The organism is Promicromonospora vindobonensis (assembly GCF_042685865.1).
Taxonomy (GTDB): domain Bacteria; phylum Actinomycetota; class Actinomycetes; order Actinomycetales; family Cellulomonadaceae; genus Promicromonospora; species Promicromonospora vindobonensis.
In genome coordinates this window covers 284,476-399,818 of record NZ_JBHUOG010000001.1, presented here as the reverse complement: position 1 = coordinate 399,818, position 115,343 = coordinate 284,476, and the positions used below count along the sequence as shown (strand labels likewise).

Below are 115,343 nucleotides of genomic sequence, written 5' to 3'. Positions count from 1 at the left end.
GGTCCGCGCCCTCACGGCACGCGACCCGGACCGGCGTCCGAGCGACGCCGCCGTGGCGCTCGACGCCCTGCGCAACACGTTCCAGCAGATCCCGAACGAGGTGCTCGACATCCCCGCGAGCGCGGCACCGCCGCCGTCGCAGGCCGCCGTGAAGGCGGCACGTACCGCCGTGGTGGAGCGGCCGGCGGCTGGACGCTGGGCGGCTCAGCGCCCGCAGCAGCCGCCACCTCCGCCTCCGCCGGCACGGAGTCCGCGGCGCGGGCGCAAGGTGCTGCTCGCCGTCGCGGTCGTGGCGGTCCTGTTCAGCGCCTGGTGGTACACGGAGCGTGGACCGGGCGCCTACGCGGTGGTGCCCGACGGCGTCGTCGGTGTCGCCGCGCAGCAGGCCGAGGAGGCGCTGACCGAGGCGGGGTTCACGCCGTCGAGCGTGGAGCAGTACGACTCCGAGGTGCCGGAGGGCGAGGTGATCTCGGTGGTCCCCGACGAGGGGCAGCGCTGGGAACGCGACGAGCGGGTTCGTCTCGTGATCTCGCTCGGGCAGGAGCTGGCCGAGGTACCCGCCGGCCTCGTCGGCATGACGGGGCAGACAGCGCAGGCCGCGCTGCGGGAAGCGGGCCTCACCGACGTCGAGGTCTCGCGCGAGTACACGAACGACGGCGCACGGGACGAGGTCATCTGGGCCTCGGTCCGGGACGGCGACATGGTGCCGACGGACGAGCACGTGCGGCTCACCGTGTCGGACGGGCCGCCACCGGTCACGGTCCCGGAGGTCGTCGGCCTCGGCGCGGACGAGGCCACGGGAACGCTGGAGGCCGATGACTTCGACGTGCAGCGGCAGGAGCGGTTCGACGAGAAGGTCCCCGCGGGCACGGTGCTCGGTACCGAGCCGGCCGGCGGGGCCGGCGCCCAGCAGGGAAGCACCGTGACGATCGTCGTCAGCCAGGGCCCGGAGGGCACGGTGCCCGACGTCGTAGGGATGTCGGTCGAGGACGCCCAGGCGACGCTCGAGGAGGCCGGCTACACGGTGGCTCTGCGCGGCTTCGGCGAGCTGTTCGGCGACGGTGTCACCGAGACGAAGCCGGCCGCCGGCAAGCACCTGAAGCAGGGCGGAGAGGTCACCGTCTGGACCTGGTGACGACCGGGTGACGGACCTGGCGGCGTGTCCGGCCGGTCAGGCTGACCGGTCAGGCTGACCGGTCGACGGCGGCGTGGGCGAGGTCGGTCAGCACGCCGCGGCCGGGCTCCGTCAGGTGCGCAAGGTCCAGCAGCGCGTGGGCGCGGACGGACAGGTCCGCGATGAGCTGCTCGACCGCGTCCAGCGCACCCGAGCCGACGATGACCTCACGCACCCGGGCGACGTCCTCCTCGGACAGGTCGGGGTCGCCCAGCGCGGCGGTCAGCGTAGCGGCCTCGGGCCCGTCGGCATCGGGCAGCAGCGCGAGGGTGCGCGCCACGATGACCGTGCGCTTGCCCTCGCGCAGGTCGTCGCCGGCCGGTTTACCCGTGACGGCCGGGTCACCGAAGACGCCGAGCACGTCGTCCCGCAGCTGGAAGGCCTCGCCGAGGGGCAGCCCCGCCGCCTCGATCCCGGCGGCTGCCTGCGCACCCCGGCCGGCCAGCAGCGCGCCGAGCGCCAGCGGCGCGGCCACCGAGTAGCTGGCGGTCTTGGCGCGCAGCACCTTCCGGGCGCGATCCTCGTCCGAGGCGGGGTCTGCGCCCCAGGGCTCCGCCTGGACCAGCACGTCCAGGTACTGGCCGACGACCACCTCGCTCTGCATGACGTCGAAGCGAGCACGTGCCGCCTCGGCGACATCGTCCGGCAGCGGTGCGAGCGCCGCCGACAGCTCGCGCTGGGCAGCGAGGAGCACGAGGTCACCGAGCAGGATCGCTGCGGCGTCGCCGAACCGCACCGCCTCGCCGGACCAGCCGGACCCGGCGTGCGTGGCGGCGAACGCCCGGTGCGCAGTCGGGCGGCCGCGGCGCGTGTCGGAGTTGTCCATCACGTCGTCGTGCAGCAGCGCCGCCGCCTGGAACAGCTCGAGCGCCGCCCCCACCCGGACCGCGGCGATCCGGGCCGGGTCCGTTGCGTCGGCGGCGCCCCCGTGCGCCCGGAACGACCAGTAGCAGAACGCGGCCCGCAGCCGCTTGCCGCCCATGAGCAGGCCGGCTGCCTCCTTGACCAGGACCTCGGCGCTCGGGCTGATCGCGCTCACCTCGGCCGCCAGCCGGTCGAGGTGAGCTGTCACGGCGGCGTCGACGTCGGCGCGGAGGTTCTCGGCGTCGAGCAGGGCAGCGGGATTCAGGGAGCCGGTACGGGCGGATGAGACGGACACGGCCCCAGCCTATGGGGTGCGGACGGTGCCACTGATCGAGGCGAGACGCCGCTCGCCGTCGTCGAGCACGCCCACGATGAGCGACTCCTGGACCTCCCCGGCCTTGGCCTCGGAGACGCGCAGGAACGCCGTCTGCGCACTGAGACCGCCCGAGTCCGGCGCCTCGATCTGCTCGAAGCCCTGACCGACCAGGACCTTCTTGACCTGCGCGACGAGCTTCTTCGTCGGCAGGCTCGACGACAGGTTGAGCGTCACCTGCGTCATCGGGGTGCTCTTGGCCTTCGAGTCCCGAGGGGCCGGCGCCGGGCTCGCCGACGACGCGAGCAGGAGGGCGTCCTTCGGCATCGGGAACAGGTCGGGCGGGAACCCCTCCGCGTAGGTGCCGACCGCTGACGACGGGTCGAAGGTCGGCAGCTCCGTTGGCCCACCGGACACGGCCGACCGGGGTTCCGGGGTGCCCGACGCGGTAGCTGCCGATGCCGGAGGCTCGGTCCCCGCTCCGCATCCCGCTGTCGCCAACGCCAGCCCGACGGCGGCGACGAGCGCTGCCGTGCGACGGGCTGTGGCGAGGTGAGGCACGTCGGACACCGTAGCCGGAGAGACCCTCGTGACGACAGTGCAGGGGGCGGAGCGCGACCACATCGGATTCGTTGTCCACACGGTTCTCCTGGCCGCGCCGCCGCCGCCCGGGGCGGCTGGGATCGACCACATGAACCCCAAGGACACCACGTCAGAGAACCTCGGCCGGCGACCGGCGGTGCCGACCGCGACGGTCGTCCGCGTCGCCGGACCCGAGGACCTGCTCGCCTACATCCCCTACCGGCTCGGCTTCGAGCCGGCCGAGTCCGTCGTCGCGGTCAGCCTGACCGGACCCCGCCAGCGCGTCGGGCTCGTCGCGCGGGTCGACCTCGACGACCTCCGCCTGCGCCAGCCGGACGACCCGGACGGACCCGACGGTGCGGCGACCGCGCGCTGGCTCACCGACCACGTGCTGGCCGACGGCGCCGACCGCGCCGTCGTGGTCCTCTACACCGCCACCGACCCGACCGTGCCGACGGGCGCCGCCCGGCGCGCCGTGGACCTGCTGCGAGCGCGGCTCGAGCGACGGCTCCCCGGGACGGAGGTGTGGCTCGTCGCCCCCACGGGCTTCCGGGCGCTCGACTGCGCCGACCCGATGTGCTGCCCGGCCGAGGGCCGGCCGCTCACCGCGCTGCAGGGCAGCCGCGTCGCCGCCCACATGGTGCTGGAGGGCCGCACCGTGGCAGGCACAAGGGAGGAGCGGTACGCCCTGCGGCCGGCGCCGGAGGTGGCCCGCACCCAGGCACGCCGGGCGGCGGCCCGCTGGACCGACACCTACCGACAGCTCCTGAACGGAACGAGGTTCCCTGACGGCGGGGGCCCGATCGACGGCGCCACGCCGATCGAGCGCACCGGACGACGCTCGGGGGCCGCACGCGACCGGCGAGCGGCGCCGTCGCAGGTCCTGCGCGCCGAGCGGGCACTGGGGGAGTGGGGTGCGGAGAGCCTTGGCCTGTGGCGCTCCGCCCTGCGGGTCGCAGCCGCCGCGGGGCCAGGGCAGCCCGCCGTGCTGTCGCCGGTGGACCTCGGGAAGATCGGTGCGGCGCTCGCGGACACACCGGTACGGGACGCGGTCCTGCTGAGCCTGGCGCCAGGCACGGAGGAGACGGCGCTGCGTACCGCCCGCCGGCGGGCGGACCACGACACCGACACGGCGACGGGGTCCGTCATGGCCCGGATCGTCGACCCGGTACAGGGGGTGCCTCCGGACGAGAGCATCACGCGGGCGGCACGTGACGTGCTGGAGGCTGTGGTCACGCACGTGCCCCGGAACCGGCGTGCTCCGGCCTACCTGCTGCTGGCACTGATCGCGTGGTGGCACGGCGACGGCGGGCTGGCCGCCGAGCGGGTCTCGGACGCGCTCGGTGTGGACCCGGACTACCGGCTCGCGCTGCTGCTGCGCGGGGCGATCGTCGGGGGTGTCCCGCCCGGCTGGGTGCGGCGGGAACGTGGCTCCTACCTCGGCGAGCCGGACCAGGGGGAGGCGGCGGCCGTGTGAGGCCCGGTCCGGGCGTGGCGTGGGGTAGCGTCGGTCGACATGACGATCGTCGTCGGCCACCTCGCCACGCCCGAGGGCCAAGAGGCTCTGCGTACTGCTGTCACCGAAGCCAGGGAGCGGGAGGTGCCGCTGGTCGTCGTCACCAACAGCAAGCGTCCAGCGGACGAGTGCAAGGCCGAGACCGACGAGCTGGTCAGCCGGCTCGCCGGCGAGGTCGAGGTGCGCGTAGAGCTCGGCACCGGCGACCTGGCCGAGGACCTGATCCGCACCGCGACGAGCACGGCCGCCGACCTGATCGTGATCGGCCTGCGCAAGCGGAGCCCGGTCGGCAAGCTCATCCTGGGCGCCGGCGCCCAGCGAATTCTTGTCGAGGCGCCGTGCCCGGTGCTGGCCGTCAAGGTCTGATCGGGTAGCCGGCTCGGGCATCCGACCGGGTGAGATCCCGTGTCGGGCCTGGGCCGTCCCGAGCCGTCCCGCCCCTGGTCCAGGGCAGATCAGACGGACCGGGAATGGTGTGGCTGCCTGGTTCGTTGACTCTTGGCACGCGAAATTCAGATCCACCTGCGGGGCTGCCCCGCCGGACGTGACTTCGCACTGACTTTGTCCATATCGCCGCGTTCGTCGCGGCAGACATGGAGGTCGACGGTACAATATATATGTTCGCCGACGGAAGCAGAAGGTCCAGTGAAGGCCCCGTCGGCGGTACACCGCCCCCTCGAATGCCGAAAGGTCGGTTTGTGGCGCCCACTCCGCTGAAAGCCCCCCAGGACATCGCTCCTGTCCCTGCACGCGACAACCTGCCCCGTGAGTTCGAGCATCCTGCCCTGCAGGAGCTCCTTGCTCGCGGCGCCGCCGACGGCTCGGTCGACGCCGAGAACTTCCGGCGTGCATGCGAGACCGCGGAGGTCGGTGACGCCAAGCGGCTCAAGGCGGTGCTGCGTGCACTGGCCAACGCCGGTGTGCAGGTTGGACTGCCCACCGTGACGAAGGTGGCCGCCGCCGCGGCGACCCGCTCCACCGCTGTCGCCGCAAAGGCACCCGCCGACGGCGACACCGATGCCTCCGCCAAGCCCGCTCGGCGTACCCGTACGACGGCCGCCAAGAAGGCCCCCGCGCGTTCCACCGCGAAGCCGAAGGACGTCGACGACGTCGACGAGGCCGAGCTGAACGACGTCGACGAGACCGCTACGAGCGCCCGGAAGAAGCCGGCGGCCAAGACAGCTGCCAAGAAGCCCGCCGCTCGCGGCAAGTCGAAGTACGACAACATCGAGCCCGACGGCGTCGCCGTCGACGAGCCCGAGGAAGAGACCGACTCCGGTCCCGAGATCGTCACCAAGGCCACCCGTGGCCGCGGTGGCAAGGCCGCGAAGGAAGGCGACGAGAGCGCAGGCTTCGTCGTCTCCGACAAGGACGACGACGACCAGCCCGCGCAGCAGGTCGTCACGGCCGGTGCCACGGCCGACCCGGTCAAGGACTACCTGAAGCAGATCGGTAAGGTCGCGCTGCTGAACGCGGAGCAGGAGGTCGAGCTCGCGAAGCGCATCGAGGCCGGCCTGTTCGCGGAGGAGCGACTCGCCACCACGGAGTTCGACCGGACCGACAAGGACCAGCGCCGGTTCGAGCGCGACCTCAAGTGGATCGCGCACGACGGCAAGCGGGCCAAGAACCACCTGCTGGAGGCCAACCTCCGACTCGTGGTCTCGCTGGCCAAGCGCTACACGGGCCGCGGCATGCTGTTCCTGGACCTGATCCAGGAGGGCAACCTCGGTCTGATCCGTGCGGTCGAGAAGTTCGACTACACCAAGGGCTACAAGTTCTCGACGTACGCCACCTGGTGGATCCGCCAGGCGATCACGCGAGCCATGGCCGACCAGGCCCGCACCATCCGTATCCCGGTGCACATGGTCGAGGTCATCAACAAGCTGGCCCGTGTGCAGCGCCAGATGCTCCAGGACCTGGGCCGCGAGCCCACGCCGGAGGAACTGGCCAAGGAGCTGGACATGACCCCTGAGAAGGTGGTCGAGGTCCAGAAGTACGGTCGCGAGCCCATCTCGCTGAGCACCCCGCTCGGCGAGGACGGCGACAGCGAGTTCGGCGACCTCATCGAGGACTCCGAGGCTGTCGTGCCGGCCGACGCCGTGTCGTTCACGCTCCTGCAGGAGCAGCTCCACCAGGTGCTCGACACGCTCTCGGAGCGTGAGGCCGGTGTGGTCTCCATGCGGTTCGGCCTGCAGGACGGCCAACCCAAGACGCTCGACGAGATCGGCAAGGTCTACGGTGTGACGCGCGAGCGCATCCGCCAGATCGAGTCCAAGACGATGTCGAAGCTCCGCCACCCATCGCGGTCGCAGGTGCTGCGCGACTACCTCGACTAGGTAGAACCTCGACGCCGGGCGGGTGATCTTCTGCGGAAGCTCACCCGCCCGGCGTCGTCGTATGGAAATGTGCCCGATGTTGGGGTACGAGCGCGTACGGCGGCGAGGCGGGCGCGACGTGGCGGGCGGCGGTCGACGCCACCCGCCAGGACGACGCCACGACGGTCTCGATAGTGCGAAACGCGTCGGACGGCATCGCGGAGACGCCGTACTTCGCGTCGTCGGGGCGTGGCGGCAGCTCCGGGGGCACCGCGAACAACCAGGACGCCTTCGGCACGGCCGCGCAGTCCCACCTCGCGCACGTGGCGGACCCCTACTCGGCACGGGCGCCGAGCAACCCGAACACGTCGTGGACGGGGACGTTCACGCAGAAGAAGGCGAAGAGCGTCTTTCGGCTCAGCTGGGTCAAGTCGGTCACGATCACCGCGCGCTACTCGAGCGGGCAGATCAAGACCATGCGGGCGGTGTCGACCAAGGGCACGACGCGCACGCTGACCAAGACGGCCGAGGGATGGCGGACCACCCTCGGCTTCCGGGGCTCCTGGGCGGGCACGGTGTCCGCGAAGAAATAGCTCAATAGCAATAGCCCCAATGCGGGTAGGCGACGCCGCGCTGTGCCGTTACGGTAATTCCTGGCAATGCTGCCATCCGTGCTCGGACCAGGAAGGTGACGCCGATGTCGCTAGCAAGGTCGCACCGCAGACAGCCCTTCGCCCGCTCCGGACCAGCCGCGCCGGGCGCAGCCCGACGCCGGCTCGGCGCGGTGTTCGTGGCCCTCGCCACGGGCGCCGTGCTCGCCGTCGTGCCGGGTACCTCCGCACCGGCCGCCACGGCACCGGCGGCAACCCCCGCCGACGGTAACGAGGCCGGGTGGCCGGTCACCGACGCGCACCTGCCCACGCCGTGGACCGAGGAGGTCACGCCGGACAACGCGCTGCCGGAGTACCCCCGGCCGCAGCTGACGCGCGACCGCTGGGCCAACCTGAACGGCCTGTGGGAGTTCGCGGGCGCGACGGAGGGCGAGGCCCCTCCGTTCGGCGAGAGCCTCGCCGAGGAGATCCTTGTGCCGTACCCGACGGAGTCCGAGCTGTCGGGCATCGACCGGCACGAGGATCTCATGTGGTACCGCCGCACGGTCGAGGTGCCCCGGTCCTGGCGCACCGCTGGCCAGCGCGTGCTGCTCAACTTCGGCGCGGTGGACCACACCGCGACGGTGTGGGTGAACGGTCAGGAGGTGGCCCACCACGAGGGCGGCTACGGCCGGTTCTCCGCCGACGTCACGGACGCCCTGACGACGTCGGGCCCGCAGGAGGTGCTGGTCGGCGTCACCGACCGTACGGACGCCACGTGGCAGCCCGTGGGCAAGCAGCGCAACGTGCCCGACCGCGGCATCTTCTACGAGGCGGCCTCAGGGATCTGGCAGACGGTCTGGATGGAACCGGTGGCCGGAGCCCACGCCGAGCACCTGGACCTGACCACGGACATCGACACGAGCACCCTGGCCCTCACGGTGGAGGGCAGCGAGGCGGCCGACGGCAGCACCGTCGACGTCGTCGTGCGCGGGGGCGGCGTCGGGGTCGACGGCGACCGTGCGACGAAGGGGAAGGTGGTGGCGCGCACCACCGGCGCCGTCGGCGAGGAGGTCTCCGTACGGCTGCCGGACGCCCACCTGTGGACGCCCGACGACCCGTACCTCTACGACCTGCAGGTACGTGTCCTTGATGCGGAGGGCGAGGTCGTCGACACCGTCGGCTCGTACTTCGGCATGCGCGAGATCGGGGTCGCGAAGGGCGAGGACGGGCGCAACCACATCACGCTCAACGGCGAGGTCCTGTTCCTGCAGTCCACGCTCGACCAGGGCTACTGGCCGGACGGGATCTACACGGCCCCGACGGACGAGGCGCTGGCGTTCGACCTCGTCAAGCACAAGGAGCTGGGCTTCAACACCGTGCGCAAGCACATCAAGGTGGAGCCGGACCGCTGGTTCTACCACGCCGACCGCCTCGGGCTGCTGGTGTGGCAGGACATGCCGTCCATGAAGACCGGCCGCCCGCCGGCCGAGGCGCAGGAGCGGTTCGAGCGCGAGCTGGACGAGATGATCGAGCAGCACTCGAGCTGGACCTCCGTGATCGGCTGGGTGCCTTTCAACGAGGGCTGGGGCGAGTGGTCCAAGGAGGCGACCGGGCGGATCGCCCGCGAGGTCAAGGAGCAGGACCCGACGCGGCTCGTGAACGCGCACTCCGGCGTGAACTGCTGCGACTCGCTCGGCGACAGCGGCGAGGGCGACATCATCGACTGGCACCAGTACGTCGGCCCGGCCCAGCCGGTTCCGGACGCCACGCGGGCCTCCCTCGACGGGGAGCACGGCGGGTTCGGCCTCGAGGTGGACGGCCACATGTGGTTCGGGGAGGGGCACGCGTACGAGATGACACCCGACGTCGCGACGCTCACCCGTCGGTACGTCGAGAACCAGGAGGACGTGCTGACCGCCGCCCTGCAGTGCGGGATCAGCGGCTCGGTCTACACGCAGATCACGGACGTGGAGCACGAGGTCAACGGCTTCTTCACCTATGACAGGCAGGTGGAGAAGATGGACTTCGCGCAGGTGCGCGCCGTGAACGAGAGGATCATCGAGGGGGCCGACGGCTCGGGCGGAGAGCCACCCGTCGTCGACCCGGGCACGCCCGGCCTGGCCGGTGTGCACTCGTGGGGCTTCGACGAGGGTACCGGCGCCACGGCGGCGGACGGCGTCGGCGACGCCGACGCCACCCTGACCGGCACCACCTGGACCGACGGCGTGACAGGCGGTGGCCTGTCGTTCGACGGCGCGGGCGAGGCCGACACGGGGCAGTCCCTGGTGCGCACCGACGGCTCCTACAGCGTCTCGGCGTGGGCAATGCTCGATGTGGCCGACGGCGGCTTCCAGACCGTGGTCAGCCAGGACACCGGCGGCAACAGCGCGTTCTTCCTGCAGTACTCGGGCCAGGACCAGCGCTGGGCGATGAGCTTCATCGGCGCGCGGGCGCTGTCGCCCACCAAGCCGGAGCCTGGCCGCTGGTACCACCTGACGGGTGTGCGCGACGCGGAGGCCGGTGAGCTGTCCCTCTACGTCGACGGCGAGCAGGTGGCCACCCAGGACGTCTGCATGGCGCCTGCCACCGAGGGCTCCCTCGTCATCGGCCGCGGTCAGTACGGCAGCAACGACGTCGACCACCTGCGCGGCGACGTCGACGACGTCCGGGTCTTCGACCGGGCGCTGTCCGACGCCGAGGTCGCGGAGCTCGCGGCGGGCTGATCCCGCTGGGCCCCGCTGGGCATGACAACGGCGGTGAGTCACCTCACAGGGTGGCTCACCGCCGTCTTTCGTCTAACGGTCCGGTGGGTGTCCGGCCTGGGCTCAGGCCTGGCCGTGCTCCGCGTGGAGCCGGTCGGTCTCGTCCTGGACATGGGTGGCGATGTCCGCATAGGCGGACGCGTGTGCACGGGCGTGGTGGCCGCAGAAGAGCAGCTCGCCTACGGGCAGAACGACACGCACGTAGGCCTGGGCGCCGCAGCGGTCGCAGCGGTCGAGGGCGGTGAGCGGTTCGGTCGTCAAGGTCGTCACATCTCCATCCAACCATTCGCTCGCGCGGTTCATGCCAGCCCGGGTGGCCGGTTCGCTGCGAGCATAGCGGCGTGTCTCACAGTGTTGGAGGCCATCCGCCCCCAATTGCGCTGAAAGGGTAATTTCCGTCATGGGGTGAAACCTGGCTCCCCAGAGGCGTCAACCGGAGGTGCCGAGGGAGCGCCTCACCGAGGTTGTCGGTGACCTCGTCTACGCTGTCGCCGTGACCGCAACGTCCGAGTCGTACACCGCTCGCCACCTGTCCGTCCTCGAGGGTCTCGAGGCGGTTCGCAAGCGTCCCGGCATGTACATCGGGACCACCGACTCCCGTGGCCTGATGCACTGCCTCTGGGAGATCATCGACAACTCCGTCGACGAGGCCCTGGGCGGGCACGCCACCAAGATCGGCATCGTGCTGCACGCCGACACGTCCGTCACGGTGACCGACGACGGTCGCGGCATCCCGATCGATGTCGAGCCCAAGACGGGCCTGACCGGCGTCGAGGTGGTCTTCACCAAGCTGCACGCAGGCGGCAAGTTCGGCGGCGGCTCCTACCAGGCGTCCGGTGGTCTGCACGGCGTCGGCGCCTCCGTGGTGAACGCGCTGTCCGCACGCCTCGACGTCGAGGTGGACCGCGGCGGCAAGACCTACGGCATGACCTTCCACCGTGGCGAGCCGGGGACCTTCTCCGACCCGGCGGCCGGGCCCGGCCCGGACTCGCCGTTCCAGCCGTTCGTGGACCACTCCGAGCTCGGCGTGGTGGGCAAGGTGCCGCGCGGCCGTACGGGCACCCGTGTGCGCTACTGGGCCGACCGGCAGATCTTCCCCAAGTCCGCGGTGTTCAGCTACGACGAGCTGGTCACCCGTGTCCGCCAGACGACCTTCCTGGTGCCCGGCCTCGAGATCCGGGTGCGCGACGAGCGCGGGCTGCCCGGCACGCCGGGCGAGGACGGGCCGCACGAGGAGGTCTTCAAGCACAGCGGCGGCGCGGCCGACTTCGTGGAGTTCCTCGCCCCCGACTCGCCGGTCACGGCGACGTGGGTCCTGCAGGGCTCCGGCACGTTCAAGGAGACCGTCCCGGTGCTGGACGAGCGCGGCCACATGTCGCCGCGCGAGCTGCAGCGCGACTGCGAGGTGGACATCGCGCTGCGCTGGGGCACCGGCTACGACACCGAGGTTCGTTCCTTCGTCAACATCATCTCGACGCCCAAGGGCGGAACCCACCTGACGGGGTTCGAGCAGGGTCTGCTCAAGGTGATCCGCAAGGGCGTGGAGACCAACGCGCGCAAGCTCAAGGTCTCCACCAAGGACGGCGCCGAGCGCATCGAGAAGGACGACGTGCTCGCCGGCCTCACCGCCGTGGTCACCGTGCGGCTCTCCGAGCCGCAGTTCGAGGGGCAGACCAAGGAGGTGCTGGGCACGGGCCCGGTGCGCCAGATCGTCTCCCGGGTGGTCGAGAAGGAGATCCAGGAGCGCCTGACCTCCGCGAAGCGCGACGAGAAGACGCAGGCCTCCCTGCTGCTCGACAAGGTCGTCGCCGAGATGCGCGCCCGCATCACGGCCCGGAAGCAGAAGGAGATCTCGCGCCGCAAGAACGCGCTGGAGACCTCCTCGCTGCCCGCCAAGCTCGCCGACTGCCGCTCGAACGACGTGGACCGTTCCGAGCTGTTCATCGTCGAGGGCGACAGCGCGCTCGGCACCGCAAAGCTCGCGCGGTCCAGCGACTTCCAGGCGCTGCTGCCGATCCGCGGCAAGATCCTCAACGTCCAGAAGGCGTCGATCAGCGACATGCTCCGCAACGCGGAGTGCGCGGCGATCATCCAGGTGCTCGGAGCGGGCTCCGGCCGGTCCTTCGACCTCGAGGCCGCCCGCTACGGCAAGATCATCATGATGACCGACGCCGACGTGGACGGTGCGCACATCCGCACGCTGCTGCTGACGCTCTTCTACCGGTACATGAAGCCCATGGTCGAGGCCGGGCGCGTGTTCGCTGCGGTCCCACCGCTGCACCGCGTCGAGGTGATCGGCAACGGCCGGCGCAAGAACGAGTACATCTACACGTACTCCGAGGCCGAGCTGGGTGCCACGCTGAAGAAGCTCGACAAGGCGGGGCGGCGCTACAAGCCGGACATCCAGCGGTACAAGGGCCTGGGCGAGATGGACGCCGACCAGCTCGCGGAGACCACGATGGACCCGCGGTTCCGCACGCTGCGCCGGGTCACCGCTGAGCACGCCGAGGCGGCCGAGCGCGCCTTCGAGCTCCTGATGGGCACCGACGTGGCGCCCCGCAAGGAGTTCCTCATCGCCGGTGCGGCCGAGCTGGACCGCTCGCGCATCGACGTCTGACCCGGAGGCCAGCGGACGCGGTCCGCCGAGGGCTGGGACGGCCGCGCCGGGCCGCACGGGCCGACCTACACTCGCCAGCGTGAACACGACTTCTGCCCGCCCGATCCGGGCCCTCGGTGCGGCGGCTGCCGCACTTCTCCTGACGGGCCTGCTCGCGGCCTGCGGCGCCACCGCCGAGCCAGGGACGCAGGCCACGGCGACGGCCAGTGCGCCTGCGGACGGCGCCCCCGGCAGCGCTTCGCCGTCGGGCAGCGCTTCGCCGTCGGGCACTGCCTCTCCGTCGGACTCTGACTCGCCGGCCGGCGCTGCCGAGACGCTCAGCTACGCGGGGCGCACCGGCGCCACCGCGCTCGAGCTGCTGCTTGAGGCGGACCCGTCCGCCGAGGTCAGCGGAGAGGGCGAGAACGCCTTCGTGACCGCCATCGGGGGTCGCGCAGCGGACGACTCCAAGAGCGAGTTCTGGGCGCTGTCCGTGGACGGCGAGCCCGCGCAGGTCGGGGCGGGCACACTGGAGACCGAGGACGGTCAGGAGATCACGTGGACACTCGAGACGTACTGACACCGGCCGGCGACCAGGGGCGCGACCTGACCGTCAGGGAGCTCGCGCACCGCTGGTGGCGCCCGGCGACGGTCGTGCTGGTGCTGACCGCCGCGGTCGCGTGGCGCTTGGTCGCTCCCGGCCTGGGCGCGCCGCCGAACCTGGAGATCGCCACCGCCGCGACGTTCCTCGCGGTGCTGCTGCTGCGCAACCGCTGGGCGGCCGTGGTGCCGTTCGCCGTGGTGGCCGTCAGCGACGCGGTGCTGGGCAACACCCAGATCATGTGGTTCACCTGGTCGGCATGGGCGGTGGTGGGCCTCGGTGCGATCCTCGCGCGCAACCTGCGCGGCCCTGCCCGCTACGCCGCAGCGTTCGGCGTGGGCGTGGCCGGCTCGCTGTGGTTCTTCGCGTGGACCAACTTCGGCGTCTGGCTGATGGACGGCATGTACCCGGCGACCCTGGACGGGCTGGTCGCCAGCTACGTCGCGGGCCTGCCGTTCCTGCGCACCATGCTCCTGGGCAACCTGGTGCTCGTGCCGCTCGCCGCGCTCGTCGCCTCCCTGGTGGAGCGTGCCGAGGTGGCCGCTGTCGCCGCGCCGACGACGGTGGAGGGCTAGAGCCGACGCCGTTCGGCTGATTGGTGATGGCTCGGCTGACTTCGGTCGGTTGACGTGAGATCGGTCCGTTGTCGGACCGATCTCACGTCAACCGACCGAAGTCGTCTCCGGGACGCTATCGGGTCAGGGCCCTGAACGGACTGTCCAGGTTTCCTCGGCAAATCCCCTGGTGAGGGGCACTTTTTCGCATTGAGACGACGGGTCCCCGGGTGAAATCGGGACCCGTCGTTGGTGCGTCGTGTGCCGTTTGTCCGGTGTTCACGTCCGCTTGGCCGCCCGGTTGGTCCCATTGGTGACGATTGCGAAGCACGAGTCCACGACATGCGAGCGAGAGGTTCTGCCATGGCCAACATCAAGGTGACCTTCCAGGAGATGGAAGACGCCGCGCAGCGGATCAAGCAGGAGTCCGACGACATGCGAGGCAAGCTGGACCAGCTCCGCTCGATGGTCAGCAACCTGGTGCAGGACGGCTACGTGACCGACAAGTCGTCCAAGCGGTTCGACGAGTCGTACCAGGAGCTCGACAAGGGTGGCAAGCAGGTCATGGAGGGTCTCACCGGCATCGGCGAGTACCTCAAGCAGGCCGCCGAGGCACTGCGCAAGACCGACGAGGAACTCGCCAACGCGCTGAACAAGTAGTCCCGTGCCCGACCTCGTCGTCACCTCGATCGCGCTGGACGACGCCGAGCAGCAGCTGGCGGCGATCGTTGACGAGTTCAAGAGCATGGACAAGCTGTGGGGCGACGGCTCCCTCTGGGGCCACGACACGGTGAAGAGCGCGATGGACGACTTCATCGAAAACTGGTGGGTCAAGCGGGAGAAGCTGACCACGAACCTCTCGGACCTGCAGAAGAAGATGAAGCAGGCGTCCGAGCAGTGGAACGACCTCGAGGTCGAGCTGGCGAAGTCCTTCGACGAGCAGTAGCGAGACACGCAGCAACACGACAGGAAGAGGATTGATGAGCGCTGTCCGGGGCGGGGACTGGCATCTGCTCGGTTATGACTCGGACCCCGTCCCGGCGGAGGCTTCTGGCCTGGATGAGGTGATCAGGCACTACGAGAGCATCACGACGCAGATGGAGACCCAGGCGAAGCTGCTCAAGAAGATCGGCGACGGTGACGAGACGCTGCTCAAGGGCGTGGCCGCCGATGCCATGCGGAAGCGGTCGCGCGAGAGCGCCGACGCGCTGAACAAGGCGGCCGGCCGGTACGCCGATGTCCGGGACGCGCTGCGTACGTACAAGCCCGCGCTGGAGACCGCGCGCTCCGAGACCGGTCTCGCCCTCAAGGACGCGCAGGACGCCGCGGGCGCCCAGACCGCGGCGGCGGGCATGCCCGACCCGGTGAACGCCGACCGGCCGGACGACGCGCCAGAGCTCACGGAGAAGGACCGGCAGGCCTCCTCGAACCGGGCAGGCAAGATCGAGGACGCGAAGCAGGACCTTGCCGCGGCCAAGGCCAGAGCCGTCGCCGCGATGGGCGCGTTCGACACGGCCGCCGACGCCGCGGCCCGCAAGATCCGGGAGAACTGGGGCGACGACGGTCTGAAGCACAGCGGCTGGGAGAAGTTCCTGCACCAGCTGAACAAGATCCTCAAGAAGATCGTCGAGATCCTGATGTACATCGGGATGGCGCTCGCCGTGCTGAGCATCCTCATCCCGGGATTGGGCATCCTCACCCTGCTCAGCGTGGTCGCCACGGTGATCTCGGTCGCCGCCAGCTTCATCCTCGCCGTCCAGGGCGAGGGCAGCTGGCTGAGCGTCATCGTCGGCGTGCTCAGCCTGGGTCTGATCGGGGTAGCCGCAAAGATGGCCGGCTCGCTCAAGAACGTGCAGGCCGGGCTCCTGTCCAAGGGCGCCGGGTCGCTCGGCAACCAGACCAGGACGATGCAGAACCTGATGCGAGACCGGGAATGGTTGCGCAACATCCTGACGATCGGCGCGATGCCGAACGTCGCGCGCCAGATCTCCGCACTGAGCTTCAAGATCGGTCCACTGGGCGCCAGGCTACGTGGCTGGCAGGACTTCGCCGGCAAGACCAGCGTGTCGCCCGGCTGGTGGCAGATCGGCAAACCGAACGCGTGGGTCAAGGGCGACTTCAGCAAGCTGGGCGCCTGGTTCAAGAACGACATCAGCCGCATCAAGTCGATGTGGCCGCGCGGCGACTACCGCTGGGACCGACTCATCGGCATCAGCGACATCAAGGACGTGCAGAAGATCAGCGCCGCCCTCGGCCAGATCGGTGTCGGCGGCTTCGCGATCAAGCCCTGGATGTACATCGGGCCCATCTCGTACACGTTCTCCTGGGGCATGCGGCCGTTCAGCCTGCTCAACCCCTCGAACTTCAACCTCACCGACCCGCGCTGGAGCCTCTACGGCTGGCGCGACTACGACTACTCCCGCCACTACTCGGATCAGAAAAACCTATGACCACGCAGAGCGACGACCTCACCGGCGTCGAGGTCTCGGGCTGGACCTGGCGGATCGAGCCGCCCACGGGCTGGCTCGTGGTCCCGGCGACCGGGCTCGACGATCCCGACGAGATCGCGGAGTGGGAGCAGGAGGCCACCGCGATCGTCCGGGAGTCGGTCGAGCCGCGCCCGGACGAGGCCGGCGAGACGGTAGAGCTGGACGATGCCGGGCGCGCCGAGCTGGACCAGCTCGCGGTCGACTCGGTGGCGAACCTCCGGGCCTTTGCCGACGGTATGGCGCCGGGCGGGAACCGCGTCGTCGGCGCCATCGGGGTGCTGGGGAACGGGCCCGTCCCGGTGCTGGTCGCCGTGGGGGTGAGCGACCCGGCCGAGCCGGACGACGGCCTCATGGCCGCGCTGGGCGCGACGGGCGGCAGCCCGTCCGCGCCCCCGAACATCGAGCACCTGGACCTGCCGGACGGTGACGGCGTGCGGGTGGTCCGCCTCGACATCGACGAGGCCGGGACTGCCTGGATGAGCGTCGCCGTCGGCCGGCGCGTCGAGCATCACGACGCCGTCGTGGACACCGTGCTGGTGTGGCGCACCGTCGACCTGTTCCTCGTCGCGGCGATGGTGGAGCTGTTCGACGAGCTTCTGCCCGCCGTGCAGATCACCCGGAGCGCACCATGAGCGAACCACGCAACGGCACGCCGGGCGACGCCCTCGGGATCGGGAAGCCGACCGACAGCTGGGTCATGCTGCTGCCACCCGGGTGGGCGCGTTTTCCCACGGGGGAAGGCCGTGCCCGCGAGCTGGACGACGCGATCGAGGAGGTGGTCGCGAGAGCGCTGCCCAGCGACCTGCCCCGGGACACGGCGGAGCCGCACCGACACATGCTGCGCGACCAGCTCCGCCGGACCCTCGACAGCGCGCGCGACGCGGGCAGCGGAGCGGTCTACCTCCCGACCGAGCCGATGAACGGGACGATAGTCCCCGCCTCCATCACCGAGCTGGAGTTCACCAGCGATCCCGGCCGCGATCCCGTGGCGGTCGCGACCAGCATCCTCGCCGACGGGTACGAGGAGAGCGACCTGGTCGAGATCGACGGCCGGCCCGGCGTCCGCGTCCTGGCGACCTCGCACGAGGTGCAGCAGGACGGCGACTGGCCGGTGGTCTCCACCCGCCAGGTGCTGTACGTGGTCTCGCGCGACGACGTCGAGGGCGAATGGCTCGCCATGTCCTTCAGCACGATCTGGAACAGCCACGACACCGAACGGCTCGCGGAGGCGCTGGTCTTCTTCTTCGACGCGGTGATGGGCACCTTCCGCTGGGCGGGTCCGGGGACGGACATCGCCAACCTGCCGGAGCGGAAGGTCCCCGGCTCGGCGTGAGCGCCGGCGCGTCCCAGTCCTGGCGCGTCCCAGTCCTGGCGCGTCCCAGTCCTGGCGCGTCCCACCGACGTGCTGCACCCCTGACGTACCCGCATCACCGGCATGCCGGCGCCCCTGACGTACCGACACATCTGAAGACGGAGTCAACGTGCATCACGTCCATCGCATCGCCGCAGCCCTCGCGGCGGCGATCCTGTCCACGACGTCGGCCGCGGCGCTGGTCGTCGCGGCCGCCGGACCGGCTGCCGCCGACACGACCGGCGAGAAGGTCAAGTACTACGTGATGCAGTCCACGCCGGACGGCGAGCCGGAGTTCCTGTTCCAGATCGCCCAGCGGTTCCTCGGCGACGGCAACCGGCACCTGGAGATCTTCGAGCTCAACGAGGGGCGGGTCCAGCCGGACGGCAACACCCTCACCGACCCCGCGTCCGTGCTGCCGGGCTGGGTCATGCAGCTGCCGGCGGACGCCGAGGGCGAGGGCATCGTCGTCGGGGTGCTGCCGGAGGGCCCGGCGGAGGGCGCGCCCGGGGCGAGCGCACCCGCGAGCGGCGCCGCACCGTCGGCCGACGCATCCGCGGCGGCGGTGCCCTACTACGTGGTGGGCCGGACGCCGGAGGGCGAGACCGAGTACCTGTACCTGATCGCCGAGCGGTTCCTCGGCGACGGCGAGCGGCACAAGGAGATCTTCGAGCTCAACGAGGGCCGTACCCAGCCCGACGGCGGTGTGCTCACCGACCCGGAGGTCGTCGAGGTCGGCTGGGCGCTCGAGCTGCCGCAGGACGCAGAGGGCGAGGGGCTGCAGCGCGGGCCGCTCCCCGGGCCCAGCCCTGCCGTCGGGGCGAGCGCTCCGGCGTCGGGCGCTGCGGTAACGGAAGGAGCGCCGTCGGGCGGGAATGCCGCGGACGAAGGTTCCGCCGCAGGACCGGCCTGGCTGACGCCCGTCCTGATCGCCGTCGGCGCAGTGGTGCTGCTCGGCGTCGCCGTGCTCGGCGGGCTGCTGCTGGTGCGCCGCCGTCGGGCGGGCCGGGAGCAGCCGTTCGACGACAGCCTGCTGCGCACCGACACGTCGGCGGCGTGGATGGTGGACCGGGCGCTGCGGGTGCTGCTCGCGGCGTGCGAGCGGGACGGCCAGGACCTGCCCGCGGTCACCGGCGTCTTCATCGAGGGCGGTGCCATGCGGCTCCGCCTCGGGAGCCCGGTCTCCCCGGCACCGGCACCGTGGGTGGCGAACGAGGACGGGCAGAGCTGGTCCGCGCCGCTGGCGAAGTTGCAGTCGGCCCCGGCGTCCGAGGACTCGACGGCACGGTTCGCGCGCCTGGTCACGATCGGTGTGGGCGAGACGGGCCGGGTACTCGTCGACTTCGCGTCGGCCCGCGGCGTGATCAGCCTGGACGGGCCCACCCGTGCGCGGCACGAGGTGCTGCGCCGCTGGCTGGGCGAGCTGACCGGGAACCCCTGGTCGAACGACCCCCGCGTGGTCATGGTCGGCAACGGCCTGCCGCAGCCAGAGCTCGCGGAGCACCTGTCCGCGATCGAGCAGGTGATCCCGGAGCTCGACGCAGTGGGCGGCGGCGTGCTCGTGCTGTCGCAGGCGCCGTCCGTGCTGCAGCAGGACCTGCTCGCCGCGCGGTTCGCCACGCCGGGCTTCGGCTGGGTCGTGATCGTGCTGGGCGAGTCGTTGTCGGCGAAGTGGCGCATCACGGCTACGGAGGACGGCTGGCTGCACAGCGGTTTCTTGCCGGACGTGCGCTACACCGAGCAGGCCGCAGTGCGGCGTGCCGGTGAGTGACGTGCGACGGGCCAGGGTGCTGCGGGCCCTGGTGACCGTGGTCCTGACGACCCTGCTCGTCCCCGTGCTGCCCGCCGCGAGCCTGGTGCCTGTGATCAGCGTGCCTTCGAACAGCGTGCTCCCGGCCTCCGCGCCGGAGCCGGTGCTGCTCTCGCAGGGCAGGCCCGCCGTGTCGTCGTCGCTCGAGAATGCCAGCTTCCCCGCCCGCCAGGCTGTGGACGGTAACCCGCAGACCCGCTGGTCCAGCGGATTCAGCGACCCGCAGTGGCTGCGCGTGGACCTGGGGAGGTCCACGGTGGTGCGCCGGGTCGAGATCGACTGGGAGGTGTCCCACTCGACGGCGTACTCCATCGAGGTGTCGGCCGACGGCGAGATCTGGGCGCCGCAGTGGTCGACGGACGCTGCCGACGGCGGCACGGACGTGATCACCATCGAGGCCACCGGCCGGTTCGTGCGCATGTACTCGACGGCTAGGGTCGGCACGGCGGGCAACTCGATCTGGGAGATGCGGGTCTACGGCGACCCCGCGCCGAAGAAGGAGGAGCCCGAGCCGACGCCGTCCAAGAAGCCGGCCGCGGATCCGCGGCCGAAGTCGTCGGAGCCGAAGGCCGAGCCGTCGGCATCGGCGCCCGCGGCGTCCGCTCCGGCGCCCTCGTCGTCGCCCTCTCTGGTACCGGAGCGCACCGGCCCGCCGGGCTCGGTCCTCTACTACGTGGTCGGCAAGGAGCCGGACGGAACGGTCGAGAAGCTCAACGACATCGCTGAGCGGTTCCTCGGCGACCGCGACCGGTGGCCGGAGATCGCCGAGCTGACCGAGGGCCACCGGCAGCCCGACGGCAAGTTCATGACCGATCCGCGGACGCTGACGGCCGGGTGGGTCCTCAAGATGCCCAAGGACGCGTCGGGCGAGGAGCTGAAGTTCGCGCCGCTGCCGGGGTTCGAGAAGAAGTCGGCGAAGCCGTCGGCCTCCCCGCCGGCGTCGGCCGAGCCGACGGTCGAGGTAGCCGGCATCGACGAGGCGGCCAGCTTCGGTCCGATCAGCCCTGCCTGGTACGCGATCGGCGCGGGTCTGGTGCTTGCGGCGCTGGTCTGGCTGGCCATCTGGCTCCTGCGGCGCCGGAAGCGCCAGGAGCCGTTCGACGACAGCCTGCTGCGCACCGACACGTCGGCCGCGTGGACGGTCGACCGGTCGCTGCGGGTGCTGATGGCCGCGTGCGAGCGCGACGGGCTGGAGCTGCCCGGCATCACCGGCGTGTTCATCGAGGGCAGCTCGCTGCGGCTGCGGCTGACCAACCCGGCCGCGCCGGCGCCGGAACCGTGGGCGGTGAGCGAGGACGGGCAGAGCTGGGCGGCGCCGCTGGCGAAGCTGCAGTCGGGCATGGCGTCGGACGGCTCGACGGCGCGGTTCGCCCGGCTGGTCAACGTCGGCATGAGCGAGACGGGCCGGGTGCTGGTGGACTTCGCGTCGGCGCGCGGCGTGATCAGCCTGGACGGGCCGACGCGGGCACGGCACGAGGTGCTGCGCCGGTGGCTCGGGGAGCTGACCGGCAACCCGTGGTCGGACGACCCGCGGGTGGTCATGGTCGGCAACGGCCTGCCCCAGCCGGAGCAGGTGGAGCACCTTGCGGGGATCGAGCAGGTGACCCCGGAGCTGGAGGTGGGCGAGGGCGGCGTGCTGGTCCTGTCGCAGGCGCCGTCAGCGGCCCAGCAGGACATGCTCGCCGCTCGGTTCGCCAGCCCGGAGTTCACGTGGGTGGTGATCGTGCTCGGCTCCGCCCCGTCGGCGCGTTGGCGGTTCACCGCTGGTGACGACGGCTGGCTGCGCAGCGGGTTCCTGCCCGACGTGCGCTACGACGAGCAGACCGCCGTACGGCGGGGAGGCGAGTGACGTGCAGGCTCTGATCACCGCGCGCCACGGGGCGCGTGAAGTACTGCTGTCCCTCGACCTGGACGAGCGCACCACGGCGGTGGACCTGGCCGAGCGGCTCGCCGCCGAGGTGGGCGCTCCGCGGGGCAGCACGATGTACCTGGACGGGCGGCCGGTGCCGACCAGCTACGGTTCGGGCGACGACGTGCTCGTGGCCGGCTCAGGGGTCCGGGACGGCGCCGTCGTCACGTTCGCCGCAGACCCGGCCCGGGCGGGCGGCGTCATGGGCGGACCGGTCGACCTGTGCGTCACGGGCGGGACGGGTACCGGCGCCGTCGTCCGCCTCGGGGTGGGGGAGTCCACCGTGCAGGTGGGGCACGACGGTCGACTCCGCGTGGACGAGCCGCGCGAGGGTGGGCTGGCCGCGATCGCCGTCGTCGTCGCGCTCGACGGCGCGGTGCGGGTGCGGCGGGTGCCGGATCCCCGGTCCGCCGCGTGGGTGGTCCATCTGGACCGCCTGGACGATCCACTGGGCGAGGACGAGGCGCCCTGGGCCGCCGGCACCCAGCTCCGCATCGGCGGCTGCGTCCTCACGGTCCAGCCGGCCACCCGGCCCGACGCCGACCTGCGCCCCGCCGCCCAGCCCGGTCACCTGGACTACAACCGCCCGCCGAGGCTCCTGCCGCCCATGCCCGCCACGCACTTCCGCCTGCCCGCGGAGCCGGCCCCGCCCATGCGCAACCCGCTGCCGTGGCTCGCCATGGCCATGCCTGCGGTGCTGGGCGTGACCATGGCCTTCGTCTTCCAGTCCCCCTACTACCTGATGTTCGCGCTGGCGTCGCCGCTGATGGGCCTCGGGAACTGGTGGATGCAGAAGCGCAACGGCGTCACCACCCACAAGGACCGGCTGAAGGAGCACGCCGAGGAGCGCGCAGCCCTCGAGGAGGAGGTGCTGGACGCCGTGCGGCGGGAGCAGCACCGGCGCCGGGTGTCGAGCCCTGGCGCCGCCGAGCTGCGGCTGATCGCGACCACCCCGACCCGCCGTCTCTGGGAGCGGCGCAGCACGGACGGCGACCACCTGGTCGTCCGGCTGGGCCTCGCCGACGCGACCAGCCGTGTCGAGGTGGAGGACAGCGCCGAGCCGGAGCACCGTCGGAAGACCCGGGCGACCGTCCGGTCGGTGCCGGTCACGGTCCCGCTGCGCGAGGCAGGGGTCGTTGGACTGGCGGGGCCGGGGGACTGGCCGCGCCGTCGGGCACGCTGGATGGTGGGCCAGCTCGGGGTGCTGCAGAGCCCTCGCGACGTCCAGATCTACGTCCTGACCAGCTCGGAGCACGTGCAGGAATGGGCGTGGGCGGCCTGGCTGCCGCACGCCCGCCCGTCGTTCGGTCAGGGGGCCGTCGCCCTGGTCGGGACCACGACGGAGACGTTGTCGGCGCGCGTGGCCGAGCTGAGCTCGCTGATCACCCAGCGCCGCGCCGCCATGGACGCGTCGAGCGGCACGGTGATGTCCGGTCCGCAGGTGGTGGTGGTGCTCGACGGCGCCCGGCGGCTGCGGGCGCTGCCCGGCGTGGTATCCATCCTGCGCGACGGGCCCGGCGTCGGCGTGAGCGTCGTGTGCCTCGACGGCGACGAGCAGCTGTTGCCGGAGGAGTGCACGGCCGTCGCGCTCGCCCGGGTCGACGGCGGGATGACGCTGCGCAGGCAGGACGCCGACGACCTGCGGTCCGTGCTGGTCGACGAGGTGGGCGACGACTGGTTCGAGCCCGTCGCCCGCGCCGTCGCCGCTGTGCACGACGTGACCGCCACCGAGGGCGAGGGGCTGATCCCTGACTCGGCCCGTCTCGTCGAGGTGCTCGGCATCGAGGACGTGGACGCCGAGCAGATGGTCGCCCGGTGGCGCGGCGTGTCGAAGGGCAGTACCGCAGCGGTGGTGGGCGTGTCGCTGGACGGGCCGTTCACCCTCGACCTGGTGCGCGACGGGCCGCACGCCCTGGTGGGTGGCACCACCGGTTCGGGCAAGTCGGAGTTCCTGCAGACCGTCGTCGCGTCGCTCGCGGTGGTGAACACGCCGGAGACCATGAACTTCGTGCTCGTGGACTACAAGGGCGGCGCCGCGTTCAGCCAGTGCGAGCAGCTTCCGCACACGGTCGGGATGGTCACGGACCTCGACTCCCACCTCGTGGAGCGAGCCCTCGACTCGTTGCGTGCCGAGCTCACCTACCGTGAGCACGTGCTCGCCGACGCCGGCGCCAAGGACCTGGAGGACTACCTCGACACGCAGGCCCGCGGGCACGTCGGCCCCACGCTGCCACGCCTGATGATCGTGATCGACGAGTTCGCCTCGATGGCGCGCGAGCTGCCCGACTTCGTCGCCGGCCTGGTCAACATCGCGCAGCGCGGCCGCTCGCTCGGCATCCACCTGATCCTCGCGACCCAGCGCCCCTCCGGCGTGATCTCCCCGGAGATCCGCGCCAACACCAACCTGCGCGTGGCCCTCCGGATGACGGACAAGGGCGAGTCGAAGGACGTCATCGACGCAGGAGAGGCGGCCGAGATCGCCAAGTCGCAGCCCGGTCGGGCCTACGCCCGGCTCGGGCACGCGTCGGTGATCCCGTTCCAGTCCGCGCGGGTGGGCGGACGACGCCTGTCCCTGTCCGACGTCGGGCACGTGGAGCCTCCGTTCGTCGCACGCGTGCCGGTGGCGGACCTGGGCGCACCATCCCCCAGCCGCCCCAAGGCCCGGCGCCGCGAGGACGTCGAGACCGACCTGGCCGCGCTCGTCGACACGCTGCGAGAGGCGGCCCAGGTGGGTGGTTGGCCGGTCCCTCGGCGGCCGTGGCTGCCCGCGCTGCCCGAGCTGCTCCGGCTCGCGGACGTGGCGCGGCCGGCCACCGGGTCGGGCGGAGAGTCGGCGTTCGCGTGGGCGGTGGAGGACTCGCCGGCCGACCAGCGGCAGGGACCAGCGGTGATCGACCTGGACGGCTTCGGCCACCGTTACGTGATCGGCGCACCCGGCAGCGGACGCTCCACCACGCTGCGCACGACGGCGTTCGCGGCCGCAACGGCCATGCCGGTGGCCGACCTGCACCTGTACGCGATCGACTGCGGCAACGGAGCGCTGACGGTGCTGAACGAGCTGCCGCACACGGGCGCCGTCGTGCAGCGCGGGCAGGCCGAACGGGCCAGCCGTCTGCTCACGCGCCTGCAGTCGGAGCTCGGTCGGCGCCAGCAGGTGCTCGCGGCGGGGAACTTCGCGAGCGTCACCGAGCAGCGGGAGCTCGCCGACCCGGGAACGGGCCTGGCGCGCGTGCTGGTGCTGATAGACCGCTGGGAGAGCTTCATGAGCAGCTACGGGGAGGTCGACAACGGCACGCTGGTCGAGATCGTCCAGGAGCTGCTGCGTGACGGTGCGAGCGCGGGCATCCACCTGCTGATCTCCGGTGACCGCACCCTGCTGTCGAGCCGGATGAGCGTGCTGACCGACGACGCCCTCGTCCTACGCCTCACCGACCGGCTCGACTACGGGATGGTCGGCATCAACCACAAGAAGCTGCCGGAGGAGATCCCGCCCGGCAGAGGCTTCCGGTCGGGCAGCGCGCTCGAGGTCCAGGTCGCGATCCTCGGGGACGACCCGGCGGGTCGCGCCCAGACGAGTGCGGCCCGCCAGATCGCCGCCGAGATCCGGGAACGGGAGGACGTGGTGCCGGGAACCGGGCCGTTCCGCGTGGACGACCTGCCGTCGACGATCACCGTGGACGCTGCCTACCAGTACGTCGGGCGGGAAGCGGCCCGGCCGCTGTGGGCGCTGCTCGGCGTCGGCGGCGACGACCTGGCGGCGTTCGGCATGGACCTCGCGAACGACGCACCGGCCTTCCTGGTGGCGGGCCCGTCCCGGTCCGGCCGGTCCACGATGCTCGCGGTCATGACCGAGTCCCTGCTGCGTGGTGGCACCCAGGTGGTGGTGCTGGCGCCGCGTCCGAGCATCCTGCGCGGCTTCGAGGGCCGGGACGGCGTACGCGCCGTCCTCACGGATCCCGAGGTCACCCAGGAGGATCTGGCGCCGCACCTCGACCCGGACGGCACGCCGGTGGTCCTGGTGGTGGACGACGGCGAACAGGTGACCGACGCCCCTGCCAAGACGTGGCTGCGCGCCTACCTGCGCTCGGCCACCGACAACCAGCGCGGCCTGATCCTCGGCGGTGATGCCTCCGAGGTGGCCGGCGGGTTCTCCGGCTGGCAGGTCGACGTCAAGAAGTACCGCCGGGGAGCGCTGCTCAGCCCGCAGGACCGGTTCGACGGCGACCTCGTCGGCGTGAGCCTGCCGCGCTCGGCGGTCACCACGCAGGTGAACCCGGGCAAGGCGCTGGTGCACCTCGGGTCGGGGGAGGTCGCGACGGTCCTGGTGCCGACGCTGTAGGGCTGGGCTGGGCTGGGCTGGGCTGGCTGGCTGGCTGGCTGGTTGGTTGGGCTGGCTGGCTGGCTGGTTGGGCTGGCTTGGCTTGGTTGGGCTTGGCTTGGAGAGGTTGGGTTGGGCGGAGCTGGGTCGGGCGTGGCGGGCGGGCGCGGCGGGCGCCGTCGTGCCACCGTAGGAGCGTGCCAGCGCAGCACCCGACAGACCTCGACGCCGTCGTCGACGCGCTCTACACACGGCCACTCGACGAGTTCGTCGCCGCCAGGGCCGCCGCCGTCCGGCAGGTAGCGGACGGCGGTGACCGGATCGGCGCCGAACGGGTCAAGCGCCTGCCCAAACCCTCGGTGGCGGCCTGGGTGATCAACCAGGTGTCCCGCGACCACCCGCAGGAGATCGAGGCGCTCGCGGACCTCGGCGACGAGCTGCGGGCCGCGACCCAGGACCGGGACCGTGGCCGTCTCCGGGCGCTCGACCACCTGCGGCGGGAGCGTACGGAGGCCTTGGTCCGCATCGTCCGGGAGGCCGGCGAGGTGGGCGGGCGCGCGGTCTCGCCCGCGGTGCTCGACCGCCTGACCGAGACGCTCACAGCGGCGGTGATGGACCCGGACGCCGCTGTGGTGGTCCGGGCGGGGCGTCTCTCGCGGGCGCTGCAGCACGTCGGGTTCGGGATCGTGGACGAGCAGGGGGAGGACGCGGACCTCGTGGCGCTCCACCCGGCGGGGGTGGACGGCGGCTCGCGCTCCGCGACGGGATCGGGGGCCGAGGCGCCGTCGGAAGCCGGGACGCCGCCGGCAGGCAAACCGTCGGTAGGCAAACCCTCGGCAGGCAAACCGTCGGCAGCAGGGAGAAGCGGGAAGGCCGAGAAGTCCGCGGTCGCCTCCGAGGGCGGACAGGGGAAGACCGACTCGGCTGAGTCTGACCAGGCTGAGTCTGACCAGGCTGAGTCTGACCAGGCCGAGTCTGAGCTGTTCGCGGCGGAGCAGGCGGTCGAGGAGTCCTCCGCACACGTCGACCGGCTGGAGGCCCGCCGCGACGACGTCCGGGAACGGCTCCGGACCGCGAACGCGGCCATCGAGCGCGGGGAAGGCGAGCTGGGCCGCCTGGACGAGGAGCTCGAACGCCTCACCGCCGAGCGGGACGAGGCGCGCCAGGCGCTCGACGACGCGCGAGGGGCCGCTGACGAGGCACGCGGGGACCTGGCCGCCGTCGAGGACGATCTCGACGACGCCGTCGAGCGTGCTGCCGAGGCCCGGCGCCGGCGCCGGGCGGCCCGCGGGCGGTGACGCGCGCGACCGGTGAGCCCGGTCGCGAAGGGTTATCCACAGATGTGAGATCTGGCCTGCGATCCGAACGAACGTTCGAGATAATGGTCTCGGTGAGGAGCTGAATACCTAGGCGGCAGGGGGTGGTGACCGATGCGGCAGTCGACCAGCGGCATGGCCTCCGGCGGCGTGCCTCCCGCCGCCCTGGAGGAGGCGCTCGGCCGGATCGAGGGCGCGGTCGGTGACCTCGCCGGCCTGCTCGGCCCGGAGGCGCTCGACGGGTGGGACGCGCCGAGCGTCGGGCGGCTGGCCGAAGCGCACACCAGGATCCGTCGGCTGACCGGACAGCTGGACGGGGTGCGCTACACGCTGCTGCCGCGCATCGAGGACGAAGGCTCGTGGCGGTCTGGTGGGATGTCGCGCACGTTCACGTCGTGGCTGCGCGTGCGCGAGGGCGTGGCGGCGGCCACCGCGCGCAAGGACGTGACCACCGCACGCCGGCTGGCCACGGCTCTGCCCGCCACGCGGGAGCGGCTCGTCGCCGGAGTGCTGGGGGCCGACCACGCGAGGGTGATGACCGAGGTCGCCCCGACCAGCGAGACGCGACAGGACGCGCTGGCCTGGCTGGTCGACACCCGTACCGGAGAAGCGACCACGGCCGAGCAGTTCGTGCAGAGCGTCGCGGTGGACTTCCCGGACCCCGCGGAGGACCCGGACGGTGCCCGCACCCGTGAGCGGATCACGCAGGTGCTCCAGGACGCGATCGCCGACGGCGTGCTGGTCACCGGCGAGGGCCTGGTCCTGCGGGAGGCCGGTGTGCTGAACGCCGACCAGTTCCGTACGGTGGCGCGCCGGTTCGCCACGGTGACGGACCCGGACACCGACGACGTCGAGGACGACAAGGCCGCCAAGGGCGAGTACCTGGACCTGGCCAAGACGTTCGGTGGGTATCACGTCGAGGGCTTCCTGACCGACGAGCACGGGCTGCTGCTGTCCACCGCGGTCAACGCGGTGATGGGGGCGCCCGCCGCCGAGGACAGCAGGACGCCGGGCCAGCGACGTGCCCAGGCCGTGGCCGATGTCGCCCGTCTCGTGCTGGACGCGAACGAGGCCTCGCCGGGCGCTGCGATCGCGCCGCACCTGAACGTGACGGTGTCCTGGACGGAGCTGGTCACCCAGGTAACCCGCAGCCGTGACGGGCTCTGCCTCACCTGCGGTCAGGCGACCCCAGGCTCAGTCCGGTCCAACTCGTCCCCCTCGTCCACGTCGTCCACCCCGTCCACCCCGTCCACCCCGTCCACCCCGTCCGGGTTGCTGTCGGCAGGAGGCCCGGTCTTCACCGAGACCGGTGGCCGGGTGCCGCGGGCTGTGCTGCGGCGTCTGGCCTGCGACAGTGCGGTCACCCGGATCGTGTTCGGTCCGGACGGCGCCGTGCTGGACGTCGGACGTGCGCAGCGCACCGTGAGCGGGCAGATGCGACGCGCGGTGATCGCCCGCGACAAGCATTGCGTGTTCCCTGGCTGCGATCAGCCGGCTTCGCGCTGCGAGGTTCATCATGCGGTGACGCACTGGGCAGACGGCGGAAGCACGTCCGTGAGCAACAGCGCGCTGCTGTGCTGGCACCATCATCAGCTCGTGGACGCCAGAGGCATCGTCATGCACTGGACCGGCAAGCCAACCGACGACGGCGCTGGAACCCTGCTGGAGACAGGGTGGGCCTTCACCGACGCCCGCGGTCACCGCATCCGCCTGCCCGAGGCCATCGACCCCGCGCCAGCACCGGACAACACCCGCTCACTCGACCCACCGGGCGCGGCCGCATGACGATGGATGACGGCGGCTGCCCCGGGCCAGTGCCAGCGCACCGGCCCGGGGCAGGATCGAGACCGTGTCTTCTGTCGTCCTCGGCACGTCGGCACGCCAACTCGCCAACTCGGCATTCCGGCACCTTCGCCACCTCGGGCACGCCACCTCGGATCTCGGTGCCTCGGACCCCGGACCTCGGACCCCGGACCTCCGACCCCGGACCTCGGACCCCGGACCTCGGGCCGCGCTACGTCGTGATGACGTCGGCCACGACCTCGCGTTCAGCACCTGCCGCGATGCGCCAGACGGCGTCGGCGAGGTCGTCAGGGTCGAGAGTCGCCCCGGCGATGGCCGGGCTGAGCGCGCTGCCGACGTCCGGCGGCCCGGAGGTGAGCAACTGGTGGATGTCGCCACGCTCGATGAGCCCGCCGACCACGAGGGAGCCCACGTGGACGCCGTCGGGCGCTGCGGCTTCCGCGAGGGTGAGGGCGTAGGTGCGCAGCGCGGCCGACGCAGGGGCGAACGGCCCGAGGAACGGCAGCGGGACGACGGCGCTGAGCCCTGCCACGTAGACGATGGCGCCGCTGCCGCGTTCGCGCGCAGGACCAGCCCTGCCAGTTCGACGGCGGGCTCGACGACCTGAGCGACGACATCGCGCACGTCGGCAGGCCCCGTCTCGAGGATGCCGACGGGTGCGGCGGCTGGGTTGTCCGCACCGGGCCCGTGGTGGACGACGTCGACCGGCCCGAGCCGGCTCTGGACCTCGTAGACCGCGCGGCGCATCGCCTCGGGCTTGCGCACGTCCGCGGCGACGGCGACGGCACGGACCCCGGCGGAGTGCAGCTCGTCTGCCCTGGCGGACTGGGTGGTGCTGGGGTGCGGGGGTGCGCGGCCCAGGCCGAGGTGGGCCGGAGCGAACCTTGCTCACGAACGTCATCCACCAACCTTTCTGTCGCGTCTTGAGCGTTGAAATGACTGTGGTTAGCGTCCCTCTCGACGCGCGGCACCGGCGCCGTGCGTGGAAGGAGTACGCCTGAGATGACTGGCTTCGAGAACGAGTTTTCTGTCGACCGGCGGTCGGTCCTTGCGGGCGCCGCGGGCCTCGCCGGCTCGCTGGCACTGGGGTGGGCACAGCCTGCCGCGGCGGCGTCGGCCCCTGGTGGTACGGGAGCCGCTGCTGCGGGTGCGGCCCACCGGAATCCCGCGAGCTACCCGGACAACTGGCCCGACCCCGAGCCCTACGGAGTCGCGGACACGCGGCTGGACCTGTGGCCTCGTGAGGACAACTCCTTCATCCTGCCGCTGGAGCTGCGTCCCCGGGACGAGGAGCGTGGCCAGGTCTGGATCCGGGACACGTACGTCAACTGCTTCGTCGTCGACGGGCGGCCCGTCTACGTCGCGACGGGTACCACCCGTGTGCCGGGGCGCCCGGCGGCGGGCCCGTGGAACGACGGCATCTTCATGTGGGTGGCCAGCTCCCTGCGCGGACCGTGGAAGCTGGTCGACACGACCGGCATCAGGCCGGACGCGGAAAAGGGCAAGGTGTGGTCGCCCGAGTTCGTGGACGAGAACCGGCCTGGGCGCACGGTCGTCGCGCCGTGGCAGGAGTACTGGCACGACACCGGCCAGTTCGGCAAGCGCGGCAACGCCTGGGCTCCCGAGGTGCACTACTTCCGCGGCACCTGGTACATCGTCGCCTGCATGGGCGACCACTCCCGCAAGGTCGGCTCGTTCATGCTCGTGAGCGAGGGCGGCGTCGAGGGTCCTTACCGTCTCATCGAGGGCAACCTCGACAAGCCGTTCGGGGAATCGTTCGTCGGCGGTCCTGGCTTCATCGAGCCGGGCGCTTACTTTCACATCGACGGCAGCCTCTACTCCGAGGGCGACGACGCGTGGCTCGTGCTGCACAACGACCTCTACGCGAAGTTCCGGGACGACATGGAGGACATCGTCCCGGCCACGAACCTGCCGAGGTTCGAGCAGACGCCCTACACGCCCGAGCCGTACCTGGAGGGCGCGTACGTGTTCAAGCACGGCGGCAAGTACTACCTCTCGCACGCCGCGTGGGACCGTACGTCGACGAACCAGGACGGGAGCACCCGGAACGCCTACGACCCGCCAGGGCCCGGCCGGGTGCAGTACCAGTACGACCTCGTCGTCGCCGTGTCCGACAGGTTCGAGGGCCCGTACACCGAGCGCTGGACCGCTGGTGTGGGTGCCGGCCACAACAACATCTTCCTCGATCGCAGCGGCAAGCCCTGGGCGACGTTCTTCCGCAACCCGGCGCAGGGCTACTGGGCGGACCCGTCGCGCATCGACGACGCTGCGGTCGCGGGCGTCGTGCAGCTGGAGTGGACGGGACCGGAGGGCAACCGCCTCTACGTCCAGCGGCGCGACGGCGGCGGCGCCCGGCCGTAGGCACGGCATACCCGGGCGTAGGCACGGTCGCGCGGTAGGCACGGCCGCACCGTAGGCACGGCAATACCCCCGCTGGTCGAGCTCGTCGAGACCCGCAAGAGTTCTCGACCAGCTCGACCAGCGGCGTCATGCGACACCAGCGGCGGGAGTACCGACCCCTCAGCCCTCGCGGGCCGCCAACGCCTTCTCGTACTCGTCGCGGATCGTGTCCCCGCCGCCCTTCGCCCACGCCTCGGCGGCGTCGGCCCAGGCGCTCACCGGCTGGCGCCCCGCAAGGATGTCCGCCTCCACTGCTTCGATCTTCTCGCGGAGCTGGCTGCCCCGGCGGCTGGCCGTGTCGCTGAACAGTCCCTGCACCGGGTTGCGCACAGCGGTAGGCACCACGGTGGTCTGTGCGTCGTGCTCGGCCTGCGCGACGTCGGGGTCGCCGGCCTGGAAGTTCACCCAGGGTCCCTCGACGACGTACTTGAGGCCGAGCTGGATCTCGGTGCTGCCCTTCTCGGTGAGGACCGGGTCGGTGCCGTCCAGCTCGTGGTGCACGCCCTCGACCCCGTAGGTGCGGAACAGGTGCTCCTCGCTGCCGAACGGGGCAGCGAGATAGTTGATCACGTCGAGCAGGGCCTCGGCGCGGTCCGCGGACCGCGAGCTGATCGCCGTGATGTTCTGGATGGGCGCGCCGAGGTGGATGCCTGCCATGCCGCCGCCGGCCGCGAGCGGGGGCTGGACCACGGAGAGGCGGAACTGGTCGTCGATCGGGTAGTTCGAGAAGTCCGGCCAGGCGCTGAACGTGTCGTCGAGCAGCCGGATGGTGCCGTTCACGAGCCAGGTCTTGCGCTGGGGCTGCGTTGCGGGGACGCCGTCCGGGTGGACCAGGCCGTCGGCCACGAGGCGCCGTCCGGCCTCGAGCGCCTCCTCCTGGCGCTCGTGGAGTCTCGCGCCCGTCAGGCTGCCGTCCTCGTCGGACCACTCGTTCGGGATCTCGTACATCTGGCGCAGGAACCCCAGCGGGACGCGGCCGAGCGCCCAGGTGTTACCGCCGGACAGGTCCTTGCAGAGGGAGTGGAACTCCTCGAACGAGGTGACCTGCGGGTCGATGCCCTCGGCCTCGAAGTAGTCCTGCCGCGCGTACATCACCATGCTCTGCGCGGGCCCGCGGGGGACCGGCACGGCGAAGATCTTGCCGCCGTAGACGCACGACTGCCAGCTCTCGGTCGGGATGTTCGCCAGGAACGGGTAGTCCTTCACCGCGTCGCCCGAGAGCAGCTCGGTGAGGTCCGTGGCCCGTTCGGACAGCAGGCCCGGCAGGCCGGGCACCTCACCGGGGAACATCTCGAAGAGGTCCGGCAGCTGGTCGCCGGCGACAGTGGTCTGGAAGCGGTCGGTGAAGTCGCCGGCCGGCGTGAGCGCGATGGTCAGGGCGAACCCGAGCCGCTCGTGCAGCTCCTGCCAGTAGGCGTTGTTCTCCACGGATGGCGGCACCGGTGTGTTGGTCAGCCCGAAGATACCGACGTCCTTGCCGTCCCCTGGCTGGCCCGTGGCCACCCTCTTCGGGTTGGCCGGGTACTTCAGCATGGTGTCGGGGACGCCGTCGCCGCCCTTGATGTCCATGGCCACGCCGTCGTACGGGATGTAGGTCGGCAGGACGACCGAGCCGTTGCCGACCAGCGCGCCGCCGCGGCCCTCGTTGCTGCAGCCGGCCAGGCCGAGCAGCGCGAACGCGCCGAGCCCCATGCCTCCCTTCAGGAGGTTGCGCCGGGTGACCGGATGGTCCGTCAGAAACCTGTTCATGACTACTCCTCGTCGAGTGCGTGGGTACGGTTACGAGTGCTGTGCGGGTGGACGGCGTCAGCCCTTGACGGCGCCGGTGAGCATGCCCTTCGCGAAGTGGCGCTGCAGGAACGGGTAGACCAGGAGCACCGGGACCACGGAGACGACGAGGATCGCCATCTGCAACGAGGTCTGGGGTGGCATGGCGGCAGCGTCGATCCCCAGGTCCTGCGAGCCGAGCTGCGCGCCGTCGACGACGTAGGTGCGCAGCACCAGCTGCAGCGGCCACTTGCTCGCGTCCGACATGTAGAGCAGCGCGTTGAAGAACGCGTTCCAGTAGCCGACGCCGTAGAACAGGCCGACGACGGCGAGCACCGGCTTGGACAGCGGCAGCCCGATCCGCCAGAAGAGCTGCCACTCGCTGGCCCCGTCGATCCGTGCCGCGTCGATGACCTCTGCCGGAAGCTGCACGAAGAACGCCCGCACGACCACCACGTTGAAGGCCGAGATCGACGTGGGGATGATCAGCGCCCACAGGCTGTCCAGCAGCCCGAGCCGCTGCACCACCAGGTAGCTCGGGATGATCCCGGGGCTGAAGAGCAGGCTGATCAGCACCAGGAGCAGCATCGCGCGGACACCGAAGGCGCCGCGCCGGCTCAGCGCCCAGCCGAGCGTCGTCGTCAGGGCCAGGCTGAGCGCCGTGCCGACGGCGGTCACGATCACGCTGATCCAGAGCGCCTGCGTGACGACGCCGCCGGCGAAGATCATGCGGTAGGCGCTCAGGTCGATCCCGGTCGGCAGGAGCACGAAGCCGCCGGCCTCCGTCACCTGCTCGGGCGTGGCAAGGCTGGTGGAGACGATGCCGACGAACGGAAGGATCACCAGCGCGCAGGCGATCGTCAAAACTATGCCCTTGATGGTGCGCTCGGAGGGACCCGGCATCGCCACGCCGTCGATCACGGGTCGGGCGGTGCGCCCCACCTCGGTGGACGAACGAGTGGACGAACGAGTGGTCGAACGGGTGGTCGTCCGGCGGCCCGGCGTCGTGCCCGTCGTGGTGTCGCTCATGCTCGGTACACCCCTTCCTCGCCGAAGGCGTGGGCGGTCTTGTTCGCGACGAGCACGAGGATCAGCCCGATCACGCCCTTGACCAGCCCGACGGCCGCAGCGACTCCCCAGAACCCGCCGACGACGCCCTGGTTGTAGACGTAGGTGTCCAGCACCTCGGAGACGCCGAGGCCCACGGCTTCCTGCTGGAGGACGAGCTGCTCGAACCCGACGCTGAGGGAGTCGCCGAGCTTGAGGATGAGCAGCATGATGATGATCGGCCGCATCCCCGGCAGCGTGATGTGCCACGTCTGACGCCAGCGCGACGCGCCGTCGACCGCCGACGCCTCGTAGAGCGACTTGTCGATCCCGGCCAGCACCGCGAGGAAGAGGATGGTGGCCCAGCCGGTGTCCTTCCAGATGATCTGCGACGTGATGAGCGCGTAGAAGGCGTCGGAGTTGCCGATGATGTCGATGGGCTCCCACCCGTGCGAGCGCAGGAAGTTGTTCAGCAGCCCGGCACCGCCGAGGACCTGCTGAAAGACCGCCACGACGATCACCCAGGACAGGAAGTGCGGCAGGTAGAGGATCGACTGCACGACCTGCCGCACCCGGTTGGAGACCAGGCTGTGCAGCAGCAGGGCCAGGATGATCGGCGCGGGGAAGACGAAGACCGTCTGCAGCAGCGTGATGATGAGGGTGTTGCGCAGCGCGCTCAGGAACGCCGGGTCGCCGGAGAACAGGATCTGGAAGTTCTCCAGCCCGACCCACAGGCTGCGCCCGATACCGAGGTACGGCTGGTAGTCCTGGAACGCGATGACGTTGCCGCCGAGCGCCAGGTACTGGAAGACGATGATGACGGCCATGCCAGGCAGGGCCAGGAGGAGCACCGCCCGGTCGCGCACCAGCCGCCGCCACCAGGGCAGCCTGTGCGTCCTGACCGGCGCCGCGGGCCGACCCGCGCGCGCCGGCCGCCCCGGTGGCCGTGTGCGCGGCTCGTCGAGGGCGGTCATCCCGCCCTCCGGTTGACGGCACCGACCGCGACGGCACCGGCGGCGGCACCCGCGACGACAGTTCCGGCGAGCACGTCGGCAGGCTGATGCAGTACCAGGTCGTCAGGCATGGAGGGACTCCTCGGCGGTAGATGCGGCGGCGGTGGCGGACGGGGCGGCGGCAGGGTCGGACAGGGCGGCGGCCCGGAACAGGGCGGTGGCGGACGCCGGATCGCCGCCGTGCAGCGCGGCGACGAACGGGTCGTCCGGAGTGAGCTCCGACCGCAGGACGGTCCGGCCGGAGATGGCCGAGCGGTACATGCCGGTGATCAGCTCGAGGGACCTGCGGCCGTCCGGCCCGCTCGCCCGTGGACGCTCCCGGCGTTCGAACGACTCGGCCAGCGAGGCGAGCTGTGCGGCGTGCGAGCTGTCCAGGTCGTCCACGGGCGGCCAGCCGGCGACCCGGTCGGCGTCGACGGCGTGCGGGGCAGGCGTCCAGCGCCAGTCGGCGTTGCCGTACCCGTAGAGGTGCTCGACCTCGACCGTCGCGTCGGTGAGGTCGAAGCGCAGGTAGCTCGTCTCGCGTGGGGAGAGCAAGCTGTTCACGACCGAGCAGACCGCCCCGGACCCGAAGCGCACCATCGCCAGCGAGACGTCCTCGGTCTGCACGTCGCGGCCGAGGGTGGCCATCTGCGCGGTGACGCTGTGCCAGTCGCCGAGGAGCGAGAGCAGCAGGTCCATCTGGTGGATCCCGTGACCCATCGTCGGGCCGCCGCCCTCCGTCTCCCAGCGTCCCCGCCACGGGACCTCGAAGTAGGCGGGCGCCCGGTACCAGAGGGTGTGGCAGACGGCGACGAGCGGGCGGCCCAGCGAGCCGTCGTCGAGCTGGCCGCGGAAACGTTCCGCCCCGCTGCCGAACCGGTGCTGGAAGACGTAGGCCGCGTACGGTCCGCCGTCGCGCTCGTGCGCCGCGATCTCGTCGTACTCGGCCAGCGACAGGGCGGGCGGCTTCTCGCACCACACCCAGGCCCCTGCGTCGAGGGAAGCGACAGCGCTGTCCTTGTGGTTGCCGGGAGGTGTCGCGATGACGACGAGGTCGGGGCGCTCGGTGCGGAGCATCGTGTCCAGGTCGGTGTACCGGCCCGGCACCGACCACTCGTCCGCCGTCCGGGCGAGGGCCTCGGCGTCGACGTCCACGAGGGCGACCACCTGCGCGCGGTCGCCGAGGGTGGCCAGGGCGGGCAGGTGCCTGCCGCGTGCGATACCGCCCGTGCCGACGACGGCGGCACGAATGGGTGTGGATGGCTTGTTCACGCGCTGCTCCGTTGCAGAGTGATCGATCACAGTTTCCGGGCTACGGTAGGAGGTGATCGATCACTTCGCAAGGTCCCCCTGGCCGGGACTGCTCCGGAGTGGCGTGTCAGAATGAGCGCGTGTCGCACGGACGCGGGGCTATGACCAGCGAGGACGGGGCATGACGAACCAGAGCTCGACACAGGACCAGAGCTCGACACAGGACCAGAGCTCGACACAGGACCAGAGCTCGACGAAGTGCCAGGGCTCCACACAGAGCCAGAGCGCGACGAAGGACCGGCGCGCGACGATCTGGGAGGTCGCCAAGGCCGCCGGTGTGTCTCACCAGACGGTCTCGCGCTACCTCCGGAACGACACGAAGATGCGGCCCGAGACGGTGGCCCGCGTCAGCACGGCCGTGCAGGAGCTCGACTACCGACCGAACCTGACCGCACGGTCGATGCGCACCCGCCGCAGCGGACGGGTGGCGGTCCTGCTGCCCGCCGTGGCGACCTACGGCCCGCCGCAGATTCTCGGCGGCGTGATGGACGTGGCGCACGAGCACGGGTACACGATCGAGGCGTTCAGCGTCGAGGGCACGTCCGCCGACCGATTCGCGCGGGTCCTGGAGCTCGCGGACTCCGGCCAGGTCGAGGGCGTCCTCGCGCTCGCGCCGCTGCCGCCCGAGTCCGAGCACCGCTTCCCGGACCGTGCGGCGATAGTGGTGTCGGCGGACTACGACGACGAGTTCCACGGCGTGGGCGAGCTCGCCGACGGCTCCCCGGTCGCGGAGCTCGTCGAGCGACTGGCGGCGCTGGGCCACCGGCGGTTCCTCCACGTGACCGGGGCGCTCGACTTCGCCTCCGCGCGCGGGCGGCGCGACGTCTTCGTGGAGACGATCGAGCGTCTAGGGCTCGGTCCCGCGCTGATCCACGAGGGCGACTGGTCGCCGGAGGCGGGGCGTGCGGCGGTGCTCGCCCTGCCCGAGCAGGACCACGCGACCGCCATCATCGCCGGGAGCGACCCCGTCGCCGCCGGTGTGGTGCAGGGCGCGCGCGAGCGCGGGTGGTCCATCCCCGAGGACCTCAGCGTGACCGGCTGGGACAACAACCTGCTCGGGGCCTACCTGCAACCGACGCTCACCACGGTGCAGGTGGACCACCGCAAGCTCGGCCGGGCGGCGATGGCCCGGCTCGTCGCGACGCTGCGTGCGCAGCCAGGTACGGAGCGGGAGCCGGAGAGCGGGTCGGCGAACGAGCCCGACCCTGCGTTGCCGCCGTCGGCCCGGGGGCCGCTGAACACCATCATCTGGCGGGGCTCGACCGGTCCGGTGGCGCCCTCGGCGGGCAGCAGGAGATCCGGCGGATCGACGCGCTGACCGTGCCTCCGCGCTAGCTGTCCGGGAGCCGCACGGGGTCGACGGCGAGCTGGAGCCGCTCCCGCACCCACCAGTCCCCGGTGCGCCGCCGCTCGTCCGGCGTGGTGTACCGGTAGCGGTGCAGCACCGCACGGACGGTGCGCGGCGGCCGCCCGTCGAACGGGTCACGGCGCAGCAGGCGCAGGGTCGCGGGATCGGCCTCGAGCAGTCGGCGCAGGAACACGGTGAACCACCGCGCGGAATGGCCGAGGGGGAGGAACCACATGAGCCAGTCCAGTCGCAGGTGGTAGGGCGCCACCTGTGGCGGTCGCCGGCCCAGGGGGCCCGGCTTGCCCCGGAACTCGTACTCGACCCAGTCGTCCGGGCCTGGCTCCGTGGCGAGCGTGCCCTCCACGGTGATCTCGTCGCGGTGCCGCGTGACCGACCCGAACGCGCCGTAGGCGTTGACCAGCCGGAACGGCTCGAAGCTCGCGTTCATCCGCTGGTGCCGCGACACGAGGTTCAGCGCCGGGCGCACCGACAGCACGAGGAGCAGCAGCGCCACCGCACCGACCACGATCACGAAGGTGAGCGGCACAGAGGGCTCGGCGGCAGAGGAAGCCGCCGCGGCGCCGTCGGACAGCCCGACCAGGCCGCCGAGCCAGGCCCAGGTGCCGTCGTCGACCACCCCGAGGGCGAGCACGATGGTTGCCCAGTTGAGCCACGCGAAGTTGCCGGTCAGCACGAGCCAGCCCTGGGTGAGGACGAACACCGCGCCCGCGACCGACGGGAAGGGCTGCGGCAGAAGAAGCAACCACGGCACCAGCAGCTGGCTGACGTGGGTGCCCACCGCCTCGAACCGGTGCCACCAGCGCGGCAGGTGGTGCGCGTGCCAGGAGAACGGGCCGGGCAGCGGCTGGGTCTCGTGGTGGTAGCTCAGGGCGGTCAGGTCGCGCCAGGCGGTGTCGCCGCGCCACTTGATCAGACCGGCGCCCAGCTCCAGGCGGAACAGCAGCCAGCGCACCGCGACGACCATCAGGATCGGCACCGGCACGGCGCCGGACCCGAGGAACGCGACCAGCAGACCTGCCTCGCACAGCAGGGACTCCCAGCCGAACGCGTAGAAGGTCTGCCCGACGTTCACCAGCGACAGGTAGAGCCACCACAGCGTGAGGAACACGAGCATCGGGACCCACCAGGGCCCCGCCTGCGGCAGCCCGACGACGACGCTCGCCCCCAGCACCACGCCGCACCAGGCGACCGCCACGAGCAGCCGGTCCGAGTAGTGCCACCGGAACAGGGAGGGCCCGTCGCGCCAGTGCGTGCGGGCGACGAACGAGGGGACCGGCTGGAGTCCGTGCTCCCCGAGCAGCGGCCGGAACTGGTGCAGCGCGCCCCAGAACGCGAGCGCGTACAGCGCGCCGAAGCCGCGTTGGAGCACCGTGCGCGCCACGTCGTAGTCCGCGCTCGTCCACCAGCCGAGCCAGTCGGGCAGGGTGCCTGCCATACGTCCACGCTATCCGGCTGCCGGCCCGCAGGCTCAGCGCAGTGCCGGCAGGACCTGCTCGCCGAACGCCTCGACGAACGCGTCCTGCCGGCGCCCGACGTGGTGCAGGTAGAGACGGTCGGCACCGGCGTCGCGCAGGGCTGCCAGGCGTGCCGTCAGCTCGCCGAGGTCGGCGGAGACGAGGACCGCGCGCCGGACCTCGGCGATCCCGACGTCCCTGGCCCTGGCGTCGAACGCGGCGGTCGTCGCAGTGTCCGCTGCGGTCTCGGGTGAGCCGGTGTTGGTCCGCCACTGGTCCAGCGCCACGGCCTCGGCCTCGGCCAGGTCAGGGGCCCACGAGACGTGCACCTGGACCGTTACCTCGCCCGCGCCGCCCGCCTCCCGGTAGGCGTCGATGATCCGGCGCAGGTTCGGGACGGGCTGGTTCACGGTGATCAGGCCGTCCGCCCACGCGGCATGCCGCCCGGCCGTCGCCGCCGTCAGCGCCGGGCACAGGAGCGGAGGCACGACCTCGGGCAGCGTCCACAGCCGCGCCCGGTGCGCCACGACCAGGCCTCTGTGGTCCACCTCCTCACCGCGCAGCAGCGCGCGGATCACCTGGACGCACTCCGCCAGCCGGGCATCCCGGTCGGCCTTCGGCGGCCACGGGTCGCCGGTCACGTGCTCGTTGAGGTTCTCGCCCGAGCCGAGGGCCACCCAGAACCGGCCAGGGAACATCGCCCCCAGGGTGGCCACGGCCTGCGCGACGATCACCGGGTGGTAGCGCTGACCGGGCGCGCACACCGTGCCGTAGGACAGGTCGGTGCCGGCCAGGGCGGCACCGAGCCACGACCAGGCGAGGCCGGACTCGCCCTGCCGCTCGCTCCAGGGTGCGAGGTGGTCGGAGCACATCGCCGCGTCGAATCCTGCGTCCTGCGCGAGCCGGGCCACGCGCAGCCCTTCGGTCGGATGGAGCTGCTCGTGGGAGACGTGGAAGCCGACGACCGTCACGCGTCGTCCCCGCCGGAGTCTCCGGCGTCTCCGGCGTCGCCGTCGATCGTGCGACGCAGCCACCGGTAGCCGTACCCGGCGAGCGAGATCCTGCCGTCGGTCTCCACCGGCGGGTAGTCCTGGTCGACGTGCACGTCGACGTAGCGCGCCGCGCCAGCGCGCAGGGCCGAGATCTCGTTGGCGGGCAGGGCTGCCTCGACGTCCTCGTCCGCGAGGTTGGCGAGCAGCAGGACACTGGACTCCTCGACCTGGTAGCGCAGCGCGAGGACGGACGAGACTCCCACGTCCCACGTCTCCGGTCGGGTCCTGCCGAGCTCGCTCATCCCCAGCCTGGCCCGCACCAGGCCACCGACCCGGTGCAGCAGGGAGCCCGCGCGCACGCTCTGCTCGTCCACGCTCACGCGGTCGGGACCGAACGGGCCGGTGATCACGGGCGCCTGGAACTTGTCCATCGGGGCACGGGAGAAGCCGGCGGACGGCGTCGTGGACCACTGCATCGGCGTGCGGACGGCCTCCCGTTCCGGCAGGTCGAGGTCGTCACCCATCCCGATCTCGTCGCCGTACCGCAGTACCGGCGGCCCGGGCAGGGACAGCAGGACCGCGTGCGCGAGCGCGAGGCGCCGCGTGTCGCCGCCGAGCATCGGGGCCAGACGCCGCCGGATGCCCCGGCCGTAGATGCGCATCGACCCCTCGGGGGCGAAGGCGTCGAGCACCTCCTTCCGCTCGCCCTCGGTGAGCCGTTCCAGATCGAGCTCGTCGTTGTTGCGCAGCCAGTGCGCGTACGTCGAGCCGGGCGGTGGTGCCGGCTGGACCCGCAAGGCACGTTCCAGCGGCTCCGCCTCGCCGCGCGCCAGGGCGAGGAAGACGTGGTTGTTCGACCAGAAGTCGAGCAGCATGGTCATGCCTTGGTCGCCGTCCGACCCGAAGTAGTCGGCGTAGCGGTCCGGCTCGACGTCGACCTCGCCGAGCAGCACCGCCCCGGTGCGCTGCGCCGACACCGCCGAGCGCAGGTCGCGCACCAGCCACTGACCGTCCGTGTCCGGGCGTGCGGCCATGGCCCGCTCGAGCATCAGGGGGACCGCGTCCACCCGGAAGCCCGAGACGCCCATGCGCAGCCAGAACGACACGATCCGGAACAGCTCGTCACGCACCCTGGGGTTGTCGAGCGCGAGGTCCGGCTCGTGCGCGTAGAACGCGTGCCGGTAGAACTGCTGCGCCTCGTCGTCCCAGGTCCACGTGTCCGGCTCCACGTCGGGGAACATCGGCTTGATGTCGGTGCGTGGCTCGTCGGACCACAGGTAGTAGTCGCGGTACGGCGAGCTCCGGTCGCGTCGCGCCTCCTGGAACCACGGGTGCTGGTCCGAGGTGTGCTGCGTGATCAGCTCGACGAGCACGTGCAGCCCGAGGTCGTCGGCCGTCTCCAGCAGCCGCGCCACGTCGGCGAGGTCGCCAAGACGTGGGTCGACGGCGAGGTGGTCGACGACGTCGTAGCCGCCGTCGCGGAACGGCGACTCGTAGAACGGCAGCAGCCACACGCAGGTGGCGCCGAGCCCGCGCAGGTAGTGCAGGCGCTCGATGACGCCGGGCAGGTCGCCCCAGCCGTCGTCGTCCGAGTCGACGAAGAGACGGGGGTCGAGCTGGTAGATGACCGCGTCGGTGAACCAGGAGGAACGCATCGCTCCCTCAGCTCTCAGGGTGCGCGGGGGCGCCCGTCCGGGGGTTCATGGAGTCGGGATCAGCGTCCTGGTCAGTCTCCTGTTCAGTGTTCTGGCCAGCGTCCTGGTCGACGTCGCCACCGGCGGTGCGCGGGCTCGAGGCGTCGTCAGCGCTCTTGCCGGCGGCCGCGCCGGTGCGCGGGTTGAGCTGGTCCGGGTCTGCGTCCGGGTCCTCGGCAGGGTCGTAGCCGGGCTGGTCGGTCATCGTCGTCTCCTGTCCGGTCGGGCGTGGCCGGTGCTGGACCGCTTGGCCCTTCTCGCACCGTGCCACGGGACCGCGTGGCTCGCACTCCGCGGTGCGCGCGGCGGACGCCGTCGTCGCGTACCGCTCCGCCAGCCGGCCGAAGGCCTCGGCGAGAGCGGGCGGTCCGACGACGTCGACAGCGGCGTCGAACCGCCCGAGGGAGGCCGCCAGCGCCACCCACGACCATGAACCGAGCTCGAGAGCGCAGCGCTCCGGGCCGAGGTCCTCGACCGTGCCGTCGCCGGCGAAGGGGAGGACGTCGGCGGCGGGCAGGTGGATCACGACCCTGCCCTGGCAGGGCCAGGTGTCGCCCCGGTCCGAACCCTTGAACCGTGCCGACACGAAGTCGCGCACGCTCCCGCCGGGCACCGTGCGCGGGACGAAGCGCGGCCCGGTCGGGACGCGTGGGGTGATCCGGTCGGCGCGGAAGACCCGCCAGTCGTCGCGTTCCAGGTCCCACGCGACCAGGTACCAGCGGCCGCCCGACGCCACGACGTGGTGCGGTTCGACCCGGCGCGGTGCGGGTGGTGCGGCTGGTCCAGCACCGTCCGCGCGCAGTCCGTGACCGGAGTGGTCGAACCGGAGTACCTCGCGCGAGCCGACGGCGGCGGACAGCGCGACCAGCACGCCGGGCGTCACCGGTGCGGCGGCTCCGGGCGAGCGCGCGGGCAGGGTGGTGACCTGGACCGTGTCGAGCCGGTGCCGCAGACGGGAGGGCAGCACCTGCCGCATCGTCGTCAGCGCGCGCCCCGCGGCCTCCTCGATGCCGGCACCGGCCAGCGGCGCGGTCTGCAGGGCGACGGCCAGCGCGATCGCCTGGTCGTCGTCGAAGAGCAGCGGCGGCAGCTCGGAGCCCGCGTCGAGGTGATATCCGCCGTCGGGCCCCATCGTCGTCTCGATGCGGTACCCCATCTCCCGCAGCCGGTCGACGTCGCGCCGGACCGTGCGGTGGCTGATCCCGAGGCGGTCGGCGAGCAGCTGCCCGGGCCAGTCCCGCCGGGCCTGCAGGAGCGACAGCAGGGCGAGCAGCCGCGAGGTCGTCGTGGTGGTCGGCGTCATGACCGCGACGGTACGGACAGTGGAGGACCTTCGCTGTCCTCGACCTTCGCAAGAGTGCTGGTTGCCGGGGAACGGCCCGGCAGAGGCCTTGACCGCCTTGACACCTTCGACTCCCTTGACACCTTCGACTCCAAGGAGCAGACATGACCATCAACACCACCCCGCACCTCAACTTCCGTGGCGACGCCCGTGCGGCGCTGGAGCTCTACCAGACGGTCTTCGGCGGCGAGCTGGCAGCCGTCACCTACGCGGACGCCCACGCCGTGACCGAGCCGGCCGAGGCAGGACAGGTCATGTGGGGGCAGGTCGCCTCGGCGGGCGGGTTCCGGGTGATGGCGTACGACGTGCCGTCCCACACCGCGTACGAGCCGGGCGTCATTCCCCTCTTCGTCTCGGTCCGCAGCACGGACGCGGCGGAGATCACCGGCTACTGGGAGCGGCTCGTCGACGGTTCGACCGTCGTCGTCCCGCTCGGCGAGGCGGCCTGGGCGCCGCTCTACGGCATGGTGAAGGACCGCTTCGGTATCACGTGGGTGCTCGACGTGGAGGTGCCGTGGGACGCCTCGTGACCAGGCACCTCTGACGCACCGGGCGCCGCCGGCCACCAGGGGTGGACGGCGGGGCCGGTGTGCGGTGAGGTTACGGGCATGAGGTTACGGGCATGAGATGGCGCAACGACGACCACGGCTACGGCATCGTCACGAAGGTCCTGCACTGGTCGACCGTCGCGCTGCTGCTGACCCAGCTCACCGTCGGCTACGTGATGGACGACAAGGCCGACGCGGCCGACGTGGCCGATGTGGCCGACGTCGACTGCGACCCGGCAGGCGAGGAGCTCGGCGGCGGTCGCACGTCCGACGCCGAGGAAGAGCGGCTCGACCAGGTCGAGGACCGGTGCGAACAGGCCCAGGAGGCCCGCGAGGAGGACACGGAGGACAGGGCGGACAGGGCGGACAGGGCGGACGCGGACGACGCGGTCGGCGCCGCCTGGTCGGACCTGTGGACGGGCGACCTGACCGGCGGCGAGCTGACGCTCGCCGGGTGGCACGTGGTGCTGGGGCTGGCGATCGTGGCGGTGGGCGTCCTGCGCGTGGTGTGGCGCAGGACGACGCCGCTGCCGCCCTGGGACTCCCGGCTCACCGAGACCGACCGCGTGGTGCTGCACCGGGCCGAGCGCATCCTGCTCGCGCTGCTCTTCGTCGTACCCGCGACGGGGATCGCGCTGGTGGTCGGCAGCAGCGACCTCGTCCCGCTCCATGTGGCAGCGCACCTGTGCTTCTATGCCGCACTCGTGGTGCACGTCGGTGTCGTCGTACGACGCCGGGTCGTTGGCCGGATGCTCTGGGGGCGGGCCCGGTAGCTCGCGGGCCGGGCATGACGAACCGGGTAGGACGAACCGGGCATGACGAACCGGGCATGACGACTAGGGGTGGTCCGCTCCGGACAGGGGCAGCGTGAGCCGGAAGCAGGCACCCCGGCCGAGGTCGGTGTCCAGCTCGACGTCGCCGCCGTGGGCCCGCGCGATCGAACGCACGATGGCGAGCCCCAGCCCAGCGCCGGCCCCGCCCTGGCCGGCGACCTGGCCGGCGACCTGGCGGTTCCGGGATCGGTCGGCCCGGTAGAAGCGATCGAACGCGCGGTCGGCCTGCTCGGCGCTCATCCCCGGTCCCTCGTCGGCGACCTCGAGCACGGCGCGGTCGCCGGACGTGCCGACGCCGATGCGGACAGGGGTTCCCGGCGGGGTGTGGGCCGCGGCGTTCCCCACGAGGTTGGTGACGACCTGCCGCAGCCGGGCCTCGTCGGCGCGGACCGGGGCCGCGCCGACGGGCCCGTCGCCGCCCGGTCCGGTGAGCTCGACCGATCGGGTGGGGTCGAGGGCTTGCACGTCGAGCAGGCCGTCGCTCGCCAGGGTGCGCAGGTCCATCGGCGTCCGGTCGAGCTGGTCGGGTGCTTCGTCGAGCTGGGCGAGGACCAGCAGGTCCTCCGTGAGCGCCGCCAGCCGGGTGGCCTCGCGCTTGATCCGTCGCATCGCGTCGTCGACGTCGGCCCGGTCGGTCAGCGCGCCCATCTGGTAGAGCTCGGTGGTGCCCTTGATGCCGAAGAGCGGGGTGCGCAGCTCGTGGCTGACGTCCCAGACGAAGTCACGCATCCGCGTCTCGGACGCGGCCCGGTCGGCGAACGCCTGCTCGAGCTGCCCGAGCATGGTGTTCAACGAGCCGGCGAGGTGGCCGATCTCGGTCCCGGGAGGTGCGAGGTCGGGCACGCGCTGGGTGAGGTCGCCGCCGGCGATCGCGGCGGCCGTGTGCTCGATCTGGCGCAGCGGCCCCAGGCCGCGGCCGAGGGCGAGCCAGCCGACCGCCGTCAGCAGGACGAGCAGCACACCGCCGCTGAGCACGCTGCTGCGCCGGAGCGCGTCGATGGTGGCCTGGCTCTCGGCGAGCGGTGCGGCGGCGATCACGGTGCCGTCCCGCCCGAGGGTCGGCCGGGCCGCTGCGCGCCACCGTTCCGCGCCGTCGGCGCCGGGGAGGCCGACGACCTCGCCGTCGGCCGGGACGGTGCGCAGCTCGTCGAGCGCCGGCAGGGTGTCGCCGTCCAGCTCGGCGGAGCGGAGGTCCTGGTCCACCTGGCCCTCCGCGTCCAGGTACACCAGGTACGGGGCGCCGAGCAGGTCGAGCGCGGGCCCGAAGAGCTCGCCGGCCGCGTCGAGCTCAAGGGGCACGCTCGGGGAGGCGCGCGAGACGAGGTCGGTGAAGGACCGCAGCTGGCCGTCGATGCGGTCGAGCTGGTAGCGCTCCAGGTGGCCGGAGAGCAGCGCGCTGATCAGACTCAGCCCCGCCAGGAGCAGGCCGGCGGTGATCACCAGGAGCCGGACGCGCAGGGAGAACCGCCGCAGCGGCTGCGCCGCCGGCGTCACTGTCGTGGCTCCCGCATCACGTAGCCCACCCCGTGCACGGTGTGCAGGAGCTTTGGCTCCTCGTTGTCCACCTTGCGCCGCAGGTAGGAGATGTACGTGTCGACGATGCTGACGTCGCCGCCGAAGTCGTAGCTCCACACCCGGTCGAGGATCTGCGCCTTGGACACCACGTGCCCCGCGTTCTCCATCAGGTAGCGGAGCAGCCGGAACTCGGTCGGTGAGACCCGGACGGGCCGCCCGGACCGGGTCACCTGGTGCCCTTCCGCGTCGAGCGCGAGCGTGCCCACCGTCAGCACGTCGGCCGGGTGCTCGGCGGTGCGCCGCAGGATCGCGCGGATCCGGGCGATCAGCTCCTCCAGGTCGAACGGCTTGGTCACGTAGTCGTCGGCGCCGAGGGACAGCCCGGTGACCTTGTCGGCCTGGCGGCCGCGGGCAGTGAGGAAGAGTACGGGCACCGGGCGACCGCGTCCGCCCAGGCGCTGCTCCCGCAGCCGCCGGACCACCTCGAAGCCGTCCATGTCCGGCAACATGACATCGAGCAGCACCAGGTCGGGAGGCTCGGCGACGGCAGCGGCCACCGCCGCACCGGCGGTGGCCGCTGACGACACCTCGAACCCGGCGAACCGCAGGGTCGCGGAGAGCAGCTCGCGGACGGTGTCCTCGTCGTCGACCACCAGAAGACGCTGGGCGCCTGTCGGCAGCGCGCCTGTCGGCAGCTCTGCCCCACCTGTTCGCTCCACGTCGATCAGAGTACGGAGGTCATGGGCGTGCCCGGCGGACGAACCACCCTCCGCCGTCCAGGACATCACACGTCGCGACGCCGGAAGAGGACGAACGCGACGGTCAGCACGGCCGCGACCCCGAGGCACATCCCGCCCAGGTTCAGCCAGGGGGCCGGGTAGTCGGGGTTCGGGACGGTGGTGAGGACCGCAGCGGCGCCCTGGCTGGGCCAGAAGTCCAGGATGCCCGCGAGCCACGAGGGGAACAGGCCGGCGAACCCGGGGACAAGGAAGACGATGGCCACCAGAGCGACGATCGCGCCCGCCGTGGCCCGCAGGATCGTGCCGAGGCCGACCGCGAGCAGCGCGATCGCCGTCAGATAGACGCCGCCGCCCAGGACGGCGGAGAGGACCCCCGGGTCGCCGAGGCTCGCGTTCGGCACGCCCTGCGCGGCGAGCATGGCCTGCCCGAGAAAGAACGAGGTGAACATGAGGGCCTGCCCCGCCACCACCGCGACACCGGTGAGCAGCACCGCCTTGGCGGCCAGCAGCCGGTGCCTGCGGGGTGTGGCGGCCAGCGACGTCTGGATGAGGCCGGTCGCGTACTCCGAGGTGACGACCAGGATGCCCAGCACACCGATGATCAGCTGGGCGACGAGGTACGTCGTCAGGCTCTGGTTGGTCGGGTCCCAGTCCGCCCGCTCCGCGGCGGTCAGGTTCGCGTACTCCACCCCGATGGCACCCATGCCGAGGGCGGTGATGCCCAGCCCGGCGAAGCCGAGGCAGGCCAGGGTGTACCAGGTGGACCGCAGGCTCCGGAACTTGATCCACTCGGCGTGGAGAGTCCGGGAGAAGGGGACTGCGAGGGCTTCGGCGTGCGCGGTCATGAGGTGGCTCCCAGGTACTCGAGGCTGTCCTTGGTCAGTTCCATGAAGGCGTCCTCCAGCGAGGCCTGCTGCGGGGAGAGCTCGCTGAGCACGACGGAGTGGTAGGCGGCGAGCTTGCCGATCTCCCCGGCGGCGAGGTCCGAGACGACGAGCGAGGAGCCGGACCCGTCGCGCACGGTGGCCCCTGCGGCCGTGAGCAGGCGGGCGAAGACCCCCGGCTCCGAGCAGCGGACGAGCACCGTGCCCTCGCCGTTGGCTTCCATGAAATCGGTCATGCTGGTGTCCGCGATCAGCTTGCCCCTGCCGATGACGACCAGGTGGTCGGCGGTCTGCGCCATCTCGCTCATCAGGTGGCTGGAGACCAGGACCGCCCGGCCCTCGTGGGCCAGGGAGCGCATGAAGCCCCGGATCCACCGGATGCCCTCGGGGTCGAGGCCGTTGACCGGCTCGTCGAAGATCAGCACCCGCGGGTCACCGAGCAGGGCAGCCGCGATCCCGAGCCGCTGCCGCATGCCGAGCGAGAACTCTCCGGCGTGCTTGCTGGCGACGCTCGTCAGGCCGGTCCGTTCGAGCACCGCGCCGACCCTGCGTGCCGGCAGGCCGTTGCTCGCCGCCAGCGCCAGCAGGTGGTCGTGGGCGGTCCGGCTGCCGTGGACGGCACCGGCGTCGAGCAGCGCACCCACGTGGGTCAGGGGCACGGGCAGGTCGCGGTAGTGGCGGCCGCCGATGGTGACCGCACCGTGCGTCGGCGAGGCCAGGCCCATGATGATCTTCATGGTCGTGGACTTGCCGGCGCCGTTCGGGCCGAGGAACCCCGTCACGTGGCCGGCCTCCACGGTGAACGACAGGTCGTCCACGACGGTGTCGGGTCCGTACCGCTTGGTCAGTCCTTGCACGTCGATGCTGTTCATGAGGCAGACCCTGCCGGGGCGTGCTGGCCGCGTTCTGGGGACCTCTGTGAGATTCCGGTGAGTCCCGCCCGTGCCGTGCGCCGTCCCGGGCGTCGTCGGCAGGGCGCCGGCCCGCAGGGCGGGCCGACTCACAGGAAATCCCGAGAACCGCTGGGCACGACCCCATCACCACGATGGCCCTGCCAGGCCCGGCGAAGCCTGACCCGCGGCTCAGCCGACGGTGCTGCTGGGCAGGCTCGCGTACTCCTCGATGCGGGTGACGAGCTGACCGAGCTGATGGTGGTGAGCGTCCGTCGGCTCTGAGAGCCTGGCCCGGTGCCGGCCGCCCGGGCCGCGCGGATCGGAGCTGGTGACCTCGGACTTCCTCACCGTCCCGGCCGGGTTCGCGGCCCGGACCGTCCAGCGGGAGCAAGAAGCAGGGCGGGAGTGGGTCGACCGGCTCCCTGGACTGGTCGGGCAGCTCCTGCGCGGGTGGGAGCTCACGCTCGTCAGCCCGCCCGTCGCCGGGAACGTGGGACTGGTGTGGGAGGTGCGGCGCAGGGACGGTTCGCCCTGCATGCTGAAGGTGAGCTGGCGGGACGCCGAGACCAAGGGCGAGGCCGAGGCGCTACGCCGGTGGCGTGGCCAGGGTGCGGTGCGCCTCATCGAGTCGCACGACGACGCGGGCGCCCTGCTGCTGGAGCGGCTCGACGCGGGGACCAGCCTGACGTCCGCCCCGATGCGCACCGCCGTCGAGGTCGCAGCCCGGCTGCTGAACCTCCTGCACGTCCCGGAATGGTCGGGGTTCGACGACGCGCTGGAGCTGGAATCGAGGGTGGAGGCTCCGGGCGCCGCCCATCGGGGACGCCTCCGCGAGCTCCGGCCCGCCGTCGAACAGGCCTTCCGGGACTCCCCGCACGTGCTGCTCCACGGCGACTTCCACTACGAGAACGTGCTCCGGTCGGGCACCGAGTGGCGGGCGATCGACCCCAAGCCGTCGCACGGCCCCGCCGAGTGGGACCTCGTGCCGTTGCTGCGAAATCGCTTCGCGGAGTACCCGGGCGGTTCGCGTCTGCTGCCGGGCATCCGGGACCGCCTCGACACCCTGATCGCGGCGACCGGATCGGACCCCGGCCGGGCGTACCTGTTCGCGCGTTACCGGGCGGTCCAGGACGCGGACTACGCCAGGCGGACCGCCGACACCGGGTTCGAGGAGGTGGCCACCGCGATCGAGGAGGCCACGACCCCATAGGCAGCAGCCGGCGAATCAGCCGCGACCTCAGGCCGTGCGGCCGCCGACCAGCTGGGCCAGCAGAGAGATCGCCTCTGCCGAGGGGGTGCCCGGCCCCGTCGTGTGCGTGACGAGCGTCTGGTCCGGGTGGTCGATGGAGCGCAGGGTCTGCTGCGTGACGGTGAGAGTGCCGACCACGGGATGGCGCAGCGTGTAGTCGGCGGTGGCGCAGGCCCGGACCTTGTGGTCGCCCCACAGTGCGGCGAAGTCCGCGCTGGCCATCGAGAGGGTGCCGATCAGTGTCGCCAGCTCGGGGTCGCCGGGATGCCGGCCGACGGTGAGACGAAGGTTGCCGACCACAGCCCGGCTCTTCGCACGCCAGTCGGCGTACAGCTCGCGCGTGTCGGCGTCGAGGAACACCAGGGACGCCATGTTGGGCCGTGTTCCCGGGGTGGTCGGAGCGCCAGGCTCCAGGTGCCCGGCGAGCAGGGCGTGCCCCAGCGGGTTCCAGGCCAGGACGTCGCTGCGGCGTCCCATCACGAGCGCGGGCACGCCGGTGAGCGACCCGAGGAGTGCCACGAGGGCCGGGTCGGCCTTCTCCGGCGCGCTCCGCCGCGTGGCCCGCTGCGTGCCCCGGGCGGTCGCGAGCTGCCGGAGGTGAGCGCGTTCGGCGTCGTCGAGCTGCAGTGCGCTGGCCAGGGCGTCGAGCACCTCTGGCGACGCGTTGCGGGACTGGCCCTGCTCGAGGCGCGTGTAGTACGAGGAGCTGACCCCCGCGAGCAGCGAGAGCTCCTCGCGCCGCAGCCCGGCGACCCGACGTCGGTCTCCGTAGCTGGGCACACCGGCGTCCTCCGGGCTGAGGCGCGCGCGACTCGCTCGCAGGAAGGCGCCGAGCGTGTCCGTGGGTGCGTCAGCTGGCATGACGCCAGTCTCCCGCACCCCGGAACACCGTGCCTGACCCTGGCGGGGGTAGGCACGGGCGGGTCTGGCGGACCGTGCCCGTACCCGGCGACCGTTGGTCCGGGCCGCGACAGGGAGTCGGCGGCGACGAACGGAGATCCTCATGACCGAGAGCACGACGGCAGAGCGCACGACGGCAGAGAACACGGCGGCCGAGGCCACCACGACGAGCGACCGCCTCGTCGTCGGAGAGGTCACGGTGAGCCGGGTCGTGGAGAGCGTCGGCAGCATCGGGATGACCCCGGGCCAGTTCTTCCCCGGCACGGACCCGTCCGCGTGGAACGGCCACGAGGGCGAGCTGCGCCCGTACTTCCTCGAGGACGACGGCGCGACGACGATGGAGAGCACCTCCCGGGTGGCGATGCAGACCTGGATCATCCGCAGCGCGGGCCGGACGATCCTCCTGGACGCAGCGGTGGGCAACGACAAGGACCGGCCCGACGTACCCAGCTGGTCCCACCTGCAGACCGCCTACCTCGACGACCTGGCCGCGGCCGGAGTCACGCCTGCCGACGTCGACGTCGTCGTCAACACCCACCTGCACGCCGACCACGTGGGCTGGAACACTCGCCTCGTCGACGGTTCCTGGGTGCCGACCTTCCCGAACGCCGAGTACCTGATGCCGGAAGAGGACCTGGCGTTCTGGGACCCGGAGCACGACAACGAGACCGTGATGGGTCCTGGTGCGCACGGGGTGTGGGCCGACAGCATCGCGCCGGTGCTCGCCACCGGGCAGGTCACCGCGTGGAGCGGGAGCCACCGGATCGACGACGCCCTGACGCTGGAGGCTGCTCCTGGACACACGCCCGGTGCCTCGATCCTCCGGCTGGTGTCCGGGGGCGACGAGGTGCTCTTCGTCGGGGACAGCCTGCACAGCCCGGCGCAGGTGGTGGACGTGCACACGAGCAGCTGCTTCGACGAGGACCCTGCGCAGGCCCACCGCACCCGTGACCGCATCTTCACCGAGGCCGCTGACCGGGGTCTGCTCCTGCTGCCTGCCCACTTCGGCGGGCACGGCGGGTTCCGGGTGGCGAAGGACGAGGACGGCTTCCGCATCGTCGGCTGGGCAGGGCTCACGGCGATCTGAACCGACGGCCTACCGGGCCCACCCGTCCGGCCTGCGCACGGGTGGGCCCGGTCGTCAGGGAGCGACGCTGCGCTTCGCCGACGCGAGGCGCGTCGCCTCGGCGAACTCACTCCGGACCGCCTCGGACGGCGCCGGGGTGAGCAGGCTGACGACGATCGCGACGAGCCCGCCCAGGACGAAGCCGGGGACGAGCTCGTAGAGCGTGTCGGCCAGCGGGGACCGGCCCCAGGCGAACGCGACGACGGCGCCGACGAGCATGCCGGACAGCGCGCCCCACTGGGTGAGCCGGGACCAGTACAGGCTCAGGATCACGATGGGCCCGAACGCCGCACCGAAGCCGGCCCAGGCGAAGCCGACCAGGTCAAGGATCGTGTCGGTGCGGTCGAACGCGATGAGCGCGGCGACCACCGCGACCAGCAGCACGCCGGCGCGGCCCAGCATGACCTCGGTACGAGCCGTCATCGGCCTTCCGGTGATCTTGACCAGGTCCTCGACCAGGGCCGAGGAGGAGACGATGAGCTGCGACGAGATCGTCGACATGATCGCCGCGAGGACCGCGGCAAGGACCAGCCCGGCGATCAGCGGGTGGAACAGGACCTGCGACAGGTACAGGAACACCGTCTCGGGGTTCTCCAGCGTCTCGCCCTGGGCATTGACGTAGGCGACGCCGATCAGGCCGGTCACGACCGCGCCGAGGGCGGTGACGATCATCCAGCTGATGCCGATGCGGCGTCCGGCGACGGCGTCCTGCGGGGAGCGCATCGCCATGAAGCGCACGATGATGTGCGGCTGACCGAAGTAGCCGAGGCCCCACGCGGCCGCGGAGATGATGGTCGTGGCGGACGCACCGGCCACGAACGAGAGGTGGTTGGCCGCGCCGCTCGTCTCCGCCGCGAGGATGCCCTCGCGGATCGGTCCCCAGCCGCCGAGCTCGATGAACGCCACGACGGGCACGGCGACGAGGGCGAGCAGCATCAGGATGCCCTGCGCGACGTCGGTCCAGGTGGCGCCGAGGAACCCGCCGAACAGCGTGTAGGCGAGCGTCACGCCGCCGACGACCCAGATGCCGGTCGTGTAGTCGAACCCGAACGAGCCCTCGAAGAACGTGCCGCCGGCCACCATGCCGGACGAGACGTAGAACGTGAAGAACACGAGGATGATCACGCCGGACGAGACGCGCAGCAGGCGCGACGTGTCGTGCAGCCGGTTCTCGAAGAAGCTCGGGATGGTGATCGAGTTCTTCGCCGTCTCCGTGTACGCGCGCAGGCGCGGTGCCACGAACTTCCAGTTGAGCCAGGCGCCGATCGTCAGGCCGATGGCGATCCAGGACTCGACGAGCCCGCTCACGTAGATGGCGCCCGGCAAGCCCATCAGCAACCAGCCCGACATGTCCGACGCGCCGGCGCTGAGGGCGGCGACGCCCGGGCTGAGCCGTCGGCCGCCGAGCATGTAGTCGTCGAGGTTGTCGTCCGTGCGGCGGAACGCCGCGTAGCCGATACCCAGCATCAGTGCGAGGTACGCGACGATCGCGATCGTCTTCCAGGCCTCGGGGGTCATGGAGGTGCTCCAGTACTTGTTGCGAAATGTGTGTGCGTGCGGTGACGCCTCAGCCCGGCAGTCTGGCACGAAGTCCCTCCTCCGGCTGAAATTCACCCCGCGACCAGGCCTTGGACGGCGCTCGCGAGCGATCACCCGTTCTGGGTGAGGCCCCGCGCAGGCCTCTCCCGCGAGCATCGAACACGTCAGGAGCCGCCGATCCGCGGCGGCACCGGGGGGAGCGACGAGCATGAGCGAGTCACGAGCGGACAGCGGCGTCGGGCCACCTGACGCCGCCGCCCGCCTGGCCGCGCTCGAGCGGGAGAACGCGGACCTCCGGCGCCGGCTCAGCGAGCCGGCACCACCACCGCCCGGCCAGGCACCCGACGTGCGGGCCCGCAGCCGCGGGCGGAGCGCCGCCGCCGTCGTCCTGATCGTGGTCGGCGCGCTGCTCGCCCCCGTGGGCGTCGTCGCCGCCTGGGCGGAACGCACGCTCACCGACACCGACCGCTACGTCGCCACGGTCGGTCCCCTGTCGGACGACCCGATCGTGCAGTCAGCGCTCTCGGGCCGGATGACCCAGGCCGTGATGGAGCAGATCGACCTCGGGTCACTGCTCGACTCCGTGGCCGGCGGCCTGGACCGGCAGGACGTGGCGCCACGGGCCGCGGCGGCGCTGCCCATGCTGGAGGCGCCGCTCACCAGCGGGGTCGAGTCGTTCGTCCGCAAGGCCGCCGACCGCGTCGTGACCAGCGACGAGTTCGCATCGGCCTGGCACCAGGCCAACCGGGTGGCGCACCAGCAGCTCGTGGCGGTCATGCAGGGCTCCGGGGGCGACGTCGTCGAGATCAGCCAGGACGGTCAGCTCACCGTCCAGCTCTCGGGAATGATCGACCTGCTCAAGGAGCGGCTCGTCGACGGAGGGTTCGAGCTCGCCGCCAACCTGCCGACGATCAACGCGACGTTCACCGTCATGCAGACCACCCAGCTCGTCGAGATCCGGAACCGGTACGCCCAGGTCGTCGCGCTGGGGACGTGGCTCCCGTGGATCGTGCTCCTCCTGCTGGGCGCAGGCGTCCTCGTCGCGGTGCGCCACCTGCGTGCCCTGGTCGTCGCCGGGATCGTGCTCGCAGCGGGCATGCTCGTGCTGGCCCTCGGCCTCGCGATCGCTCGCGGCCTCTACCTCGACGCGCTCACCGGGGTGGTGCTGCGGCTCGACGCCGCCGAGGTCGTCTTCGACCAGCTCGTCACCTTCCTGCGCGCCACGCTCCGCACCGTCGGGGTGCTCGGCCTCGTCGTGGCGCTCGCGGCCTACCTGGGCGGGTCCAGCCCGTCGGCGCGCGGCCTGCGGGCCGGCATCGGGAGGGGTTTCGGCAACGCTCGGGCCTGGGCCGAGGGCCGGGGTGTGTCCTCCGGGCCGGCCGGCGTGTGGCTCGCGCGGTACCGCGGCGTGGCACGTGCTGCGGTCGTCGCGCTCGCCGTCCTGGTCCTCCTGCTGGCGGCCAACCCGACACCGGGCCTCGTCGTCGGGACCGCCGTCTGCGCCGCGCTGCTCATCGCGCTGATCGAGCTGCTGGCCCGCCCCCAGGTTCAAGCCCTGGCTCACCCCTCGGCTCAACCCCTGTCCACCACCCGGGACGACCCGTCCTGACGGTGTGCCGCACGAGAACCGCCTAGCCGAAGGAGACATCGTGGCCGACAAGCCGAACATCCTCGTCATCTGGGGTGACGACATCGGGACGACCAATGTCAGCGTCTACTCCAACGGAGTGATGGGCTACCGCACCGAGAACATCGACCGGATCGCGGAGGAGGGCGCGCTCTTCACGGACTACTACGGGGAGCAGAGCTGCACCGCGGGCCGCGCCGCCTTCATCACCGGGCAGAACCCGTACCGGACCGGCCTGACGAAGGTCGGCATGCCGGGCGCCAAGCTCGGCCTGCAGGACGAGGACCCGACCATCGCGACCGCGCTCAAGGAGCAGGGCTACGCGACGGGCCAGTTCGGCAAGAACCACCTGGGGGACCGGGACGAGCACCTGCCGACCATGCACGGGTTCGACGAGTTCTTCGGCAACCTCTACCACCTGAACGCCGAGGAGGAGCCGGAGCTGGACGACCACCCGAACGCTGAGGAGTTCCCGGACTTCCGCAAGAACTTCGGGCCGCGCGGGGTGCTGCACACCTGGGCGAACGGGGACGGGACCCAGCGCATCGAGGACACCGGGCCGCTGACCCGCGAGCGGATGCGGACGGTCGACGAGGAGTTCCGCGACGCAGCGCTCGGCTTCATGCGGGACAAGGCGGGTGACGACCAGCCGTTCTTCCTGTGGTTCAACTCGACGCACATGCACTTCCGCACGCACGGCAAGCCGGAGAGCAAAGGGCGCGCCGGGCGGTGGCAGTCCGAGTACCACGACACGATGCTCGACCACGACGACGTCGTCGGCTCGCTGCTCGACCAGCTCGACGAGCTCGGCATCGCGGAGAACACGATAGTCGTCTACTCCACGGACAACGGCCCGCACATGAACAGCTGGCCCGACGCGGGGATGACCCCGTTCCGCAACGAGAAGAACTCCAACTGGGAGGGCGCCTACCGGGTCCCCGCGATGGTGCGCTGGCCGGGGAAGATCGCCCCGGGGACGGTGCTGAACGGGATCGTCAGCCACAACGACTGGTTCGTGACGCTGCTGGCCGCGGCGGGCGAACCTGGCATCGCCGACAAGCTCCGCGAGGGCACCGAGCTGGCCGGCACGCGCTACAAGGTCCACCTGGACGGCCACGACCAGCTCGCCTACCTCACCGGCGAGACCGACGAGTCGCCCCGCAGGCACTTCTTCTACGTCTCCGACGACGGCGACCTCACCGGCCTGCGCTTCGACAACTGGAAGATCATCTTCCTCGAGCAGCGCGCTGCCGGCACGCTCGACATCTGGCTCGAACCGTACGTCGAGCTGCGCGCCCCGAAGATCTTCAACCTGCGTACCGACCCGTTCGAACGGGCCGACCAGACCTCGAACACGTACTTCGACTGGATGCTGGACCACGTCTGGCTCCTGGTCCCCGCCCAGGCGTACGTGGCGAAGATGCTGAGCACCCTCCAGGAGTTCCCCGCACGCCAGACGCCGGCGACCTTCAGCATCGGCCAGGTCCTCGCCAAGCTCGAGTCGGGCGTCCCGAGCTCATGACGGCACGCACCGAGCAGGTCCGGGCCGGGAACGCCCGAACCGACGACGCCGTCCGGCTCGACGGCGGGACGTTCACCATGGGCTCGGACGACCACTACCCGGAGGAGGCGCCCGCACACCCCGTGCGGGTCGACGGGTTCCGGATCGACCGGTTCGCCGTGACGAACGCGCAGTTCTCCGCGTTCGTCACGGCCACGGGGTACGAGACCGTGGCCGAGCGGCCCCTGGACCCCGCGCTCTACCCGGGAGCACCCCCGGAGAACCTCGTGCCCGGTTCCATGGTGTTCACGCCCACCCCTGGCCCGGTGGACCTGCGCCACCTCAGCCAGTGGTGGGCCTGGGTCCCCGGGGCCTCGTGGCGCCGGCCCGAGGGCCCCGGATCCGGGATCGACGACCGCCAGGACCACCCCGTCGTCCACGTCGCCCACGAGGACGCCGCGGCGTACGCAGCCTGGGCCGGAGCCGACCTGCCGACCGAGGCCCAGTGGGAGTACGCCGCCCGGGGCGGCGTCGAGGGCGCCGCGTTCACCTGGGGCGACGAGCCCCGGCCGGGCGGCCGCATCCTCGCGAACACCTGGGACGGCCCCGACTTTCCCTGGCGGTCCACCGGTGAGTCCGGCTGGCTGCGCACCGCACCCGTCGGGTCCTTCGCCCCGAACGGGTACGGCCTGTACGACATGACCGGGAACGTCTGGGAGTGGACGGGGGACTGGTGGACCGACCGGCACCCCGACGCCGCCCCCGAACCGTGCTGCGCGCCCGTCAACCCGCGCGGCGGCGACGCCGCAGCCAGCAAGGACCCCCGCCAGCCGCAGTTCGCGGTCCCGCGCAAGGTCATCAAGGGCGGGTCCTTCCTCTGCGCGGACACCTACTGCCTGCGCTACCGCCCCGCGGCACGCCGGCCGCAGGCGATCGACACCGGCATGAGCCACGTGGGCTTCCGGTGCGTGCACAACGACACTGCGCTCGCGGTACCGCCGGGCGCCAGGCTCCTGGGGATAGCGTCATGACTACCGACCACCGGCTTCCCGCATGGCGTCCCGGGCCCACCCGCGACACCGTGCTCGGATTCCTCGAGGCAGCGCCGTCGATCCCGCCGGAGGACCGCGTCGCCTACTTCGACAACGACGGCACGCTGTGGTGCGAACGGCCCACGTACGTCCAGTACGAGTTCTTCCTCGACGCCCTCCGCCGTCGGGTGCGGGACGAGCCGGCGCTCGCCGAGGAGGCCGAGTTCCGGGCGGTGCTCGCGGGCGATGTCTCGGCGGTCGGCGAGATCGGGCTCGAACGCGTGGCGCTGGCGCTGGCCGGCCTCTTCCGGGGGATCGACCCGGGCGCGTTCACGCGGGAGGTCCGCGCGTTCCTCCGCTCCGGCATCCACCCGACGCTCGGCCACCCCCTGAGCGACATCCGCTACGGCCCCATGATGGAGCTCATCGGGGCGCTCCGGGAGCTGGGCTTCACCATCGGCGTCGTGACCGGCGGCGGTACCGAGTTCGTCCGGTCGGTCAGCCAGGAGCTGTACGGCGTGCCGCCCGAACGGGTGGTCGGCACGATGATCGCCTACGAGCTGGGGCAGGACACCCAGGGCCGGCCGGCCCTGCGGCGCACCGGCCGGGTGCTGGGCGACGTCAACGAGGGCGCGGCGAAGGTCACCAACATCCAGACCCAGCTCGGCAGACCCCCGGTGCTCGCCGCGGGGAACTCCGCCGGGGACACCGAGCTCCTGGAGTGGGCGGCCACCGCCGACGGCCCGCACCTCTCGCTGCTCGTGGACCACGACGACCCGGACCGGGAGTTCGCCTACGCCAGCGAGGCGCAGTCGTTCGCCGCCGGCGAGCCGATCACGACGACGGCGCGTCGGCTCGGCTGGACGACCGTCAGCATGAAGAACGACTGGGCGTCCGTGTTCGCCCACGACAGCCGGCACCAGAGCACCGAGGGCGCCGCCGGCGCCTGACGGTTCTCACCCGCAACGGGTGAGCACCCGTGCCTGGGCAGGACGCACAGTCGCGGAACAGACCGGCTCCATACGCAGGCTTCACGAGCAGGCTTCATACACAGGCTTCATACACAGGCTTCACACGCAACGGGAGGCGAGCCCATGGCTGTCTACGGCCAGCAACCTCAAGGTGCACCGGACCGTCCGGCCGGCGTCGACGCGCGGACGCTGTGGTCGGGAGGCGTCGCGACGGCCCTGGTCGTCGCGCTCATCGCGCTCGTGGGGGTGGTCGTCTTCCGCGGCGTGTTCGGCATCCCCATCCTGGCGCCCGAGGGCGACGGCGTCTGGGGGAACGTGTCGACGGTCTGGTTCATGACCGTCGCCGCCCTCGCCGCGCTGCTGGCCGTAGCGCTCGTGCACCTGCTGCTGCTGAGCACCCCGCGCGCCCTGTCGTTCTTCAGCTGGATCGTCGGCCTCGCCACCGTCGTGGTGGGCGTCGCGCCGTTCATCACCGACGCCGACCTCGCCAGCAAGCTGGCGAGCGCGCTCATCAACGTCATCATCGGCTTCGCGATCCTCGGCCTGGTCTCCGGCGTCGCGCGGAGCGCCGTCGCCCGCGGCATACGAAACGGGTGACGCACACGCCGCCCGCCCCCTCAACTGTCCTGTCACCACGCCCTGGAGGTTCCCATGTCATCGTCGTTCGGCCCCGTCGAGCTCGTCGCGCTCGCCTTCGACGCGCCACGCATCCCGCCCCCGGTCGCCCGAGCGGTGCTCGAGGTCGCCGGAACCGGTGCGGTCACCCTGCTGGATCTCGCCGTCGTGCGGCGGGGCGAGGACGGAGACCTCGCCATCCTGGAGGCGCAGGACCTCGGCGACGAGGTGGACCTCGTCGCGATCGAGCTGCCGGCATCCGGTCTCACCGGCGACGAGGACCTCCGGGAGATCGCCGCGACGATCGAGCCGGGCACGTCGGTGCTCGTCCTGGCGATCGAGCACACGTGGTCCCGCCAGCTCGTGTCGGCGGCGGTAGCCGCGGACGCCGACGTGATCCTGCACGAGCGCGTACCCGCCGCGACGGTCAACGAGATCGCCGACCAGGCGGAGGCCGCCGCCGGGTCCCCGGCCTGAGCCCGTCCGCACCGCTGTCCTGTCGGTCCACCGTCGACCCACCCTCGGTTCACCCCGACCCACCCTCGATCCACCCTCGATCCACGGTCCACCATCGAACGGAGTGTTCAGATGTCTCCCCTACGACGCATGGGCAGGCCCGGTCTGCTCGGTACTGCCGCCCGCACCGCGGTGATCGCCGGTACCGCCCAGGCCACTGCCGGCGCGGTCAGCAGGCGCCAGGCCAACCGGGCACAGCAGCAGTACGAGGCCCAGCAGTACGAGGCGGCCCAGCAGGCGCCACCGCCCGCCCCTGCGGCGCAGGCGCCACCGCCCGCGCAGCCGGTGCCCGGACCCGCGGCCCACTCGAACGACGAGCTGCTCACGCAGCTGACCCAGCTCGGCGACCTGCACGGTCAGGGTGTGCTCACCGACGCAGAGTTCGCCGCGGCGAAGGCGAAGCTGCTGGGCTGACCGACTCGCCGGGCCGGCTGACGTCACCGGGTGTGCCTGGTGGTCGACGTCGACAGGCGAACTCACCCGACGTGGGTGAGGCCGTGCGCCGCCGCCCGAGGGACCGTGCAGACACGGCCCCTCGGGGCGACGACCCGGGTCGACGACCCCAATCGACGACCCGAATCGACTGCAGAAGGGCGTGACATGAGGCGAACGGACATGAGGCGAGCGACCGGAGTCCTGGTCGGGCTGATGATCCTGGGGACGGCCGCGTGCTCCAGTGAGACGCCGGAGGAGAACACCCAGGAGGCGTGCAGCGCCGCGGAAGAGCTCACCGTCGCGCTGGACAACTTCGACATGACGCTGAGCCCGGACGCCACGGTGGACGAGGTGATGGACGCGCGCGAGAGCGTCCGCCAGGCGTGGCAGGAGCTCGACGCGGCGGCGGACGACGTCGCCCAGGACCGTGGTCAGGCGCTCGACGACGCGTGGAGCGGTCTCGAGGACTCCATCGACGACGTCAGCGGGGACGCGACGATCGCGGACGCCGCGGAGTCGCTCCGGGACGACGCCGTGGAGGTCCAGGAGGCGCGCGACGCCCTGGCCGACGATCTCGGCTGCTGAGCTGAACCGCGGGGGGCGGAGCCATGCACGAGAGAGGGCCGGACGAGCGGGGGCGGGCCGAGGAGCGATCGGCCGAGGAGCGATCGGCCGGCGGGCGTGCGGCTGACGAGAGTGCGGCCGACCGTCGGTCGGCGCTCGTGGAGCATGTCGCCGTGGCCTTGCTGGCGATCACGGCAGTGCTCACCGCGTGGAGCGGGTTCGAGGCGAGCAAGTGGGGTGGGGAGATGTCGATCTCGTTCTCCAGGGCGTCGACCCAGCGCATCGAGGCGGCGCGCGAGGCGACGACGGCCGAGGCCGCACGCGCGGTGGACCTGCAGGTGTTCGGTATCTGGCTCGAGGCGACGGCGGAGAACAACCGCGCGCTGCAGGAGTTCTCCCGCGAGCGCTTCACCGACCACTTCGCGCCGGCGTTCGACGAATGGCTCGCGACGCGTCCGCTCAAGAACCCGGACGCGCCGCGGAGCCCGTTCGCCCTGGACAGCTATGTCCCGCCCGGTGAGGTCGAGGCACAGGCCGCCGACGCGCGCGCCGACGAGTACTTCGCCGACGCGCTGGCCGACAACCGGCGCGGGGACAACTACACCCTGCTGACCGTTCTGTTCGCGCTCGTGCTGTTCTTCGGCGCGCTCTCCAACCGGTTCTCGTCCGAGCGAAGGTCCTGGACGATCCTGGCAGGCGCGGGAGTCCTGCTGGTGGTCGGGGTGGTGTTCCTGATCGCGTTCCCCAAGATCATCTAGTCAGGAGCCGGCTGGTCAGAAGCCGTCTGGTCAGTGGCCTCGGCGCGGCGGCGCCCGCCGTCGCCGTCCGGCCGGCGGCGGGGATCCCGCAGCATGTCGGACTCGATGAGCACGTGCCGTTGCAGGTAGGTGTTCGCGGTGGCCTGGATCGTCGCGGCGACGGGGAGCGCGAGGAAGGCGCCCAGCGCGCCGAAGAGGGCCCCGAACCCGAGCACGGCGAGGAAGCTCACGGCGGGGTTCATCTGCAGCGCCTTCGCGGACACCTTGGGGGAGAAGTACAGGTTCTCCAGCTGCTGGTAGGCGATCACGAAGGCGAGCACACCGAGCGCCTGCGGCAGGCCCTGGGACGTCAGCGCGACCACGATCGGCAGGGCGCCGCCCAGGTAGGTGCCGATCGTCGGGACGAACTGCGAGACCACACCGACGAACACCGCGAGCGGCAGGGCGTAGGGCGTACCGAGGATCAGCAGGAACGCGAAGGTGAACGCGCTGGAGAGCGCGGCGAGCACGATGCGGGTGTTGATGAAGTCCGAGACCTTGACCTGCGTGATCTCCCACAGCGTCAGGACCTCCTGCTGGCGCGCCGGGGTCAGCCAGCGGCACACCGCCGCCCGGAACCGTGGCCCGGCCGCGAGCAGGTAGTAGGTGACCAGGAGGATGGTCAGCACCGCGAAGAGCCCGCCGATCACGCTGGTGCCGAACAGCCAGGCGCTGGAGGCGACGTCGTTGCCGAACCTCGTCAGGATGTCTCGCACCAGGTCGTCGGAGTCCGGGATGGCGACGCCGAACCGTTCCGCGGCCAGGCCCTGGATGTCCGCATAGATGTCGGGCACGCTCTCGAGGAGCTGCACGAGCTGCTGGACGAAGAGGTTGCCGAACAGGCCCAGGACCACCCCGATGGCGACGAGTGACCCACCGAGGGCGGTCGCCGCGGCGATTCGGCGGTTCCAGCCGCGGCGCACGCACCAGACCACTATCGGGTCCAGCGCCAGCGTGAGGAAGAAGGCGATGAGCACATTGACCGCGAGGCCCTGCAGGGTGTCGATCGCGTACCAGCCGAACGCCCCGAGGTAGACGGCCACCACGGCCATGAACAGCGCCCGGGGGATCCAGCGGGGCGGCCGGCGCGACGTCGGGTCACCACGTCGCGGGGCTGCGACGGGCGCCGGTTCCGGAGCTGTCATGTTCTCGCCTCCCACTGCGCGGTCGCGGAGGCCGCGCCGGCCACCGCGGCGTCGACGGTCGGGAAGACCCGCCCGTCCTGGTCCGCCCTCGCCCACCAGCCGGACGCGAGGGCCTGCCGGTGCACCCCGGGCGGGAACGCCGCCAGCAGGAGCGTGGCCCCCTCGCGGGCGAGGTCGGCGTCGAGGGCCTCGAGCATGTCGAGCAGCGGGACGGTCACCCGCCGGACCGCGAGACCCTCCAGGATCACGGCACGCGGCGGGGGCTCGGCCGCGAGCACGGCGCCGAGGACGGCGTCCTGGGTCGGACGCGCGTTGCCCGTGTAGATCGTCACGTCGAGGTGCAGCAGCATCAGCCCGGCCCGTACGGGCGCGGCAGGCCGGTCCTGCGGCGGGTTGGTGGTCCAGCCGCCGTCCGGCACCGGGTAGAGCGGGCGGGCGGCGCTCCGGCTGACACTGCGCAGGACCAGGAACAGCGTCAGCACGACGCCGGCCCCGACGGCGGGGAGCAGCCCCGCGGTGAGCCCGACCGCCGTCGTGACCACCGCCACCCAGAGCTCCGCCTGGTCGATGCGGAACAGGCGGACGTACTCGGCCGGCGAGACGAGCCCCACGACCGCGACCAGGACCAGGGCCGCCAGGGTGGCGGACGGCAGGTCGTCCAGGACCGGGGCGAGGAAGAGCGCGACGAGCACGGCCAGGCCCGCCGTCGTCAGCCCGGAGATCTGGGTGCGGGCGCCCGCACCCAGGTTGACCGCGCTCTGCGACAAGCCACCAGCCGGCGGGAGGCACTGGCTGAGTCCGCCGCCGAGCGCGGAGACGCCGATCGCGAGCAGCTCCTGGTCGCTGTCGATCACCGGTTCGGACCGCTGCCGCTGCGTCCGTGCGACCACCACCGTCTCGAGGAAGGCCATGACGGCGATCGCGAGCGCGGCGGGCAGGAGACCGGCGATCTCGCCCCACGCGGGAACGCTCAGGCCGGGCAGCCCGGCCGGTACCGGCTCGATGAGTGCGAGCCCGCGCTCCTCGACGTCGGTCAGCGCCACCAGCAGGATCGAGGCGGCCACCACGACCAGGGCGCCGGGCACCCGGGGCGCTAGGTGCCGGAGGGCGACGAGCGTGGCCACCGCGACCCCCGAGACGACGGCGGTCAGGGCGTGCGTCTCCGGGAGCGCGGCGATCGTCGTGCCGAGCCGGCCGAAGAACCCGGCGTCGCCCGCGTCCGTGTCCAGGCCCAGGAGGGCCGGGAGCTGCGTGACGGCGACCGTGAGGCCGACCCCCGTCTTCACGCCGGTCAGGGTCGCGGGGCTGATCTGCTCGACGAGCGAGCCGAGCCGGAGCAGGCGCATCGCCAGGAGGCACACCCCGACCAGAGCCGTGAGTGTGAAGGCGGCCGCCAGCATCTCGTCCGAGGCGCTGCCGGACCCCGCGAGCGCCGACGCCGTCAGCACGGCGATGGTCGACGTGGTCGAGACGCTCGCGGTGCGGGAGCCGCCCAGGAGCGCGTAGAGCAGCACGGGGACGATGCAGGTGTAGAGGCCGACGGCGACCGGCACGCCCGCGATCGTCGCGTACGCCATGGCCTGCGGCACGACGACGACGCCGGCGGCCAGGCCCGCGACGACGTCGGCGCGGAGCCATGACCCGCGGTACCCGCGGAGCGAGGGGACCAGCCAGCGGGGGAGTGCCGAGGTCGCGTCCACACCGGTCAGCCAAGCCCGACGGCGGACCGGCGTGCTCACCTGCTTCGGGTGAAGGGCTGCCGGAGCGACCCCGCGACCGGAGCAGCCGGTGCAGCCGGTCAGAGCAGTCGGTCAGAGCAGGTGGTCAGAGCAGGTGGTCAGAGCAGGTGGAAGCTCCGGGCGACCTTCAGTGCCTCGCTGCGGCGGGAGGCCGCGAGCTTGGTGTAGAGGCTCGACACGTGGGTCTTGACGGTGTTCTCGGAGACGAACAGGGCCGCGGCGATGTCGGCGTAGGTGGCGCCCCGGGCCAGCTCGTTGAGGACCTCGCGTTCCCGCGGGCTCAGGGCGGGCGGGGCGAGGGCCTGGCTCACCTCGTCGAGCTCGCTGGGGGTGGCGGTCATCGACGCGTAGAGGGCCGTGATGTCAGGCCTGCCGGACGCCGTCGTGGCGAGCTCGTGCAGCCACCTGGTGGAGGGGCGTTTGGCCATCCTGCGCAGCAGTGTCTCGATGGGGGTGCCCTGGCGGGCCCAGCCGAGGAAGGGGGTGGCGTTCCGGCGTGCCTCGGTGACCGTGATCGCCTCGATCAGGCGCTCTTGCGAGCGGGCCGGGTCGCCCAGGGCGTCGAGCAGCTGGGCCTCGCACGCCAGCGCGAGCGCGCGGGTGGGCGGCTGCGAGTAGGTGGCGTCTGCTGAGGCCGCCTCGAACGCGGCGGCCGCACCGCGCCGGTCGCCGTCCCGGTCGGCGCGCAGTCCCTGGACGAGGGCGGACTCGCCCACGGCGCCGAGCCGGTCGAGGGTGTGGTGCAGGGTCTTGAGCGTGTCGCGGTCGCTCGCCAGGGTCGCGACGAACGCGCGCTCCACGAGGACCGCGACGCGCAGGTGCTCGGGGAGCTGGTCGTCGGTCAGGCGCAGGCACTCGCCGGGTCCGGACAGGATGCGCTGCGCCTCGACGACGTTGCCAGCGACGACCTCCTGGCGGGCGTCCCAGACCCGGAACCAGAAGCGGGTGCACAGGTCGCCGCTGTGGTACCGGACGCCGTCGAAGGGGTCGACCGCCGCCTCCGTGGCGGCCGGCACGTCGAGCTGGCGGGCGAGCAGCTGCGCGAGGTGGGCGCGGGACGCGACGAACTGCGCTTTCGGTGCCCCCGGGGTGCGGACGGCGAGCAGGACCTCGGTGGCCAGCTCGACGCACGCGCTCTCCCGCCCGCGCATGTACTGCGTGAACGCGAGGTGGCTCAGGGCGTACGTCCCCAGCGGTGCCAGCCCTTGGCCGTGCGACAGGCTGACTGCGAGCGTGAGGCTCGCCTCGGCGTCGGTGAGCTCGCCGAGCCAGTTCTGCGCCACGCCCAGCTCGTTCGCCAGCACGGGCAGCACCTCGGCGTTCGCCTCGCGCACGGCGGGGCGCGTCTGCGACGCGACCAGCACCCGCTTCGCGTGGCCGACGGCGGCGTAGGCGGGCTCGAGCCCCAGCGCGACCCGCCAGAGCCGCACGCAGGCCACCGTGGCGTCGAGACCGTCCAGCCCGCCGGGGAGCCAGGAGTGCGACCAGCGGCGCCGGGCGTCGAGGATCCGGTCGCCCCAGTGGCGGGCCCCTTCGACGTCGTCCCGCAGCCAGCAGCCGAGTGCGATGGCGAACCAGATGTCCGGCCTGCTGTCGACGACCTCGGGTTCGGCCCGGACGAACGCGCCCACGGCGTCGGACCCGCACTGGTTCAGCGCCATGCGGATGCCGTCGCGGGACAGGACGTCGGCGGCCTCGAGGGGTGCGCCGACCCGGACGAGCCGGGCGAAGGCCTCGGACAGGTTGCCGCGTGCCACGTCGAGGCTCACGGCGCGGATCACGGTGGCGCGGGCCCGGGCGGCGTCGACGCCGCCCGCGGCGAGCCGCTGCCGGACGACCTCCGCCAGGAGCGGGTGGACCCGGAAGCCGTCCGGGCCGGGAGGCGTGCCGTCGCTCCCGCCGTCACTCCCAGCGGCGCTCCCCGTGGGACCGTTGGCCCACGCCCGGTGGTCCGCGCGGAGCACGAGCAGGCCCGTGTCCTCCAGCTCGGTGAGGATCTCGCCAGCGTGCGGGTCGTGGGACAGGTGGGCTGCCGTCGGGACGCTGACCGCGCTCTCGCCCGCGATGCAGAGCAGCAGGTGGCGCTGCCGCGGGGTGAGGGTGCTGAAGACCTCGCCCGCCACCCGGGTGGCGATCGGCCCGGCGCCGTCCGCGAGGATGCGTGCGGCGGCTGCAGGGTCCGGGGCGGCGCGCAGCCCGCGTGCCGCGAGGACCGCGGCGGCGCACCAGCCGTCGGCGTGCCGGGCGACCGCGGCGAGCGCGGCGGGTTCGTGCGTCCTGGCGTGCTCCGCGATGAGCGTCGCGCTCTCGGGGCCGCTCAGCCGCAGCAGGTCGCCGCGCAGGAAGGTGAAGTTGCCGAGGAGCTCGGGGACCAGCCGGGTCAGCGGCAGGGGCCAGCGGCTCAGCAGGAGGACGCGCAGGCCCTCCGGTGTGGTGTTGAGCCGGTCGTCGATGCGGCGCAGCGTCGCGGCCGGGAGCCGGTGGGCGTCGTCGACCACCACCAGGGGCGATGACCGGTCAGACATGCCCGCCGGTTCCGGCCGGTCGAGAACCTGCCCGTCGAGATCCCGCCCGTCGAGCTCCTGCCCGTCGAGGACGCCGTCGAGCCGTTCCGGGGTCCACGTGTCGTCGGCCCTGACCCACACGGCGTCCAGGGCGTGCGGCGACGCCGTGAAGCGCAGCCACCCGGTGACGCCGACCGTCTTGCCCGCCCCTGCCGGGGCGACGACCATGGTGACGGATCCGTCGACCGCCTCGTCCAGCCGTTGCCACAGGCGGGGGCGCGGTACGAAGACGCGGGGCAGGCGCGGCGCGAGATCGGCCGCGGCCGGCCGGCCGGCCGCCACGACGGCCAGCCGGCCGGCCTGCGGCGCGAGGGCTGTCCCGCGCCGTGTGCCGGACATGGGCTCCGACAGGGATTCAGGGTGCATATCGCGGCGTCCTCCACTCGAAAGGTGAAGCGGCGGCCGCCCCCTGGCCGCCCATGCATGACCTGCAGAACTCGTATCACTGATTCCTGCGTATTCCTGGTCGTCAACAACTGTGCATCAAGAATCAGTCATGCGCTCTTCGGCAATGCTCACCTCCGGTGTCGCCCACCGCGCGCCGAACGGCGGTATTCACCCATTCCCTGAGGGTTCAGGCTGGATTGTCCTGGGCAAGAAGCGTGCAAAGCGCCCAGATCACTGCCACATTGACGGCGATGACTATCCCGCTCCATATGGGGAAATAAGGCAGAAATGCAAAATTTGCGATGCTCGAGAGCGTCGCAAGCACAATTCCGCCCACATACGCCCATGACCGGGCAGCGAGAACACCGATTCCCGTCGCCAGCGCGAGCGCCCCCACGGCGATGTGAATCCAGCCCCAGCTCGTCACGTCCAGCTGATAGACGTACTCGACCCCGGTCAGGTAGACGGTGTCCTCGGCGACCGCCGCGATTCCCTGCAGAATCTGGAACAGCGCCACCATGATCAGGATGGTCCCCGCGAATCCCGAGGTGGTGAGCTGCGGCGGCGGGCCGTAGGCGGCGACGGGGGTCATCCCCGGATAGGGGTCGGCCCCGGTCGAGTACGGGCTGGTCATGATCGCTCCTTCGAGAGTGGGGTCATTCCTCGCCGAAGACCTCGCGCAGCGCGGCCTCCTGCTCGGTGCTGAGGTTCGTGAAGATCAGCTCGGGCGACTCCTGGCCGGCGAAGGCGTCGTGGATCTTGTCCACCACACCGTCCGACGACATGACGAACAGCGCCGAGGTCCCTGGCGTGATCTCGTCCCGGACCCGGTTGATGAAGCCGTCGTCGATGCCGACGTCCGTGAGGGCACCGCTCAGCGCACCGGTCGCCGCACCGATGGCGGCCCCGAGCAGCGGCACGAAGAACAGGAGGCCGAAGAGCATCCCCCAGAACGAGCCGCCGAGGGCTCCCGCGCCGGTCGTCGACGTCAGCTGGCGGGTCTTGGGCTTCTTGGCGCCCTCCTCCCACCGCACGGTCGCCGCGTCGTGGATGGTGACCAGGTTCTCCTTCGACAGCTGCTGGAGGGTCGTCGATGCGGTCTCCGCACCGTCGGCGCTCTTGAACTTCCAGACGGTCAGTGTTGCCTGCGCCATGAGAGGCTCCTTCGGATCAAGGTGAGTGGCCTGACCCTGCTACTCCAGCCGCTGGGTCCGCTCCGCGCCTCACCCGTTCCCGGTGAACCTGCTCAGGCGGCCGGGCCGCTGCCCCGGCCGGGCCCGACGGCGTCGTCGAGCGTGGCGAACAGCGGAGGCTCGCCCTCCGACCCGATCCGGGCCAGGACGTCACGCACCTGCCCGATGCCCTCGGCGAGGGCCAGGTCGCTGCCGTCGCGCTGCAGGTCGCCCCGCAGCTGGACCAGCATCGCGGCGGCGGTCACGTCGACCGACGGCGTCGCGCGGCCGTCCAGGACGACCAGCCGCAGGCCGGTCTCCGCGGCGGCCAGCTCCCGCACCCGCGCACGCACGTACTCCGCGTTCGCGAACATCAGCGGTCCTTCGACGCGGACGGCGAGCACGCCGGGCAGCGTGGTGTAGTCCGGGTTGCGCTCGGCGTCCACCCACGGGCGGCCCGGCTCGTCGCCGACGGGCGCCAGGACGGTCATGCGCGGGCGCGAGGTCCGGGCCAGCAGGAGGATCAAGGACACGGCGATACCGATGACGAGCCCCGGCAGGGTGTCGAAGATCAGCACCCCCAGCAGCGCGGCGCCCGCGGCCATGAAGTCGGCCCGGGCCGTGACCTGGTAGAAGTGCACGATCCGGCCGGTCCGCACCCGCCACAGCCGGCGCAGCGACCGCACGTCGACCAGCTCGACGACCGCGACCACGACCACCGCGGCCAGCGTCGCCAGCGGCAGCTGCTCGAAGATCCCGGTCAGGAACAGCAGGGTCAGGACCGTCAGGGCGGCGGCCGTCAGTGCCGAGATCTGGGAGCGTGCGCCGGCACTCGCGTTCACCGCGGTCTTCGACAGGCTGCCGTTGACGACCATCCCGGACAGGACCCCGGAGCCGAGGTTCGAGATGCCGAGGCCGACCAGCTCGCGGTTCGGGTCGACGTCGTACCCCCGGCTCGCCGCGTAGGTCTTGGCCGCGCCGAGACCCTCGGCGAAGCCGACGAGCATGAGGCCCACCGCACCGCCCAGGAGCTCCGCGAACTGCGGGCCCGTCACCTCAGGCAGCCCGACGCTCGGCAGGCCGGCGTCGATGTGGCCGACGACGGCGAGCCCGCGGTCGCCCAGCCCGAACAGGATGGTCGCGCCGATCGCCAGGAGCACCACGACGAGCGACCCGGGCAGGAACGGCATCGTGCGGCGCACGACGACCAGGGCGGCCAGGCTCGCCAGACCGACGGCGACCGTGAGCGCGTCGACGTCGCCGAGCTGGCCGAGCAGGGCCCAGGTCTTCTCGAAGAAGCTGCCGTGCCCGCCCTCGACCCCGATCAGGTCCGGCACCTGGCCGATCATGATCGTCAGCGCGAGGCCGATGATGAAGCCCTTGAGCACCGGCTCGGAGATGAACGCGGCGAGGAAGCCCAGGCGGAGGAGGCCGGCGATGATCGCGGCGATCCCCGTGGCCAGGGCGAGGCCGGTGGTCAGGGCGACCGGGTCGCCGTCGGACCCCGCGATGCTCGCGACGATGCCCGCCGAGAGCGCTGCCGTCGCCGACATGGGCGACACCACGAGCTGGCGGGACGTGCCGGCGATCGCGTAGAGCGCCAGGGCGGGGACCGCCGCGTAGAGGCCGACCACCGGCGGCACCCCGGCGATGGTGGCGTAGGCGAGCGACTCGGGGACGAGCACCGCCCAGACCGCGAGGCCAGCGATGATGTCGGGCCGTACCCAGGTGCGCTGATACCCCGTGAAGGACGGGGCGAGGAGACTGGCCACGGCGGTTCCTCTCCGAGGGGCACGGCTGGGGGCACGGCTGGGGACACGGCTGGTCCGCTCCGACGGTAGGCGAGCGCCCCCGGCCCGCAGGTCACCCGGAAGGGGTGACGCGGCCGGACCCGCGGTGCGCAACTGTGCTTGCATGGGGGAGCTGCTGGCACAGCTGGTGCCGGAGATCGTCGGGCTCGCCGCGACACCCGCGGCGATCGTCGCGTGCCTCCTGCTGCTGGGGTCGCACCGTCCGTACCGCAACGTCGCGGTGTTCGGTGGCACGGTGCTGGTGCTCTACTCGCTCCTGGGCGCCGTCGCGCTCGTGGTGGGGCGGTCCGCGGACGCCCAGGCCACCGAGGAGGCGACGACGGCCAGGGACTGGATCGGGCTGGTCGTCGGCCTGCTGTTCCTCGTCGGGGGTGTCGTCGCGATCGTCCGGCGGCCTGCTCCGCGGCCCGAGGGGGAGGGCGAACAGGTGCCGGGCTGGGCACGCAAGCTGGCCTCCCCGAGGCCGGCCACCCTCGTGGGCGTCGCGGTGGTGCTCTCGCTCGTGAACCCCAACGTGGCCATCTTCTTCTCCGGTCTTGGCGCTGTGGTCGCCGCCGACGTCTCCGTGGGAGAGCAGGTGCTCGGTGTGCTCGTGCTCGTGCTCGCCAGCGTCCTCGACTACGTGGTGCCGACGGTGTTCTACGCGGTCACCGGTCTCCCCGGGCGGCACCGGCTGCATGCGATGCGGACGTGGCTCGTGCGGAACGACCGGGCGATCGGGGCCGCGGTGCTCCTGGTGTTCGGCGTGATGTTCACGATCCGCGGCCTCGCCCAGGTCCTCGGCTGACGCAGTTCTCGGTTGACGCGGTCCTCGGTTGACGCGGGCGCGCTCAGTCCCGTCGAGCTCGCCGCTGCACGCTGTAGCCGACGGCGGCGAGCACCACCCAGAGCAGCATCACCACGACGACGCCCACCGTCGACTCCGGGCGCCACAGCTCGCCGGCGACGTCGGCCCAGAGCCGCCCGACGCCCGACAGCACGAGCGCCGCACCGCCGAACGCGGTGCCCCAGGCGAGGAACGGCCGCTCGAACCGCCGGGCCAGCAGCCCGCACGTGAGGGCCACCGCGGGGACCACGACGAGCAGGAGCAGGAGGTCGGCGCCGCCGCCCTGCACCAGCACGAACAGCTTGGCGCCGATCACCGCCCCGACGCACAGGCCACCGATGAAGAAGAGGAACCGGGCGGCCAGCAGCGTCGTGACGAAGGCCAGGACGGCGCCGCCCAGGCCGATCAGCAGCGTGGTGCCGGTGTCGGCGTCGAACGCCACGGCGAGCGTCCAGGCGACGCCGAAGCCCGCGGCCAGCACGGCGAGGCGGACCGACAGGGACCCCGCGAAGCACAGGAGCAGGCCGACGAGGATGATGGCGAGGGCAGACATCAGGGGTCTCCGGAGGGTTCGGCCGGCGGGTCCTCGTCGGCGGTCTGGTGTTCGGTGGGCTCGTGCTCGGCGGGCTGGACGTGGTGCACGGAACCGTGCGGGTCGCGCCCCGCAGTCGCCGTGAGCGCGGCGCGGGTGGACTCGCCGAGCTGTGGTGTCGCGGGCACGACGCGGACACCGGCGAGACGGCGGACCGTGCCGTCGCGCTCCCAGCCGGCGGCGAGCTCGGGGTCGACGCCGGTGAGGTAGAGCGCGCCGCCGGCGTCGTGGAGCATGCGGGCGTAGTCACCGGCGACCTTGAGGAACGTCGCGCCGAGCGTGGTGCGCCCGCGCAGCCGCAGGACCACGACCGGACCGTCCTGCGCCGTAGCCGCGCCGGCGGCGTCGTCCGCGGCGACCGGCGTCGGGAGGTGGCGCTGCAGCGTGCGGGTACCCGCGTAGAACAGCGAGCCGTACGCGTCCAGGACGACGGTCTGGCCGGCGGTCACGGTCCGCGGCGCGCGGGTCTCGACGAACCCGCCGGCGGCGTCGGGCCTCAGGCGCACCACGCGCAGATCGAGGGCCTCCTGGTTCAGCTGCATGATCAGGGACGCGATGACGCCGACGCCGACGGCCTGGGCGACCGGGAGCACGAGGACCGCCGCGAAGGTGGAGCCCATCGCGAGCACCGAGATCCGGCCCGCCCGGGCGACGGCCACGAGCTCCTGGGGCTTGATCGCCCCGATCCCCGCGTAGATGAGCACCGCCGCGAGCGTCGGCATCGCGACCAGGCCCACCACGCCGGAGAACGCGAGCAGGATGACGCCCATCCACAGGCCGGACCAGATGGCCGCCCAGCGGCTCGCCGCGCCGGCCGTCAGGTTCAGGGCCGTCTGCCCGACGGAGCCGCCGACGGGCTGGCCGCCGAACAGCCCGGCGGCGACGTTGGCGACGCCCTGCGCGGTGAAGTCCCGGCTGGTCGAGGACCGTGAGCCGTCGGTGTTCGGTACGGCCTCGGCCACACCGGCGCCCTGGATCAGCACGAGCGCCGCGACGGCTGCCGCGCCGCCGACCAGCTCGGTGCTGAACAGTGTCAGGTCCGGCAGCCCGAGCCCCGGCAGGCCGCGGGGCACGGCGCCGGTGTCGTCGACGCTGGCCACCGACGTCGCGCCAAGGACCACGACGCCGACGGTCGGGATCAGCAGCGCGATGAGCGAGCTGACGATCGACCAGCGCGTCAGGCCCAGGAGCACCAGGGTCGCCAGCGCGGCGCCGCCGCAGACCGCGGACGCGGCATCGATCTCTCCCAGGTGGCTGACCACGTACCAGGCCTTGGTCGCTGACACCGAACCCTCCGCGTCCACGCCGAGGAGGTCGGGGAGCTGACCGAGCACCATGTTGACCGCGATACCGGTGAGGAAGCCGAGCATGACCGAGTAGGAGACGAACCGGATGTACCGGCTCAGCCGCAGGAGCGCCGCGACGATCATCAGGCCGCCCGCCAGCAGCGTCAGGAGCACCATGGCGTCGGACCGCTCGTCCTCCCCGTACGTCGTGAGCGCGGAGCCCGCGGCCAGGGCCGCCGCGCTCGTGGTGGTGACCACCATGAGCCGCGTCGAGCTCATGAAGCCGCCCGCCACGGGGCCGACGAACGACCCGTAGAGCCCGTGCGCCGGGTTGACTCCCGCGAGGACACTGGCCGCCATGCCGTCCGGCACGCTCGAGATCGCGCCCGGCAGGCCGGCGATGATGTCCTGGCGGAGGTGCCGCTTGCGGGGCAGGACGTCGGTGGTCTCCTGCTTCAGCCGCCGTCCTGCCCGCCTCGCCGTCTGGCGCATCCGGGCGCCGAACAGCGCGCCCAGGCGGCTGCCGCGCTCGTCGCGCCGCCCGTCCCGTGAACCGTTGGCCGTCATGGGGCTCGTCCGGCGCCGCTACTCGCGGGCGAGCGCGGCGGCGGCCTCCCGTTCGAGGTCGAGGTACTGCTCGTCGCTCACGTCCACCCCCACACCCAGGATCTGGCCCCCGGTGAACCGGAACGGGGCGCGGTACAGGCGGCTGACCGGGTCCGCGCTGTCGTAGCCGACGCACAGGCCGTCGCCGCAGAGCGTGAACTTGCCGACCTGCGCGCGCATCGGCCCTTCGGCGACCACCCGTTCCCCGACGTAGAGCCGGGCCGTGCCGACCGACTCCCCGTGCTCGCCCGCGGACTCGCGGACGAACTCCGCGCCGAGCGTGGCCTTCCCGGGCTCCAGCACGTCCGAGGTGAAGACCTGCTCGGGCTGGATGCCGAGGAAGTTGTACACGTAGTGCAGCCGGTGGTCCTTGATGAACAGGGTGTGCCCGCCGAAGCGGGACCCGTGGGCGAAGAGGACGCCCTCGGAGTCGGGCGTGAGCTCGACGTCGGCCACGATCTTGTACGACCGGCCGCGCACGTTGACCGCCACGCCCTCGGGGACGGGCGCCGCATCCGGGTAGTAGACGTAGCGGTTGCGGGGCGGCTCGGCCTGCGGACGGTCGAGCGTCAGCTGTTCGACGGCGGTGCGGTCGTCCAGGGGCAGGACGTTGTTGCGCTCCGCCTCCTCGAACCACGCGTCGATCAGCTCGCGGAGCTTCTCGGGGTGCTCGGCGGCGAGGTCGTGCGCCTCGGCCCGGTCCTCGTCGACGTGGTACAGCTCCCAGGCGTCCTGGTCGAACCGCCCGTGCCCGCTGATCGGCGCGTGGACCGCCGCGGCCTTCCAGCCGTCCTTCCAGATGGCGCGGGTGCCGAGCATTGCGTAGTACTGGCGGTCCTTCGTCGTCGGAGCGTCGCCGTCGTCGAAGCTGTACCGCATCGAGACGCCGTTCAGGGGGTGCTGCTCCACCCCGCGGTAGGTGCTGGGCATCTCGACGCCCGCCACGTCCAGGATCGTGGCGACGACGTCGGTCGCATGGTGGTACTGGTGGCGGACCGCCCCGCGGGCCTGGATCCCGGCGGGCCAGTGCACCACCATCGGGTCGCACGTCCCGCCCGAGTACTGGGCGTAACGCTTGAACATCTGGAACGGGGTGGAGAACGCCGCGGCCCACCCGGTGGGATGGTGGTTGTACGTCTCGGGGCTGCCCAGGGTGTCGAGGTAGCCCATGTTCTCGTCGAGGTCGTCCGGGTAGCCGTTGAAGAACTTGTTCTCGTTGACCGACCCGTTCGGCGTGCCCTCGCCGGAGGCGCCGTTGTCGGCGCAGTAGAAGATCAGGGTGTTGTCGAGCTGCCCGGTCTCCTCGAGGTGGTCGATGACGCGGCCGATCTGCACGTCCGTGTACTCGGAGAACCCGGCGAACACCTCCGCCATCCGGCTGAACAGGCGCTTCTCGTCGTCGTTCAGCTCGGCCCAGGGCCGCACGTGGTCGGCGGGGTTTGCGGCATCGGCCGGCAGGGGGTCGAGCGGCGTCAGGTCGGTGCCCTCCGGCACGATCCCGCGCTCGATCATCCGCCCGAGCACCCACTCGCGGTAGGCCTCGTACCCGTCGTCGAACATACCCCGGTACTTGTCGATGTACTCCTGGGGCGCGTGGTGCGGGGCGTGGTTCGCGCCGGGGCAGTACCACATGAACCAGGGCTTGGACGGGTTGGACGAGTTCTGGTCGCGCAGCATCCGGATGGCCTGGTCCGCCAGGTCCTTGGAGAGGTGGTACCCCTCCTCCGGGGTGTAGGGCGGATCGATGAACCGGTTGTCCTCGACGAGGTCGGGGTACCACTGGTTCGTCTCGCCGCCGAGGTAGCCGTAGAAGCGGTCGAAGCCCTTCTGCAGCGGCCACTCGGACCGGCTGCCGCCGCCGGCGATGTCCTCCTCGGGCACGTTGTGGTCCTTGCCCAGCCAGAACGTCGACCAGCCGTTGTCCTGCAGCACCTGGCCCACGGTGGCGCACTCGGCGGGCAGCCGGCCCGCCGCACCGGGGAAGCCGTTGGTGCCCTCCATGATCGCCGCGCACCGGTTGACGTGGTGGTTGCGACCGGTGAGGAACACGGAGCGCGTCGGTGAGCACAGCGCCGTCGTGTGCCACTGGGTGTATGTCAGCCCGTCGGCCGCCAGCCGGTCGAGGGTCGGCATCGCGATGCGGCCGCCGTACGCGGACCACGCGGCCAGGCCCGTGTCGTCGTACAGGATCACCAGGATGTTCGGCGCCCCGTCCGGTGCCTTCTTCAGCGTGTACGGCGCCCAGTCAGGGACGGAGTCCCGGACGTCCAGCTCGATCCGGCCCTTGAACGGCTCAGCCATCGTGTCCACCTCGCGTGCTCGTCGCGGTCTGCCGGGTCGCGGTCTGCCCGGTCGCGGTCTGCCCGGTCGCGCGATCGGTTGCGCGCGAACGGTCGCTCTCGCCCATCGTCGGCAGTCGCCCGCCCGGGCGGGTCACCCTGTTCGGGTGACGCCGCCCGGCCGGGCCACACCTAACGTCGGCCGCACGGGCCGCCGGGCCCGCGGATGCCGGAGACGGAGGTGGTGGCCGTGGGCGCCGCGATCGGTCAGTCGCTGCCCGTGGCGGTGGGTGTGCTGGTCAGCCCGCTGCCGATCGTCGCGGTGGTGCTCATGCTCGTCAGCGAGCGGGCGCGCTCCAACGCGCTGGCCTTCGTGGCCGGCTGGTTCCTGGCGGTCCTCGCCCTGGTGCTCGTCGTCGCCCTGGTCGCCGGCTCCGCCGCCCCCGACGACGACGGGCCGGCCGCCTGGACGGGCTGGCTGAAGATCGTCCTCGGTGTCCTGCTGCTGCTCCTCAGCGTCCGCCAGTGGCGCGGCCGGCCCCGGGGCGCCGCCGAACCGCCCGCACCGAAGTGGATGGCGGCGATCGACCAGTTCACGCCCGTGCGGTCCGCGGGGCTCGCCGTCCTGCTCGGCGCGGTCAACCCGAAGAACCTGCTGCTGGTCGTGTCCGGGGGAGCGGCCATAGCGGCCACTGCGCCCCCGGACACGAGCACGACGGTCGTCGCCGCGCTCGTGTTCGCCCTGGTGGCCAGCGCGGGCGTCGTCACGCCCGTCGTCATCTACTTCTCCATGGGCGACCGCGCCGCGGGGATCCTCGACGAGCTGAAGTCGTGGATGGTCCGCAACAACGCGGCGATCATGGCCGTCCTGCTGCTCGTGCTGGGCGCCAAGATGCTCGGGGACGGGATCTCGACGGTCTAGTGGCGCCCCCACGCTCTAGTGGTGCACCGCCAGCTTGAGCCCGATCATGGCGACCCCGAGCAGCCCCGCGAGCACGGTCGCCCACAGCCGCCCGACGCCCCGCAGCCCACCGGCCGTACTCATGCGCCAGCCCACGACGAGCAGGAGGCCGAGGTTGACGAGGAGGGCGATGTCGACCGCCACCGAGGGTCGTACCCGGAGCAGGGCCTCGGCCAGGAGCACCAGGCCGGGGACCGTGCAGGCGGCTATGAGCGGGACGCCTCGGGAGAGCACCGCACGGCGTTCCGACGCGCGGAGCGGCCTGCGCGCGAGGGTCCGCGCTGCGATCAGGTGCGCGTACGACTCGGCGCACCAGTAGACCAGGAGCGTCCCGCCCAGCAGGGCAGCGATCCGGACGAGCCCGTGGTCCTCGGGCGCCGCGGCGAGGACGGACCCCGTGATGATCAGCCCGTACAAGTAGGCCGACCGTTCCTCGTACGTCTCTTCCGCCTCTTCGCCCTCGGCGGGCGCGTCGTGCCGGCCGACGCCGTTCGGGTCGGGCTCGTCGGCCGGCACGGCGACCATGTCTACTGCCGCGCCATGGCGACGCGCAGCCGCTCCTCGGGGCTGATGAAGTGGCCGTGGTCGTCCTTGCCGACGTCGAGCTGGACCCAGCCGATCCGACCGGTGAAGCGGCTCGTCGCGGCGCTGTACGTGCTGGAGACGGCGGTGCCTGACTGGTAGCCGATGTCGGTGGTCTCGTCGGCGGAGAAGATCAGCGGCTGCGTCGCCTCGACCCGGCCGTTCCCGGCCGGGAGGCCGTCGTGGAACAGGGTGACGTCGCCACCCTTGCCGAAGCCCCCGCCGTCGTAGGCGAGCTCGATCCGCAGCTGGTGCTTCCCGGCCGGCACGGGCTCGTCGGCGACGACGTCGTACTGGTGGATGCCCAGCACGTTGTAGGTGAAGGCGAGGCGCCCGCCCGTCACGTGCACCGCCCAGCCGCCGAACCGCCCGCCCTGCGCGATCACGACTCCCTCCGCACCGCCGTCGGGGACCTCGACCTCCGCGGTCACGGAGAACGACCGGTTCTTGATGCTGACGACGCTGTTCTCCGACAGGCGGCCCATCCCCGGGAAGAAGAGCTGGGAGTCGCCGCGGATGAGCGTGGGCCGGCCGGCCAGCTCCGGCGCGAGCCGCTCCGCACCGCGGTCGTCCAGGGGCAGCACGCCGTACCTGGTGGCCTCGATGAGCCACAGCCGCTGGAGCCGGGCCAGCACGTCGGGGTGCTCGGCGGCGAGGTCGTGGGCCTGGCTGAAGTCCTGGGCGCCGTCGTACAGCTCCCAGACGTCGTCGTCGAAGGCGGGCGGTTGCACGCCGGTCATCTGCCACGGCGTGCGGTGCTTGGTGACGGCACTCCAGCCACGGTCGTAGATGCCGCGGTTCGCGAACATCTCGAAGTACTGGAGGACGTGCCGTTCCGGCGTCTCCGCGTCGTTGAACGCGTACACCATCGACGTCCCCTCGATGGGCGACTGCAGCACTCCGTTGACCGTCGTCGGTTCCGGCAGCCCTGCCGCCTCCAGGACCGTCGGGGCGACGTCGATGACGTGGGCGAACTGGGAGCGGAGCCCGCCGCGCTCGGTGATGCCGCCGGGCCAGTGCACGATGGTGCCGTTGCGGGTGCCGCCCCAGTGCGAGGCGACCTGCTTGGTCCACTGGAACGGGGTGTCCATCGCCCAGGCCCAGCCCACCGCGTAGTGGTTGTACGAGCTCGGCGAACCGAACTCGTCCATCTTGGAGCGCATGAACTCCGGTGTCTCCAGGGCCGCCATGCCGTTGAAGTTCGCCATCTCGTTGAATGCGCCGTTGAGCGTTCCCTCGGCGGACGCCCCGTTGTCGCCGATGATGTAGTAGACCAGGGTGTCGTCGAGGACCCCCAGGTCCTCCAGGGTGTCGATCAGGCGCCCGACCTGGACGTCCGTGTGCTCCAGGAACCCCGCGTAGGTCTCCATCTCTCGGGCGAGCACGGGCTTGAGCTCGTCGGGCATGTCGTCCCAGGCCGGGATCTCCTCGTGCCGGGGCGGGAGGTCGGCGTCGGCGGGGATCACGCCGAGCTCCTTCTGCCTCGCGAACGTGCGCTCGCGCTGCGCGTCCCACCCGTCGTCGAACTCCCCCCGGTACTTCTCGATCCACTCGGGCGCCACATGGTGCGGGGCGTGCGTCGCGCCGGGAGCGAGGTAGGCGAAGAACGGTCTGTCCGGCATGAGCGCCTTCTGCTGGCGCACCCACGCGCACGCGTGGTCGACCAGGTCCTCCGTGAGGTGGTAGCCCTCCGTGTCCGGCGGCTCGATCGGCGTCGTGCCGCTGTAGAGGGCGGGCGACCACTGGTTGTTCTCGCCGCCGATGAAACCGTAGAACGTCTCGAACCCGCCACCGCCGGTCGGCCACTCGTCGAACGGGCCCATCGGGGACGACTGCCACACCGGCACCTCGTGGCACTTGCCGAACTGCGCGGTCGAGTACCCGTTGAGCCGCAGCGTCTCGGCCAGCGGTGCCTTCGTGTTCGGGCGCAGCGAGCTGTTGCCGGGGGCCGAGGTCGCCGTCTCCGTGATGCTGCCCATGCCCACCGAGTGGTGGTTGCGCCCCGTGAGGAGCGCCTGACGCGTCGGTGCGCACAGCGCCGTCGTGTGGAAGCGGTTGAACCGCAGGCCCGCTCCGGCCAGACGGTCGGCCGTCGGCGTCGAGCAGGGCCCGCCGAACGCGCTCGCCGCCCCGAAACCGACGTCGTCGAGCAGGACGACCAGCACGTTGGGGGCGTCCGGGGGCGGGAGCAGCGGTTCGATCGGCGGGTAGGCGGTGTCGGGATCCTTCGCGTCGTACGTCATCGGGCCGGCGGTCGGCCGGTCGGGGACGGGCAGCATCGTGCGGGCACGCGCGTCGGGACGCGTCGGGTCGGGAAGCATGGGGGCTCCGCTTCTTCGCGAGACTGGGGGCCTCGCACGCTACGGAGCGCCGCCGAGCGGCACATCACGCGAAACAGGTGAGCTACCTGAGCCCTGCGCGAGCCCTACCCGAGCACCTACGCCAGCACGGCCCCCTTCGACGCCGACTGGACCAGCTTCGAGTACTTGGCCAGCACCCCCCGCGTGTAGGAGTGGGGGATCGGCACCCAGCCGGCCGCCTTGCGCGCCGCGAGCTCCGCCGGCTCCACGAGGAGGTCGAGGGTCTTGGACGCCACGTCGAGGCGGATGCGGTCGCCGTCGCGCACGAACGCGATCGGTCCGGCGTCGACGGCCTCCGGCGCGATGTGCCCGACGCACAGGCCCGTGGTCCCGCCGGAGAACCGGCCGTCCGTGATGAGCAGGACGTCCTTGCCGAGCCCCGCGCCCTTGATGGCGCCGGTGATGGCGAGCATCTCGCGCATGCCCGGTCCGCCCTTGGGGCCCTCGTAGCGGATGACGACGACGTCGCCGGCCTGGATCGTCCCGTCCTCCAGGGCGTCCAGCGCGCTGCGCTCGCGCTCGAACACGCGCGCCGTCCCCTCGAACACGTCGGAGTCGAAGCCCGCCGACTTCACGACGGCGCCCTCGGGGGCGAGCGAGCCGTTCAGGATGGTGATGCCACCGGTCTTGTGGATCGGGTTGTCCATGGCGCGCAGGATCTTGCCGTCCGGGTCGGGCGGGGCGATGTCGGCGAGGTTCTCGGCCATGGTGCGGCCGGTGACCGTCATGACGTCGCCGCGCAGCAGCCCGGCGTCCAGCAGCGCCTTCATCACGACCGGCACACCGCCGATCCGGTCGACGTCGTTCATCACGTACTGCCCGAAGGGCTTGAGGTCACCCAGGTGCGGCACGCGGTCCGCGACGCGGGAGAAGTCGTCGAGGGTCAGGTCGACCTCGGCCTCGTACGCGATGGCGAGCAGGTGCAGCACCGCGTTCGTGGACCCGCCGAACGCCATGACGACGGCGATCGCGTTCTCGAACGCCTCCTTGGTCAGGATGTCGCGTGCGGTGATGCCCTTGCGCAGCAGGTTCACCACCGCCTCGCCCGACCGGTGCGCCCACACGTCGCGCCGGCGGTCGGCCGACGGCGGCGCCGCCGACCCGGGCAGCGACATGCCGAGCGCCTCTGCGGCCGACGCCATCGTGTTCGCCGTGTACATGCCGCCGCACGCGCCCTCGCCCGGGCAGATCGCCCGCTCGATCCGGTCCACGTCGCCCTGGCTCATGAGCCCGCGCGCGCACGCGCCGACGGCCTCGAACGCGTCGATGATCGTGACCTGCTTCTCCGTGCCGTCCTCGAGCTTGACCCAGCCCGGCATGATCGAGCCGGCGTAGAGGAACACGCTGGACAGGTCCAGGCGCGCTGCCGCCATCAGCATGCCGGGCAGCGACTTGTCGCACCCGGCCAGCAGCACCGAGCCGTCCAGGCGCTCGGCCTGCATGACGGTCTCCACCGAGTCGGCGATGACGTCGCGGGACACGAGCGAGAAGTGCATGCCCTCGTGGCCCATCGAGATGCCGTCGGAGACGGAGATGGTGCCGAACTCGAGCGGATAGCCGCCCGCCGCGTGCACGCCCTGCTTGGTCGCCTGCGCCAGCCGGTCGAGCGACAGGTTGCACGGCGTGATCTCGTTCCACGAGCTCGCGACGCCGATCTGCGGCTTGGCGAAGTCCTCGTCGCCCAGCCCGACGGCGCGGAGCATCCCGCGTGAAGCGGTCGCCTCCAGGCCGTCGGTCACCGTGCGGGAACGCGGCTTGATGTCGACCGGGTTCTCGGCGTTGCTCATGGATTCTCCTCTGCCCGGTGACCGGGCTGCAGTGCGGGACACGGCGAGTACCGAGTACGTCGCCGTCTACATCATCGAGAAGAGTCTGTCGGTCGACAACCCGTTCGTGCTCGTCGTCTCACGGTGTCGCCATCCATGGGTCGCCAGCACGGGTTGCCGTTGCACGGTGTCGTCGCAGGCCCCTGACGTGTTATACATCAGATGTTTCCGAGCAAGGTCGCCGGAAGCAAGGCCGCCGGAGGGAGCAACGATGCTGCACGACGTCGTGGACGCACATCATCACCTCTGGGTGCGCTCGCGAGCGCCCCAGGACTGGATCGACCCGGTCACCATGGCCGCGATCGACGCCGACTTCACGCCCGCCGACCTGCCCGCCGCGGCGCACGGGGTCGCTGCGACGGTCGTGGTGCAGTCCGCGAACCTGTGGTCGGAGAGCCGTGAGCTGCTGGCGATCGCGGCGTCCGACGGCGGTCGCGCGGCCCGGATCGGTGGCGTGGTGGCCTGGGCAGACCTCCTGGACCCCGACGTGGGCGACCGTGTCGCCGCACTGCGCGAAGGGCCCGCCGGCAGCGCGCTGGTCGGGCTCCGTACCCAGGTGCAGGCCGAGCGCGACCCCGCCTACCTGGACCGCGCCGACGTCCGTCGGGGGATCGAGGTGGCCTGCTCGGCGGGCACGGCACCCTCGATGGACTCGGCCGGAGCAGCCGGAGCAGCCGGAGCAGCCGGAGCAGCGGGTTCCGGCGGCCTCGTGTTCGACCTGGTGATCCGTGCCGACCAGCTCCCGGCGGCCGCGCGGCTCGCCGCGGCGCTGCCCGGCGTCTCCTTCGTGCTCGACCACCTGGGCAAGCCCCGCCTGGACGCCGACGCCGGCACCGACGTCCGCCCCGGGACCGGCAGCACGCCGGCCCTGGCCGCGTGGAAGGACGGCCTGGCCGAGCTCGCCGCCCGGCCGAACGTGACGGCCAAGCTGTCCGGCCTGGTCACCGAGGCGCGCTGGGCCGAATGGCGGGCGGACGACCTCCGGCCGGCCGTCGACCATGCGCTCGAGGTCTTCGGGCCGGAGCGGCTCATGTTCGGCTCCGACTGGCCCGTGGTGCTGCTCGCGTCCGACTACGGCGGGTGGCTGGCGACGCTCGGCGACCTGCTCGGCGGGCTGAGCCCTGACGAGTCCGCCGCCGTGTGGGCAGGGACCGCACGACGTGTGTACCACCTGGCGCATGCGCACGACCTCGAGGGGAGCCACGCATGACATCCGAGACCACAGCAGGGGCCGCACCGGCAGCAGAGCTCGCAGGCGTCCGCGCCGTCGTCACCGGGGGCGCGTCGGGTATCGGGGCGGCGATCGTGCGCGCCATGCTCGCGCGCGGCGCCCAGGTGACGTCCATCGACCGGGTGACCGACGGCGTCCCGGCCGGTGCGGGGGCCCAGGTCGCCGACGTGACCGACGACGCGGCCGTGCGCGCCGCCGTCGAGGCCGCGGCGGAGGCGATGGGCGGCATCGACGTCGTCGCCAACAACGCGGGGATCGGCGCACAGGGCACCGTCGCCGACAACGACGACGCCGAATGGCTACGGGTCCTTGACGTGAACGTGCTCGGGATCGTCCGCGTGACCCGCGCGGCGCTGCCGTACCTGCGCGAGTCGCCCCACGCCGCCGTCGTGAACACCTGCTCGATCGCCGCGTGGACCGGCCTGCCGAACCGAGCCCTGTACTCGGCCTCCAAGGGGGCGGTGCAGGCGCTCACGCTGGCCATGGCCACCGACCACGTCCGCGAGGGCATCCGCGTCAACTGCGTCAACCCTGGCACCGCCGACACCCCGTGGGTGACCCGGCTGCTCGACGCCGCCGACGACCCGGCCGCCGAGCGCGCGGCGCTGGAGGCCCGCCAGCCCTCCGGCCGGCTCGTCGGCGCCGACGAGGTCGCGCACGCGGTGTGCTATCTCGCGAGCCCGCTCGCCGCGGCGACCACCGGCGCGATGCTCGCCGTCGACGGGGGTTCGCACGCCCTGCGCACCCGCGCGCCCGAGCAGGGCTGAGGGCGGTCGCGGGGAGGCGGAGACATGATCGAGACGACGGCGGTGCGCGCCACCGGGGTCCGGCTCACCGCGCTCGGCCTCGGCGCGGCTCCGGCGGGCAACCTGTACCGGGCGACCACCGACGAGGAGGCGCACGCGACGTTCGAGGCGGCCTGGGCCGCCGGGATCCGGTACTTCGACACCGCGCCGCACTACGGTCTCGGGCTCTCCGAACGTCGGCTCGGCGCGTTCCTGCGCACCCGGCCTCGAGCCGAGCTGGTGGTGTCCACCAAGGTCGGACGACTGCTCGTGCCGTCGCCCGAGACCGCGCACCACACCGACCCCGACATGTTCGAGGTGCCGGCCACCGCGCGCCGGGTCTGGGACTTCTCCCGCGAGGGCGTGCTGCGGTCGCTCGAGGCCAGTCTGGACCGTGCCGGCCTGGACCGGTTCGACGTCGTCTACCTGCACGACCCCGACGACCACTGGGACCAGGCGGTCGGCGAGGCGCTGCCCGCCCTGCTCGAGCTGCGGGAGCAGGGCGTGGTCGGTGCGGTCGGGGCCGGCATGAACCAGTCGGCGATGCTCACCCGGTTCGTGCGCGAGACCGACGTCGACGTGGTCATGTGCGCCGGGCGGTTCACCCTGCTGGAGCAGCCGGCGCTGACCGACCTGCTTCCCGCTGCGGCGGAGCGAGGAGTAGCGGTCGTCGCGGCGGCCGCCTACAACTCGGGCATCCTCGCGTACGACACCCCGCCGTCGGACGCGACGTACGACTACGCGCCCGCCACCGCGGGGCTGCTCGACCGGGCCCGCAGGATCGCCGCCGTGTGTGGCGACCACGGCGTCACGCTCCCGCAGGCGGCCCTCGCCTACGTGCGCACGCACCCGGCGGTGGCGAGCACCGTCGTCGGGCTCGGGACCCCTGAGCAGGCCCGGCAGGCCGGGGAGCGCGCCGCGGCGCACGTGCCGGCCGGGCTCTGGCGCGCGCTCGCGGACGCCGGTCTGCTCGCGGAGACGGCCGTGCCCGCACCACCCGAGGCCACCGGAGTCATCTGACCTATCGCTGCCGAACCGGGACCGGACGGGTCAGTTCGGTGACGATATGGCCCAAGATCTTGAGATGCATCGGATGTCTGCGGTATGAATGCGACTACACGGAGGCAAGGGAGCATCACGTGTCGGACAGCCCAGCCCTATTGCGCGCCACGGGGATCAGCAAGTCCTTCCCCGGCGTCCGCGCGCTCGACGACGTCCATCTCGACCTGCGGCACGGCGAGGTGCTGGCGCTCGTCGGTGAGAACGGCGCCGGCAAGTCGACCCTCCTGAAGCTGCTCTCGGGCATCTACCGGCCGGAGGAGGGCACGATGGAGCTCGACGGCTCGCCGATGAGCCCTACCGGGCCCCGGCAGGCGAACGAGCTCGGGATCAGCGTGATCCACCAGGAGTTCCACCTGATGCCCGACCTCACGGTCGCGCAGAACATCTTCATCGGCCGCGAGCCCCGGCGGGCCGGTCTCATCCGGGACGACGAGCTCGAGCGCCGGGCGGCTGCCCTCTTCGAGCGCCTCGGGATCCCGCTGGACCCGCGGCAGCCGGTGTCGCACCTGAGCGTGGCCGGCCAGCAGATGGTCGAGATCGCCAAGGCGCTCTCGTTCGACGCGCGCGTGCTGATCATGGACGAGCCGACGGCGGCGCTCACGGAGACCGAGGTCGCCACGCTGTTCCGCATCGTGCGCGACTTCGTCTCCCCGCGCACCGGAGTCATCTACGTCTCGCACCGCATGGACGAGGTCAAGGAGATCTCCGACCGCATCACGGTGCTGCGGGACGGCCGCTACGTCGACACGCTGCCGACGGCGTCGACGGCCACCCGGGAGGTCATCGCCGCCATGGTGGGCCGGCAGCTGGAGACCGGCGTGCGGCCCGACGCCGCGGCGGCGGGCAGCGCGTCCGGAGCCGACGGGCGCGAGGTGGTGCTCTCGGTCAGCGGGCTGAGCACCCGCAAGCTGCTCAAGGCCGTGTCCTTCGAGCTGCACCGCGGCGAGATCCTCGGCTTCGCCGGCCTCATGGGCGCCGGGCGCACGGAGGTCGCCCGGGCCATCATCGGGGCGGACCGCTCGACCGGTGTGGTCGAGGTGAACGGCCGCCGGGTCACGGTACGCAACCCCGCCGACGCCGTGCGCAACGGCATCGGCTACCTCTCGGAGGACCGCAAGCGCTACGGACTCCTCCTGGACCAGGACGTCGTGCGCAACGTCATGCTGTCCTCGCTGCCCGGCATGACCCGAGGAGGCTTCGTGCGGGACACCGAGGGGCGCCGGGTGGCGGCGGAGATGGTGGACCGGCTCGCGATCAGGACACCGTCGGTCACCCAGACGGCCAAGAACCTCTCGGGCGGCAACCAGCAGAAGGTGGTGCTGGCCAAGTGGCTCGTGCGCGACTGCGACGTGCTGATCGTGGACGAGCCGACCCGCGGGATCGACGTCGGCGCGAAGGACGAGATCTACGGCCTGCTCACGAGCCTGGCCGCGCAGGGAAAGTCCATCATCGTGATCTCGTCGGAGCTGCCAGAGGTGCTGCGGCTGGCCGACCGGATCGTCGTCATGTGCGAGGGCCGCGTCACCGGCACCCTCGCCAACGCCGACGCGACCCAGCACGACATCATGGAGCTCGCGACGCGGTTCGGTGCCGACCGCTCGCTCGTCACGACCGGAGGCGCAGAATGACGACGACGTCAACGACCACAGGGCCGGCGAAGAAGGGGCCCGCCACGCGGTTCGGCAGCCGGCAACAGCTGCAGCAGATCCTGGCCTTCGCGGGTCTGGTGGTCATCTTCGCCTTCTTCTCGTTCGCCAGCCCGTACTTCCTGGACTGGGCCAACGTGAAGGGCATCCTGCTCGCCACCGCGGTCACCGGGATCATGGCCCTTGGTGCGACGTTCGTGATCGCGACGGGCGGCATCGACCTGTCGGTCGGCACCGGCATGACGCTGTGCTCGGTGATGACCGGCGTGTTCCTGGCGAACCTCGGCCTGCCGCTCGTCGTCGGCGTGCTGGGCGGTCTCGCGATCGGCGCCCTGATCGGCCTGCTGAACGGCCTGAACGTCTCCTACCTGCGGCTGCCGCCGTTCATCGCGACGCTGGCGATGATGATGGTGGCGCAGGGGCTCTCGCTCGTGATCTCCGGGACCAAGCCCATCTACTTCAGCGACGTGGGCGGGTTCGACCAGCTCGCTGCCGGCGAGCTGATCCCCGGCCTGCCGAACGCCGTGCTGATCTTCTTCGCCGCCGCGGCGATCGCCGGCGTGACGCTGAGCAAGACGCTCACCGGCCGCTACGCGCTCTCCATCGGCTCCAACGAGGAGGCCACCGCGATCTCCGGCGTCGACGTGCGGCGGTGGAAGGTCGTCATCTACACCGTCGCCGGACTGTTCACGGGCCTGGCCGGCGTCGTCATGGCCTCCCGGCTCAACTCGGCGCAGCCTGGGCTCGGCCTCGGGTACGAGCTCGAGGCGATCGCCGCCGTCGTCATCGGCGGTACCTCGCTGCGCGGTGGCAAGGCGACCATCCTCGGCACCGTGATCGGTGCGCTGATCATGGCGACCCTCACCAACGGCCTGCGGATCATGTCGATCCCGCAGGAGTGGCAGAAGGTGGCCGTCGGCATCGTGATCGTGCTGGCCGTCTATGCCGACATCCTCCGCAGGGGGAAGGAAGCCTGAGGCGGCCGTGCCCGACCACACCTGACTCGACCGCACCTGACCCAAGCACACCTGACTCGACCACACCTGACTCGACCACCGAAGGGGCTGGACTCGCATGAACAGCAACTCCACCACGCGCAGACGGTTCACCGCGGTCGCGGCGGCCACCACCTCCGCCGTCGTCGCGCTCGCGCTCGCCGCGTGCGGCTCGGGCGGCGGGGGCAGCGAACCAGGAGCCGGGGACAAGCCGTACGTCGCCCTGGTCTCCAAGGGCTTCCAGCACCAGTTCTGGCAGGCGGTCAAGCAGGGCGCCGACGACGCGGCGGCCGAGCTGGACGTCGAGGTGACGTTCGAGGGGCCCGAGACGGAGACCGAGGTCGAGAAGCAGCTCACCATGCTGCAGACGGCCCTGGACAAGAACCCGGACGCGCTCGGCTACGCGGCCCTCGACTCCGAGGCCTCGATCCCGATGATGACCGACGCCGAGTCGCGCGGGATCCCCGTGATCGCCTTCGACTCCGGCGTGGAGTCCGAGGTTCCGGTGACCACCGTGTCCACCGACAACCTGGCCGCCTCGGCCGAGGCGGCCAAGCACATGGCCGAGCTGGTCGGCAGCGGCAAGATCGCGATCGTCGGGCACGACCAGACCTCTCAGACCGGGCAGCAGCGGGTCGAGGGGTTCACCCAGTACATCGAGGAGAACGCCCCGGACGTGGAGATCGTCGACACGCAGTTCGCCGGGGGAGACCACCTCAAGTCCGCCGACGCCGCGAAGGCGATCATGCAGGCCCACCCCGACCTCAAGGGCATCTACGGCACCAACGAGGGCTCGGCGATCGGCGTGGTCAAGGCGGTGCAGGAGTCCGGGAAGGCGGGCAAGCTCACCGTGATCGGCTTCGACTCGGGCAAGGCGCAGACCGACGCGATCCGCGACGGGCTCATGGCGGGTGCGATCACGCAGGACCCGATCAAGATGGGCTACGAGACCGTCAAGGCGGCGGTGGCGGCCATCGAGGGCGAGGAGCTGGAGCCCGTCGTCGACTCGGGCTTCTACTGGTACGACGAGACGAACATCGACGACGAGGAGATCGCCGCCGTCCTCTACGAGTAGACCCCCTTTGGTTGTGGGCGTGATCGTTGCGCCTAAAACGGGCGCGTAGTCGCAACGATCACGCCCACAACAAGGTCTTGCGGGGGTCAGGGGATCTCGTTCAGGTTCTCCGGTCTGGGGAGCGAGTCCTCGACACCCAGCAGGTGGCTGGCCATGCGGATCCGGGCCGCCTCGGGGTCGTGTGCGGCGAGCGCGCGCCAGATGGCCTCGTGCTCGTCGTGCGTGCGTTCCTCGATGCCCTCGGTGTGCAGCACCCGCCACAGGCGCGCCCGGACGGTGCGGCCGGCGAACGACTCGATGAGCGCCTCCAGCACCGGGTTGCCGGTGTGCGCCGCGATGACGCGGTGGAACGCGATGTCGATCTCGATGAACCTGTCGTGGTCGACGGGCGCGGTGTGCAGCACGCCGGTGACCTGGTCGAGGATCTCCCGCGCCTCGGTGACCGCCGTGTCGGGCATCCGGCTGGCCGCCAGCCCTGCGGCCTCCGTCTCGAGCACGCGGCGCACGCTGTGGAACGCGGGCATAGCGCCGTCGTCCTGCAGGTCGAGGACCAACGCCATGGGGGAGAGCAGGCGCGCGGGGTCGAGGCTGGTGACGTACGTGCCGTCGCCCTGGCGGGTATGCACGACGCCGAGGATCGACAGTGCGCGGACGCCCTCCCGCAGCGAACCGCGGGAGACCTGGAGCGTGTCGGCCAGGTCCTTCTCGACCGGCAGCCGGTCGCCGGGGCGGAGCCGTCCGTCGAGGATCATCCTGCGGATGCCGTCGACGACCTCGTCAGTGCGGGACATGGTTCGCAGTATCGCGCACCCAGTACGTCCCGTGCGGGAACCTGAACCGGTCGAGGGACTCCTCGTACATCTGCGTGGAGTAGCCCGGCCGGGACGGCAGCACGTAGGCGGTGCCCGCGCCACGGTCCGCGACGACACAGGGGTCGGTGAAGTGCTCGTGCAGGTGGTCCACGTACTCGGTCACCCGGCCGTCGAGGTCGCCGCCGATCGCCACGTAGTCGAGCACCGAGACGTGCTGCACCATCTCGCACAGGCCGACGCCGCCCGCGTGCGGGCACACCGGGACGCCGAACTTCGCCGCGAGCAGCAGCACGGCGACGATCTCGTTGATGCTCGCGAGACGTCCGGTGTCGAGCTGGCAGTAGTCGATGGCATCGGCCTGGAAGAGCTGCTTGAACATCACGCGGTTGTGGCAGTGCTCGCCCGTCGCCACACCGACCGGTGCGACGGCCCTGCGGATGGCGGCGTGCCCGAGGATGTCGTCGGGCGACGTCGGCTCCTCGATCCACAGCGGGTCGAACCGGGCCAGCACGCCCATCCACTCGATCGCCTGCGGTACGTCCCAGACCTGGTTGGCGTCGATCATCAGCGCGCGGTCCGGGCCGAGGACCTCGCGCGCGATGGTCAGCCGGCGGATGTCCTCTGCGAGGTTCGCCCCGACCTTGAGCTTCACGTGCTGGTAGCCGGCGTCGACCGCCTCCTGGCACAGCCGCCGGAGCTTGTCGTCGCTGTAGCCGAGCCATCCGGCCGACGTCGTGTACACCGGGTAGCCGGTCTCCTCCAGGTGCGCGAGCCGCTCCTTCTTGGCGTCCTCGCGAGCACGGAGGATGTCCAGCGCCTCCTCACGGGTGAGCGCGTCGGAGAGGTACCGCAGGTCGGCGACGTCGACCAGCTCCTCCGGGGTCATGTCGACCAGGACGCGCCACAGCGGCTTGCCCGCGCGGCGTGCGACCAGGTCCCAGGCGGCGTTGAGCACAGCGGCCAGCGACAGGTGCACCACGCCCTTCTCCGGCCCGAGCCAGCGCAGCTGGCTGTCGGCGGTCAGCTCGCGGTAGACGGCGCCCATGTCCGCGGCGAGCTCGTCCACGTCCCTGCCCACGAGCGCGGCGGCCTGCTGGCGCGCGGCCTCGGCCACGATGTCGTTGCCGCGGCCGATCGTGAACGTCAGCCCGTAGCCCCCGAGCTTGCCGTGCGGGTTGCCGGGGTCGGGGGCGTCCGTCTCCAGGACGACATAGGCCGCCGAGTAGTCGGCGTCCTTGTTCATCGCGTCGGAACCGTCGGCTGTGACCGACGTCGGGAACCGCACGTCCTCGACGCGGACACCTGTGATCGTGGCCATGCCCGCTCCTTCGCAAACATCCGATGAACTGCCAGCAATCTACGGATGAGTGGGGCAGGGGTCAAGGCTTGAGGGTGTGGCTGGGTGGATTGGTTTGATCAATGTGCGACGGGTGCGGGCTGGCTGGGGGTGCGGGCTGGTGGGTTGAGGGCTGCCTGAGTTCGGTTCCCTGCACCGTCGCAGGAATGACTTCGGTCGGATGGGATGAGATCGGTCAGTCAACTGACCGATCTCATCCCATCCGACCGAAGTCATCTCCCATCCGACCGAAGTCATCCCATGCAGAGCCGGCCAGCGCGGAGGGCGGTCAGACCAGCACCTCGCCGTCGCGGGCGACGAGCCGGCCGCCCGCGACCACGAGCGCGGGGCGCGGACCACGGCGTCGGGCACGTTCTCGGCGTCGACGAGCACGACGTCGGCAGGCGCGCCGACCACCAGGTCGTGCACGGCCCGCCCCACGAAGCGTCCGGCGTCCGCCGAGGCGATGCGCGCCGCGGTGACCAGGTCCTCGTCGTACCGGAAGCCGGACAGCCGCGCGAGCTGCGTGGTCAGCGCCAGCAGGTCCCGACGAGCACCGGGCGTTTCTCGACGCTGTCCGGGACGGCGACGCGGACGCCGCCGCCCGGCTCGCCCGCGAACATCTGCGGACGAGCCGGGCGGCGGCTGCGGCACGTCGGTGACCCGGTGCCCCGGTGCGGCCCGCGGAAGCCGCGGGCCGGACGCCTGATCAGAGGCTGCGGGCGGTGATGTCGCCCTGCACGGTGGTGGCGCGGATGTCGAGCTCGGTGGCGCCGTCGTTCTTGAGCGCGTTGCTGACGCGGCCGAGGCTGGTACCGGCGTCGAGCGTGGCCGAGACGCCGGCCGCTGCGTCGACCGAGATGTTGCCGGACTGGGTGCTGAGGACGACGGTGCCGCGCACCGCCTCGCCGATCCGGATGTCACCCCGCATCGTGCTGATCTCCGCCGGCCCGTTGAGCCGGCCGACCTCGACGTCGCCGTCGACCGCGCTGAGGCGGACGCTCCCGGCCTCGTCGATCTTGATCTGGCGGTACACACCCTCGACGACGAGGTCGCCGAGGGTGCCGACGGCGCGGAGCTCCGAGCTGGCGGACCTGGCCTCGACCTGGGAGCCGGCGGGCAGCTGGACCGTCACCTCGACGGATCCCGAGTGGCCGACGAGCCGGTTGCCGGGCTCCGGGGTGGCGATCCGCAGGACGCCGTCGGTGTAGGTGACGGTGGTCTCCTCGGCGAGCTGGACGTCGCGGCTCTTGCCGGCGTCGGCGGGCAGCACCTCGACGGTGGTGTCCACGCGGTCGGCGGCGATGAGCTGGATGCGCCCGGCGGGGACGTCGAGGACGACGGAGATGGTGGTGGGGGTGTCGAAGTTCTGCATGATGTCCTGCTCCTGTGCTCGGTGGTTCACGGTGTTTCTGATATCGCAAACGCTACGTTGCGTTCGACGTTCCGGCAATACACCCGTTGCATTCCATGTGTATCGCTGCAGGTCACAGCGGATAAACCGTTGCAACCGGTCAAGATGCAATGCAATGGCGATGATGCTCAGCGTTGCAACAGGTCAAAAGTGAACGCTATGGTGGCTCGTGCAGGGTCCGTACGGCCGAACACGAGGGAGACCCCGATGCCGGGAGGCAGGCTCACCAGACAGGAGCGCCAGCAGATCGCGCTGGGGCTCGCCGATGCCCTGCCCTACGCGGAGATCGCGCGACGTCTCGACCGGCCGACGTCGACGGTCACGCGCGAGGTGATGCGCAACGGCGGCCCCACCGCCTATCGCTCCGACCTGGCCCACCGCGCCACCGAGCGCCGCGCCCACCGGCGCAGGCAGGCCTCGGCCCAGGGGGTGGCCGCGGCTCCGCAGCCGCACGGGCGGGACGCCGCTGCCGTCGCCGACTACGAGGAGACGCTCACCGGCGTCCTCATGGCCTCGGGCCTGCCCAGGATGACGGCTCGGGTGCTGGCCTCGCTGTTCATCGCGGATGCGGGCAGTCTCACCGCGTCGCAGCTCGCCCAGCACCTCCAGGTCAGCCCGGCGTCCGTCTCCAAGGCGGTCTCGTTCCTGGAGGGCCAGAGCCTCGTCCGCCGCGAGCGTGCCGAGGGGCGCCGTGACCGCTACGTCGTCGACGACGAGCTCTTTTACCAGGCCACGCTCGCCGGCGCGAGGGGCAATGCCCAGCTTGCCGAGACCGCACGGCAGGGCGTCAGCGTGCTCGGCCGCGACACGCCGGCCGCCGTCCGGCTCGAGAACATCGCCCGCTTCATGGACTTCATCTCCGAGAGCATCGACCGAGCGGCGGAGCAGGCCCGGGAGATCCTGCACACCAAGCCAGGGCCGACGCCGGGCGGCGACACCGGAGCGGGTCCGGCCCCGTCCTAACCTCGGCGCTTGCGGTCGGCCTTGCCGGTCCAGTGCCCGACCCAGATCGCGCCGAGCAGCGCGAGCACGCCGATGAGCACCGGCGCGGCGGCCAGCGGTGCGACGGCGGCCACCGCGGAGACGAGCAGCGGCCCGCCGGTGTTGCCGATGTCTCCGCACAGCCGCCAGCCACCGAGGAACTGCGCGCGGCCCGCCTGTGGTGCCGCATCGGCGCCGAGGGTCATCACGATCCCCGACCCGAGCCCGTTGCCGAGCGCGATGACCGCCATGACCAGGCCGACGTCGAGTGCGGAGTCGGTCAGCGGGAGCAGCAGGCAGCCGACGCCGACCGCGAGGACCACCGGCACCGCCACGATCTGCCGGCCGCGGGTGTCCAGGAGCCAGCCACCCGGGAGGGTGAGCGCGATGTCGATGGTGGCGGCGACCGCGAACAGGAGCGAGACCACGGCGGCAGAGATGTGGACGTGGTCGGCCCACAGCGGCAGCAGGCCGGTACGCACCGACCGGGAGGCGCCGATGATGATGACGGCCACACCGAGGGTGAGCAGCGTGCGCCGGTGCTCCCACAGGACCGAGTGCACGGGAAGCGGGGTGGCGGTGCGTGCCACACGGCCGAAGTCCGGCATCCGCGTGACGATCAGGGCCGAGGCGAACGATGCGCACGCCGCGAGCACGAACACCGAGCGGACCCCGAGCAGGTGGATCAGCAGTGCTCCCAGCAGCGGACCGATCAGGACCCCGAGCCGCATCGACCCGCCCAGCAGGGCCATCCCGCGTGCACGATGGCTGATCGGCACGGCGTCGATCAGGAACCCCTGCCGCGCCAGGAGGAACGCCGTCCAGCTCATCCCGCTGACGAAGACGCACACGCACAGCAGCCACACCGAGGGCACCAGGAAGGCGGCCAGCATCGCCACTGCGTCGACGATCCCGGCGATCAGGAGGGTGCGGCGTTCGCCGAGCCGCGCCACCAGCGCGCCAGAGGGGAGGGAGTTCGCCAGCTGTCCGATCCCCAGGAGTGCGACCACGAACGCGGCGAGGGCGGTGCTCGCCCCGAGATCGCCCGCGTGGATCACCAGGACCGGCAGGACGGCGCCATGGCCGATCGAGCTGACGACGGAGGGCAGGTAGGCCACGACGGCGATGTCGCGGAAGCGGAACTCCGGATCGTCAGCTGGTTCGCCGGTTCCGGTCACGCCATCATCCTGCCAGATAGTTAGCCGCGGCAACGACCCGGGTTATCGTGCGGACCGTTGACGCGCCCGACCGGCTCCGCTACTGTCCCGTTCATCGACACAGCAGTCCCGATCAGTGGGACTGCACACAATGGGGTGGAGATGTGGAGATGAGTACGCTCACGCGCCGCACGGTCCTGCGGGCGCTCGGGACGGCCGGGCTCGCCGGCGTCGCGGCGGCGATCACCGGCTGTGCGCCGACGATCGGGACCGGAGGGCTCCCGCGGATCGACGGCGCCTATGACGGGCCGCCGATCAGGCTGCGGTTCTGGAACGGGCTCACGGGCGGTGACGGTCCGGTCATGCGGACGCTGATCGCCGAGTTCACCCGCGAGCACCCGAACATCGGCATCGACATGTACGCCCTGCCGTGGACGGACTTTTACCAGAAGTTCCCCGCCGCGGTCACCAGCGGTCTGGCGCCGGACTTCGCCCTCATGCACAACTTCCAGGTGGCGACGAACGCCGCGCGGAAGGTGATCATGCCGGTCGACGAGGTCCTGGACACCGTCGGCCTCGTGGAGGCCGACTACCTGCCGGTCGTGTGGGACTCCGGTGTCTACCGGGGCCAGCGCTGGTCGCTCCCGCTGGACATGTGGCCCGACTCGCTGTTCTACAACCGCCGGGTGCTGGAGCAGGCAGGGCTCGACCCGGACGCGCCGCCGGTCGACCGCGCCGGGTACGAGCAGGCGCTGGACGCGGTCGCGTCGTCCGGGGTCCAGGGCCACTGGCTCCCGGCCGTGGACCCACAGGGTGTGGGGCGAGGGTTCGACTCCCTGCTCTGGCAGTTCGGCGGCGAGCATTATGACAGCGCTGGCAGGGCCGCAACGTTCGCCGAGCAGGCCGGTGTGGACGCGCTCGTGTGGCAACAGTCCCTGATCCGTGCGGGCTGGAGCCCGCGCAACGTCAGTGGCTCCGACGCCTCCATGGCGTTCAAGAACGACCAGAACGCGTTCCTCTGGGGCGGTCCAGGCGCCCTCATCAACGATCTCGGCCAGGTCGACGGGCTCGACTGGGACGTCGCGCCGCTGCCGCAGATCGGCGGCCAGCGTGCGGCGTTCTCCGGCTCGCACCAGTTCGTTGTCTCCCGCCAGCCGAGCTTCGACGCCGACCGCCTCGCCGCCGTCGTGACGTTCCTCGGGTGGATCCTCGCGAACTCGATCGGCTGGGCGACGGCGGGACCGGTGCCCGCCCGGCTGCCGATCCTCGCCTCGCCGGAGCTCGCGGACCTGCCCGCGCAGGCACACGTCGCAGAGGGCGTCGAGCACATCCGGTTCTACCCGCTGGTGCCGGGGATCGCGGAGGTGCAGACGACCATCCTGTACCCCGCGATCGGCGACGCGCTGCTCTCGCTCGGTGACCCGCGCAGCGCGCTGGACACCGCGACGACCCAGGCGTCCTTCCTGCTCCAGGAGAACGTCGAGAAGTACGGGAGGGCCTGACATGACCACCACCGCCTCGCCGCGCACGGGTCGCCCCCAGCGCTCCGCCGGCCCTGCGCGGGCCCGGTCCGCTGTGCGCTCACCGCACCGGCCCCGACCCTGGACGCCGTACCTCTTCCTCGCGCCGTTCCTGCTGATCTTCGGGACGTTCGTGCTGGCGCCCGCCGTGTCCGGGATCTGGATGAGCCTGCACAACTGGGACTTCTTCCTGCCCGACCGGCCGTTCGTCGGACTGCAGAACTATGTCGACCTGTTCACGCCCGACGCGCTCGTCGCGCAGCAGTTCTGGGAGAGCATGCGGGCGACCGGCCTGTTCGTGCTGTTCTCGGTCCCGCTGCTGATGGCGATCCCGCTCGGCCTCGCCCTCCTGCTCAACCAGCGGTTCCGTGGGCGAACCTTCTTCCGGGCGGTGTTCTTCGCACCGTACGTGCTGGGGGTCAGCGTGGTCGGCCTGCTCTGGCAGTACCTCCTCAACGGCAACACCGGCCTGGTGAACGGGTACCTGGCGGAGCTCGGCATCACGGAGGCCGTGCCGTGGCTCACCGCAACGCCGTGGGTCTGGGTGTCGCTCGTCGGCGTGACGGTCTGGTGGACGATGGGATTCAACTCCGTGGTCTACCTCGCGGGCCTGCAGAACGTCGACGAGGCGCTCTACGACGCGGCCAAGGTCGACGGCGCGGACCGCTGGCAGCGGTTCGTGCACGTCACGATCCCGCAGCTGCGCCCGGTCCTCCTCTTCGTCCTCACGATGACGGTGCTCGCCTCCGCGAACATGTTCGGCCAGTCGTACCTGCTCACCTCGGGCAACCCGTCGAACGAGACGCGCACGGCGATCATGTTCATCGCCGAGGTCGGTCTGGAGCAGTTCCGCATGGGCCTCGCCGCCGCGATGAGCTACCTGCTCGCCCTGCTGCTGATCGCCGTGAGCGCACTGAACTTCCTGTTCCTGCGACAGAAGGAGAGCTGAGATGGCAACGACCATCGAGCGGCCGGGCAGCACCGACCGACCTGCGGCACCCCGGCCGGCCACGGCTCGCCGGAGCGGAGAGACGGCGGGCGGCCGCGGCGTCGTCGGCACCCTGCTGCTCTACGCCATGCTGCTCATCCTGTCCGTGATCATCCTGGCCCCGCTGCTGTGGATGCTCTCGACGTCGTTCAAGACGACCGGTGATGCCACGGCGCTCCCGCCGCAGTGGATACCGCCGACACCGACCCTCGAGGGCTACACCAAGCTGTTCGCCGACGCGCAGGCACCCCTGCTGCGGTGGCTCGGGAACTCGGTGCTCGTCGGCGTGCTGCACACCGCGCTCGTGCTCGTCACCGCCTCGATGGCGGCCTACCCGCTGGCCCGGATGCGGTTTCCGGGCAGGCGAGTGGTGTTCGCGCTGATCATCGCAACGCTGTTCGTCCCGGGGTTCGTCTTCCTCATGCCCAACTACCTGATCGTCGACGGGCTCGGCTGGCTCGACAGCCTCTGGGCGCTCGTCGTACCCGGCGCCGCCAGCGCGTTCGGCGTGTTCTTCCTGTGCCAGTTCTTCGCGAGCATCCCGGCGGAGCTCGAGGAGGCGGCGCTCATCGACGGCGCCAACCGCTGGCAGATCTTCTTCCGCGTCGTGCTGCCGCTGTCCAAGGCACCGCTCGCGACCCTCGGGCTCCTGTCGTTCCTTGCCAGCTGGAACGACTTCCTCTGGCCGTTGTACGTGCTGTTCAACCCGTCGCAGCTGACCCTGCCCGCCGGCCTGGCGACACTGCGCGGCGCCTACGCGACCGACTTCCCCGCCGTCATGGCCGGAGCGGCGATCGCGAGCATCCCGGTGCTGATCCTGTTCGCCTTCGTGCAGCGCTTCGTGATCGCCGGCGTCGCCAGGTCCGGTCTCAAGGGATGAGCGGACACCAGGAGAGAATGGCCGCGTGAATGACACGAGCAACCGGACCTCCGTCGACGGTGGGACCGTCGGCACCCTCGCACGTGGCCTCGACATCGTGGAATGGGTCGCTGCGACGCCGGGCGCGACCGTTCAGCGGCTCTCGGCGGACCTCGGTCTCAGCCGCAGCGCGGCGTACCGCATCGTCGGCATGCTCAGGGACCGCGGCTACGTGGTCGGCGAGACCGAGCTGCGCCTCGGGCCGGTCATCATGCGGCTCGGCCTGCAGGCGCTGGAGGGTCTCGACATCCACGCCGTCGGGCCCGAGCACCTGCGCGAGCTGGTCGACGAGACCGAGGAGACGGCGTTCATCGCCGTCTTCGACGACGACCAGATGTGCTACGTGATGCAGGAGGAGGGGCCGCAGGTGGTGCGGGTGCTCTCCAAGCTGGGCGGCCGTGCCCCGCTGCACGCGTCAGGCCTCGGCAAGGCCTATCTCTCGGCGTTGCCGGAGGCCGAGCGGGGGCTCGTCGTCGAGCGCATCCCGCTGACGGGCTACACCGCGACGACCTTCACCACCGCACCAGAGCTGCACGCGGAGCTCGACCGGATCCGCGACCAGGGCTGGGCGCTCGACGACGCCGAACGCGAGCCAGGGGTGCGCTGCATCGCCGCACCGATCCGCGGCGCCGGCGAGCTCCCGGTAGCCGCGATCAGCGTGGCCGGGCCGCGCGACCGCATCGTCGCCGCCCAGTCCTCGATCGTCCCAGCGGTGGTCCGCACCGCCGCCCGCATCTCCGTCGCGCTCGGCGCGTCGCCACCGTCCCACCCGCTCTCCCACGACACCTGATTGGACTCCATGGGCACCTCCGACCCTCGCATCCGCTCCGTCCGGCTCGCACAGCTCGACACGCGCTATCCACGTACCGTTGGACGCAATGCCCGGCTCGGCAGCCACGGCAGCGGCCCCGACTCGCACGTCGCGGTGCTGGTCACCGAGGACGGCCGAACCGGGTGGGGCCTGTTCGAGGGCCCGCCGGGCGACGTCGCCCGGGTGGAGGGGCGCCTGCTCTCCGAGCTGATCGACGCGGGCACCGGTGTCCTCGACGACGCGGACCGCTGGCTCGACATCGCCCTGCACGACCTGCTCGGCGTCGTGCTGGACGCTCCGGTGCACGCGCTGCTCGGCGGGCGTGGCTCGGTGGACGTCCCGGTCTACGACGGCGCGATCTACTTCGACGACCTCGATCCGCAGGACGCGCCGCGCGGTATCGAGGTCCTGCTCGAGGAGTGCCGGGCCGACGCCGGTCTCGGCCACCGCGACTTCAAGCTCAAGATCGGCAGGGGCAACCGGTGGCTGCCCCGTGACGAGGGCGACGTCCGTGACATCGAGGTGACGCGTGCCGTCCGCGACGCGTTCCCGGACGCGCGGATCCTCGTCGACGCGAACGACGGGTACGACCTCGACGGGTTCGTCACGTACCTCGAGGCCGTCGCCGACGTCGGGCTGTTCTGGGTCGAGGAGCCGTTCCTCGACGACGCCGACGACCTCGCCGCGCTCCGCGCGTGGCTCGACGCGAAGTCGCCCGAGACCCGGATCGCGGAGGGGGAGACCTCGCCCGACGTCGGCGCGCTGCTTCCCGTCGCCGCGGCAGGGTCCATCGACGTGCTGCTGATGGACGTGCTGTCGTACGGCCTCACGGCGTGGCGGCGGCTGATGCCCGATCTCGCGGCGGCGGGCGTCCACGGCTCGCCGCACGCGTGGGGACGGCCGCTCAAGACCCGCTACGCCGCACACCTCGCGGCGGGACTCGGCAACGTCGAGATCGTCGAGGGCGTCCCTGGCGACGTGGCCGGCGTCGACCCGCGGCTGCTCCGTCCCGTGGACGGGGTGCTGCACCTCGACGGCTCACCGGGCTTCGGCGTCCCGCTGCCCGACGAGGCCCACCTGCGCAAGATCGTCCGATGATCGCGACAACCCGGCTGCCCTGACCGGTACCGATGAGTCCGCCGACGCTCCCGCGTCTACCTCCTGACCACCACCACGAGCACAGGAGCACACGATGGGCCTCATCGAGATCGAGCTGTTCGCCACCTTGGACCTGGTCGCGCAGGCACCCGGCGGCCCGGAGGAGGACCCAGCGGCGTTCCGGTTCGGCGGCTGGCAGGCGCCCCTGATGGACGAGGTCGCCGGAGCGCAGATCGACGCAGCGTACGAGGGTACCGACGCCCTCCTGCTCGGCCGGCGGACCTACGACATCTTCGCCGCCTACTGGCCGCACCAGGAGGGCGGCCAGGACAACCAGATCGCCACGCTCTTCAACGGCGTCCCCAAGTACGTCGCCTCCCGCGGCACGCCCGACCTCCCGTGGGCCGGGTCCACGCAGCTCGGGCCGGACCTGCCGGCAGCCGTGCGGGAGCTCCGCGACCGGCACGAGCACATCAAGGTCGTCGGCAGCATCGACCTGGTCCAGACGCTCCTGCGCGAGCAGCTCTTCGACCGGCTCAACCTCTGGCTCTACCCGATCGTGCTCGGCGAGGGCAAGAAGGTGTTCGACGGCGGCGAGGTGCCCACGAACCTGACGCTCCTCGAACCTCCTGCGGCCGGTCCGAAGGGTGGCGTGCACCTGCGCTACGGGCTGGCGGCCGGCACACCGGCGACCGGGGACATGGCCGCGCCCGACCGCGGTGCGGGACGTGCCGACTGAGGGTGCCCCGCACGCGCGGTCCCGGACCGCGTCACGCCATCTCGGGCACGTGGAGGTGCGCGAACGCGACCTCCAGCTCCTCGACGTCGTCGATCGTGGCACCGAGCTCGCCGGCGACCCGTTCGCGGAGCCCCGCGGCGAGCGCACGGCTGGCGGCGACGGCATCGGGGCCGTCGAAGGCGGCCGTGCTGACGACCCGGCCGGCCTCCCGGTCGACCATCAGGCTCGCGCTGCAGAACCCGTCGAGGTCCTGGATCTGCGGGACGACCACCATCCGGTACATGTCGATGGCGTTGTCGACCATGTCCCGGTCGCCGCTCAACCAGGTGAGGCGGGCACAGCCGCCGTCGGGCACGGCGTGGTCGCGGTGCACGACGGCGACCTCCCACTCGTGGACGTACCTGCCGGAGGTGGCGCCCAGGGCGCGCTCGGCGCGGTCGCGCAGCGGGCGCACGGAGGCGGCGCTCGCCTGCATCGCGTCCTGGGACGACCACGCCGTCGTGGTGATACAACGGGCGGACCCGCGGTCGATCAGCATGGACATCCCGACGCAGCCGTCCATCGCGGAGACGGCCGGGAAGATCTCCTCCCGGACGAGCCGCAGCCCGTCGTCGACGCCGGCGGGCTCTCCCTGGATCTCTGTGGTGCGTATGTACATGGCGGACTCCCTGTGCTCGCAAGCAGCGTCCGGACGGCGCTGCCGTCCCTTCTCACGCTCCGCCGCCGGGCGGCCCTGGTCAAGTCCGGCCGGGTGCGGGTTCCGGGCTGGGTCGGTCCGGCGGGGTTCAGTCCGGTGGCGCAGCGCTCCCCGTCGACTCCCGCCACACGATGTGCTGGAGGGTGGCCCCCCGCGGCGGTGGTTCCTCGCCGCGTAGCGCCGCGACGAGGAGCCGCATGGCATGGCTCCCGGCCGCCCGGAAGTCGACGTCGACGGTGGTGAGCGACGGCAGCGTGTAGGCGCCGAACCGGGCGTTGTCCCAGCCGGTCACGACCAGGTCCTCCGGTACGGACCACCCACGCTCGGCGGCACCCCGCAGGGCGCCGATGGCCAGGTCGTCGTTGGCCGCGATCACCGCGACGGGCGGCGCGTCGTCGGCCAGCGCGAGGACAGCCTGCCGGCCGGTCTCCGGCGGCCACTCCCCGCCGAGCACGCCGAGCGACTCGACGCCGAGGCGCTCGACGGCGGCGATGTAGGTCTCCTGGCGGGCGCGCGCCGACGAGAACCCCTGCGGCCCCGCGACGTGCACGAACCGCCGGTGACCTGCCGCGGCGAGCGCGCGGACGAACACCTCGATCAGGCCGGCGTCGGCCAGCTCGCCCACGCTCCGCATCTTGTCGTCGAACGCCGTCGCGGCCAGGACCGGCGGCGTCTCCCGGCCGTCCGACAGGGCCGAGCCGAGCACCGGCACGAAGGTCAGGATGCCCTCGTACTGCCCTCCGGCAGCCAGCTCGAGCACTCGTTCGGTCCGGTCTTCCACGGTGCCCTCGACACTGTGGGTCTCCATGACGTAGCCGGCCTCGTCCGCCACCTGGCTCGCGCCGTTGAGCATGCGCATCTGGTTGTCGAAGGCGACGCCCATGATCACGGCGAGCCTGCCGGAGCGGCGGGTGCGCATCGACCGCGCGGCGAGGTTCGGGCGGTACCCGATCGAGTCGGCGACCTCCAGCACGCGCTCCCGTGTGGTGGGGGAGATCGCGCCCTTCCCCGTGAGGACGTAGGACACGGTGGTCTGCGAGACGCCGGCAATGCGCGCGACGTCGCGGCTCGTAGGCGGTAGTGACACGCTCACATTCTCCATCCCCTTGACAGTGGTCCCAGCAGCCCTAACCATAGTGACACGTATCAGTGACACGTATCACCTGGCCCGGGTCCGGGCCGCGACCCTCAAGGAGGAGGTGTCCATGTCTGTCGTCGAGCTGCAAAAGCTGGCGCGCAGGTCCCCGCGTACCTCGCAGGCCACGCCGGACAACAAGGCGGCGCTCGCATTTCTCGGGCCATGGGTGCTCGGCGCGCTCGTGCTCACGCTCGGCCCGGTGCTTGCGTCCCTCTACCTGGCGTTCACCGACTACAACCTGCTGCAGGACGCGAACTGGATCGGGCTCGCCAACTTCGAGCGCATGCTCACCGATGTCCGACTGCACCAGTCGTTGGTGGTCACCTTCGTCTATGTGCTCGTCGGCGTGCCTGGCCAGCTACTGGTGGCGCTCGCGCTCGCGCTGCTGCTCGACCGCGGGCTACGTGGCCGCGCGATCTACCGATCGGCGTTCTACCTGCCCAGCCTGCTGGGCGCCTCCGTGGCCATCGCAGTGCTGTGGCGCCTGGTGTTCGGGGGCGAAGGGCTCGTGAACGCGATGCTGGGCCTCGTCGGGATCCACACCACCACGAGCTGGATCGGCAGTCCCGACACAGCCCTTGGAACGATCATCCTGCTGCACATCTGGACCTTCGGGTCACCGATGGTGATCTTCCTGGCCGGCCTGCGGCAGATCCCGGCCGAGCTCTACGAGGCCGCCGCCACGGACGGCGCAGGGCCGTGGCGTCGGTTCCACGCCGTCACGCTGCCGCTGCTGACCCCGATCATCTTCTTCAACCTCGTGCTGGCGACCATCAACTCGTTCTCGTCCTTCACCCAGGCGTTCATCGTCTCGGGTGGAACCGGCGGACCGTCCGACTCGCTGCTCTTCTACACGCTCTACCTCTACCAGGAAGGCTTCTCGTCCTTCCGCATGGGCTACGCGTCGGCGCTCGCCTGGCTGCTCGTCCTGATCATCGGTGTGTTCACCGCCATCAACTTCTGGCTCTCGAAGTACTGGGTGCACTATGAAAACTGAGTCCACGACCCGACCCCGACCCCGACCGCACCAGCCCACCGCCACCGCCAGGGCAGCACCTCCGGTCGCCGACCGGCGTCCGGAGGGCCGCCAGGTCCGGGGGGTGCTCCGCAGGGTTGCCAAGCACGCTCTGCTCGTCCTGGGTGTCATCACCACCCTGTACCCGGTGCTCTGGATGGTGGTGAGCTCGCTGCGGCCGGACGGCGAGATCTTCGGCAACCCGTCGCTGCTGCTGACGACGTTTCACGTCGAGAACTACGTCTACGGCTGGACGGCACTGGGCAGGCCCTTCAGCGTGTACCTCCTCAACTCGGCGCTCGTCGTGATCGGCTCGATCATCGGCAACCTCGTGAGCTGTTCGATGGCGGCCTACGCGTTCGCCCGCCTACGGTTCCGGTTCCAGGGGCCGGCGTTCGCCTACATGCTCGTCACGATCATGCTGCCCGTGCACGTCGTGATCGTGCCGCAGTACATCCTGTGGGCGCAGGCGGGGCTCGTGAACTCCTTCTGGCCGCTCATCGTGCCCAAGCTGCTGGCGACCGACGCGTTCTTCATCTTCCTCATGGTCCAGTTCATCCGCGGGCTGCCCCGCGAGCTCGACGAGGCGGCCCGTATCGACGGGGCAGGACACGGCCGGATCTTCTTCCTCATCATCCTGCCGCTGATGAAGCCGGCCCTGGCCACAACGGCGATCTTCACGTTCATCTGGACGTGGAACGACTTCTTCTCCCAGCTCATCTACCTGACCGACCCGCAGCAGTACACGGTCCCGATCGCGCTGCGCTCATTCATCGACGCGCAGTCGAGCTCGTCGTTCGGCGGGATGTTCGCGATGAGCGTCGTCGCCATCGTGCCCCTCGTCCTCGCCTTCGCCCTCGGCCAGAAGTACCTGGTGCAGGGCATCGCCACCACCGGGCTCAAATGAGCCCCCGCACACGAAGGAACCCGCTATGAACCGGATCCGCAGGACCGCCGTCGGCACCGTCGCCGCGGCCATGGCGCTCGCGCTCGCCGCGTGCGGCGTCGCGCCGTCACAGGGATCGACCGAGCTCGCCGACGAGCCCGTCACTCTCCGCGCCACGTGGTGGGGCGGCGACACGCGCCATGCGCGTACCCAGGAGGTCTTCGACCTCTTCGAGGAGAAGCACCCCAACATCACCGTCGAACCGGAGTTCTCCGACTGGACCGGCTACTGGGAGAAGCTCGCAACCGCCACTGCCGGAGGCAACGCGGCCGACGTCATCCAGATGGACCAGCTCTACCTGGCCTCGTACGCCTCGCGCGGCAGTCTCGTCGACCTCGGCTCCCTGTCCCAGCTCGACACGTCCGGCCTGGGGCAGCCGGTCCTGGACATGGGCGCCTGGAACGAGACTCTCTACGGGATGCCGATCTCGACCACCTCGACCGGCCTGCTGGTGAACACCGACCTGATCGAGGAGATCGGTGTCCCGCTACCCGACACCTCCACCTGGGACTGGGCCGAGTTCGAGGCATGGGCCAAGAAGGTCACCGAGAAGTCGTCGGGTGACACCGTCGGCACCGGCATCATGAACACCGAGTTCCCCCTGCAGCTCTTCGCCCGCCAGCACGGAGACCAGCTGTTCTCCGAGGACGACATCGTGATCCAGCCCGAGACGCTGACCGCCTTCTTCCAGCTCGCCCTCGACTGGACGGCAAGCGGTGCCGCCGCTCCGGCGTCGAACCAGGCAGAGTCCACCGGCCTGGCGCTCGACCAGACACCGTTCGCGACCGGCAAGACCGCGGCAGTCTTCACGCCCTCCACCATGATCACCGCGTACGCGGCCGCCAGCGGAGCCGAGCTCGAGCTGGTACCCCTGCCGACCCCCGACGAGGACACCACGAAGTACGACTATTTCAAGCCCGGGATGTACTGGTCGGTGTCGTCCAAGTCGGAGCACCCCGCCGAGGCCGCGCTACTCGTGGACTTTCTGGTGAACGACCCCGAGGCGGCCAAGATCATCGGCACGGAGCGGGGCATCCCGGCCAACGCCCAGACGCTCGAGTCGCTCGGCCAGGACCTCACGCTCGATGAGCGGAAGGCTGCCGACTTCGCCGAGCAGCGTGAGCCGCACCTGGGCGAGGCGCCGGCGATCGTCCCGAACGGCGCCTCCGACATCGACACGATCCTGCAGCGCTACCTGCAGGAGGTCATGTTCGAGAAGCAGACACCTCTGGACGCGGCCAATGCGATGATCGCCGAGATCCAGAGCTCGACCGACGCCGCCAAGTGACCGGAGGAAATGTGCTCAAGATCGGCATCATCGGGACCGGCGGGATCGCCCGCACCCACATCGACGGCTATCGACGGTTTCCGGCCGAGTGCGAGATCGTCGCCCTGTGCGACATCGCGCCGGGCAAGGCCGACGCCACCCGCGCCGAGCTCGGCCTCCCGGCGGCTCGGACCTACGAGCGGGTCGAGGACCTGCTCGCGGCGGAGGACCTCGACCTCGTCAGCATCGCGACGCCGCCGTCCACCCACGCCGAGCTGACGATCGCCGCCCTGCGGGCCGGTGTCGACGTGCTCGTCGAGAAGCCCATGGCGCCGTCCCTCGAGGAGTGCGACGCGATGATCGCCGCCGCCACCGAGAACGACCGGATCTTGTCCGTCGTCGCGCAGAACCGGTTCCGCGACGACCTGGCGACGCTGAAGGAGGTGCTCGACTCGGGCCTGATCGGTCCCGTCTCCCACGCGCAGGTCTCCTCGGCCTGGTGGCGCGGCACCGCCTACTACGACCTGTGGTGGCGCGGGACGTGGGAGTCGGAGGGTGGCGGGTGCACGCTCAACCACGCCATCCACCACCTGGACCTCACCGCATGGATGCTCGGCGCACCCAGCGCCGTCACCGCAGTGCTGACCAACGCCGCGCACGAGAACTCCGAGGTCGAGGACCTGTCGGTCGCCGTCCTGCAGTACGACCGCGCCCTCGCCGAGGTGACCAGCTCGGTGGTGCACCACGGCGAGGAACAGGCGATCGTCGTCCAGGGCCGGCACGCGCGGGTGTCCCAGCCCTGGAAGGTCGTCGCCGACGTCGCAGAGCCCAACGGCTTCCCTGCCCCCGGCGGAGACCCCGCGCGCGTCGCCAAGATCGAGGCGCTCGCCGCTTCGCACACCCCGCTGGAGCACGAGGGGCACGCGGGACAGATCGGCGACACGCTCGAGGCGGTGCGGGAACGCCGTCGTCCCGCTGTGGACGGCGCCGACGGCCGCCGCGCCATCGAGCTCGTCACCGCGGTCTACGTGGCGGGGATCGAGCGGCGCACCGTCGATCTGCCCCTGTCGGTGGACGACCCCTACTACCGGGTGGGCACGCTCGTCCAGCGCGCCCCGCGCTTCTTCGAGAAGACGACGGCGGTGGCCGATCTGCCCGGCAAGATCACCGTCGGCAGCAGCAGCGACGACTGACCCGTTCCGAGAGACGTTCGAGAGAAAGAGACCTCATGACGACGACCAGCGGCGCCGCCTATGCGCCCGAACCGATCCCCGATCCTGTGGTGCAGTCCGGCGACTTCCCCTTCGCCGCCGTGCGCCTCGACCACGGGCACATCTACGGCATGTGCGAGGGCCTCGCCAGTGCCGGCGCGACGCTCAAGTGGGTGTACGACCCGGATCCCGCGAAGGTGGCGGCGTTCCGCGAGCGGTTCCCCGACGTGCGGGTGGCGCGCAGCGAGGACGAGGTCCTCGGTGACGACGAGGTCCGCCTGGTCGCCGGCGCGGCGGTCACGTCGGAGCGTTGCGCGCTCGGCCTGCGGGCCATCGAGGCCGGCAAGGACTACTTCACCGACAAAGCGCCGCTGACGACCCTCGAACAGCTCGCGGCGGCTCGGGAGGCGACCGCGAGGACCGGGCGCAAGTACGCCGTCTACTACTCCGAGCGCATCCACGTCGAGGCGGCGGTCCTGGCCGGCCAGCTCATCGACCAGGGCGCGATCGGCCGGGTGCTGCAGGTCATGGGCCTCGGTCCCCACCGCCTGGGCACAGGCCGTCCCGACTGGTTCTTCGAGAAGGAGAAGTACGGCGGGATCCTCTGCGACATCGGCAGCCACAACTTCGAGCAGATGCTGCACTTCGCCGGTGCCAAGGACGCCGAGGTCGGGTACTCGGCGATCGCGAACTACCACCATCCCGAGCACCCGGGGCTCGACGACTTCGGCGAGGCGACGATCGTCATGGACAACGGCGCAAGCGGCTACTGCCGCGTCGACTGGTTCACCCCCGACGGCCTGAGCACGTGGGGCGACGGACGTACCTTCGTGCTGGGCACCGATGGCTACATCGAGCTGCGCAAGTACGCCAACATCGGCACCGACGAGGGCCCTGGGCACGTGTTCCTCGTCGACGGCACGGGTGAGCACCACCTCGTCGCGGACGGGAACGTGGGCTTCCCCTTCTTCGGCCGGCTCGTCCTCGACTGCCTCGAGGGCACCGAGACCGCGATGACGCAGGAGCACGCCTTCAAGGCCGCAGAGCTCAGCGTCCTGGCCCAGCAGGGGGCGCGGCTCCTCACGCCGTGACCCGCCGCCTGCCCGGCGCGGTGCCTCGGTGCTGCAACCGACCGAACTCGCTGACTTCGGTCCCTTGGGATGAGATCGGTCGGTCAACCGACCGGTCTCATCCCATCAGACCGATCTCATCCGTGCGGCGTTGCACGGGACCGAACGTGGACCAGGCTGCTGGGCGAGGCGGCGGGGTTGAGCTGGCCCGCTGGTAGCGTGCCGAGCGCACCGAACCGACGACAGGACCTCTCCGGAACGACCCGGCGCTGACGCCGGGGTGCCGGCGGCCCGAAGGAGTGATCTCGACGATGGCGTTGGAGCGACACGGACTCGTCGTCGACGTGGTCCCGGAGAAGCGCGAGGAGTACCTGCGCCTGCACGCGGCCGTGTGGCCGCAGGTCGAGGCGACCCTCCAGGCGTGCAACGTGCACAACTACACGATCTTCGTGCTGGAGAACACGCTGTTCGCCTACTACGAGTACACCGGCTCCGACCACGCGGCCGACATGGCACGGATCGCGCAGGACCCGGTCACCCGGGAGTGGTGGACGCACACCGACCCGTGCCAGACCCCTTTCGGGAAGCACGCGGCCCCCGGGGACACGTGGCGGGACATGCGGGAGGTGTGGCACCTGGAGTAGACGCCGGTGGCCCGGGCCGGTGTGGCCCAGGTCACTGGTGGACGCTTGTCCGGGTTGCGTTTCGATAAGGTTAGGCTTACCTGCGTGACTCCTACCGCTCTCCGTGGTGACGACCTCGTCCTGGGCTACCAGCGCACCACCGTCGTGCACGGTGTCGCCGTGCACCTGACGCCAGGCGTCGTGACCGCCCTCGTCGGCCCGAACGGGTCCGGCAAGTCCACGGTGCTCCGGTCGCTGGCTCGCCTGCACCCGGTGCAGCAGGGCACCGTCAACCTCGGGCCGACGCCCGCCGACGCCGTCGATGCCGCGCCGCTGTCCGCGCGCGAGTTCGCCCGCCGCGTCACGCTGCTCGCCCAGTCCCGCCCGCACCCGGCCGGGCTCGAGGTACGCGACGTCGTGGCGTTCGGCCGCCACCCGCACCGCCGCAGGTTCGCCCCGCTCGCCGACGGCGACCACGCCGCGATCGACCGGGCGATGGAGATCACCGGCGTCGCCGCCATGGCCCGCCGGGGCGTCGACCAGCTCTCCGGCGGTGAGGTGCAGCGGGTCTGGCTGGCCACCTGCCTGGCGCAGGAGACCGGCGTCGTCCTGCTGGACGAGCCGACCAACCACCTCGACCTGCGCTACCAGGTCGAGACCCTCGACCTCGTGCGAGACCTCGCGGAGGAGCACGGCACCGCCGTCGGCATCGTGCTGCACGACCTGGACCACGCCGCCTCCGTCGCCGACGCCGTGGTCCTGCTGCACAAGGGCCGCGTGCTCGCCGCAGGGCCGCCCGCACAGGTCCTGACGGCCGAGCACCTGTCGCTCGCCTACGGCCTGCCGATCGACGTCACCACCGACCCCGGTACGGGGCGGGTCCGCGTGCACCCACGCGGTCGCCACCACGGCCGGACGCGCTGAACCACGACCACCCCACCGACCGTGCCGCGCGCGGTCGGGACGTACAGACACGACGTGTCACGAACCTCAAGGAGACCCATGTCCCCGCGCTCCACCGCGTCCCTGGCCGGCGCCGCCCTGGTCCTCCCGCTCCTCCTGGCAGGCTGCGGCACCACCGACCCGGGGGCTGCCGCCCCGGCTTCCCCGACCGAGGCGGCCTCGGGCGACTGCGCCGACGTCACGGCCTCGACCGACCCGGTGTCGCTGACCGACTCCTTCGGCCGCACCGTCGAGCTCGACAAGCCGGCCGAGCGCGTCGCGGTGCTCGAGTGGCAGCAGGTCGAGGACGTGCTCAGCCTCTGCATGAACCCGGTGGCCGTCGCCGACGTCGAGGGCTACACCACCTGGAACAGCGCGGAGGAGCTGCCGGAGGGCGTGACCGACGTCGGCACGCGCGGGGAGCCGAACCTCGACGCCCTCTACGCGACGGACCCTGACCTCGTCATCATCGAGGCGTACACGCCGGAGGACGAGATCATCGCCAAGCTCGAGGCGTACGACGTCCCGGTGCTGGCCACCAAGGGTGGCGACGCCGCCGACCCGATCGAGAACATGCTCACCACCTTCGACCTCATCGCGCAGGCCACCGGCCGCACCGAGCGTGCCGCGAGCGTCACCGAGGAGTTCGAGCAGCACGTGGCCGACGGCGCGGCGCAGATCGCCGAGGCGGCTCCTGAGCACACCGACTTCGTGTACTTCGACGGCTCGGTCGACGGCGGCAACGTCACGCTGCGCCCGTTCGGGCAGGGCTCGCTGATCGGGGAGCTCGGCGAGGAGCTCGGCCTCACGAACGCCTGGACCGGTGAGGTCGACCCCGCCTACGGCCTGGGACAGTCCGACATCGAGGGCATGACCCAGGTCGGCTCCGCCACCCTGCTGCGCACAGGTACCAAGGAGGGCGAGACCGACTGGGCCACCGAGCTGACCAAGAACGACGTCTGGGCCGGCCTGCCCGCTGTCGCCGAGGGCCGCTCCCACGCGTTCCCCGAGCACATCTGGACGTTCGGCGGCCCGCGCTCCGCAGAGAAGGTCGTCGACGCCTACGTCGACGTCTTCGCGAAGTGACGCGATGACCGTCACCCAGTCGCCGTCCCCGACGGACACCCTGCCCGAGGCCCCCGCGTCCCGCCCCGCCGCGTGGGCGACCGGCGCCGCCACCCTGGTGGTGCTCGCGCTGGCCGTGCTCGTCGTCGGTGCCTGGCACCTGACGCAGGGCACGTCCGGCGTCGGCGCGGGCGACCTGCTGCGCCTGGTCACCGGGCAGGACCCGAGCGACGACGGTGCGGTCCGCGACATCCTCGTCGGCTCACGCCTGCCGCGTCTCGCGGCGGGCGTGGCCGTCGGGTTCGCTCTTGGTGTGGCGGGTGCGCTCTTCCAGTCGATCGCCCGCAACGCGCTGGCCTCGCCGGACACGCTCGCGGTGACCGCAGGCTCCTACCTTGCGGTCGTCGTCGTGGCCGCCTTCGGGCTGGCCGTCCCGCTGTGGGCCTCTGGCGCCATCGCCTTCGCCGGTGGCATCGCCGCCGCTGCGCTCGTGCTCGGCCTGGCGGGGGGCGGCGGCTCGTCGACCACGCGCCTGGTGCTCGCCGGGTCCGCCGTCGCGCTGGCACTGCAGGCCGCTACGTCCGCGCTGCTCATCCTGTTCGAGGCCGAGACCACCGGGTTGTTCGCCTGGGGCAGCGGCTCCCTGAGCCAGCTCAACCTCACCGCGTTCTGGCGGGTGCTGCCCGTCGTCGTACTCGCCACCGTGGCCGGCCTGGTGCTCTCGAGGCGCCTGGACGTGCTCGGCCTGGGCGACGACACCGCGGGTGCGCTGGGCGTTCCGGTCCGCTCGACCCGCGTGCTCGGTGTGCTGCTGGCCGTGCTGCTCACCGCCGCTGCGGTGACCCTCGCGGGCCCGCTCGGGTTCGTCGGCCTCGCCGCGCCCGTGGTCGCCCGGCTGCTCGCGCGCGTGGTCCCCGCACTGCACCGGCACGCGATCCTGCTGCCGGCCGCCGGGCTGCTCGGGTCCTTCGTCGTGCTGCTCGCCGACGTCGTCGTCCGTGCCCTGCTGGGCGCAGAGGACGCGCTGTCGGTGCCCACGGGGGTCGCGACGACGCTCGCCGGCGCCCTTGTCATGGTCCTGCTGGCGCGGCACCTGCGCGACGCGGGGCCGTCCCGCAAGCCACCGGCCGCGACGACCGGACCATGCAGCGGGCAGCGCTTCGTGCTCGTGCTGGGCGTCTGCGCGATCCTCGTCGTCGGCGTGGTGCTGCTCGGCATGCTCGCCGGGTCCACCTGGCTGCGCACCGGCGACATCGCGCTGTGGCTGCAGGGCCAGGGGCCGCCCGTGGTCCAGTTCGCGCTCGACGAGCGCGCGCCACGCGTGCTGGCCTCGGTCGTAGCGGGCGCCGCGCTCGCCCTCGCCGGGACGATGGTGCAGGCGACCGCCCGCAACCCGCTGGCAGAACCGGCCATCCTCGGGATCACCGGGGGAGCAGGCCTCGGCGCGGTGATCGTGGTGACGGCCGTCGCAGGCACCGCCTGGGGCAACGGGATCGCGGCCAGCAACGGCGCGATGCTCGTGGCCGCCGTCTGTGGTGGCCTGCTGGCCTTCGGGATCGTCTACCTGCTGGCCTGGCGCGGTGGGCTGCACGCCGACCGGCTCGTGCTGGTCGGCATCGGGCTCGGCTACCTGACCACCGCCCTGACCACCTTCCTGCTGCTGAACTCCGACCCGTGGAACACCCCGCGCATCTACACCTGGCTGTCCGGCACCACGTACGGGCGCAACTTCTCCCAGATCCTGCCCGTCGTCGTGGTGCTGGCGCTCGCCGTACCCCTCGCGGTGCTGGTACGGCGCGAGCTGGACCTCCTCGCGGTCGACGACGACACGCCGCGCCTGGTCGGCGTCCGCCTGGAGCGCAGCCGGCTGCTCGTGCTCGCCGTCGCGGCGGTGCTGGCCGCGACGAGCGTGACCGCGGTCGGTGTGGTGGGGTTCGTCGGCCTCGTGGCCCCGCACGCCGCGCGTGCCCTGGTGGGTGGCAGGCACGCGCGGGTGCTACCGGTGGCGATGCTGCTCGGCGCCGTGCTGCTGGGCCTGGCCGACGTGCTCGGACGGACCGTCATCGCACCGGCCCAGCTGCCCGCGGGGCTGGCGGTCGCGCTGCTCGGGGCGCCCTACTTCGTGTGGCTCCTCGGCCGGTCACGGGCGTGACGCCGGGTGGTGCGGGCATCAGCCGACGTCGCGTGCCCGCACCATCCGCTCCTCGCGGAGCGCCACCTCCAGCGCCATGTACGCCAGGACGTCGAGGATCAGCCCGAACGCCGCCGTCCACTGCACCGCGCGGAAGACCAGGAGCTGGGTGAACAGCAGGCTGATCAGCACCGCTCGACGTACCCAGACGGCGCCGCGCAGGTGGTCGCTGCGGCCCGCGACGACGCCGACGGCCAGCAGCACGACGGACGCCCCGACCGCCGCGAGGATGGCGACCCCCGTCCACTCCGGTAGACCAGCCAGCTGCCCGCGCGCGACGCGAAGGCCCACCCAGGCCTGCGTGGCACCGACGAGCAGGAGCGCGGAGATCACCAGCCACGCAGCCCACGCCCGGTCCACGAGGGCGTCGAACCACCCGACCACGCGGTCGACGCCGCCGCGCACCGGGTCCGGTACGTCCGTGTCGTCGTCGGGCACCGCGTCGATCAGGCCGGCCACCAGCTCCGCGCCGGGCTCGCCGGCGCCCTTGGTGGCGAGCGCGCGCGCCTCCTCGCGGGCGGCCGGCGTGAAGCCACCCGCCAGCCCTGCCGTGAGGCGGTCCGCCGCGACGGCGAGGTACTCCGCCGGGTGGTGCGCCCTGCGGCCGTGCAGCCCCTCGACCACCATGACGAGCAGGACCGTGACGAGGTAGATGATCGCGGCGGTGGGCGCGTAGAAGTAGTCGTTGTCGGACGTGACGAACTTGCCCACCTCGTCGATGAACAACCCGAAACCGACGCCGCCGAGGACCGCGCCGAGCGACCGCGGTGCCGGTCCCACGTAGGACAGCAGCAGCATGATCGCCAGGGCCATCAGCAGACCGCCCCACAGGACGTGCGCGACATGGAGCCCGCCTCCGCCGAGCTGCGGGTAGCCCGTCGCGGCCAGCGCCGCCCGCGTGGTGAGCACGGTCACGACGCTCGCCACGAGGAAGGTCACCAGGTGCCGCACCGCCGCGGTGTCACGCGGCGCCCCGAGGCGCAGCAGGTGGCCGCGGCCGCCGAGCCCGCCCGGTCCGCTCGTCCGCTCGTTCATCACGCCGTCTCCCTCGTCCCCCGATGAGATCCCTCGGGCCCCTGCGATGGGGTCGTCGCGCCCTCTCGGTCGCTGCTCGGGCGACGGCGGGCCGGGGTGAACCTAGGTCTGCCGAGTGTGTTGCTTTGTGTTGACGATGTCTACCCGGAGCAACGCACCCCGAATTCCTAGGGTGCCCGCGCGCCGCGACATGCCGGTAAGGCGGCGCGCCGACACGGTGATCGAGTCGTCATCGCGGCTGTCTTCAGTCGAAGAGGCGCCGGAACACGTTCGTGTCGGCGAGGTCGACGAGCTCGTCCCCGCGCCCCGACATGATCGTGCGGATCGCGTAGAGCGTGAAGCCTCGCACCTGCTCGGCTGAGACCGCAGGCGGGATCGACAGCTCCTGCTGTGCCGTGACGACGTCGACCAGGGCAGGGCCGTCATGGTCGAAGGCGGTGCGCAGGGCACCCTCGAGGTCGTCCGGCTGCTCGACCCGCTGACCGTGGATGCCCATCGCGTTCGCGACGTCGGCGAAGTTCGGGTTGTCGAGCTGGGTACCGAAGTTCACGAACCCGGCGGCCTTCATCTCCACCTCGACGAAGTTCAGCGAGGAGTTGTTGAACACCACCACCTTCACCGGCAGCTTGTTCTGCCGGATGGTCAGCAGCTCGCCGAAGAGCATCCCGAGCCCGCCGTCGCCCGACAGGGCGATCACCTGCCGGTCCGGGAACGCCGACTGGGCACCGATGGCATGCGGCACGGCGTTCGCCATGGTCCCGTGGCTGAACGACCCGATCAGCCGTCGCGAGCCGTTCATCGTCAGGTAGCGGGACGCCCAGACCACCGGCGAGCCGACGTCGGGGATGAACACCGCGTCCTCGCTGGCCAGCTCGCTCACCAGCCGCGCGAGGTACTGCGGATGGATCGGCTGGCGGTTGCGGTCGTTGTCGGCGAGCTCGTCGAGGTCCTTGCGCGCCTTCGCGTAGTGCTTGAGCGAGGAGTCGAGGTGCTTGCGGTGGGTCCGGTCGTCGAGCAGGGGGAGCAGGGCGTCGACGGTGTCACCGACGTCGCCGACCAGCCCCAGGTCGATCGGGGTGCGCCGGCCGAGCTGCTCACCCCGGAGGTCGACCTGCACGATCTTCGCCTTCGACGGGTAGAACTGCTGGTAGGGGAAGTCGGTGCCGAGCATCAGCAGCGCGTCGCACGCCTCCATGGCACGGTAGCCAGAGGTGAACCCGAGCAGCCCCGTCATGCCGACGTCGTAGGGGTTGTCGTACTCGAGGAAGTCCTTGCCGCGCAGAGCGTGCACCACGGGCGCCTTGAGCTTCTCGGCGATCTCGAGCACCTGCCGGTGGGACCCCTCGGTACCTGCGCCGCCAAGGATCGTCACCTTCTTCGCGGCGTTCAGTATCTCGGCCGCCTGCCTGAGCTCGCGGTCGCCCGGCCGCACGACGCTCTGCGTCGCCCGGATCGGCGCCGACTTCTTGCGGCCCGCGCTCTCGGCCAGGAAGACCTCGCCCGGGATGACGACGACGGCGACGCCACGCTTCTCCACCGCGGTGCGCATGGCGATCTCGAGCACGCGCGGCAGCTGCGCAGGGATGCTCACCAGTTCGGTGTAGACGCTGCACTCGCGGAAGAGGTCCTGCGGGTGCGTCTCCTGGAAGTAGTTGCTGCCGATCTCGGCCGCCGGGATCTGCGCGGCGATCGCGAGCACGGGCACCCGGCTGCGGTTGGCGTCGAAGAGGCCGTTGATCAGGTGCAGGTTGCCCGGGCCGCAGCTGCCCGCGCAGACCGTGAGCTCACCGGTCAGCGTGGCCTCGGCCGCTGCGGCGAACGCCGCCGACTCCTCGTGCCGCACCTGCTCCCAGGTGACCCCCGCGCTGGTGCGGATGGCATCGGTGAACCCGTTCA

At 71.7% G+C, this 115,343-nt stretch carries 96 protein-coding genes and 2 pseudogenes (2 of these 98 only partly in view); 59 read left to right on the top strand and 39 right to left on the bottom strand.

Annotated features, from left to right (window positions below):
• Positions 1-1,135: the 3' portion of a Stk1 family PASTA domain-containing Ser/Thr kinase gene (gene pknB, locus ACFS27_RS01780; protein WP_377179736.1), read on the top strand. It extends 761 nt beyond the left edge of the window; 1,135 of the gene's 1,896 nt are visible here — the last part of the coding sequence; its start codon lies off the left edge, out of view; its stop codon occupies positions 1,133-1,135.
• 49 nt (positions 1,136-1,184) lie between these two features.
• Here pknB and ACFS27_RS01775 read toward each other — a convergent pair whose 3' ends face one another.
• Both ACFS27_RS01775 and ACFS27_RS01770 read right to left on the bottom strand, forming a co-directional pair.
• Positions 1,185-2,333: a polyprenyl synthetase family protein gene (locus tag ACFS27_RS01775; RefSeq protein WP_377179734.1), complete on the bottom strand. Its 1,149-nt coding sequence runs from the start codon at positions 2,331-2,333 to the stop codon at positions 1,185-1,187.
• A 9-nt stretch (positions 2,334-2,342) separates the two neighbouring features.
• Positions 2,343-2,912: a hypothetical protein gene (locus ACFS27_RS01770; RefSeq protein WP_377179732.1), complete on the bottom strand. Its 570-nt coding sequence runs from the start codon at positions 2,910-2,912 to the stop codon at positions 2,343-2,345.
• Positions 2,913-2,940: 28 nt separating this feature from the next.
• Between ACFS27_RS01770 and ACFS27_RS01765 the strand changes: the two genes are divergently transcribed.
• The 5 genes from ACFS27_RS01765 (at position 2,941) to ACFS27_RS01745 (ending at position 10,080) form a co-directional block, all read left to right on the top strand.
• Positions 2,941-4,410 (top strand): DUF4192 domain-containing protein, encoded by a 1,470-nt coding sequence (locus ACFS27_RS01765; RefSeq protein WP_377179730.1) that lies wholly within the window; start codon positions 2,941-2,943, stop codon positions 4,408-4,410.
• A gap of 39 nt (positions 4,411-4,449) precedes the next feature.
• Positions 4,450-4,815, top strand: a complete 366-nt coding sequence (locus tag ACFS27_RS01760) for a universal stress protein (RefSeq protein WP_377179728.1) — start codon at positions 4,450-4,452, stop codon at positions 4,813-4,815.
• Positions 4,816-5,129: 314 nt separating this feature from the next.
• On the top strand, positions 5,130-6,785 hold the full coding sequence (locus ACFS27_RS01755) for an RNA polymerase sigma factor (protein ID WP_377179726.1): 1,656 nt from the start codon (positions 5,130-5,132) through the stop codon (positions 6,783-6,785).
• 173 nt (positions 6,786-6,958) lie between these two features.
• Complete coding sequence (locus tag ACFS27_RS01750; protein WP_377179724.1) at positions 6,959-7,357, top strand: hypothetical protein; 399 nt, start codon at positions 6,959-6,961, stop codon at positions 7,355-7,357.
• A gap of 104 nt (positions 7,358-7,461) precedes the next feature.
• Positions 7,462-10,080, top strand: a complete 2,619-nt coding sequence (locus tag ACFS27_RS01745; protein ID WP_377179722.1) for a LamG-like jellyroll fold domain-containing protein — start codon at positions 7,462-7,464, stop codon at positions 10,078-10,080.
• A 102-nt stretch (positions 10,081-10,182) separates the two neighbouring features.
• Here ACFS27_RS01745 and ACFS27_RS01740 read toward each other — a convergent pair whose 3' ends face one another.
• Entirely contained in the window at positions 10,183-10,389 is a 207-nt protein-coding gene (locus ACFS27_RS01740) for a DUF7455 domain-containing protein (RefSeq protein ID WP_253867690.1), read from the bottom strand.
• A 223-nt stretch (positions 10,390-10,612) separates the two neighbouring features.
• Between ACFS27_RS01740 and ACFS27_RS01735 the strand changes: the two genes are divergently transcribed.
• The 13 genes from ACFS27_RS01735 (at position 10,613) to ACFS27_RS01675 (ending at position 28,848) form a co-directional block, all read left to right on the top strand.
• A complete protein-coding gene (locus tag ACFS27_RS01735; RefSeq protein ID WP_377179720.1) occupies positions 10,613-12,736 on the top strand; it encodes a DNA gyrase/topoisomerase IV subunit B in 2,124 nt (707 codons plus the stop codon).
• A 79-nt stretch (positions 12,737-12,815) separates the two neighbouring features.
• A complete protein-coding gene (locus ACFS27_RS01730) occupies positions 12,816-13,295 on the top strand; it encodes a DUF4430 domain-containing protein (protein ID WP_377179718.1) in 480 nt (159 codons plus the stop codon).
• Complete coding sequence (locus tag ACFS27_RS01725) at positions 13,274-13,891, top strand: DUF6580 family putative transport protein (protein WP_377179716.1); 618 nt, start codon at positions 13,274-13,276, stop codon at positions 13,889-13,891. The genes ACFS27_RS01730 and ACFS27_RS01725 overlap by 22 nt, the downstream gene beginning before the upstream one ends.
• Before the next feature lie 342 nt (positions 13,892-14,233).
• A complete protein-coding gene (locus ACFS27_RS01720) occupies positions 14,234-14,530 on the top strand; it encodes a WXG100 family type VII secretion target (RefSeq protein WP_377179714.1) in 297 nt (98 codons plus the stop codon).
• 4 nt (positions 14,531-14,534) lie between these two features.
• A complete protein-coding gene (locus ACFS27_RS01715; protein ID WP_377179712.1) occupies positions 14,535-14,816 on the top strand; it encodes a hypothetical protein in 282 nt (93 codons plus the stop codon).
• Positions 14,817-14,850: 34 nt separating this feature from the next.
• The gene (locus ACFS27_RS01710) at positions 14,851-16,320 is read left to right on the top strand and encodes a hypothetical protein (RefSeq protein ID WP_377179710.1); all 1,470 of its coding nucleotides are present in this window, start codon (positions 14,851-14,853) and stop codon (positions 16,318-16,320) included.
• A complete protein-coding gene (locus ACFS27_RS01705; RefSeq protein WP_377179708.1) occupies positions 16,317-16,991 on the top strand; it encodes a hypothetical protein in 675 nt (224 codons plus the stop codon). The genes ACFS27_RS01710 and ACFS27_RS01705 overlap by 4 nt, the downstream gene beginning before the upstream one ends.
• Positions 16,988-17,692: a hypothetical protein gene (locus tag ACFS27_RS01700; RefSeq protein WP_377179706.1), complete on the top strand. Its 705-nt coding sequence runs from the start codon at positions 16,988-16,990 to the stop codon at positions 17,690-17,692. Before ACFS27_RS01705 ends, ACFS27_RS01700 begins: the two co-directional genes overlap by 4 nt.
• Before the next feature lie 148 nt (positions 17,693-17,840).
• Positions 17,841-19,481: a LysM peptidoglycan-binding domain-containing protein gene (locus ACFS27_RS01695; protein WP_377179704.1), complete on the top strand. Its 1,641-nt coding sequence runs from the start codon at positions 17,841-17,843 to the stop codon at positions 19,479-19,481.
• Positions 19,474-21,369, top strand: a complete 1,896-nt coding sequence (locus tag ACFS27_RS01690) for a discoidin domain-containing protein (RefSeq protein ID WP_377179702.1) — start codon at positions 19,474-19,476, stop codon at positions 21,367-21,369. Before ACFS27_RS01695 ends, ACFS27_RS01690 begins: the two co-directional genes overlap by 8 nt.
• 1 nt (position 21,370) lies before the next feature.
• Positions 21,371-25,768, top strand: coding sequence for an FtsK/SpoIIIE domain-containing protein (locus ACFS27_RS01685; RefSeq protein ID WP_377179700.1), 4,398 nt, complete (start codon positions 21,371-21,373; stop codon positions 25,766-25,768).
• A gap of 176 nt (positions 25,769-25,944) precedes the next feature.
• The gene (locus ACFS27_RS01680) at positions 25,945-27,045 is read left to right on the top strand and encodes a hypothetical protein (protein WP_377179698.1); all 1,101 of its coding nucleotides are present in this window, start codon (positions 25,945-25,947) and stop codon (positions 27,043-27,045) included.
• Positions 27,046-27,177: 132 nt separating this feature from the next.
• Positions 27,178-28,848, top strand: coding sequence for an HNH endonuclease signature motif containing protein (locus tag ACFS27_RS01675; protein WP_377179696.1), 1,671 nt, complete (start codon positions 27,178-27,180; stop codon positions 28,846-28,848).
• Between the two features lie 229 nt (positions 28,849-29,077).
• Here ACFS27_RS01675 and ACFS27_RS01670 read toward each other — a convergent pair whose 3' ends face one another.
• Entirely contained in the window at positions 29,078-29,398 is a 321-nt protein-coding gene (locus tag ACFS27_RS01670) for a hypothetical protein (RefSeq protein ID WP_377183714.1), read from the bottom strand.
• A gap of 86 nt (positions 29,399-29,484) precedes the next feature.
• Positions 29,485-29,631 (bottom strand): annotated as a pseudogene (locus ACFS27_RS01665) (SDR family NAD(P)-dependent oxidoreductase); the annotation flags it as partial.
• A 237-nt stretch (positions 29,632-29,868) separates the two neighbouring features.
• Between ACFS27_RS01665 and ACFS27_RS01660 the strand changes: the two are divergent.
• The gene (locus ACFS27_RS01660) at positions 29,869-31,248 is read left to right on the top strand and encodes a family 43 glycosylhydrolase (protein ID WP_377179694.1); all 1,380 of its coding nucleotides are present in this window, start codon (positions 29,869-29,871) and stop codon (positions 31,246-31,248) included.
• Between the two features lie 159 nt (positions 31,249-31,407).
• On the opposite strand, the gene ACFS27_RS01655 is transcribed toward ACFS27_RS01660, so the two are convergent.
• From ACFS27_RS01655 to ACFS27_RS01640, 4 genes are all read right to left on the bottom strand, one after another.
• Positions 31,408-33,036, bottom strand: a complete 1,629-nt coding sequence (locus ACFS27_RS01655) for a hypothetical protein (RefSeq protein ID WP_377179692.1) — start codon at positions 33,034-33,036, stop codon at positions 31,408-31,410.
• 57 nt (positions 33,037-33,093) lie between these two features.
• Positions 33,094-34,083 carry a carbohydrate ABC transporter permease gene (locus tag ACFS27_RS01650; protein ID WP_449301503.1) on the bottom strand — a complete coding sequence of 330 codons (990 nt, stop codon included), beginning with the start codon at positions 34,081-34,083 and terminating at the stop codon, positions 33,094-33,096.
• Positions 34,080-35,075 carry an ABC transporter permease gene (locus ACFS27_RS01645; RefSeq protein WP_377179690.1) on the bottom strand — a complete coding sequence of 332 codons (996 nt, stop codon included), beginning with the start codon at positions 35,073-35,075 and terminating at the stop codon, positions 34,080-34,082. Before ACFS27_RS01645 ends, ACFS27_RS01650 begins: the two co-directional genes overlap by 4 nt.
• 102 nt (positions 35,076-35,177) lie before the next feature.
• Complete coding sequence (locus ACFS27_RS01640) at positions 35,178-36,368, bottom strand: Gfo/Idh/MocA family protein (protein ID WP_377179688.1); 1,191 nt, start codon at positions 36,366-36,368, stop codon at positions 35,178-35,180.
• Between the two features lie 160 nt (positions 36,369-36,528).
• Between ACFS27_RS01640 and ACFS27_RS01635 the strand changes: the two genes are divergently transcribed.
• Positions 36,529-37,725 (top strand): LacI family DNA-binding transcriptional regulator, encoded by a 1,197-nt coding sequence (locus ACFS27_RS01635; RefSeq protein ID WP_377179686.1) that lies wholly within the window; start codon positions 36,529-36,531, stop codon positions 37,723-37,725.
• A gap of 13 nt (positions 37,726-37,738) precedes the next feature.
• Here ACFS27_RS01635 and ACFS27_RS01630 read toward each other — a convergent pair whose 3' ends face one another.
• From ACFS27_RS01630 to ACFS27_RS01615, 4 genes are read right to left on the bottom strand one after another with little or no spacing between them, the layout of a single operon-like run.
• Positions 37,739-39,211 carry a lipase maturation factor family protein gene (locus tag ACFS27_RS01630; protein ID WP_377179684.1) on the bottom strand — a complete coding sequence of 491 codons (1,473 nt, stop codon included), beginning with the start codon at positions 39,209-39,211 and terminating at the stop codon, positions 37,739-37,741.
• A 33-nt stretch (positions 39,212-39,244) separates the two neighbouring features.
• Positions 39,245-40,201, bottom strand: a complete 957-nt coding sequence (locus ACFS27_RS01625; RefSeq protein WP_377179682.1) for a TIGR03885 family FMN-dependent LLM class oxidoreductase — start codon at positions 40,199-40,201, stop codon at positions 39,245-39,247.
• Positions 40,198-41,877, bottom strand: coding sequence for an alpha-amylase family protein (locus ACFS27_RS01620; protein ID WP_377179680.1), 1,680 nt, complete (start codon positions 41,875-41,877; stop codon positions 40,198-40,200). Before ACFS27_RS01620 ends, ACFS27_RS01625 begins: the two co-directional genes overlap by 4 nt.
• 7 nt (positions 41,878-41,884) lie before the next feature.
• Positions 41,885-43,219: a helix-turn-helix transcriptional regulator gene (locus tag ACFS27_RS01615; protein ID WP_377179678.1), complete on the bottom strand. Its 1,335-nt coding sequence runs from the start codon at positions 43,217-43,219 to the stop codon at positions 41,885-41,887.
• Between the two features lie 143 nt (positions 43,220-43,362).
• Between ACFS27_RS01615 and ACFS27_RS01610 the strand changes: the two genes are divergently transcribed.
• Both ACFS27_RS01610 and ACFS27_RS01605 read left to right on the top strand, forming a co-directional pair.
• On the top strand, positions 43,363-43,788 hold the full coding sequence (locus ACFS27_RS01610) for a VOC family protein (protein WP_377179676.1): 426 nt from the start codon (positions 43,363-43,365) through the stop codon (positions 43,786-43,788).
• Positions 43,789-43,880: 92 nt separating this feature from the next.
• Positions 43,881-44,579 (top strand): cytochrome b/b6 domain-containing protein, encoded by a 699-nt coding sequence (locus tag ACFS27_RS01605; protein WP_377179674.1) that lies wholly within the window; start codon positions 43,881-43,883, stop codon positions 44,577-44,579.
• 63 nt (positions 44,580-44,642) lie between these two features.
• On the opposite strand, the gene ACFS27_RS01600 is transcribed toward ACFS27_RS01605, so the two are convergent.
• From ACFS27_RS01600 to ACFS27_RS01585, 4 genes are all read right to left on the bottom strand, one after another.
• The gene (locus ACFS27_RS01600) at positions 44,643-46,133 is read right to left on the bottom strand and encodes a sensor histidine kinase (RefSeq protein WP_377179672.1); all 1,491 of its coding nucleotides are present in this window, start codon (positions 46,131-46,133) and stop codon (positions 44,643-44,645) included.
• Positions 46,130-46,873 carry a response regulator transcription factor gene (locus tag ACFS27_RS01595; RefSeq protein ID WP_377179670.1) on the bottom strand — a complete coding sequence of 248 codons (744 nt, stop codon included), beginning with the start codon at positions 46,871-46,873 and terminating at the stop codon, positions 46,130-46,132. The genes ACFS27_RS01600 and ACFS27_RS01595 overlap by 4 nt, the downstream gene beginning before the upstream one ends.
• 65 nt (positions 46,874-46,938) lie before the next feature.
• Positions 46,939-47,739: an ABC transporter permease gene (locus ACFS27_RS01590; protein ID WP_377179668.1), complete on the bottom strand. Its 801-nt coding sequence runs from the start codon at positions 47,737-47,739 to the stop codon at positions 46,939-46,941.
• Positions 47,736-48,650 (bottom strand): ABC transporter ATP-binding protein, encoded by a 915-nt coding sequence (locus tag ACFS27_RS01585; RefSeq protein ID WP_377179666.1) that lies wholly within the window; start codon positions 48,648-48,650, stop codon positions 47,736-47,738. Before ACFS27_RS01585 ends, ACFS27_RS01590 begins: the two co-directional genes overlap by 4 nt.
• 349 nt (positions 48,651-48,999) lie before the next feature.
• On the opposite strand from ACFS27_RS01585, the gene ACFS27_RS01580 reads away from it, so the two are divergent.
• The gene (locus ACFS27_RS01580; RefSeq protein ID WP_377179664.1) at positions 49,000-49,881 is read left to right on the top strand and encodes an aminoglycoside phosphotransferase family protein; all 882 of its coding nucleotides are present in this window, start codon (positions 49,000-49,002) and stop codon (positions 49,879-49,881) included.
• A 27-nt stretch (positions 49,882-49,908) separates the two neighbouring features.
• Here the strand turns inward: ACFS27_RS01580 and ACFS27_RS01575 are convergent, their stop codons facing one another.
• Complete coding sequence (locus tag ACFS27_RS01575; protein ID WP_377179662.1) at positions 49,909-50,781, bottom strand: helix-turn-helix transcriptional regulator; 873 nt, start codon at positions 50,779-50,781, stop codon at positions 49,909-49,911.
• A 142-nt stretch (positions 50,782-50,923) separates the two neighbouring features.
• Between ACFS27_RS01575 and ACFS27_RS01570 the strand changes: the two genes are divergently transcribed.
• Entirely contained in the window at positions 50,924-51,907 is a 984-nt protein-coding gene (locus tag ACFS27_RS01570; protein WP_377179660.1) for an MBL fold metallo-hydrolase, read from the top strand.
• 54 nt (positions 51,908-51,961) lie between these two features.
• On the opposite strand, the gene putP is transcribed toward ACFS27_RS01570, so the two are convergent.
• Complete coding sequence (putP, locus tag ACFS27_RS01565; RefSeq protein WP_377179658.1) at positions 51,962-53,464, bottom strand: sodium/proline symporter PutP; 1,503 nt, start codon at positions 53,462-53,464, stop codon at positions 51,962-51,964.
• A gap of 229 nt (positions 53,465-53,693) precedes the next feature.
• Between putP and ACFS27_RS01560 the strand changes: the two genes are divergently transcribed.
• From ACFS27_RS01560 to ACFS27_RS01520, 9 genes are all read left to right on the top strand, one after another.
• Positions 53,694-55,094: a hypothetical protein gene (locus tag ACFS27_RS01560; protein WP_377179656.1), complete on the top strand. Its 1,401-nt coding sequence runs from the start codon at positions 53,694-53,696 to the stop codon at positions 55,092-55,094.
• 40 nt (positions 55,095-55,134) lie between these two features.
• The gene (locus tag ACFS27_RS01555; protein ID WP_377179654.1) at positions 55,135-56,634 is read left to right on the top strand and encodes an arylsulfatase; all 1,500 of its coding nucleotides are present in this window, start codon (positions 55,135-55,137) and stop codon (positions 56,632-56,634) included.
• Positions 56,631-57,644: a formylglycine-generating enzyme family protein gene (locus ACFS27_RS01550; RefSeq protein ID WP_377179652.1), complete on the top strand. Its 1,014-nt coding sequence runs from the start codon at positions 56,631-56,633 to the stop codon at positions 57,642-57,644. The genes ACFS27_RS01555 and ACFS27_RS01550 overlap by 4 nt, the downstream gene beginning before the upstream one ends.
• A complete protein-coding gene (locus ACFS27_RS01545; protein ID WP_377179650.1) occupies positions 57,641-58,594 on the top strand; it encodes an HAD family hydrolase in 954 nt (317 codons plus the stop codon). Before ACFS27_RS01550 ends, ACFS27_RS01545 begins: the two co-directional genes overlap by 4 nt.
• A gap of 144 nt (positions 58,595-58,738) precedes the next feature.
• Positions 58,739-59,212, top strand: coding sequence for a DUF6069 family protein (locus ACFS27_RS01540; RefSeq protein WP_377179648.1), 474 nt, complete (start codon positions 58,739-58,741; stop codon positions 59,210-59,212).
• A gap of 54 nt (positions 59,213-59,266) precedes the next feature.
• Positions 59,267-59,707 carry a DUF6325 family protein gene (locus tag ACFS27_RS01535; protein WP_377179646.1) on the top strand — a complete coding sequence of 147 codons (441 nt, stop codon included), beginning with the start codon at positions 59,267-59,269 and terminating at the stop codon, positions 59,705-59,707.
• A gap of 111 nt (positions 59,708-59,818) precedes the next feature.
• Positions 59,819-60,160 (top strand): SHOCT domain-containing protein, encoded by a 342-nt coding sequence (locus tag ACFS27_RS01530; protein WP_377179644.1) that lies wholly within the window; start codon positions 59,819-59,821, stop codon positions 60,158-60,160.
• A gap of 201 nt (positions 60,161-60,361) precedes the next feature.
• Positions 60,362-60,766, top strand: a complete 405-nt coding sequence (locus tag ACFS27_RS01525) for a hypothetical protein (protein ID WP_377179642.1) — start codon at positions 60,362-60,364, stop codon at positions 60,764-60,766.
• A gap of 23 nt (positions 60,767-60,789) precedes the next feature.
• A complete protein-coding gene (locus ACFS27_RS01520) occupies positions 60,790-61,503 on the top strand; it encodes a hypothetical protein (protein ID WP_377179640.1) in 714 nt (237 codons plus the stop codon).
• Here ACFS27_RS01520 and ACFS27_RS01515 read toward each other — a convergent pair.
• The 6 genes from ACFS27_RS01515 to ACFS27_RS01490 all read right to left on the bottom strand — a co-directional run bounded on the left by ACFS27_RS01515 (position 61,500) and on the right by ACFS27_RS01490 (position 70,321).
• Positions 61,500-62,687 carry an AI-2E family transporter gene (locus ACFS27_RS01515; protein WP_377179638.1) on the bottom strand — a complete coding sequence of 396 codons (1,188 nt, stop codon included), beginning with the start codon at positions 62,685-62,687 and terminating at the stop codon, positions 61,500-61,502. The genes ACFS27_RS01520 and ACFS27_RS01515 overlap by 4 nt on opposite strands.
• On the bottom strand, positions 62,684-64,387 hold the full coding sequence (locus tag ACFS27_RS01510; protein ID WP_377179636.1) for a SulP family inorganic anion transporter: 1,704 nt from the start codon (positions 64,385-64,387) through the stop codon (positions 62,684-62,686). Before ACFS27_RS01510 ends, ACFS27_RS01515 begins: the two co-directional genes overlap by 4 nt.
• A gap of 137 nt (positions 64,388-64,524) precedes the next feature.
• Positions 64,525-67,356 (bottom strand): LuxR C-terminal-related transcriptional regulator, encoded by a 2,832-nt coding sequence (locus ACFS27_RS01505; protein WP_377179634.1) that lies wholly within the window; start codon positions 67,354-67,356, stop codon positions 64,525-64,527.
• 208 nt (positions 67,357-67,564) lie between these two features.
• Complete coding sequence (locus ACFS27_RS01500; RefSeq protein WP_377179632.1) at positions 67,565-68,011, bottom strand: DUF7144 family membrane protein; 447 nt, start codon at positions 68,009-68,011, stop codon at positions 67,565-67,567.
• Between the two features lie 22 nt (positions 68,012-68,033).
• Entirely contained in the window at positions 68,034-68,531 is a 498-nt protein-coding gene (locus ACFS27_RS01495; RefSeq protein ID WP_377179630.1) for a DUF1269 domain-containing protein, read from the bottom strand.
• Positions 68,532-68,623: 92 nt separating this feature from the next.
• Positions 68,624-70,321: a SulP family inorganic anion transporter gene (locus ACFS27_RS01490; protein ID WP_377179628.1), complete on the bottom strand. Its 1,698-nt coding sequence runs from the start codon at positions 70,319-70,321 to the stop codon at positions 68,624-68,626.
• A gap of 142 nt (positions 70,322-70,463) precedes the next feature.
• Here ACFS27_RS01490 and ACFS27_RS01485 point away from each other — a divergent pair, with 142 nt between their 5' ends.
• Positions 70,464-71,147 (top strand): GAP family protein, encoded by a 684-nt coding sequence (locus ACFS27_RS01485; RefSeq protein ID WP_377179626.1) that lies wholly within the window; start codon positions 70,464-70,466, stop codon positions 71,145-71,147.
• Positions 71,148-71,190: 43 nt separating this feature from the next.
• Here ACFS27_RS01485 and ACFS27_RS01480 read toward each other — a convergent pair whose 3' ends face one another.
• From ACFS27_RS01480 to ACFS27_RS01470, 3 genes are read right to left on the bottom strand one after another with little or no spacing between them, the layout of a single operon-like run.
• Positions 71,191-71,739 (bottom strand): DUF4203 domain-containing protein, encoded by a 549-nt coding sequence (locus ACFS27_RS01480; protein ID WP_377179624.1) that lies wholly within the window; start codon positions 71,737-71,739, stop codon positions 71,191-71,193.
• Positions 71,739-73,631 (bottom strand): SulP family inorganic anion transporter, encoded by a 1,893-nt coding sequence (locus ACFS27_RS01475; protein WP_377179622.1) that lies wholly within the window; start codon positions 73,629-73,631, stop codon positions 71,739-71,741. The genes ACFS27_RS01480 and ACFS27_RS01475 overlap by 1 nt, the downstream gene beginning before the upstream one ends.
• Positions 73,632-73,649: 18 nt before the next feature.
• Entirely contained in the window at positions 73,650-75,971 is a 2,322-nt protein-coding gene (locus ACFS27_RS01470) for an arylsulfatase (protein WP_377179620.1), read from the bottom strand.
• Positions 75,972-76,199: 228 nt separating this feature from the next.
• Here ACFS27_RS01470 and ACFS27_RS01465 point away from each other — a divergent pair, with 228 nt between their 5' ends.
• On the top strand, positions 76,200-76,871 hold the full coding sequence (locus ACFS27_RS01465; RefSeq protein ID WP_377179618.1) for a GAP family protein: 672 nt from the start codon (positions 76,200-76,202) through the stop codon (positions 76,869-76,871).
• A gap of 15 nt (positions 76,872-76,886) precedes the next feature.
• On the opposite strand, the gene ACFS27_RS01460 is transcribed toward ACFS27_RS01465, so the two are convergent.
• The 3 genes from ACFS27_RS01460 to ilvD all read right to left on the bottom strand — a co-directional run bounded on the left by ACFS27_RS01460 (position 76,887) and on the right by ilvD (position 81,639).
• Positions 76,887-77,435 (bottom strand): hypothetical protein, encoded by a 549-nt coding sequence (locus tag ACFS27_RS01460; protein WP_377179616.1) that lies wholly within the window; start codon positions 77,433-77,435, stop codon positions 76,887-76,889.
• Positions 77,436-77,437: 2 nt separating this feature from the next.
• Positions 77,438-79,813 (bottom strand): arylsulfatase, encoded by a 2,376-nt coding sequence (locus ACFS27_RS01455; RefSeq protein ID WP_377179614.1) that lies wholly within the window; start codon positions 79,811-79,813, stop codon positions 77,438-77,440.
• 116 nt (positions 79,814-79,929) lie between these two features.
• Positions 79,930-81,639: a dihydroxy-acid dehydratase gene (ilvD, locus tag ACFS27_RS01450; RefSeq protein ID WP_377179612.1), complete on the bottom strand. Its 1,710-nt coding sequence runs from the start codon at positions 81,637-81,639 to the stop codon at positions 79,930-79,932.
• A 250-nt stretch (positions 81,640-81,889) separates the two neighbouring features.
• Here ilvD and ACFS27_RS01445 point away from each other — a divergent pair, with 250 nt between their 5' ends.
• The 6 genes from ACFS27_RS01445 to ACFS27_RS01420 all read left to right on the top strand — a co-directional run bounded on the left by ACFS27_RS01445 (position 81,890) and on the right by ACFS27_RS01420 (position 88,472).
• Positions 81,890-82,888 (top strand): amidohydrolase family protein, encoded by a 999-nt coding sequence (locus ACFS27_RS01445; protein WP_377179610.1) that lies wholly within the window; start codon positions 81,890-81,892, stop codon positions 82,886-82,888.
• Complete coding sequence (locus ACFS27_RS01440) at positions 82,885-83,676, top strand: SDR family NAD(P)-dependent oxidoreductase (protein WP_377179608.1); 792 nt, start codon at positions 82,885-82,887, stop codon at positions 83,674-83,676. The genes ACFS27_RS01445 and ACFS27_RS01440 overlap by 4 nt, the downstream gene beginning before the upstream one ends.
• A 24-nt stretch (positions 83,677-83,700) precedes the next feature.
• Positions 83,701-84,714: an aldo/keto reductase gene (locus ACFS27_RS01435; protein WP_377179606.1), complete on the top strand. Its 1,014-nt coding sequence runs from the start codon at positions 83,701-83,703 to the stop codon at positions 84,712-84,714.
• Positions 84,715-84,833: 119 nt separating this feature from the next.
• Positions 84,834-86,384 (top strand): sugar ABC transporter ATP-binding protein, encoded by a 1,551-nt coding sequence (locus ACFS27_RS01430; RefSeq protein ID WP_377179604.1) that lies wholly within the window; start codon positions 84,834-84,836, stop codon positions 86,382-86,384.
• Positions 86,381-87,379, top strand: coding sequence for an ABC transporter permease (locus ACFS27_RS01425; RefSeq protein ID WP_377179602.1), 999 nt, complete (start codon positions 86,381-86,383; stop codon positions 87,377-87,379). Before ACFS27_RS01430 ends, ACFS27_RS01425 begins: the two co-directional genes overlap by 4 nt.
• Before the next feature lie 97 nt (positions 87,380-87,476).
• Positions 87,477-88,472, top strand: coding sequence for an ABC transporter substrate-binding protein (locus ACFS27_RS01420; protein ID WP_377179600.1), 996 nt, complete (start codon positions 87,477-87,479; stop codon positions 88,470-88,472).
• Positions 88,473-88,558: 86 nt separating this feature from the next.
• Here ACFS27_RS01420 and ACFS27_RS01415 read toward each other — a convergent pair whose 3' ends face one another.
• Complete coding sequence (locus ACFS27_RS01415) at positions 88,559-89,263, bottom strand: FadR/GntR family transcriptional regulator (RefSeq protein ID WP_377179598.1); 705 nt, start codon at positions 89,261-89,263, stop codon at positions 88,559-88,561.
• Positions 89,250-90,602, bottom strand: coding sequence for an enolase C-terminal domain-like protein (locus ACFS27_RS01410; RefSeq protein WP_377179596.1), 1,353 nt, complete (start codon positions 90,600-90,602; stop codon positions 89,250-89,252). Before ACFS27_RS01410 ends, ACFS27_RS01415 begins: the two co-directional genes overlap by 14 nt.
• Positions 90,603-91,198: 596 nt before the next feature.
• On the opposite strand from ACFS27_RS01410, the pseudogene ACFS27_RS01405 reads away from it, so the two are divergent.
• Positions 91,199-91,282 (top strand): annotated as a pseudogene (locus ACFS27_RS01405) (GntR family transcriptional regulator); the annotation flags it as partial.
• A gap of 47 nt (positions 91,283-91,329) precedes the next feature.
• Here ACFS27_RS01405 and ACFS27_RS01400 read toward each other — a convergent pair.
• Positions 91,330-92,025 (bottom strand): DUF4097 family beta strand repeat-containing protein, encoded by a 696-nt coding sequence (locus ACFS27_RS01400; protein WP_377179594.1) that lies wholly within the window; start codon positions 92,023-92,025, stop codon positions 91,330-91,332.
• A gap of 216 nt (positions 92,026-92,241) precedes the next feature.
• Here ACFS27_RS01400 and ACFS27_RS01395 point away from each other — a divergent pair, with 216 nt between their 5' ends.
• Positions 92,242-92,997, top strand: a complete 756-nt coding sequence (locus ACFS27_RS01395; RefSeq protein ID WP_377179592.1) for a GbsR/MarR family transcriptional regulator — start codon at positions 92,242-92,244, stop codon at positions 92,995-92,997.
• Here the strand turns inward: ACFS27_RS01395 and ACFS27_RS01390 are convergent.
• Positions 92,994-94,193 (bottom strand): MFS transporter, encoded by a 1,200-nt coding sequence (locus tag ACFS27_RS01390; protein ID WP_377179590.1) that lies wholly within the window; start codon positions 94,191-94,193, stop codon positions 92,994-92,996. The two genes, ACFS27_RS01395 and ACFS27_RS01390, sit on opposite strands and share 4 nt — an antisense overlap.
• A gap of 149 nt (positions 94,194-94,342) precedes the next feature.
• Here ACFS27_RS01390 and ACFS27_RS01385 point away from each other — a divergent pair, with 149 nt between their 5' ends.
• The 6 genes from ACFS27_RS01385 to ACFS27_RS01360 all read left to right on the top strand — a co-directional run bounded on the left by ACFS27_RS01385 (position 94,343) and on the right by ACFS27_RS01360 (position 100,247).
• On the top strand, positions 94,343-95,674 hold the full coding sequence (locus ACFS27_RS01385; protein ID WP_377179588.1) for an ABC transporter substrate-binding protein: 1,332 nt from the start codon (positions 94,343-94,345) through the stop codon (positions 95,672-95,674).
• 1 nt (position 95,675) lies between these two features.
• Positions 95,676-96,641, top strand: coding sequence for a carbohydrate ABC transporter permease (locus tag ACFS27_RS01380; RefSeq protein WP_377179586.1), 966 nt, complete (start codon positions 95,676-95,678; stop codon positions 96,639-96,641).
• A 1-nt stretch (position 96,642) separates the two neighbouring features.
• The gene (locus ACFS27_RS01375; protein ID WP_377179584.1) at positions 96,643-97,560 is read left to right on the top strand and encodes a carbohydrate ABC transporter permease; all 918 of its coding nucleotides are present in this window, start codon (positions 96,643-96,645) and stop codon (positions 97,558-97,560) included.
• A 25-nt stretch (positions 97,561-97,585) separates the two neighbouring features.
• Positions 97,586-98,389, top strand: coding sequence for an IclR family transcriptional regulator (locus tag ACFS27_RS01370; RefSeq protein ID WP_377179582.1), 804 nt, complete (start codon positions 97,586-97,588; stop codon positions 98,387-98,389).
• Between the two features lie 9 nt (positions 98,390-98,398).
• Positions 98,399-99,508, top strand: coding sequence for a mandelate racemase/muconate lactonizing enzyme family protein (locus tag ACFS27_RS01365; RefSeq protein ID WP_377179580.1), 1,110 nt, complete (start codon positions 98,399-98,401; stop codon positions 99,506-99,508).
• A 94-nt stretch (positions 99,509-99,602) separates the two neighbouring features.
• Positions 99,603-100,247, top strand: a complete 645-nt coding sequence (locus ACFS27_RS01360) for a dihydrofolate reductase family protein (protein WP_377179578.1) — start codon at positions 99,603-99,605, stop codon at positions 100,245-100,247.
• Between the two features lie 31 nt (positions 100,248-100,278).
• Here the strand turns inward: ACFS27_RS01360 and ACFS27_RS01355 are convergent, their stop codons facing one another.
• Positions 100,279-100,905: a hypothetical protein gene (locus ACFS27_RS01355; RefSeq protein WP_377179576.1), complete on the bottom strand. Its 627-nt coding sequence runs from the start codon at positions 100,903-100,905 to the stop codon at positions 100,279-100,281.
• Positions 100,906-101,032: 127 nt separating this feature from the next.
• The gene (locus ACFS27_RS01350; RefSeq protein WP_377179574.1) at positions 101,033-102,031 is read right to left on the bottom strand and encodes a LacI family DNA-binding transcriptional regulator; all 999 of its coding nucleotides are present in this window, start codon (positions 102,029-102,031) and stop codon (positions 101,033-101,035) included.
• 118 nt (positions 102,032-102,149) lie between these two features.
• On the opposite strand from ACFS27_RS01350, the gene ACFS27_RS01345 reads away from it, so the two are divergent.
• The 9 genes from ACFS27_RS01345 to ACFS27_RS01305 all read left to right on the top strand — a co-directional run bounded on the left by ACFS27_RS01345 (position 102,150) and on the right by ACFS27_RS01305 (position 112,373).
• On the top strand, positions 102,150-103,079 hold the full coding sequence (locus ACFS27_RS01345) for a carbohydrate ABC transporter permease (RefSeq protein ID WP_377179572.1): 930 nt from the start codon (positions 102,150-102,152) through the stop codon (positions 103,077-103,079).
• On the top strand, positions 103,069-104,004 hold the full coding sequence (locus ACFS27_RS01340) for a carbohydrate ABC transporter permease (RefSeq protein ID WP_377179570.1): 936 nt from the start codon (positions 103,069-103,071) through the stop codon (positions 104,002-104,004). The genes ACFS27_RS01345 and ACFS27_RS01340 overlap by 11 nt, the downstream gene beginning before the upstream one ends.
• 25 nt (positions 104,005-104,029) lie before the next feature.
• Positions 104,030-105,331 carry an ABC transporter substrate-binding protein gene (locus ACFS27_RS01335; RefSeq protein WP_377179568.1) on the top strand — a complete coding sequence of 434 codons (1,302 nt, stop codon included), beginning with the start codon at positions 104,030-104,032 and terminating at the stop codon, positions 105,329-105,331.
• An 11-nt stretch (positions 105,332-105,342) separates the two neighbouring features.
• Positions 105,343-106,503, top strand: coding sequence for a Gfo/Idh/MocA family protein (locus ACFS27_RS01330; protein WP_377179566.1), 1,161 nt, complete (start codon positions 105,343-105,345; stop codon positions 106,501-106,503).
• Positions 106,504-106,538: 35 nt separating this feature from the next.
• Entirely contained in the window at positions 106,539-107,612 is a 1,074-nt protein-coding gene (locus ACFS27_RS01325) for a Gfo/Idh/MocA family protein (protein ID WP_377179564.1), read from the top strand.
• A 290-nt stretch (positions 107,613-107,902) separates the two neighbouring features.
• Positions 107,903-108,235, top strand: coding sequence for an L-rhamnose mutarotase (locus ACFS27_RS01320; RefSeq protein ID WP_377179562.1), 333 nt, complete (start codon positions 107,903-107,905; stop codon positions 108,233-108,235).
• A gap of 84 nt (positions 108,236-108,319) precedes the next feature.
• A complete protein-coding gene (locus ACFS27_RS01315; RefSeq protein ID WP_377179560.1) occupies positions 108,320-109,138 on the top strand; it encodes an ABC transporter ATP-binding protein in 819 nt (272 codons plus the stop codon).
• 78 nt (positions 109,139-109,216) lie between these two features.
• On the top strand, positions 109,217-110,242 hold the full coding sequence (locus tag ACFS27_RS01310; protein WP_377179558.1) for an iron-siderophore ABC transporter substrate-binding protein: 1,026 nt from the start codon (positions 109,217-109,219) through the stop codon (positions 110,240-110,242).
• A 4-nt stretch (positions 110,243-110,246) separates the two neighbouring features.
• Positions 110,247-112,373, top strand: coding sequence for an iron ABC transporter permease (locus tag ACFS27_RS01305; protein ID WP_377179556.1), 2,127 nt, complete (start codon positions 110,247-110,249; stop codon positions 112,371-112,373).
• 18 nt (positions 112,374-112,391) lie between these two features.
• On the opposite strand, the gene ACFS27_RS01300 is transcribed toward ACFS27_RS01305, so the two are convergent.
• Positions 112,392-113,447, bottom strand: a complete 1,056-nt coding sequence (locus tag ACFS27_RS01300; protein ID WP_377179554.1) for a hypothetical protein — start codon at positions 113,445-113,447, stop codon at positions 112,392-112,394.
• 244 nt (positions 113,448-113,691) lie between these two features.
• Positions 113,692-115,343, bottom strand: partial view of a ubiquinone-dependent pyruvate dehydrogenase gene (gene poxB / locus ACFS27_RS01295; protein WP_377179552.1) — the 3' portion only. It continues 82 nt past the right edge of the window; the window shows 1,652 of its 1,734 coding nt (coding positions 83-1,734); the start codon falls outside the window, past its right edge — the gene reads right to left on this strand; it ends in the stop codon at positions 113,692-113,694.

Excerpts from the sequence above, each read along its gene's own strand:
- ACFS27_RS01705 (WP_377179708.1), top strand. The coding sequence starts at position 16,317 with ATGACCACGCAGAGCGACGACCTCACCGGCGTCGAGGTCTCGGGCTGG.
- ACFS27_RS01550 (WP_377179652.1), top strand. The coding sequence starts at position 56,631 with ATGACGGCACGCACCGAGCAGGTCCGGGCCGGGAACGCCCGAACCGAC.
- ACFS27_RS01570 (WP_377179660.1), top strand. The coding sequence starts at position 50,924 with ATGACCGAGAGCACGACGGCAGAGCGCACGACGGCAGAGAACACGGCG.
- ACFS27_RS01475 (WP_377179622.1), bottom strand. The coding sequence starts at position 73,631 with ATGACGGCCAACGGTTCACGGGACGGGCGGCGCGACGAGCGCGGCAGC.
- ACFS27_RS01435 (WP_377179606.1), top strand. The coding sequence starts at position 83,701 with ATGATCGAGACGACGGCGGTGCGCGCCACCGGGGTCCGGCTCACCGCG.
- ACFS27_RS01720 (WP_377179714.1), top strand. The coding sequence starts at position 14,234 with ATGGCCAACATCAAGGTGACCTTCCAGGAGATGGAAGACGCCGCGCAG.
- ACFS27_RS01300 (WP_377179554.1), bottom strand. The coding sequence starts at position 113,447 with ATGAACGAGCGGACGAGCGGACCGGGCGGGCTCGGCGGCCGCGGCCAC.
- ACFS27_RS01620 (WP_377179680.1), bottom strand. The coding sequence starts at position 41,877 with ATGCGTTCCTCCTGGTTCACCGACGCGGTCATCTACCAGCTCGACCCC.
- ACFS27_RS01700 (WP_377179706.1), top strand. The coding sequence starts at position 16,988 with ATGAGCGAACCACGCAACGGCACGCCGGGCGACGCCCTCGGGATCGGG.
- ACFS27_RS01650 (WP_449301503.1), bottom strand. The coding sequence starts at position 34,083 with ATGAGCGACACCACGACGGGCACGACGCCGGGCCGCCGGACGACCACC.
- ACFS27_RS01305 (WP_377179556.1), top strand. The coding sequence starts at position 110,247 with ATGACCGTCACCCAGTCGCCGTCCCCGACGGACACCCTGCCCGAGGCC.
- ACFS27_RS01410 (WP_377179596.1), bottom strand. The coding sequence starts at position 90,602 with ATGGCCACGATCACAGGTGTCCGCGTCGAGGACGTGCGGTTCCCGACG.
- ACFS27_RS01655 (WP_377179692.1), bottom strand. The coding sequence starts at position 33,036 with ATGAACAGGTTTCTGACGGACCATCCGGTCACCCGGCGCAACCTCCTG.
- ACFS27_RS01425 (WP_377179602.1), top strand. The coding sequence starts at position 86,381 with ATGACGACGACGTCAACGACCACAGGGCCGGCGAAGAAGGGGCCCGCC.
- ACFS27_RS01345 (WP_377179572.1), top strand. The coding sequence starts at position 102,150 with ATGTCTGTCGTCGAGCTGCAAAAGCTGGCGCGCAGGTCCCCGCGTACC.
- ACFS27_RS01415 (WP_377179598.1), bottom strand. The coding sequence starts at position 89,263 with ATGTCCCGCACTGACGAGGTCGTCGACGGCATCCGCAGGATGATCCTC.
- ACFS27_RS01360 (WP_377179578.1), top strand. The coding sequence starts at position 99,603 with ATGGGCCTCATCGAGATCGAGCTGTTCGCCACCTTGGACCTGGTCGCG.
- ACFS27_RS01495 (WP_377179630.1), bottom strand. The coding sequence starts at position 68,531 with ATGGCGCAGGCAACACTGACCGTCTGGAAGTTCAAGAGCGCCGACGGT.
- ACFS27_RS01385 (WP_377179588.1), top strand. The coding sequence starts at position 94,343 with ATGAGTACGCTCACGCGCCGCACGGTCCTGCGGGCGCTCGGGACGGCC.
- ACFS27_RS01320 (WP_377179562.1), top strand. The coding sequence starts at position 107,903 with ATGGCGTTGGAGCGACACGGACTCGTCGTCGACGTGGTCCCGGAGAAG.
- ACFS27_RS01505 (WP_377179634.1), bottom strand. The coding sequence starts at position 67,356 with ATGCACCCTGAATCCCTGTCGGAGCCCATGTCCGGCACACGGCGCGGG.
- ACFS27_RS01480 (WP_377179624.1), bottom strand. The coding sequence starts at position 71,739 with ATGTCTGCCCTCGCCATCATCCTCGTCGGCCTGCTCCTGTGCTTCGCG.
- ACFS27_RS01455 (WP_377179614.1), bottom strand. The coding sequence starts at position 79,813 with ATGCTTCCCGACCCGACGCGTCCCGACGCGCGTGCCCGCACGATGCTG.
- ACFS27_RS01590 (WP_377179668.1), bottom strand. The coding sequence starts at position 47,739 with ATGACCGCGCACGCCGAAGCCCTCGCAGTCCCCTTCTCCCGGACTCTC.
- ACFS27_RS01515 (WP_377179638.1), bottom strand. The coding sequence starts at position 62,687 with ATGACAGCTCCGGAACCGGCGCCCGTCGCAGCCCCGCGACGTGGTGAC.
- ACFS27_RS01335 (WP_377179568.1), top strand. The coding sequence starts at position 104,030 with ATGAACCGGATCCGCAGGACCGCCGTCGGCACCGTCGCCGCGGCCATG.
- ACFS27_RS01710 (WP_377179710.1), top strand. The coding sequence starts at position 14,851 with ATGAGCGCTGTCCGGGGCGGGGACTGGCATCTGCTCGGTTATGACTCG.
- ACFS27_RS01460 (WP_377179616.1), bottom strand. The coding sequence starts at position 77,435 with ATGGTCGCCGTGCCGGCCGACGAGCCCGACCCGAACGGCGTCGGCCGG.
- ACFS27_RS01440 (WP_377179608.1), top strand. The coding sequence starts at position 82,885 with ATGACATCCGAGACCACAGCAGGGGCCGCACCGGCAGCAGAGCTCGCA.
- ACFS27_RS01540 (WP_377179648.1), top strand. The coding sequence starts at position 58,739 with ATGGCTGTCTACGGCCAGCAACCTCAAGGTGCACCGGACCGTCCGGCC.
- ACFS27_RS01340 (WP_377179570.1), top strand. The coding sequence starts at position 103,069 with ATGAAAACTGAGTCCACGACCCGACCCCGACCCCGACCGCACCAGCCC.
- ACFS27_RS01395 (WP_377179592.1), top strand. The coding sequence starts at position 92,242 with ATGCCGGGAGGCAGGCTCACCAGACAGGAGCGCCAGCAGATCGCGCTG.
- ACFS27_RS01325 (WP_377179564.1), top strand. The coding sequence starts at position 106,539 with ATGACGACGACCAGCGGCGCCGCCTATGCGCCCGAACCGATCCCCGAT.
- ACFS27_RS01585 (WP_377179666.1), bottom strand. The coding sequence starts at position 48,650 with ATGAACAGCATCGACGTGCAAGGACTGACCAAGCGGTACGGACCCGAC.
- ACFS27_RS01380 (WP_377179586.1), top strand. The coding sequence starts at position 95,676 with ATGACCACCACCGCCTCGCCGCGCACGGGTCGCCCCCAGCGCTCCGCC.
- ilvD (WP_377179612.1), bottom strand. The coding sequence starts at position 81,639 with ATGAGCAACGCCGAGAACCCGGTCGACATCAAGCCGCGTTCCCGCACG.
- putP (WP_377179658.1), bottom strand. The coding sequence starts at position 53,464 with ATGACCCCCGAGGCCTGGAAGACGATCGCGATCGTCGCGTACCTCGCA.
- ACFS27_RS01615 (WP_377179678.1), bottom strand. The coding sequence starts at position 43,219 with ATGACGCCGACCACCACGACGACCTCGCGGCTGCTCGCCCTGCTGTCG.
- ACFS27_RS01530 (WP_377179644.1), top strand. The coding sequence starts at position 59,819 with ATGTCTCCCCTACGACGCATGGGCAGGCCCGGTCTGCTCGGTACTGCC.
- ACFS27_RS01605 (WP_377179674.1), top strand. The coding sequence starts at position 43,881 with ATGAGATGGCGCAACGACGACCACGGCTACGGCATCGTCACGAAGGTC.
- ACFS27_RS01535 (WP_377179646.1), top strand. The coding sequence starts at position 59,267 with ATGTCATCGTCGTTCGGCCCCGTCGAGCTCGTCGCGCTCGCCTTCGAC.
- ACFS27_RS01500 (WP_377179632.1), bottom strand. The coding sequence starts at position 68,011 with ATGACCAGCCCGTACTCGACCGGGGCCGACCCCTATCCGGGGATGACC.
- ACFS27_RS01445 (WP_377179610.1), top strand. The coding sequence starts at position 81,890 with ATGCTGCACGACGTCGTGGACGCACATCATCACCTCTGGGTGCGCTCG.
- ACFS27_RS01310 (WP_377179558.1), top strand. The coding sequence starts at position 109,217 with ATGTCCCCGCGCTCCACCGCGTCCCTGGCCGGCGCCGCCCTGGTCCTC.
- ACFS27_RS01635 (WP_377179686.1), top strand. The coding sequence starts at position 36,529 with ATGACGAACCAGAGCTCGACACAGGACCAGAGCTCGACACAGGACCAG.
- ACFS27_RS01575 (WP_377179662.1), bottom strand. The coding sequence starts at position 50,781 with ATGCCAGCTGACGCACCCACGGACACGCTCGGCGCCTTCCTGCGAGCG.
- ACFS27_RS01545 (WP_377179650.1), top strand. The coding sequence starts at position 57,641 with ATGACTACCGACCACCGGCTTCCCGCATGGCGTCCCGGGCCCACCCGC.
- ACFS27_RS01755 (WP_377179726.1), top strand. The coding sequence starts at position 5,130 with ATGCCGAAAGGTCGGTTTGTGGCGCCCACTCCGCTGAAAGCCCCCCAG.
- ACFS27_RS01365 (WP_377179580.1), top strand. The coding sequence starts at position 98,399 with ATGGGCACCTCCGACCCTCGCATCCGCTCCGTCCGGCTCGCACAGCTC.
- ACFS27_RS01525 (WP_377179642.1), top strand. The coding sequence starts at position 60,362 with ATGAGGCGAGCGACCGGAGTCCTGGTCGGGCTGATGATCCTGGGGACG.
- ACFS27_RS01675 (WP_377179696.1), top strand. The coding sequence starts at position 27,178 with ATGCGGCAGTCGACCAGCGGCATGGCCTCCGGCGGCGTGCCTCCCGCC.
- ACFS27_RS01375 (WP_377179584.1), top strand. The coding sequence starts at position 96,643 with ATGGCAACGACCATCGAGCGGCCGGGCAGCACCGACCGACCTGCGGCA.
- ACFS27_RS01355 (WP_377179576.1), bottom strand. The coding sequence starts at position 100,905 with ATGTACATACGCACCACAGAGATCCAGGGAGAGCCCGCCGGCGTCGAC.
- ACFS27_RS01660 (WP_377179694.1), top strand. The coding sequence starts at position 29,869 with ATGACTGGCTTCGAGAACGAGTTTTCTGTCGACCGGCGGTCGGTCCTT.
- ACFS27_RS01745 (WP_377179722.1), top strand. The coding sequence starts at position 7,462 with ATGTCGCTAGCAAGGTCGCACCGCAGACAGCCCTTCGCCCGCTCCGGA.
- ACFS27_RS01645 (WP_377179690.1), bottom strand. The coding sequence starts at position 35,075 with ATGACCGCCCTCGACGAGCCGCGCACACGGCCACCGGGGCGGCCGGCG.
- ACFS27_RS01560 (WP_377179656.1), top strand. The coding sequence starts at position 53,694 with ATGAGCGAGTCACGAGCGGACAGCGGCGTCGGGCCACCTGACGCCGCC.
- ACFS27_RS01610 (WP_377179676.1), top strand. The coding sequence starts at position 43,363 with ATGACCATCAACACCACCCCGCACCTCAACTTCCGTGGCGACGCCCGT.
- ACFS27_RS01470 (WP_377179620.1), bottom strand. The coding sequence starts at position 75,971 with ATGGCTGAGCCGTTCAAGGGCCGGATCGAGCTGGACGTCCGGGACTCC.
- ACFS27_RS01760 (WP_377179728.1), top strand. The coding sequence starts at position 4,450 with ATGACGATCGTCGTCGGCCACCTCGCCACGCCCGAGGGCCAAGAGGCT.
- ACFS27_RS01420 (WP_377179600.1), top strand. The coding sequence starts at position 87,477 with ATGAACAGCAACTCCACCACGCGCAGACGGTTCACCGCGGTCGCGGCG.
- ACFS27_RS01520 (WP_377179640.1), top strand. The coding sequence starts at position 60,790 with ATGCACGAGAGAGGGCCGGACGAGCGGGGGCGGGCCGAGGAGCGATCG.
- ACFS27_RS01485 (WP_377179626.1), top strand. The coding sequence starts at position 70,464 with ATGGGGGAGCTGCTGGCACAGCTGGTGCCGGAGATCGTCGGGCTCGCC.
- ACFS27_RS01630 (WP_377179684.1), bottom strand. The coding sequence starts at position 39,211 with ATGGCAGGCACCCTGCCCGACTGGCTCGGCTGGTGGACGAGCGCGGAC.